The 115,036-nt window shown below is 55.6% G+C and carries 106 protein-coding genes, 3 tRNA genes and 1 rRNA gene (1 of these 110 cut by a window edge); 76 read left to right on the top strand and 34 right to left on the bottom strand.

Features of this window, described 5'->3' with window-relative positions; translation table 11 throughout:
* The 3 genes from rrf to dkgB all read left to right on the top strand — a co-directional run.
* Positions 1 to 90, top strand: a 5S ribosomal RNA gene (rrf, locus tag OTG14_RS00005); the annotation flags it as partial.
* 56 nt (positions 91 to 146) lie between these two features.
* Positions 147 to 223, top strand: a tRNA-Asp gene (locus OTG14_RS00010).
* A gap of 160 nt (positions 224 to 383) precedes the next feature.
* Positions 384 to 1,187 carry a 2,5-didehydrogluconate reductase DkgB gene (gene dkgB / locus OTG14_RS00015; protein WP_115874283.1) on the top strand — a complete coding sequence of 268 codons (804 nt, stop codon included), beginning with the start codon at positions 384 to 386 and terminating at the stop codon, positions 1,185 to 1,187.
* A 27-nt stretch (positions 1,188 to 1,214) separates the two neighbouring features.
* On the opposite strand, the gene yafC is transcribed toward dkgB, so the two are convergent.
* Positions 1,215 to 2,120, bottom strand: coding sequence for a DNA-binding transcriptional regulator YafC (gene yafC / locus OTG14_RS00020; RefSeq protein WP_032646938.1), 906 nt, complete (start codon positions 2,118 to 2,120; stop codon positions 1,215 to 1,217).
* 104 nt (positions 2,121 to 2,224) lie between these two features.
* On the opposite strand from yafC, the gene OTG14_RS00025 reads away from it, so the two are divergent.
* The 3 genes from OTG14_RS00025 (at position 2,225) to OTG14_RS00035 (ending at position 5,186) form a co-directional block, all read left to right on the top strand.
* Positions 2,225 to 3,400 carry an MFS transporter gene (locus OTG14_RS00025; RefSeq protein ID WP_023310479.1) on the top strand — a complete coding sequence of 392 codons (1,176 nt, stop codon included), beginning with the start codon at positions 2,225 to 2,227 and terminating at the stop codon, positions 3,398 to 3,400.
* A 136-nt stretch (positions 3,401 to 3,536) separates the two neighbouring features.
* Positions 3,537 to 4,337, top strand: coding sequence for an endonuclease/exonuclease/phosphatase family protein (locus OTG14_RS00030; RefSeq protein ID WP_024909448.1), 801 nt, complete (start codon positions 3,537 to 3,539; stop codon positions 4,335 to 4,337).
* A gap of 75 nt (positions 4,338 to 4,412) precedes the next feature.
* Positions 4,413 to 5,186, top strand: a complete 774-nt coding sequence (locus OTG14_RS00035) for a class I SAM-dependent methyltransferase (protein WP_267214412.1) — start codon at positions 4,413 to 4,415, stop codon at positions 5,184 to 5,186.
* Between the two features lie 52 nt (positions 5,187 to 5,238).
* Here OTG14_RS00035 and mltD read toward each other — a convergent pair whose 3' ends face one another.
* Together mltD and gloB are read right to left on the bottom strand one after the other, a co-directional pair.
* On the bottom strand, positions 5,239 to 6,603 hold the full coding sequence (mltD, locus tag OTG14_RS00040) for a murein transglycosylase D (RefSeq protein ID WP_267214413.1): 1,365 nt from the start codon (positions 6,601 to 6,603) through the stop codon (positions 5,239 to 5,241).
* A 68-nt stretch (positions 6,604 to 6,671) separates the two neighbouring features.
* Complete coding sequence (gene gloB, locus OTG14_RS00045; protein WP_267214414.1) at positions 6,672 to 7,430, bottom strand: hydroxyacylglutathione hydrolase; 759 nt, start codon at positions 7,428 to 7,430, stop codon at positions 6,672 to 6,674.
* A 32-nt stretch (positions 7,431 to 7,462) separates the two neighbouring features.
* Between gloB and OTG14_RS00050 the strand changes: the two genes are divergently transcribed.
* Positions 7,463 to 8,182, top strand: a complete 720-nt coding sequence (locus tag OTG14_RS00050; protein ID WP_024909452.1) for a class I SAM-dependent methyltransferase — start codon at positions 7,463 to 7,465, stop codon at positions 8,180 to 8,182.
* Here the strand turns inward: OTG14_RS00050 and rnhA are convergent.
* Positions 8,179 to 8,757, bottom strand: coding sequence for a ribonuclease HI (gene rnhA / locus OTG14_RS00055; RefSeq protein ID WP_175557791.1), 579 nt, complete (start codon positions 8,755 to 8,757; stop codon positions 8,179 to 8,181). The genes OTG14_RS00050 and rnhA overlap by 4 nt on opposite strands.
* Between rnhA and dnaQ the strand changes: the two genes are divergently transcribed.
* The 9 genes from dnaQ (at position 8,711) to OTG14_RS00100 (ending at position 17,805) form a co-directional block, all read left to right on the top strand.
* Positions 8,711 to 9,442 (top strand): DNA polymerase III subunit epsilon, encoded by a 732-nt coding sequence (gene dnaQ / locus OTG14_RS00060; RefSeq protein ID WP_055726119.1) that lies wholly within the window; start codon positions 8,711 to 8,713, stop codon positions 9,440 to 9,442. The two genes, rnhA and dnaQ, sit on opposite strands and share 47 nt — an antisense overlap.
* Before the next feature lie 132 nt (positions 9,443 to 9,574).
* A tRNA-Asp gene (locus OTG14_RS00065) sits at positions 9,575 to 9,651 on the top strand.
* A gap of 379 nt (positions 9,652 to 10,030) precedes the next feature.
* A complete protein-coding gene (locus OTG14_RS00070) occupies positions 10,031 to 10,750 on the top strand; it encodes a FadR/GntR family transcriptional regulator (RefSeq protein WP_024909454.1) in 720 nt (239 codons plus the stop codon).
* Positions 10,747 to 11,760 (top strand): ABC transporter ATP-binding protein, encoded by a 1,014-nt coding sequence (locus OTG14_RS00075; protein WP_267214415.1) that lies wholly within the window; start codon positions 10,747 to 10,749, stop codon positions 11,758 to 11,760. Before OTG14_RS00070 ends, OTG14_RS00075 begins: the two co-directional genes overlap by 4 nt.
* Entirely contained in the window at positions 11,757 to 12,839 is a 1,083-nt protein-coding gene (locus tag OTG14_RS00080) for an ABC transporter ATP-binding protein (RefSeq protein ID WP_267214416.1), read from the top strand. The genes OTG14_RS00075 and OTG14_RS00080 overlap by 4 nt, the downstream gene beginning before the upstream one ends.
* A 2-nt stretch (positions 12,840 to 12,841) precedes the next feature.
* On the top strand, positions 12,842 to 14,356 hold the full coding sequence (locus tag OTG14_RS00085; protein ID WP_267214417.1) for an ABC transporter substrate-binding protein: 1,515 nt from the start codon (positions 12,842 to 12,844) through the stop codon (positions 14,354 to 14,356).
* 18 nt (positions 14,357 to 14,374) lie between these two features.
* Positions 14,375 to 15,316: an ABC transporter permease gene (locus OTG14_RS00090; protein ID WP_015571382.1), complete on the top strand. Its 942-nt coding sequence runs from the start codon at positions 14,375 to 14,377 to the stop codon at positions 15,314 to 15,316.
* Positions 15,317 to 15,318: 2 nt separating this feature from the next.
* A complete protein-coding gene (locus OTG14_RS00095) occupies positions 15,319 to 16,194 on the top strand; it encodes an ABC transporter permease (protein ID WP_267214418.1) in 876 nt (291 codons plus the stop codon).
* Between the two features lie 9 nt (positions 16,195 to 16,203).
* Entirely contained in the window at positions 16,204 to 17,805 is a 1,602-nt protein-coding gene (locus tag OTG14_RS00100; protein ID WP_267215180.1) for a gamma-glutamyltransferase family protein, read from the top strand.
* Positions 17,806 to 17,856: 51 nt separating this feature from the next.
* On the opposite strand, the gene OTG14_RS00105 is transcribed toward OTG14_RS00100, so the two are convergent.
* Positions 17,857 to 18,627, bottom strand: a complete 771-nt coding sequence (locus tag OTG14_RS00105) for an amidohydrolase (protein WP_267214419.1) — start codon at positions 18,625 to 18,627, stop codon at positions 17,857 to 17,859.
* 108 nt (positions 18,628 to 18,735) lie between these two features.
* A complete protein-coding gene (gene fadE / locus OTG14_RS00110; RefSeq protein ID WP_267214420.1) occupies positions 18,736 to 21,180 on the bottom strand; it encodes an acyl-CoA dehydrogenase FadE in 2,445 nt (814 codons plus the stop codon).
* Positions 21,181 to 21,419: 239 nt separating this feature from the next.
* Between fadE and lpcA the strand changes: the two genes are divergently transcribed.
* Together lpcA and OTG14_RS00120 are read left to right on the top strand one after the other, a co-directional pair.
* On the top strand, positions 21,420 to 21,998 hold the full coding sequence (gene lpcA / locus OTG14_RS00115) for a D-sedoheptulose 7-phosphate isomerase (RefSeq protein WP_010427884.1): 579 nt from the start codon (positions 21,420 to 21,422) through the stop codon (positions 21,996 to 21,998).
* 46 nt (positions 21,999 to 22,044) lie between these two features.
* Positions 22,045 to 22,812, top strand: a complete 768-nt coding sequence (locus tag OTG14_RS00120; protein ID WP_267214421.1) for a class II glutamine amidotransferase — start codon at positions 22,045 to 22,047, stop codon at positions 22,810 to 22,812.
* On the opposite strand, the gene dpaA is transcribed toward OTG14_RS00120, so the two are convergent.
* A complete protein-coding gene (gene dpaA / locus OTG14_RS00125) occupies positions 22,783 to 23,523 on the bottom strand; it encodes a peptidoglycan meso-diaminopimelic acid protein amidase (RefSeq protein ID WP_024909462.1) in 741 nt (246 codons plus the stop codon). The genes OTG14_RS00120 and dpaA overlap by 30 nt on opposite strands.
* 298 nt (positions 23,524 to 23,821) lie before the next feature.
* Here dpaA and OTG14_RS00130 point away from each other — a divergent pair, with 298 nt between their 5' ends.
* The 8 genes from OTG14_RS00130 (at position 23,822) to dinB (ending at position 31,028) form a co-directional block, all read left to right on the top strand.
* Positions 23,822 to 25,165 (top strand): Na(+)-translocating NADH-quinone reductase subunit A, encoded by a 1,344-nt coding sequence (locus OTG14_RS00130; RefSeq protein ID WP_048990107.1) that lies wholly within the window; start codon positions 23,822 to 23,824, stop codon positions 25,163 to 25,165.
* Positions 25,166 to 25,168: 3 nt separating this feature from the next.
* Entirely contained in the window at positions 25,169 to 26,404 is a 1,236-nt protein-coding gene (locus tag OTG14_RS00135; RefSeq protein ID WP_048990109.1) for an NADH:ubiquinone reductase (Na(+)-transporting) subunit B, read from the top strand.
* Complete coding sequence (locus tag OTG14_RS00140) at positions 26,397 to 27,191, top strand: Na(+)-translocating NADH-quinone reductase subunit C (protein ID WP_267214422.1); 795 nt, start codon at positions 26,397 to 26,399, stop codon at positions 27,189 to 27,191. Before OTG14_RS00135 ends, OTG14_RS00140 begins: the two co-directional genes overlap by 8 nt.
* Positions 27,184 to 27,822 (top strand): NADH:ubiquinone reductase (Na(+)-transporting) subunit D, encoded by a 639-nt coding sequence (locus OTG14_RS00145; protein ID WP_024909466.1) that lies wholly within the window; start codon positions 27,184 to 27,186, stop codon positions 27,820 to 27,822. The genes OTG14_RS00140 and OTG14_RS00145 overlap by 8 nt, the downstream gene beginning before the upstream one ends.
* A gap of 6 nt (positions 27,823 to 27,828) precedes the next feature.
* The gene (gene nqrE, locus OTG14_RS00150; protein ID WP_023334613.1) at positions 27,829 to 28,425 is read left to right on the top strand and encodes an NADH:ubiquinone reductase (Na(+)-transporting) subunit E; all 597 of its coding nucleotides are present in this window, start codon (positions 27,829 to 27,831) and stop codon (positions 28,423 to 28,425) included.
* A gap of 10 nt (positions 28,426 to 28,435) precedes the next feature.
* Entirely contained in the window at positions 28,436 to 29,659 is a 1,224-nt protein-coding gene (gene nqrF, locus OTG14_RS00155; RefSeq protein WP_148769533.1) for an NADH:ubiquinone reductase (Na(+)-transporting) subunit F, read from the top strand.
* Positions 29,659 to 29,862: a (Na+)-NQR maturation NqrM gene (nqrM, locus tag OTG14_RS00160; RefSeq protein WP_023615899.1), complete on the top strand. Its 204-nt coding sequence runs from the start codon at positions 29,659 to 29,661 to the stop codon at positions 29,860 to 29,862. The genes nqrF and nqrM overlap by 1 nt, the downstream gene beginning before the upstream one ends.
* 107 nt (positions 29,863 to 29,969) lie before the next feature.
* Positions 29,970 to 31,028: a DNA polymerase IV gene (gene dinB / locus OTG14_RS00165; protein ID WP_008500252.1), complete on the top strand. Its 1,059-nt coding sequence runs from the start codon at positions 29,970 to 29,972 to the stop codon at positions 31,026 to 31,028.
* Positions 31,029 to 31,104: 76 nt separating this feature from the next.
* Here the strand turns inward: dinB and pepD are convergent, their stop codons facing one another.
* Entirely contained in the window at positions 31,105 to 32,562 is a 1,458-nt protein-coding gene (gene pepD, locus OTG14_RS00170) for a cytosol nonspecific dipeptidase (RefSeq protein ID WP_267214423.1), read from the bottom strand.
* Positions 32,563 to 32,822: 260 nt separating this feature from the next.
* Between pepD and gpt the strand changes: the two genes are divergently transcribed.
* The 3 genes from gpt to crl all read left to right on the top strand — a co-directional run bounded on the left by gpt (position 32,823) and on the right by crl (position 35,089).
* Positions 32,823 to 33,281 carry a xanthine phosphoribosyltransferase gene (gene gpt / locus OTG14_RS00175; RefSeq protein WP_010427903.1) on the top strand — a complete coding sequence of 153 codons (459 nt, stop codon included), beginning with the start codon at positions 32,823 to 32,825 and terminating at the stop codon, positions 33,279 to 33,281.
* A 104-nt stretch (positions 33,282 to 33,385) separates the two neighbouring features.
* Positions 33,386 to 34,630 carry an esterase FrsA gene (gene frsA / locus OTG14_RS00180; protein WP_045909843.1) on the top strand — a complete coding sequence of 415 codons (1,245 nt, stop codon included), beginning with the start codon at positions 33,386 to 33,388 and terminating at the stop codon, positions 34,628 to 34,630.
* 57 nt (positions 34,631 to 34,687) lie between these two features.
* Positions 34,688 to 35,089 carry a sigma factor-binding protein Crl gene (gene crl, locus OTG14_RS00185; RefSeq protein ID WP_024909470.1) on the top strand — a complete coding sequence of 134 codons (402 nt, stop codon included), beginning with the start codon at positions 34,688 to 34,690 and terminating at the stop codon, positions 35,087 to 35,089.
* A 160-nt stretch (positions 35,090 to 35,249) separates the two neighbouring features.
* Here the strand turns inward: crl and phoE are convergent, their stop codons facing one another.
* Positions 35,250 to 36,302, bottom strand: coding sequence for a phosphoporin PhoE (gene phoE, locus OTG14_RS00190; protein WP_148769531.1), 1,053 nt, complete (start codon positions 36,300 to 36,302; stop codon positions 35,250 to 35,252).
* A 304-nt stretch (positions 36,303 to 36,606) separates the two neighbouring features.
* Between phoE and proB the strand changes: the two genes are divergently transcribed.
* The 4 genes from proB to OTG14_RS00210 all read left to right on the top strand — a co-directional run bounded on the left by proB (position 36,607) and on the right by OTG14_RS00210 (position 40,112).
* Positions 36,607 to 37,710 (top strand): glutamate 5-kinase, encoded by a 1,104-nt coding sequence (gene proB, locus OTG14_RS00195; protein ID WP_008501877.1) that lies wholly within the window; start codon positions 36,607 to 36,609, stop codon positions 37,708 to 37,710.
* An 11-nt stretch (positions 37,711 to 37,721) separates the two neighbouring features.
* On the top strand, positions 37,722 to 38,975 hold the full coding sequence (gene proA, locus OTG14_RS00200) for a glutamate-5-semialdehyde dehydrogenase (protein ID WP_032646979.1): 1,254 nt from the start codon (positions 37,722 to 37,724) through the stop codon (positions 38,973 to 38,975).
* Positions 38,976 to 39,086: 111 nt separating this feature from the next.
* A tRNA-Thr gene (locus OTG14_RS00205) sits at positions 39,087 to 39,159 on the top strand.
* A 638-nt stretch (positions 39,160 to 39,797) separates the two neighbouring features.
* Positions 39,798 to 40,112 (top strand): hypothetical protein, encoded by a 315-nt coding sequence (locus OTG14_RS00210; protein WP_020882780.1) that lies wholly within the window; start codon positions 39,798 to 39,800, stop codon positions 40,110 to 40,112.
* Here the strand turns inward: OTG14_RS00210 and OTG14_RS00215 are convergent.
* Positions 40,109 to 40,918 (bottom strand): DUF4225 domain-containing protein, encoded by an 810-nt coding sequence (locus OTG14_RS00215; protein ID WP_267214424.1) that lies wholly within the window; start codon positions 40,916 to 40,918, stop codon positions 40,109 to 40,111. The two genes, OTG14_RS00210 and OTG14_RS00215, sit on opposite strands and share 4 nt — an antisense overlap.
* A 341-nt stretch (positions 40,919 to 41,259) precedes the next feature.
* Here OTG14_RS00215 and OTG14_RS00220 point away from each other — a divergent pair, with 341 nt between their 5' ends.
* Positions 41,260 to 41,616 carry a hypothetical protein gene (locus tag OTG14_RS00220; RefSeq protein ID WP_228117534.1) on the top strand — a complete coding sequence of 119 codons (357 nt, stop codon included), beginning with the start codon at positions 41,260 to 41,262 and terminating at the stop codon, positions 41,614 to 41,616.
* Between the two features lie 51 nt (positions 41,617 to 41,667).
* On the opposite strand, the gene catA is transcribed toward OTG14_RS00220, so the two are convergent.
* From catA to OTG14_RS00260, 8 genes are all read right to left on the bottom strand, one after another.
* Complete coding sequence (gene catA, locus OTG14_RS00225) at positions 41,668 to 42,345, bottom strand: type A chloramphenicol O-acetyltransferase (protein WP_024909475.1); 678 nt, start codon at positions 42,343 to 42,345, stop codon at positions 41,668 to 41,670.
* 63 nt (positions 42,346 to 42,408) lie between these two features.
* Positions 42,409 to 44,340, bottom strand: coding sequence for a putative bifunctional diguanylate cyclase/phosphodiesterase (locus OTG14_RS00230; protein ID WP_032646104.1), 1,932 nt, complete (start codon positions 44,338 to 44,340; stop codon positions 42,409 to 42,411).
* A 17-nt stretch (positions 44,341 to 44,357) separates the two neighbouring features.
* Positions 44,358 to 44,852, bottom strand: a complete 495-nt coding sequence (locus OTG14_RS00235) for a putative pterin-binding protein (RefSeq protein WP_024909477.1) — start codon at positions 44,850 to 44,852, stop codon at positions 44,358 to 44,360.
* A 400-nt stretch (positions 44,853 to 45,252) separates the two neighbouring features.
* Positions 45,253 to 45,840 carry a cytochrome b gene (locus OTG14_RS00240; RefSeq protein ID WP_208763535.1) on the bottom strand — a complete coding sequence of 196 codons (588 nt, stop codon included), beginning with the start codon at positions 45,838 to 45,840 and terminating at the stop codon, positions 45,253 to 45,255.
* The gene (locus tag OTG14_RS00245; RefSeq protein ID WP_267214425.1) at positions 45,837 to 46,910 is read right to left on the bottom strand and encodes a catalase family peroxidase; all 1,074 of its coding nucleotides are present in this window, start codon (positions 46,908 to 46,910) and stop codon (positions 45,837 to 45,839) included. The genes OTG14_RS00240 and OTG14_RS00245 overlap by 4 nt, the downstream gene beginning before the upstream one ends.
* Positions 46,911 to 47,399: 489 nt before the next feature.
* Entirely contained in the window at positions 47,400 to 48,944 is a 1,545-nt protein-coding gene (locus tag OTG14_RS00250) for a DHA2 family efflux MFS transporter permease subunit (protein ID WP_267214426.1), read from the bottom strand.
* 13 nt (positions 48,945 to 48,957) lie between these two features.
* Complete coding sequence (locus tag OTG14_RS00255) at positions 48,958 to 50,100, bottom strand: HlyD/EmrA/EmrK family protein (protein WP_267214427.1); 1,143 nt, start codon at positions 50,098 to 50,100, stop codon at positions 48,958 to 48,960.
* A 48-nt stretch (positions 50,101 to 50,148) separates the two neighbouring features.
* Complete coding sequence (locus OTG14_RS00260; protein ID WP_267214428.1) at positions 50,149 to 51,645, bottom strand: efflux transporter outer membrane subunit; 1,497 nt, start codon at positions 51,643 to 51,645, stop codon at positions 50,149 to 50,151.
* Between the two features lie 179 nt (positions 51,646 to 51,824).
* Here OTG14_RS00260 and OTG14_RS00265 point away from each other — a divergent pair, with 179 nt between their 5' ends.
* Complete coding sequence (locus OTG14_RS00265; RefSeq protein ID WP_032646111.1) at positions 51,825 to 52,469, top strand: TetR/AcrR family transcriptional regulator; 645 nt, start codon at positions 51,825 to 51,827, stop codon at positions 52,467 to 52,469.
* Between the two features lie 123 nt (positions 52,470 to 52,592).
* Positions 52,593 to 52,997, top strand: coding sequence for a helix-turn-helix domain-containing protein (locus OTG14_RS00270; protein ID WP_048990412.1), 405 nt, complete (start codon positions 52,593 to 52,595; stop codon positions 52,995 to 52,997).
* Here the strand turns inward: OTG14_RS00270 and OTG14_RS00275 are convergent.
* Positions 52,994 to 54,199, bottom strand: coding sequence for an L-dopachrome tautomerase-related protein (locus tag OTG14_RS00275; RefSeq protein ID WP_267214429.1), 1,206 nt, complete (start codon positions 54,197 to 54,199; stop codon positions 52,994 to 52,996). The two genes, OTG14_RS00270 and OTG14_RS00275, sit on opposite strands and share 4 nt — an antisense overlap.
* Before the next feature lie 109 nt (positions 54,200 to 54,308).
* On the opposite strand from OTG14_RS00275, the gene OTG14_RS00280 reads away from it, so the two are divergent.
* Both OTG14_RS00280 and OTG14_RS00285 read left to right on the top strand, forming a co-directional pair.
* A complete protein-coding gene (locus tag OTG14_RS00280; protein WP_090418099.1) occupies positions 54,309 to 55,208 on the top strand; it encodes a LysR family transcriptional regulator in 900 nt (299 codons plus the stop codon).
* 16 nt (positions 55,209 to 55,224) lie between these two features.
* Complete coding sequence (locus tag OTG14_RS00285; RefSeq protein ID WP_032646115.1) at positions 55,225 to 55,734, top strand: hypothetical protein; 510 nt, start codon at positions 55,225 to 55,227, stop codon at positions 55,732 to 55,734.
* A gap of 31 nt (positions 55,735 to 55,765) precedes the next feature.
* Here the strand turns inward: OTG14_RS00285 and OTG14_RS00290 are convergent, their stop codons facing one another.
* Together OTG14_RS00290 and OTG14_RS00295 are read right to left on the bottom strand one after the other, a co-directional pair.
* Entirely contained in the window at positions 55,766 to 57,550 is a 1,785-nt protein-coding gene (locus OTG14_RS00290; protein ID WP_267214430.1) for a diguanylate cyclase, read from the bottom strand.
* A gap of 119 nt (positions 57,551 to 57,669) precedes the next feature.
* Complete coding sequence (locus OTG14_RS00295) at positions 57,670 to 58,779, bottom strand: AI-2E family transporter (protein WP_024906767.1); 1,110 nt, start codon at positions 58,777 to 58,779, stop codon at positions 57,670 to 57,672.
* 363 nt (positions 58,780 to 59,142) lie between these two features.
* Here OTG14_RS00295 and mmuP point away from each other — a divergent pair, with 363 nt between their 5' ends.
* The 6 genes from mmuP (at position 59,143) to tauD (ending at position 65,084) form a co-directional block, all read left to right on the top strand.
* The gene (gene mmuP, locus OTG14_RS00300) at positions 59,143 to 60,543 is read left to right on the top strand and encodes an S-methylmethionine permease (protein WP_008503244.1); all 1,401 of its coding nucleotides are present in this window, start codon (positions 59,143 to 59,145) and stop codon (positions 60,541 to 60,543) included.
* A complete protein-coding gene (gene mmuM, locus OTG14_RS00305) occupies positions 60,530 to 61,462 on the top strand; it encodes a homocysteine S-methyltransferase (protein WP_267214431.1) in 933 nt (310 codons plus the stop codon). The genes mmuP and mmuM overlap by 14 nt, the downstream gene beginning before the upstream one ends.
* Before the next feature lie 212 nt (positions 61,463 to 61,674).
* Positions 61,675 to 62,637, top strand: a complete 963-nt coding sequence (gene tauA, locus OTG14_RS00310; protein WP_267214432.1) for a taurine ABC transporter substrate-binding protein — start codon at positions 61,675 to 61,677, stop codon at positions 62,635 to 62,637.
* Between the two features lie 10 nt (positions 62,638 to 62,647).
* Positions 62,648 to 63,415 carry a taurine ABC transporter ATP-binding subunit gene (gene tauB / locus OTG14_RS00315; RefSeq protein WP_032646117.1) on the top strand — a complete coding sequence of 256 codons (768 nt, stop codon included), beginning with the start codon at positions 62,648 to 62,650 and terminating at the stop codon, positions 63,413 to 63,415.
* Positions 63,412 to 64,239 (top strand): taurine ABC transporter permease TauC, encoded by an 828-nt coding sequence (gene tauC, locus OTG14_RS00320; RefSeq protein ID WP_048225831.1) that lies wholly within the window; start codon positions 63,412 to 63,414, stop codon positions 64,237 to 64,239. Before tauB ends, tauC begins: the two co-directional genes overlap by 4 nt.
* Complete coding sequence (gene tauD / locus OTG14_RS00325; protein ID WP_248163462.1) at positions 64,236 to 65,084, top strand: taurine dioxygenase; 849 nt, start codon at positions 64,236 to 64,238, stop codon at positions 65,082 to 65,084. The genes tauC and tauD overlap by 4 nt, the downstream gene beginning before the upstream one ends.
* 105 nt (positions 65,085 to 65,189) lie before the next feature.
* Here the strand turns inward: tauD and olsF are convergent, their stop codons facing one another.
* Together olsF and hemB are read right to left on the bottom strand one after the other, a co-directional pair.
* Positions 65,190 to 66,890, bottom strand: a complete 1,701-nt coding sequence (gene olsF, locus OTG14_RS00330; protein ID WP_090418084.1) for a bifunctional ornithine lipid synthase OlsF — start codon at positions 66,888 to 66,890, stop codon at positions 65,190 to 65,192.
* Between the two features lie 72 nt (positions 66,891 to 66,962).
* Positions 66,963 to 67,937, bottom strand: a complete 975-nt coding sequence (gene hemB / locus OTG14_RS00335) for a porphobilinogen synthase (RefSeq protein WP_024906774.1) — start codon at positions 67,935 to 67,937, stop codon at positions 66,963 to 66,965.
* Positions 67,938 to 68,388: 451 nt separating this feature from the next.
* Between hemB and OTG14_RS00340 the strand changes: the two genes are divergently transcribed.
* Complete coding sequence (locus OTG14_RS00340; RefSeq protein ID WP_267214433.1) at positions 68,389 to 71,163, top strand: autotransporter outer membrane beta-barrel domain-containing protein; 2,775 nt, start codon at positions 68,389 to 68,391, stop codon at positions 71,161 to 71,163.
* 96 nt (positions 71,164 to 71,259) lie between these two features.
* Positions 71,260 to 71,883: a helix-turn-helix domain-containing protein gene (locus tag OTG14_RS00345; protein ID WP_024906777.1), complete on the top strand. Its 624-nt coding sequence runs from the start codon at positions 71,260 to 71,262 to the stop codon at positions 71,881 to 71,883.
* Positions 71,884 to 71,885: 2 nt separating this feature from the next.
* On the opposite strand, the gene ampH is transcribed toward OTG14_RS00345, so the two are convergent.
* Positions 71,886 to 73,046 (bottom strand): D-alanyl-D-alanine-carboxypeptidase/endopeptidase AmpH, encoded by a 1,161-nt coding sequence (gene ampH / locus OTG14_RS00350; protein WP_024906778.1) that lies wholly within the window; start codon positions 73,044 to 73,046, stop codon positions 71,886 to 71,888.
* Positions 73,047 to 73,250: 204 nt separating this feature from the next.
* Between ampH and OTG14_RS00355 the strand changes: the two genes are divergently transcribed.
* From OTG14_RS00355 to OTG14_RS00365, 3 genes are all read left to right on the top strand, one after another.
* The gene (locus tag OTG14_RS00355) at positions 73,251 to 73,784 is read left to right on the top strand and encodes an isochorismatase family protein (RefSeq protein WP_048990428.1); all 534 of its coding nucleotides are present in this window, start codon (positions 73,251 to 73,253) and stop codon (positions 73,782 to 73,784) included.
* A 114-nt stretch (positions 73,785 to 73,898) separates the two neighbouring features.
* Positions 73,899 to 75,119 carry a peptide antibiotic transporter SbmA gene (gene sbmA / locus OTG14_RS00360; protein WP_025912609.1) on the top strand — a complete coding sequence of 407 codons (1,221 nt, stop codon included), beginning with the start codon at positions 73,899 to 73,901 and terminating at the stop codon, positions 75,117 to 75,119.
* Between the two features lie 14 nt (positions 75,120 to 75,133).
* On the top strand, positions 75,134 to 76,231 hold the full coding sequence (locus OTG14_RS00365; RefSeq protein WP_267214434.1) for a DUF1615 domain-containing protein: 1,098 nt from the start codon (positions 75,134 to 75,136) through the stop codon (positions 76,229 to 76,231).
* On the opposite strand, the gene OTG14_RS00370 is transcribed toward OTG14_RS00365, so the two are convergent.
* A complete protein-coding gene (locus OTG14_RS00370) occupies positions 76,228 to 76,527 on the bottom strand; it encodes a DUF2755 family protein (RefSeq protein ID WP_024906782.1) in 300 nt (99 codons plus the stop codon). The genes OTG14_RS00365 and OTG14_RS00370 overlap by 4 nt on opposite strands.
* Positions 76,528 to 76,774: 247 nt before the next feature.
* On the opposite strand from OTG14_RS00370, the gene OTG14_RS00375 reads away from it, so the two are divergent.
* Positions 76,775 to 77,011 carry a DUF2754 domain-containing protein gene (locus tag OTG14_RS00375; RefSeq protein ID WP_248272989.1) on the top strand — a complete coding sequence of 79 codons (237 nt, stop codon included), beginning with the start codon at positions 76,775 to 76,777 and terminating at the stop codon, positions 77,009 to 77,011.
* On the opposite strand, the gene ddlA is transcribed toward OTG14_RS00375, so the two are convergent.
* A complete protein-coding gene (gene ddlA, locus OTG14_RS00380) occupies positions 77,008 to 78,108 on the bottom strand; it encodes a D-alanine--D-alanine ligase (RefSeq protein WP_267214435.1) in 1,101 nt (366 codons plus the stop codon). The two genes, OTG14_RS00375 and ddlA, sit on opposite strands and share 4 nt — an antisense overlap.
* 103 nt (positions 78,109 to 78,211) lie before the next feature.
* On the opposite strand from ddlA, the gene OTG14_RS00385 reads away from it, so the two are divergent.
* From OTG14_RS00385 to adrA, 6 genes are all read left to right on the top strand, one after another.
* Complete coding sequence (locus OTG14_RS00385; protein WP_267214436.1) at positions 78,212 to 78,895, top strand: extensin-like domain-containing protein; 684 nt, start codon at positions 78,212 to 78,214, stop codon at positions 78,893 to 78,895.
* A 168-nt stretch (positions 78,896 to 79,063) separates the two neighbouring features.
* A complete protein-coding gene (locus OTG14_RS00390; protein WP_024906785.1) occupies positions 79,064 to 80,278 on the top strand; it encodes a multidrug efflux MFS transporter in 1,215 nt (404 codons plus the stop codon).
* Positions 80,279 to 80,488: 210 nt separating this feature from the next.
* Positions 80,489 to 80,749: an anti-adapter protein IraP gene (iraP, locus tag OTG14_RS00395; protein WP_024906786.1), complete on the top strand. Its 261-nt coding sequence runs from the start codon at positions 80,489 to 80,491 to the stop codon at positions 80,747 to 80,749.
* A gap of 99 nt (positions 80,750 to 80,848) precedes the next feature.
* Positions 80,849 to 82,264: an alkaline phosphatase gene (phoA, locus tag OTG14_RS00400; RefSeq protein ID WP_267214437.1), complete on the top strand. Its 1,416-nt coding sequence runs from the start codon at positions 80,849 to 80,851 to the stop codon at positions 82,262 to 82,264.
* 89 nt (positions 82,265 to 82,353) lie between these two features.
* Positions 82,354 to 82,674: a phosphate starvation-inducible protein PsiF gene (gene psiF / locus OTG14_RS00405; protein ID WP_023334671.1), complete on the top strand. Its 321-nt coding sequence runs from the start codon at positions 82,354 to 82,356 to the stop codon at positions 82,672 to 82,674.
* Between the two features lie 102 nt (positions 82,675 to 82,776).
* Positions 82,777 to 83,880: a diguanylate cyclase AdrA gene (gene adrA, locus OTG14_RS00410; protein ID WP_208763551.1), complete on the top strand. Its 1,104-nt coding sequence runs from the start codon at positions 82,777 to 82,779 to the stop codon at positions 83,878 to 83,880.
* Positions 83,881 to 83,896: 16 nt separating this feature from the next.
* Here the strand turns inward: adrA and proC are convergent, their stop codons facing one another.
* A complete protein-coding gene (gene proC / locus OTG14_RS00415; RefSeq protein ID WP_024906789.1) occupies positions 83,897 to 84,706 on the bottom strand; it encodes a pyrroline-5-carboxylate reductase in 810 nt (269 codons plus the stop codon).
* Positions 84,707 to 84,803: 97 nt separating this feature from the next.
* Here proC and OTG14_RS00420 point away from each other — a divergent pair, with 97 nt between their 5' ends.
* The 5 genes from OTG14_RS00420 to ppnP all read left to right on the top strand — a co-directional run bounded on the left by OTG14_RS00420 (position 84,804) and on the right by ppnP (position 87,440).
* Entirely contained in the window at positions 84,804 to 85,262 is a 459-nt protein-coding gene (locus OTG14_RS00420; protein ID WP_010428006.1) for a YaiI/YqxD family protein, read from the top strand.
* Between the two features lie 143 nt (positions 85,263 to 85,405).
* Positions 85,406 to 85,930, top strand: coding sequence for a shikimate kinase AroL (aroL, locus tag OTG14_RS00425; RefSeq protein ID WP_267214438.1), 525 nt, complete (start codon positions 85,406 to 85,408; stop codon positions 85,928 to 85,930).
* A gap of 44 nt (positions 85,931 to 85,974) precedes the next feature.
* Entirely contained in the window at positions 85,975 to 86,166 is a 192-nt protein-coding gene (yaiA, locus tag OTG14_RS00430; protein ID WP_023334675.1) for a protein YaiA, read from the top strand.
* Between the two features lie 237 nt (positions 86,167 to 86,403).
* Entirely contained in the window at positions 86,404 to 87,081 is a 678-nt protein-coding gene (locus OTG14_RS00435; protein ID WP_024906791.1) for an AroM family protein, read from the top strand.
* A gap of 71 nt (positions 87,082 to 87,152) precedes the next feature.
* Positions 87,153 to 87,440, top strand: a complete 288-nt coding sequence (ppnP, locus tag OTG14_RS00440) for a pyrimidine/purine nucleoside phosphorylase (RefSeq protein WP_008503270.1) — start codon at positions 87,153 to 87,155, stop codon at positions 87,438 to 87,440.
* Positions 87,441 to 87,488: 48 nt separating this feature from the next.
* Here the strand turns inward: ppnP and rdgC are convergent, their stop codons facing one another.
* Positions 87,489 to 88,403 carry a recombination-associated protein RdgC gene (gene rdgC / locus OTG14_RS00445; protein WP_023310540.1) on the bottom strand — a complete coding sequence of 305 codons (915 nt, stop codon included), beginning with the start codon at positions 88,401 to 88,403 and terminating at the stop codon, positions 87,489 to 87,491.
* Between the two features lie 123 nt (positions 88,404 to 88,526).
* Between rdgC and mak the strand changes: the two genes are divergently transcribed.
* Entirely contained in the window at positions 88,527 to 89,432 is a 906-nt protein-coding gene (mak, locus tag OTG14_RS00450) for a fructokinase (RefSeq protein WP_148768940.1), read from the top strand.
* Positions 89,433 to 89,498: 66 nt separating this feature from the next.
* Here the strand turns inward: mak and sbcC are convergent, their stop codons facing one another.
* Positions 89,499 to 92,630 (bottom strand): exonuclease subunit SbcC, encoded by a 3,132-nt coding sequence (sbcC, locus tag OTG14_RS00455; RefSeq protein WP_267214439.1) that lies wholly within the window; start codon positions 92,628 to 92,630, stop codon positions 89,499 to 89,501.
* A complete protein-coding gene (sbcD, locus tag OTG14_RS00460; RefSeq protein WP_248272983.1) occupies positions 92,627 to 93,832 on the bottom strand; it encodes an exonuclease subunit SbcD in 1,206 nt (401 codons plus the stop codon). The genes sbcC and sbcD overlap by 4 nt, the downstream gene beginning before the upstream one ends.
* A gap of 187 nt (positions 93,833 to 94,019) precedes the next feature.
* Here sbcD and phoB point away from each other — a divergent pair, with 187 nt between their 5' ends.
* The 7 genes from phoB to OTG14_RS00495 all read left to right on the top strand — a co-directional run bounded on the left by phoB (position 94,020) and on the right by OTG14_RS00495 (position 105,270).
* Positions 94,020 to 94,709 (top strand): phosphate response regulator transcription factor PhoB, encoded by a 690-nt coding sequence (gene phoB, locus OTG14_RS00465; RefSeq protein WP_008503265.1) that lies wholly within the window; start codon positions 94,020 to 94,022, stop codon positions 94,707 to 94,709.
* A gap of 21 nt (positions 94,710 to 94,730) precedes the next feature.
* Complete coding sequence (gene phoR / locus OTG14_RS00470) at positions 94,731 to 96,026, top strand: phosphate regulon sensor histidine kinase PhoR (protein WP_023310544.1); 1,296 nt, start codon at positions 94,731 to 94,733, stop codon at positions 96,024 to 96,026.
* Positions 96,027 to 96,435: 409 nt separating this feature from the next.
* Positions 96,436 to 97,755 (top strand): branched-chain amino acid transporter carrier protein BrnQ, encoded by a 1,320-nt coding sequence (gene brnQ, locus OTG14_RS00475; protein WP_024906795.1) that lies wholly within the window; start codon positions 96,436 to 96,438, stop codon positions 97,753 to 97,755.
* 81 nt (positions 97,756 to 97,836) lie between these two features.
* Positions 97,837 to 99,210, top strand: coding sequence for a proline-specific permease ProY (gene proY, locus OTG14_RS00480; RefSeq protein ID WP_029739758.1), 1,374 nt, complete (start codon positions 97,837 to 97,839; stop codon positions 99,208 to 99,210).
* Positions 99,211 to 99,372: 162 nt separating this feature from the next.
* On the top strand, positions 99,373 to 101,190 hold the full coding sequence (malZ, locus tag OTG14_RS00485) for a maltodextrin glucosidase (protein ID WP_157188676.1): 1,818 nt from the start codon (positions 99,373 to 99,375) through the stop codon (positions 101,188 to 101,190).
* Between the two features lie 88 nt (positions 101,191 to 101,278).
* Entirely contained in the window at positions 101,279 to 103,888 is a 2,610-nt protein-coding gene (locus OTG14_RS00490) for a DUF2339 domain-containing protein (protein ID WP_157188677.1), read from the top strand.
* Entirely contained in the window at positions 103,885 to 105,270 is a 1,386-nt protein-coding gene (locus OTG14_RS00495; RefSeq protein WP_267214440.1) for a DUF3999 domain-containing protein, read from the top strand. The genes OTG14_RS00490 and OTG14_RS00495 overlap by 4 nt, the downstream gene beginning before the upstream one ends.
* Before the next feature lie 43 nt (positions 105,271 to 105,313).
* Here the strand turns inward: OTG14_RS00495 and OTG14_RS00500 are convergent, their stop codons facing one another.
* Positions 105,314 to 105,916, bottom strand: a complete 603-nt coding sequence (locus OTG14_RS00500) for a peroxiredoxin (RefSeq protein WP_008503347.1) — start codon at positions 105,914 to 105,916, stop codon at positions 105,314 to 105,316.
* A gap of 127 nt (positions 105,917 to 106,043) precedes the next feature.
* Positions 106,044 to 106,625 (bottom strand): ACP phosphodiesterase, encoded by a 582-nt coding sequence (gene acpH / locus OTG14_RS00505; protein WP_024906800.1) that lies wholly within the window; start codon positions 106,623 to 106,625, stop codon positions 106,044 to 106,046.
* Positions 106,626 to 106,717: 92 nt separating this feature from the next.
* Between acpH and queA the strand changes: the two genes are divergently transcribed.
* From queA to OTG14_RS00540, 7 genes are all read left to right on the top strand, one after another.
* Positions 106,718 to 107,788, top strand: a complete 1,071-nt coding sequence (queA, locus tag OTG14_RS00510; protein ID WP_267214441.1) for a tRNA preQ1(34) S-adenosylmethionine ribosyltransferase-isomerase QueA — start codon at positions 106,718 to 106,720, stop codon at positions 107,786 to 107,788.
* Between the two features lie 53 nt (positions 107,789 to 107,841).
* On the top strand, positions 107,842 to 108,969 hold the full coding sequence (gene tgt / locus OTG14_RS00515) for a tRNA guanosine(34) transglycosylase Tgt (protein WP_267214442.1): 1,128 nt from the start codon (positions 107,842 to 107,844) through the stop codon (positions 108,967 to 108,969).
* A 22-nt stretch (positions 108,970 to 108,991) separates the two neighbouring features.
* A complete protein-coding gene (gene yajC, locus OTG14_RS00520) occupies positions 108,992 to 109,324 on the top strand; it encodes a preprotein translocase subunit YajC (protein ID WP_003859109.1) in 333 nt (110 codons plus the stop codon).
* 27 nt (positions 109,325 to 109,351) lie between these two features.
* On the top strand, positions 109,352 to 111,199 hold the full coding sequence (gene secD / locus OTG14_RS00525) for a protein translocase subunit SecD (RefSeq protein ID WP_071995326.1): 1,848 nt from the start codon (positions 109,352 to 109,354) through the stop codon (positions 111,197 to 111,199).
* Between the two features lie 10 nt (positions 111,200 to 111,209).
* Positions 111,210 to 112,181: a protein translocase subunit SecF gene (gene secF, locus OTG14_RS00530; RefSeq protein WP_024906803.1), complete on the top strand. Its 972-nt coding sequence runs from the start codon at positions 111,210 to 111,212 to the stop codon at positions 112,179 to 112,181.
* A gap of 142 nt (positions 112,182 to 112,323) precedes the next feature.
* A complete protein-coding gene (locus OTG14_RS00535) occupies positions 112,324 to 112,689 on the top strand; it encodes a VOC family protein (protein WP_032646150.1) in 366 nt (121 codons plus the stop codon).
* 14 nt (positions 112,690 to 112,703) lie between these two features.
* The gene (locus OTG14_RS00540; protein WP_048992545.1) at positions 112,704 to 113,384 is read left to right on the top strand and encodes a helix-turn-helix transcriptional regulator; all 681 of its coding nucleotides are present in this window, start codon (positions 112,704 to 112,706) and stop codon (positions 113,382 to 113,384) included.
* Positions 113,385 to 113,472: 88 nt separating this feature from the next.
* Here OTG14_RS00540 and OTG14_RS00545 read toward each other — a convergent pair whose 3' ends face one another.
* Positions 113,473 to 114,336 (bottom strand): nucleoside-specific channel-forming protein Tsx, encoded by an 864-nt coding sequence (locus OTG14_RS00545; RefSeq protein ID WP_024906806.1) that lies wholly within the window; start codon positions 114,334 to 114,336, stop codon positions 113,473 to 113,475.
* A gap of 267 nt (positions 114,337 to 114,603) precedes the next feature.
* On the bottom strand, positions 114,604 to 115,036 hold the 3' portion of the coding sequence (locus tag OTG14_RS00550) for a SadB/YajI family lipoprotein (protein ID WP_267214443.1). Its footprint extends 107 nt past the window's final position; the window shows 433 of its 540 coding nt (coding positions 108–540); its start codon lies beyond the right edge, outside the window — the gene reads right to left on this strand; it ends in the stop codon at positions 114,604 to 114,606.

Consider the following 115,036-nt stretch of genomic DNA (forward strand, 5'->3'; position numbering starts at 1 on the left):
ACCTGACCCCATGCCGAACTCAGAAGTGAAACGCCGTAGCGCCGATGGTAGTGTGGGGTCTCCCCATGTGAGAGTAGGGAACTGCCAGGCATCAAATTAAGTAGTAAGCCGGTGCATAAATCCGGTGGTTACAAGCAGTCTTCGGTGGAGCGGTAGTTCAGTCGGTTAGAATACCTGCCTGTCACGCAGGGGGTCGCGGGTTCGAGTCCCGTCCGTTCCGCCACTTATTAAAAGCCCTGAGCTAACGCTCAGGGCTTTTTTCTTATCTGACGTTTAATTATTGCGAAATTAGCAAAAATCCTCTGCGTTTTGCGATCTTTTTCTCTATAACACCGCCAGCGATAATCTTCCTCAGTTTACGAACATAACGATTGAGGAATATTATGACTCTCCCTGCATTTGGTCTGGGCACTTTCCGCCTGAAAGACGACGTTGTTATCGCATCAGTTAAAACCGCACTCGAACTGGGCTATCGCGCAGTTGATACGGCGCAGATTTATGAAAACGAAGCTGCCGTTGGACAAGCTCTCGAAGAGAGCGGGGTACCGCGTAATGAGCTGTTCATTACCACGAAAATCTGGATTGAGAATCTCAGCAAAGACAAGCTTATCCCTAGCCTGAAAGAGAGCCTGAAAAAACTGCGTACTGACTACGTCGATCTGACGCTGATCCACTGGCCATCACCAAACGATGCCGTCTCCGTGGAAGAATTCATGCAGGCTCTTCTGGAAGCGAAAAAGCAGGGCTTAACCCGCGAAATTGGGATCTCCAACTTCACCATTCCGCTGATGGAAAAAGCCATTGCCGCTGTTGGCGCAGAAAATATTGCGACCAACCAGATTGAGCTGTCGCCATACCTGCAAAACCGCAAAGTCGTGGACTGGGCAAAACAGCACGGGATCCACATCACGTCATACATGACGCTGGCCTACGGTAAGGCGCTGAAAGATGAAGTGATTACGCGTATCGCTGAGAAACATAGCGCGACTGCTGCGCAGGTGATTCTGGCATGGGCAATGGGGGAAGGTTATGCCGTGATCCCATCATCAACTAAGCGTGAAAACCTGGCCAGCAACCTGTTAGCAACGGATCTTCATCTGGATGCTGACGATAAAAAAGCGATCGCAGCCCTGGAGTGCAACGATCGTCTGGTTAGCCCGGAAGGCTTAGCACCTGACTGGGACTGATATTAACCCCCTCTGTACTCTAAACCCTCACACAGCTCCTCCGGGAGCTGTTTTTATATGTTCACTCAGGAAGTCAATAAAGGCCCGTATGCGCGTGCTGACCGCTCTGTCACTGTAATACACCGCGCTAAAAGGCATCTCTACCGGCAGACGCTTATCGGCCATTAACTCCACAAGTTCACCGCGCGCAATTTCTTTATCAATCATGTAATCCGATAAACAGGCGATGCCATTCCCGGTAAGGCACAGCTGCTTCAGCGTTTCCCCGCTGTTTGAGGATAATCCGCAGGTAATTTCATGAAGTTGACCATCATGACAGGCGACAGGCCAGGTGTTCAGTGACACCGGCTCCGTAAAGCCCAGGCACAGATGCTGCTTCAGTTCTTCGACCGTCTCCGGTTTACCATGTTCAGCAATATACTCTGGTGATGCGATAATTTTGCGGTAGCTGGCAAACAGAGGGCGGGCACGCAAGCTTGAATCGGTCAGGGTTCCTGCCCGGATAGCCACATCCACTTTACGCTCGATGAGGTTGATAAACGTCTCTGAGGAGACCAGAGAGAGCGTCATCTCCGGATAACGTTCGCGGAAAGGTTTAATCAGCGGCATCAGAAAGTGAAGCACCACCGGCGTGGCCGCATCAATGCGCAGTAACCCACGCGGCGTGCTGCGGGTCTCCATAATCTCCGTCTCCGCTGCAGCCATCTCCTGCAGTACCGACTGCACGCGGCGAAAATAACGCTCTCCTTCTTCCGTCAGGCTCAGCTGCCGCGTCGTTCGATTGAGCAGACTCACCCCAAGCTTCATCTCCAGCTTTTTTACCGAGCGGCTGATGGCTGAGTTAGCCTGTCCCAGCTGTTCGGCCGCGCGGCTAAAGCTGCCGCTTTCGACGACGGCGACAAAGATTGTCAGCTCTTCTGACGTTGCTTTCATTGTTGCACCACCCGCAAAATTCTATTGATATTTTGACCATTTTTGTTATTTAAGCACTGGCGCATACTGCCTGTCATCTTAATCCTGATGATACGGAGTATTTTATGCCACTGGCGCTTCTTGCCCTGACGATCAGTGCCTTTGCAATTGGCACTACCGAATTTGTTATCGTGGGGCTGGTTCCCACCATTGCTAACCAGCTTGCGATCTCGTTGCCCTCCGCCGGGCTGCTGGTGTCCATCTATGCCCTGGGCGTCGCCGTCGGTGCGCCCGTGCTGACGGCCCTGACCGGACGTTTTCCGCGTAAGCAGCTGTTAGTTGCACTAATGGTGCTGTTCACCGCCGGCAACGTGTTGGCCTGGCAGGCACCGGACTACACCACGCTGGTCATCGCTCGTCTGTTGACCGGCCTTGCACACGGGGTGTTCTTCTCGATTGGTTCCACTATTGCAACCAGCCTGGTACCCAAGGAGAAAGCGGCGTCTGCCATTGCGATCATGTTCGGTGGGCTGACCGTCGCTCTTGTTACGGGCGTACCGCTGGGCACGTTTATCGGACAGCACTTCGGCTGGCGTGAAACGTTCCTGGCCGTCTCCTTACTGGGCGTCATTGCCCTGGTGACCAGCCTGCTGCTGGTACCGTCGAATATTCCTGGCCGGGCCAGCGCCAGCCTGCGCGATCAGCTGAAGGTGCTCACGCATCCGCGTTTGCTGATCATCTACGCGGTCACGGCGCTGGGCTATGGCGGCGTATTCACCGCCTTCACCTTCCTTGCACCGATGATGCAGGACCTGGCAGGCTTCTCCCCCAATGCCGTGAGCTGGATTTTGCTGGGATATGGTATCTCCGTTGCGATTGGCAATATCTGGGGCGGCAAGCTTGCGGATAAGCATGGTGCGGTACCGGCGCTGAAATTCATCTTCGCCGCCCTGGTTGTTCTGCTGATGATTTTCCAGTTCACGGCTTCGCTACACTACGCCGCGCTGGTCACGGTGCTGGTCATGGGGATCTTTGCCTTTGGTAATGTGCCCGGGCTTCAGGTTTACGTTGTCCAGAAAGCCGAGCTCTATACGCCCAATGCGGTGGATGTGGCATCGGGTCTGAACATTGCCGCATTTAATATCGGCATCGCGCTGGGCTCTATCATTGGCGGACAAACCGTAGCGCATGTTGGATTAACCCAGACCCCGTGGATTGGCGCGGTGATTGTCCTGGTCGCCTTCCTGTTGATTGGCCTGAGTGGACGTCTTGATAAACCCGCTCGTGTCGCGCTGGGATAAAAACAGTAAGTGCTTGCTTACAAAACTGGAAAGCGGTTTCTCAGAAATTGCGTTGAAAGTATGACCTAAAGTCCCTATAACATTAGAACCAGTCCGTTTTCCGGGCTGGTTCATGTTACAGAGGCTGTTTCCAAAAGTGCGAAAAAATACCTATGCCATGCGTTATGTTGCCGGAATGCCCGCGGAGAGGATCTTGCCTCCGGGGTCATTTGCGAGCATAAGCCAGGCATTACCCGCCGGCACTCCGTTAAGCAGTGATGAAAAAATCCGTGTACTGGTGTGGAATATCTTTAAGCAGCAGCGTGCAGAGTGGTTATCGGTCCTCAAGAATTTTGGTAAAGATGCCCATCTGGTTCTGCTCCAGGAGGCGCAAACCACCCCTGAGCTGGTCCGGTTTGCCACCACGAACTATCTTGCCGCCGACCAGGTGCCTGCATTTGTTCTGCCACAACACCCCTCAGGCGTGATGACGCTTTCAGCAGCACATCCCGTCTATTGCTGTCCTCTGCGCGAACGTGAACCTATTCTGCGTCTGGCAAAATCGGCGCTGGTGACGGTCTATCCGCTGCCGGATACCCGTATGTTGATGGTCGTGAACATCCATGCGGTCAATTTCAGCCTGGGCGTGGATGTCTACAGCAAGCAGTTACTTCCCATTGGCGATCAGATTGCGCATCACAGCGGACCCATTATTATGGCAGGCGATTTCAATGCCTGGAGCCGTCCACGCATGAACGCGCTGTATCGCTTTGCGCGCGAAATGTCGCTGCGTGAAGTTCGTTTTAGCGATGACCAGCGCAAAAAAGCCTTTGGTCGTCCTCTCGACTTTGTCTTCTATCGTGGTTTGAGCGTGCATGACGCCTCGGTTCTGGTGACGCGCGCCTCGGATCATAACCCTCTACTAGTTGAATTCAGTCCCGGCAAACCTGATAAATAATGGTGTGTCAGGTCTGCCGTGGGGCAGGCCTGCGCGGGTGCTGCCCTTTATTTTCCACTCACAAAGGACAGTACGATGACAACAACACACTCCCATCATGACAACGTAGAAAAACAGTTTGGTTCTCAGGCAAGTGCCTATCTGAGCAGCGCCGTGCATGCTTCTGGCCGCGATCTGGTGCGTCTCGGTGAACGTCTGGCGGCATTCCCGCAGGCCCACGTGCTGGATTTAGGCTGCGGGGCAGGGCATGCCAGCTTTACGGCTGCACAGCATGTCGCGCACGTTACCGCGTATGACTTATCCAGCCAGATGCTGGACGTCGTTGCTGAGGCGGCGAAAGCGAAGGGGCTGGACAACATTGATACGCGCCAGGGCTATGCCGAATCCTTACCTTTTGATGATGCGTCGTTTGAGGTGGTGATCAGCCGTTACTCCGCGCACCACTGGCATGATGTTGGCCAGGCATTACGCGAAGTCAAACGTGTTCTGAAGCCGGGCGGCATCTTCATTATTATGGATGTGATGTCTCCTGGACATCCGGTGCGCAATATCTGGCTGCAGACGGTGGAAGCGCTGCGCGACACCTCGCATGTGCAAAACTATGCCAGCGGTGAGTGGTTGTCATTTATCACTGAAGCGGGGCTGATCGCGCGTGCGTTGATTACAGACCGCTTACCGCTTGAGTTCAGCTCGTGGATCGCGCGTATGCGCACCCCGGAAGCATTAAGCCAGGCAATCAGGCTGTATCAGGAGAGTGCGTCCGCAGAGGTAAAGGCATACTTTGAACTGCAGGACGATGGCTCGTTTACCAGCGATACCATCATGGCTGAAGCGCAAAAAGCGGGATAAACAAAAAAGGCACCGAGGGGAATCGGTGCCTTTTTATCTTTCGATCGTGCTATCAGGAGTCTGGCGTCGCGCTGTTCTTCACAAACAGCGTCAGCTGGTCGCCAGGTTTCAGATTGTCAGTATCATTGTTCCAGCGCATCACATCCTTGATGTTTACGCCGTGTCGTTTTGCGATACTGGACAGTGAATCGCCCTTGCGCACGCGATAGGTAATGCTATCGCTGTTGCTGGCAAGACGCTGTGCGCTGCTACCTGCACCTACCGTCAGAGTCTGACCCACTTTCAGGCCTGAATTGCGCAGGTTATTCCACTGCTGCAGATCTTTCGCATTCACGCCAAGACGTGACGCAATGCCCGAAAGCGTATCGCCTGAACGAACCTTATAACTGCGGCTGTTAACTGATGAGACATCCGCGATCAGCGTTGACTGAACGGCGGCGATTTCACCCGAAGCTAAAGACTCACGTAACTGCTCAGCATGTTTCTGCGGAACCATTACATACTGCGGGCCACTTGCCCCCAGGGTTGAGCCTTTAACGCCAGCATTAAAGGTTTTCAATTTACTTACCGACATACCCGTCATATCAGCAACCTGTTGAATATCAACCGGATTGCTGAGGCGAACACGCGCCAGTGCACGACTTTCGTCTGGTGTTGGCAGTTGTACACCGTAACGCTTGCTGTTCTTGAGAATATCGCTCAATGCCAGCATTTTCGGTACGTAAATCTTTGTTTCCTGTGGCAGTGAGAGCGACCAAAAATCGGTGGATTTACCCCGTGCTTTATTCGCTTTCATTGCCTTCAGTACACGACCTTCGCCACTATTGTACGCTGCGACCGTTAACAGCCAGTCACCGTCAAACATCTTGTTCAGACGTTGCATCATGTCGAGAGCGGCTGTCGTTGAAGCGACAACATCGCGACGCGCATCATAGTTGCGGGTCTGTTTCAGACCATAGTTTCGCCCGGTGCTCGGAATGATCTGCCAAATGCCTGCGGCATTGGCGCCAGACGTCGCGTGTGGGTCAAAAGCGCTCTCCACTATGGGTAGGAGTACCAGCTCCATAGGCATGTTACGTTTCTTAACTTGCCCGGCTATCCAGTACATATACGGCTCTGCCCGTAACGTTACATCGTGGAGATAGCTCTTATTACTTAAATACTTCTGTTTCTGTTCGCGAATCCGGGTATTTTCCGGAATTCCCATCTTTAGCTCGTCGCCAATAGAGGTCCACAAGTCTTGATCCTGCGCGAAAGATGTTCCATCGTCCATCCAGCGCGCCGAACTTGCAAACTTCCCTGCTTCCCCTTGACCAGCTGCAGAAAGGCTCTGTGCGTGCTGTTGTACGTTGCTGCCGTTCTGCGACTGGCAACCTACAAGCAGGACAGAGGCGAGTAATATCGCTTTTGCCTTCATGTGTGTGTCAATAGTTGCTTAAAAGACGAGCGATAATAACGGCGAAATTTTGAAAAGGCAACCCGCAATTATCTGAAGTTATCTTTCTTTGACCTTAACCATGCAAATCGCTGTTCAGGTTGTTGCAAATTTGTTTCTTGGTTAATTTTATTAATTAAATCAATATCATCTGTTCGTAAAAATAAATTAATTTGGCGCTCGTTTTTCAGAATTACGGGTAGTGTTTTTTGGTCTTTTGCACGTAACTCCTTCACTTTGTGATAATAATCCTGAATCGCCCGATCCTCGGGTAAGAGGCTCACGGCAAACTTCATATTTCCTAATGTATACTCATGGGCGCAACAAATAATGGTGTCATCGGGTAACGCATTAATCTTCTGTAAAGACTGGTGCATTTGAGCTGGCGTGCCTTCAAACAGTCTTCCGCAGCCTCCGGAGAACAACGTGTCGCCGCAAAAAAGATAAGGTTTACTGTAGAAACATAGATGTCCCAAAGTGTGACCTGGTGTAGCAAATACGGAAAACTCCCACTCGCGTATGAGGATAGTTTCGCCTTCTTCGACTACTTGCGTGACGCCCTTATCTTGTGCCTCCGCCGGTCCGTAAACCACCAGATGCGGAAAATGAGCGCGCAGTTCAGGCACGCCGCCAGTATGATCGTGATGGTGATGCGTCAACAGAATGGCTTCCGGCTGCCAGCCGTTCTCTTTTATTGCGCGCAGAACGGGGGAGGATTCTCCGGGATCGACAATGACGCATCGGCGATCGTCGTCAACCAAAACCCAGATGTAATTGTCCTCAAAGGCTGGAATACTGATAAGATTCATACATTACCTCTTATAGCGTGGCGGGTGTTTTGATGAAACCGGCAAGGATACCTCAGACTGTCGCAGCACCGGAACGTTGGGCGGAATTGCCCTGGGGTGAATACTATCGCGAAGCGTTAGAACAACAGCTGAAGCCCTGGCTTGCGAAGATGTATGGCTTTCACCTGCTTAAGATTGGCAATCTCAGCGCGGAAATCAATACCGAAAGCTGCGCTATCTCGCATCAGGTCAACGTCTCTCTCGGCGGAGCGCCGGTTCAGGTGAAGGCAGACCCGTTGCATCTGCCGTTTGCAGAGAAATCCGTTGATGCCTGTTTGCTCGCCCACACGCTGCCCTGGTGCAGCGATCCGCATCGTCTGCTTCGCGAAGCCGATCGTGTGCTGATTGATGACGGCTGGCTGGTACTGAGCGGATTTAATCCGCTAAGCCTGATGGGCCTGCGTAAGCTGGTACCGGTACTACGCCGGGCCCCACCTTACAACAGCCGGATGTTCACCATGATGCGCCAGCTCGACTGGCTTTCGCTGCTGAACTTTGAAGTGCTCTGCTACGGTGGTTTTCAGGTGCTGCCCTGGGCGCGGCAGGGGGGCGTTGTACTGAGTACCCACCTCCCCGCGTTGGGCTGTTTGCAATTTATCGTCGCGCGTAAGCGAACCATTCCCCTTACGCTTAACCCCATGAAGCAGAGCAAGTCGAAAACGCCCATCCGCCAGACCGTCGGCGCCACGCGGCAGTACAAAAAAACCGATTAAACGTCGGGCTGATAGCCCGCATCTTCATGAGCGGGATTGGATGCCGCAGCACGCGCCAGTTCGTCGCAGCGTTCGTTTTCCGGGTGGCCTGCGTGGCCTTTAACCCACTCCCACTTAATCTGGTGCTGGCCCAGCGCAGCATCAAGACGTTTCCAGAGATCGACGTTCTTGACCGGTTTCTTATCGGCGGTTTTCCAGCCGCGTTTTTTCCAGTTGTGGATCCACTGGGTAATCCCCTGGCGCACGTACTGACTGTCGGTGCTTAACACCACGTCACAATGTTCTTTTAACGCCTCCAGCGCCACGATGGCCGCCATCAACTCCATCCGGTTGTTGGTGGTCAGAAAATAGCCTTCGCTAAAAGTTTTTTCGTGCTGGCGATAGCGCATAATCGCGCCGTAACCGCCGGGTCCTGGGTTACCGAGACAAGATCCATCGGTGAAAATTTCTACCTGTTTACGCATCTCTGGTAGACTTCCTGTATTCGAAACGTTCAGTAAAACGATAAGTCTGACATAAATGACCGCTATGAGCACTGCAATTACTCGCCAGATTGTCCTCGATACCGAAACCACCGGTATGAACCAGATCGGCGCGCACTACGAAGGGCATAAGATCATCGAGATCGGCGCCGTTGAAGTGGTGAACCGTCGTCTTACGGGGAACAACTTCCACGTCTACCTCAAACCCGATCGGCTGGTGGATCCGGAAGCGTTCGGCGTTCACGGGATTGCCGATGAGTTCTTGCTGGATAAGCCGACGTTTGCGGATGTCGCTGACGAGTTCCTGGAATATATCAAGGGTGCCGAGCTTGTCATCCATAACGCCTCGTTCGATATCGGCTTTATGGATTATGAATTCAGCAAGCTTAATCGTGATATCCCGAAGACGAACACCTTCTGTAAGGTGACGGACAGCCTGGCGCTGGCAAGGAAGATGTTTCCCGGCAAGCGTAACAGCCTGGATGCGCTCTGCTCGCGCTACGAGATAGACAATACCAAACGAACGCTCCACGGGGCGTTGCTTGATGCCCAGATCCTGGCGGATGTCTATCTGACGATGACCGGCGGGCAGACCTCAATGAAGTTCAGTATGGAAAATGAATCCCAGCAGACGCAAGGCGAAGCGGGCATTCAGCGTGTTGTCCGTCAGGCAAGCCGGTTGCGGGTTGTTTTAGCCAGTGATGAAGAGCTTCATAACCACGAATCCCGGCTTGATCTGGTCCAGAAGAAGGGCGGTAGCTGTATGTGGCGCGCCTGAAAAAACGCCGGAATGCCTGTAAAATCATCGTTTGGGCGATTTTTGCAGCAAACGATTCAAAACGCGAGAAAAAGCGTTGACGAGATCGGAGGCGCACCGTAATATGCGCCTCGTTCCCCAAACGGGAACAGTGGAGCGGTAGTTCAGTCGGTTAGAATACCTGCCTGTCACGCAGGGGGTCGCGGGTTCGAGTCCCGTCCGTTCCGCCACTATTCAGAAGGCCTGAATCAGAAATGATTCAGGCCTTCGTCGTTTCAGCATTCTGTAATCTCATCCCCTCAACTATCGTTAACAAAAAGTCAATATCTATGGTGCAATTAATTAACAATTGCACAAATATAGTGCGTTATCTGCACTGATATTGTGCATTTAACCACCGTTCCTCTCTTCAGACCTCAGTCAGAATGTGTCTTTCTGTAAAAATAATTCACGCAGAATCATTTGGTTATCTCCCGCTTTCCAAAAAATAACTGAACCAATTGCGTATTGGTTTGGTTATTGCTTAATCATTAGCACGATAAGCTTCATTTCATATCAATAACTTATCGTTAATAAAAATAAAATTATGATGAAAGCGAGCGAACCAATATGGAAAAACCGTCACGGTTTCTGGCCAATTCCAGCACCGCGCTTGAGCAGCTGCGCGGGCTAATCAACCAGCATGAGTCAACACCAGGCATACCGCTGCCCACGGAACGTGAGCTGTCGGACACTCTCGGCGTAGGGCGACGTGAAGTGCGTCGTGCGCTGGACGTGCTGGAAGAAGAGGGGCGCATCTGGCGTAAGCAGGGCAAAGGGACCTTTATTGGTCCGGCGGCACCTGTTGAACCGCTGGCCCTTCAGGGATTGGTTCAGCAGACCAACCTTCTGGAAGTGATGGAAGCTCGTCTACAGCTCGAACCCGGCTTAGCCCGGCTTGCGGCACTGCGTGCCACCAGGGAAAACCTCGCGCTCATGCAGCGCATGCTGGAACGCATCGATAAGGTCAGCCCGGATGACCGCGATCTCAACGAACTGTGGGATAGCGCCTTTCACCGGGCAATTGCCGAGGCGGCGGGCAACCGTCTGATGCTCGGCCTGTTTGATGCCATTGATGCCGTGCGGCGTGAACCGGGCTGGCAGCATCTGCGCGAGCTGGCACGCACCCCCGAACGTGTCGACAGCTATAACGACCACCACCACAAGATCATGGCTGCGATTATCCATCGCCAGCCAAATGAAGCCGCGGCCGCCATGCGCGAACACCTGCTCAGCCTGCAAACCGCCCTGATTCAGGCGATCCACCTCGAGGACGACTTCACGCCATGACGACAATACCCTTTAAGGACGCCACGCCCGTATTGCGAGTGCAAAACCTCAACGTTACGTTTGCTGGCTCGCCGGTTAGCGTGCTTGATGGTATTTCTCTGACCGTTAGGGCAGGCGAAACGCTCGCGCTGGTGGGGGAGTCCGGCTGCGGGAAAAGTATCACCTCACTGGCGCTGATGGGGTTACTGCCCCCCAGCGCGCGGATCGTCAGCGGGGAGATGCAGTTTCGCCGCCACGACCTGCTAAAGCTCTCACCGCGGGAATATGCCGATCTGCGCGGCAGCGAGCTGGCGATGATTTTTCAGGAGCCGATGACCTCGCTCAATCCGGCGTTTACGCTGGGCGATCAGCTTAGCGAAGCGGTTATACGACACCAGAACGTCTCGCGCGCAGAGGCGATGAAGGTCGCGCTGCAGATCCTCGAGAAGGTACAGATCCCGGCGGCAGAGATGCGCCTGAAAGCGTATCCCCACCAGCTTTCCGGCGGCATGCGCCAGCGCGTGATGATTGCGATGGCGCTGATTAACCATCCCAAACTGCTGATTGCTGACGAGCCCACCACCGCGCTCGACGTCACCATCCAGGCGCAAATCCTTGCCTTGCTCAACGCCTTAAAAGAGGAAACCGGCACGGCAGTGCTGATGATCACCCACGATTTAGGCGTGGTGGCAGAAGTCGCCCAGCAGGTCGCCGTGATGTATGCCGGGCAGGTGGTGGAGCAGGGGAGCGTGGAGGCTATTTTTGCCGACCCGCAGCACCCGTACACCATCGGCCTGATGGGCTCGATCCCCTCGCTGGGCGCACGTAAGGGCCAGCTCTCCACCATTCCCGGCGCGGTCCCGCTCCCGGAATCCATGCCGAAGGGCTGCCGTTTCGCGACGCGCTGCCCGTTTGCGCAGACGCGCTGCCACGCTGAAAAACCGCAGCTCACCACGCTCGGCGCGGGCCATCAGGTCGCCTGCTTCCGCGTGCCGCTCGAACAGCACATTGCCCTGGGAGAAATAGCATGACCACGCCCATTCTTGAAGCCCGTGACCTCAGCAAGCTTTTCCCCGGCCCCAAAAAACTCTTTACTCCGGCACGGTTTGTCACCGCGGTCGATCGCGTTTCGCTTGCCGTGATGCCGGGCGAAACGCTGGCGATCGTCGGCGAGTCCGGCTCCGGAAAATCCACGCTTGGCCGTCTGCTGCTGCGCCTGCTGGCCGCCAGCGAAGGGCGCGTGTTTTACCAGGGGGAAGAGATCACGCATGCCTCGGGGGCGCGCCTGAATCAACTCCGGCGCGAGCTGCAGATCATCTTCCAGGATCCCTTCGCCTCCCTCAACCCGCGCATGACGGTGGAGCAGATCGTCGGCGAGCCGCTGTGGCTGCATCAGAACATGAAAAAAGCGGATCGCCAGTACCGCGTTGCCGAGTTGCTCAAGACTGTAGGCCTGCCCGCCGCCTGGGCCGGCCGATATCCGCACGAGTTTTCCGGCGGGCAGCGCCAGCGTATCGGCATTGCGCGCGCGCTGGCCTCGGGACCGAAGCTGCTGCTGGGTGATGAGCCGGTATCCGCGCTGGACGTCTCCGTTCAGGCGCAGGTGGTCAACCTGCTGGAAAGCCTGAAGCACCAGCTGGGGCTGACGATGGTGATTGTCGCCCACGGCCTGGCGGTGATCCGCCATATGAGCGACCGCGTGGCGGTCATGTATCTTGGGCAAATCGTCGAGCTTGCCACCGTGGATGAGATTTTTGACGCGCCGCTGCATCCCTATACCCAGGCGCTGATCGCCTCGGCGCCGCAGATGCAGCCGGGCATTGAGCGAGATGCGCCGCTGCTGCAGGGGGATCTGCCCAACCCAGCCAGCCCGCCGTCCGGCTGTCGTTTCCACACCCGCTGCCCGTACGTCACCGACGAATGCCGTCAGGTCGAGCCGATCAATCAGGTGCTCGACGGCGGGCGTCAGGTTGCCTGCCACCGCTGGCAGGAGATCAACCGCGATCGCAGCGTTATCCAGATTGCACCGCCATCCGCCGCTTTTCTGCGCCGCCGCGCGCTGTTTGAACACGCGGCCACTCACTCGCCCCTTCCTCCAAGGAACTCATGATAATGACAATGCGTAATTCTCTTTTGACCGTACTGGGAAGTGTTATGTTGCTTGGCGCGGCGCTGCCCGCCCATTCTGAAAGCGTGCTGCGAATCGGCCTGGGCGCTGACCCGGACATGCTCGACCCGCACCTGGCGCGCACCTACTATGGCCGCTTCGTGTTTGCCTCCCTGTGCGACAGGCTGGTGGACGTGGATGAAAATCTGAAGGTTGTTCCCGGTCTGGCTAAAGACTGGGCGTGGAGTGAGGACGGTAAAACCCTAACGCTCAATCTGCGCGAAGGCGTCACCTTCCACGACGGTGAGAAATTCGATGCAGCCGCGGCAAAATACAACCTCGACCGCGCCCTTACCCTGAAAGGCTCCCTGCGTAAGAGCGAGATCTCCTCCGTTGAATCGGTCGAGGTCACCGGCCCGATGCAGATTGCGCTGCACCTGAAGACCCCCGATGCCGCGCTGCTGATGCAGCTCACCGACCGCGCGGGCGCGATGATGGCCCCCGAGGCGGCGAAAAAGCCTGACTTTGCCGCCCATCCGGTCTGCTCCGGCCCGTATAAATTCGACAGCCGCGTGTCCCAGGACCGTATTGTTCTGACCCGCTTCGACAACTACTGGAATAAAGACGCCTACCACTTCGACAAAATTATCTATCTGCCGATCCCGGATGCCTCCGTGCGTCTCGCGAACCTGCGTGCGGGCGATCTCGACCTGACCGAAGGCATCGCCGCCAGCGATGTGAAAACCGTCGAGGCTGACAGTAAGCTGGCGCTGGCGAAGGTAACGGGCCTGGGCTATCAGGGCATCACCTTTAACATCAACAACGGCAAGGTGCCAGCTAACGATCCGTTTAAGGATGCCCGCGTGCGCGAGGCCTTCTCGCAGGCTATCGACCGCGATGCGCTAAACCAGGTGGTCTTTGAAGGGCTCTACACCCCGGCCAACCAGGCGTTTTCACCGGTCAGCCCGTATCACGTCAACCTGCCGGTCCCGCCGCGTGACGTCGACAAAGCCAAAGCGCTGCTGAAAGCCGCCGGTGTGACCACGCCGCTGACCGTCAACCTGCTGGTGCCGAACAACCCTACCTCGCAGCAGGTGGGACAGGTGCTGCAGGCGATGGTGGCCGAGGCGGGCTTCACCCTGAACCTGCAGATGACCGAATTCGCCACGCTGCTCGATCGCCAGCAGAGCGGGGACTATCAGTTGAGCTTCTCCGGCTGGTCGGGACGCCCGGATCCGGACGGCAGCATCTACGGCTTTATCAACAGCAAAGGCACCCTTAACGACGGCCGCTACAGCAACGCGCAGGTTGACGAATGGCTGACCCAGGCGCGCCAGAGCACCGACCAGGCCGCGCGCCAGCCGCTGTACGACAAGGTGGTGAAGCAGCTGCAAACCGACATGCCGATTGCCTACCTCTACTTCGAGCCGCGCATTTTTGGCCTGAATAAAAGCGTGCAGGGCTTTAAGCCTTACCCGGACGGCATCGTGCGTCTGGCGGGTTTGACGCTGGCGAAATAACCGTCCTGAGGAGAGCCCATGCTGGAACTGATTTGCAAACGTCTGCTGCTGGCCGTCCCGACGCTACTGCTGGTGAGCATGATGGTGTTCGGGCTGCAAAAGCTGCTGCCCGGCGACCCGCTGATCGCCATGGCTGGCGAGGAGCGCGATCCGGCGGTCATCGCTCAGCTGCGTGCGGAGCTGAACCTCGATGCGCCGATCCCCGTGCAGTATTTCCACTGGCTGACGCGGGCGCTGCAGGGGGATCTGGGCGTCTCCTTACGCACGCACGAGCCGGTGACGCAGCTGATCGCCAGCAAGCTGCCGGTCACGCTGGAGCTGTCGCTGCTGGCGATGATTATCGCGCTGGTGTTTGGCATCAGCATGGGGATCCTCGCGGCGGTGAACAAAAACAGCTGGGTCGATCACGGGGCGAACTTCGTGGCGATCTCGGGGATCTCGATCCCGCACTTCTGGCTGGGGATCCTGCTGATTCTGGTTTTTTCGGTGAACCTGCAGTGGCTACCCGCCTCCGGCTACGTGCCGTTCAGTGAAGATCCGATCCAGAACCTGCGCACGCTGCTGCTGCCCGCGTCCGTTCTCGGAACGGGCCTCGCGGCAACGCTGATGCGCCATACCCGCGCCTCGATGATTGCCGTGCTGAAAGCGGATTACATCCGCACCGCGCGCGCTAAGGGGCTGCTGCCGAAGGCGGTGATCTTAAAGCACGCGTTTCGCAACGCGCTGGTGCCGGTGATTACCCTCACCACGCTGCTGTTTGGCGAGCTGCTGGGCGGCGCGGTGCTGACCGAACAGGTTTTCACCATTCCGGGCTTTGGCAAGATGATCGTCGACTCGGTATTCAACCGTGACTATGCGGTGGTGCAGGGCGTGGTGCTGATTGTGGCGATTGGCTTCCTGATGCTCAACCTGCTGGCCGACGTGCTCTACGTCCTTATCAACCCGAAAATGCGAGGTTAACCATGGCGGAACTGACGACGCAAACCGTTACGCCCGCGCTGCCGGGCGCGCAGAACCGGGTACTGAAGAAATTCCTCGGCAATAAAAGCGCGGTGATTGGCGCGGTGGTGGTGGGGTTCTTTGTGCTGGTGGCGCTGCTGGCGCCGTGGATCGCCCCGTTCGACCCGGTGAAAGCCAACTTCCTGGCGGTGCGCAAAGCGCCGTCGGCGATGTACTGGTTCGGCACCGACGAGCTGGGGCGCGACATCTTATCCCGCATTATCTGGGGGGCGAGAACCTCGCTGATGGCGGGCTGTATGTCGGTCGTTATTGCGGTGGTTATCGGCGTGCCGCTGGGGCTGGTGGCGGGCTACTTCCAGAAGATGTGGGACGGCGTGATCTCGCGCTTTATCGAGGCGCTGCTGGCCTGTCCGTTCCTGATCATGGCGATCGCGCTGGGGGCATTTTTGGGCCCAAGCCTGACCAACGCGATGATCGCCATTGGCCTCTCCGCGATGCCGATCTTTGCCCGCCTGACGCGCGGCCAGGTGATCGCCATTCGCAACGAAGAGTATATCGACGGCGCGCGGGCGATTGGCCTGCCGGATCGCTGGATCATCATTAAATACGTCCTGCCCAACGTGATGTCGCCGATCCTGGTGCAGGCCACGCTGGCCATTGCCTCGGCGATAATCGCTGAAGCCAGCCTGTCGTTTTTAGGGCTGGGACAGCAGCCGCCCAATCCGTCCTGGGGGTCCATGCTCAACACCGCGAAAGGGTTTCTGGAGCAGGCCCCGTGGATGTCCATTTTCCCCGGCGTGGCGATTTTCCTTGCCGTGCAGGGCTTTAATTTACTCGGCGACGGGCTGCGCGATGCGCTCGATCCGCGCCATGACTAAGGAGTCATGATGACCAAAGCGCTTGATTTTACGTCCGGTTACGATTCACGCCGCCCGCCGATGCTGGGCCATAACGCCGTTGCGACGTCTCAGCCGCTGGCGGCGCAGGCGGGCATGAAGATGCTGCAGCTGGGCGGGAATGCCGTGGATGCGGCCATTGCCACCGCGATGGCGCTGACGGTGGTCGAGCCGACCGGCAACGGGATTGGCAGCGATGCCTTTGCCATCGTCTGGGACGGCGAAAAGCTGCACGGCCTGAACGCGTCCGGTCGTTCGCCTGCGAGCTGGCATGCGGATCTGTTTGCCGGTAAAACCACGGTGCCGGAAATCGGCTGGGACGCGGTGACCGTGCCGGGCGCGGTATCCGGCTGGGTCGCCCTGGCGGAACGCTTCGGCACGCTGCCGTTTACCACCCTGGCGCAGCCCGCCATTGACTATGCGCGCAACGGTTTCCCGGTCTCGCCGCTGATCAGTCATCTGTGGCAGCGCGGCTATAGCAAGCTGAAAGATCAGCCGGGCTTCAGCGCCTGCTTCGCGCCGGAAGGCCGCGCCCCGCGCGTGGGGGAGATCTTCCGTAACCCGGCGCAGGCGAACTCGCTTGAGCTGATCGCCCGCACCAACGGCGAAGCCTTTTACCGCGGCGAGCTGGCGCAGAAAATTGCTGCCTTCGCCAAAGAGCACGGCGCGCACCTGACGGCTGAAGATCTGGCCAACCACCGCGTGGACTGGGTCGAGCTGCTGTCGCGCGACTTCGCGGGCGGTTCGGTGCAGGAGCTGCCGCCTAACGGTCAGGGGATCGCCACGCTGATTGCGCTCGGCATTCTTGAGCAGTGCGGCATTGAGAAGCATCATCCGGATTCCGTGCAGTCTCTGCATCTCTCCATTGAGGCGATGAAGCTGGCGCTGGCGGATCTCGACCGCTACGTGGCGGATGAAGAACACATGGCGTTCGCGGCGAAAGAGCTGCTGAGCGACCATTACCTGAAGTCGCGCGCGGCGCTGATTAACCACGACAGCGCATCTGATTTTGTTTACGGTTCCCCGACGCAGAGCGGCACGGTCTACATCAGCACCGCAGATGCCAGCGGGATGATGGTCTCGTTTATTCAGTCCAACTATATGGGCTTTGGGTCAGGCATCGTGGTGCCGGATACCGGGATCAGCCTGCAAAACCGGGGCTGCGGGTTTGTGCTGGATCCGAATCACCCGAACGCGCTGGCGGGCAGCAAGCGTCCGTTCCACACCATCATTCCGGGCTTTGCGATGGACGGCAACGGCCAGCCGCTGATGTCCTTCGGCGTGATGGGCGGCCCGATGCAGGCGCAGGGGCACATGCAGATGGCGCTGCGCATCATGCTGCACGGGCAAAACCCGCAGGCGGCAATCGACGCCCCGCGCTGGCGCGTGGTGCAGGGCAGGGAGGTGATCGTTGAATCGACGTTCGATCGCAATACGATTGCCGCCCTGCGCGCGCGCGGGCATCAGATCGTGGTGGAAGATCCGCTGCAGGATTACAACTTTGGCGGGGCGCAGGTGATCTATCGCCTGCCGGAAGGGCACTACGTGGCCGCGACGGAAAGCCGCAAGGATGGGCAGGCGCTGGTGAGTTAATGTTTTATCCTCCCTCTCCCTTTGGGAGAGGGGCGGGGTGAGGGGAAAATTTCAGCCGATGCTAAACGGATCCGCATCCTGCCACGCCGGAAACTTCTCCCGGTACTCTTTCAGCGCCGTTAACGACAGCTCCGCATCAATGCGCGTCGCCTGGTGCGGCTCGGCGGTGGCGATGATCTCGCCCTGCGGATTCACCACCCGACTGTCGCCGCGGTAGTGATGTCCGTTGCCGTCCGTTCCCACGCGGTTACAGCCCACCACGTACGCCTGGTTCTCAATCGCGCGCGCCACCAGCAGCGACTGCCAGTGCAGGGAGCGCGGTGCAGGCCAGTTGGCGACATACAGCGCCAGGTCGTAATCGTTGCGGTTACGCGACCACACCGGGAAACGCAGGTCGTAGCAAACCAGCGGCAGAATACGCCAGCCTCGCCACTCGAACACCACGCGCTCGTTACCGGCTTCATAGTGATGATGCTCATCCGCAATGCGGAACAGGTGGCGTTTATCGTAAAAATGCACTTTTCCTTCCGGCTCCACCAGCAGGAAGCGGTTCACCGGCCCGCGTTCGGTCTGCAGGGCGGCGCTGCCAGCGATCAGCGCATTAGTCTGCTGCGCTTTGACATGCATCCAGGCGACCACCTCATCCTGCGGCATTGACTGCTGTGCCGCTTCCATGGCGAAGCCGGTGGTGAACATTTCCGGCAGGACAATCACATCACGCCCGGTAATGTCTTCCAGTTGACGATCAAAGTGGCGCAGGTTGGCGGGGCCATCCATCCACACTAAAGGTTGCTGCAAAATAGAAATCTTCAGACCAGGCACAATTCAGACTCCTCAAACGACCACTTTTTGACACTGTAGCACGACATAACGAGAAAATGTGGCAATAAAAAACCCCGCGCGCGGCGGGGTTTGTATAAGCGAAACGCGTTACGCCGCTTCAGGTTTACGGTGCTTCTCCGGGAGCTTTACCGGCTGCGTCGCCAGTTCGTCCGGTTCGAAATCATCCACGTTAATACTGCGCAGACGGCTCTCTTCGGCTTTCACCAGCAGAGCGGCTTCATCTTTATTGATAATGCCACCGGCGAGCGCCTGTTTTGCCAGTTCGTCCAGACGGGTAAACGGCAGGTTTTTGCCCAGCTGTTTACAGATCTTCTGGTGAATCGGATCGGCAGCTATCACGTCCAGCAGCGCTTCTTCCAGCAGACCCACCGGGTTATGCGGCGTCGGTGCCAGGTACTGACCGCGACCGATGCGGGAGCGGGTTGCGCTCGGAACCTGCAGGATCTTCGCCACCTTGTGGTCCAGCTTGTCGGACGGCGCCAGGTGGTGACGACCGGTCGGGAAGATCACCACGCGCAGGGCGCCTGCCACAAAGCGGTTCGGGAAGTTCGCCAGCAGATCGTCAATCGCCTGTTCAGCCTGATACATCGCATCCTGCACGCCCCAGTGCACCAGCGGCAGATCCGCTTCCTGACGGCCTTCATCGTCGTAACGTTTCAGGACCGCAGAGGCCAGGAAGATCTGGCTCAGCACATCGCCCAGACGGGCAGAGATACGTTCGCGACGCTTCAGGCTGCCGCCCAGCACCGCCATGGAAACGTCAGACAGCAGGGCCAGGTTGGCGCTCAGACGGTTCAGATGCTGGTAATAACGTTTGGTCGCATCGCCGGTCGGCGTGGCGCTGGTAAGGCCGCGCGTCAGGCCCAGCCAGAAGCTGCGCACCTTGTTGCTGCCCACGTGACCGATATGTTTGAACAGCAGCTTATCGAAGGCATCCACGTCGTTGTTCTGCGCGGCGGCCATCTCTTCCAGAACGTAAGGATGGCAGCGAATTGCGCCCTGACCGAAGATCATCATGCTGCGGGTCAGGATGTTTGCCCCTTCCACGGTGATGGCAATCGGTGCGCCCTGATAGCCGCGCGCCAGGAAGTTGCCTTCGCCGAGCATAATGCCTTTACCGCCCGCGATATCCATCGCGTCAATGATTGACTGCTGCGCGCGGTGGGTACAGTGGTACTTCACAATGGCGGACAGTACGGCTGGTTTTTCGCCCAGCATAATGCCGTAGGTAATCAGCGTGGCGGCGGCGTCCATCACGTAGGCGTTGCCCGCGATACGCGCCAGCGGCTCTTCGATACCTTCCATCTTGCCGATGGAGATTTTGAACTGACGGCGGATGTGCGCGTAGGCACCAATCCCCATCGCGACCGACTTCAGACCGCCGGTTGAGTTCGACGGCAGGGTAATGCCGCGGCCCACCGACAGACATTCCACCAGCATACGCCAGCCCTGACCGGCCATTTTCGGACCACCGATGATGTAGTCAATCGGCACAAAGATATCCTGACCGCGGGTCGGACCGTTCTGGAACGGCACGTTCAGCGGGAAGTGACGACGACCAATCTCGACGCCTGGGGTAGAGGTTGGGATCAGCGCACAGGTAATGCCCAGATCTTCTTCGCCGCCCAGCAGTTTTTCCGGGTCAGAGAGCTTAAAGGCCAGACCCAGCACGGTGGCGATAGGCGCCAGGGTGATATAACGCTTGTTCCAGGTCAGGCGCATGCCCAGCACCTGCTCGCCCTGCCACTCGCCCATGCAGACCACGCCGGTATCCGGGATCGCGCCCGCATCGGAGCCTGCTTCCGGGCTGGTCAGCGCGAAGCACGGGATTTCCTGACCGCGTGCCAGACGCGGCAGGTAGTGATCTTTTTGCTCTTCCGTACCGTAATGCTGCAGCAGTTCGCCCGGCCCTAAGGAGTTAGGTACGCCAACGGTAATCGCCAGGATCCCGGAAACGCCCGCCAGCTTCTGCAGCACGCGAGCCTGAGCGTAAGCGGAGAACTCCAGACCGCCGTACTCTTTCTTGATGATCATCGCGAAGAAGCGATGCTCTTTCAGGTACGCCCACAGCTCTGGCGGCAGATCGGCCATTTCGTGGGTGATGGCAAAGTCGTTTGCCATACGGCAGGCTTCTTCTACCGGGCCGTCAATAAACGCCTGTTCTTCAGCGGTCAGGCGCGGCTGCGGGTAGTTATGCAGCTTTTTCCAGTCCGGATTGCCCTGGAACAGGTCGCCTTCCCACCAGGTAGTGCCCGCATCAATCGCTTCTTTCTCGGTACGCGACATTGGCGGCATCACTTTGCGGAAGCCTTTGAACACCGGCGCAGAGATCATGGATTTACGCATCGGCGCCAGGTTAAACGGCAGAAGAATGATGGCAAGAGGGACTAAAAGCCAGATATTCCAGAGACCTGCGACGCCAAGCGCAGCCGTCCAGGCCAGAAGAATCAGGCTGCTCAGGAATAAACTTACGCGGTGATAGAACAACACACCGAGCAGAACAACGGTTGCGAGAATGCTCAAAATCATCATAAAGAAAAGCTCCCTTGCTTGTAGGAGGTCTGACCACTTGTGATGATATGGTTGTAGTTGATGTAAATTCCTTTAGCAATGTGTTTACAAAATAATTACAACCTGGTTCACATTGTTCGTGTTTTAGCCGGCACAAAAAAACAAAACGCCGGACGATTCGCATGGCTTTAGCTTCTCGCTTTTCGCGCTATCCGGTACACTCCACTGTGTTATTTCATCAATACTGAAGGATTATCCTCATGTACCAGGATCTTATTCGTAACGAACTGAACGAAGCGGCGGAAACGCTGGCGAACTTTCTGAAAGATGATGCCAATATTCACGCTATTCAGCGCGCAGCGGTCCTGCTGGCCGACAGCTTCAAAGCCGGCGGCAAAGTGCTTTCCTGCGGTAACGGCGGTTCCCACTGCGACGCGATGCACTTCGCAGAAGAGCTGACCGGACGCTATCGCGAAAACCGCCCGGGCTACCCGGCGATTGCGATTTCAGACGTTAGCCACATCTCCTGCGTAGGCAACGACTTCGGTTACGATCACATCTTCTCCCGCTACGTTGAAGCGGTAGGCCGTGAAGGCGACGTGCTGCTGGGGATTTCTACCTCCGGCAACTCCGGCAACGTGATCAAAGCGATCGCCGCCGCGCGTGAAAAAGGGATGAAAGTCATCACCCTGACGGGTAAAGATGGCGGTAAGATGGACGGTACTGCGGATGTTGAAATTCGCGTTCCGCACTTCGGTTATGCTGACCGTATTCAGGAAATTCACATCAAAGTGATCCACATCCTGATCCAGCTGATCGAAAAAGAGATGGTTAAGTAAGACTTCGCTGGGGGCACTCTTGCCCCCGCTGTTGTGGAGGTGAAGTATGTGCGAACTGCTCGGGATGAGCGCCAATGTGCCAACCGATATCTGCTTTAGTTTCACCGGGCTGGTTCAGCGCGGTGGAGGAACCGGGCCGCATAAAGACGGCTGGGGCATCACCTTCTACGAAGGCAAAGGGTGTCGCACGTTCAAAGATCCACAGCCCAGCTTTAACTCACCGATTGCCAAACTGGTGCAGGACTATCCCATCAAGTCCCGCTCGGTGATCGCCCACATCCGTCAGGCTAACCGTGGCGAAGTGGCGCTGGAAAATACCCATCCGTTTACCCGCGAGCTGTGGGGCCGTAACTGGACCTACGCGCACAACGGGCAACTCACGGGCTATAAGTCGCTGGAGACGGGCAATTTCCGCCCGGTTGGCGAAACGGATAGCGAAAAAGCCTTCTGCTGGCTGCTGCACAAGCTGACGGAGCGCTATCCCCGCACGCCCAGCAACATGGCTGCCGTGTTCAAATACATCGCGACGCTGGCGACAGAGCTGCGCGAAAAAGGCGTGTTCAACATGCTGCTCTCTGACGGCCGCTATGTGATGGCGTTCTGCTCGACGAATCTGTTCTGGATCACCCGCCGTGCGCCGTTTGGCGTTGCGACGCTGCTGGATCAGGATGTGGAGATAGACTTTCAGAAGGAGACCACACCGAACGATGTGGTCACAGTCATTGCAACGCAGCCACTGACGGGCAACGAAACCTGGCAAAAGATTATGCCAGGCGAGTGGGTGCTATTTTGTCTCGGGGACCGTGTAATTTGACGCCAGCTGTGGATGGACGACTTCGTGGCTCAGCGGTTTGCTGACCACGTAACGGCCATCTACGATAGAGACCACCGGCGGCTTGTGGGTCTGCTCAAAGTAGTCGTAACCTGGCTTCAGCTGTTTCCAGAAATCCGCGTAGTATGAGTACTTGTGACGCGCCATGTTGGCGTCCGTCATGCGGAATGGATAGATGCTGACCTGTACGCTAGGCTGCCCAAAGACCAGCGCGCCGGTCACGAACTGGAATATCTCATCAATGCCGGAATCGGTCATCGCATAACAGCCGATAGACACGCAGGCACCGTGGATCATCAGGTATTTACCTTCATAACCGTGAGCACGGTCATAGGCATTCGGGAAGCCGATGTTAATGGCTTTATAGAAGCGGCTGTCAGGCTTGAGCTGGCTGCGCTGAACGTTGTAGAACCCTTCCGGACTTTTGAAATCGCCCTGACGCTGTTTTGGCCCCAGTCCGCCGGAGTAGTTACAAATTTTGTAACTATCAAGCAGCTGATAGGTCTCGCCCATTTTCACAAACAGATCGAGAGTGCGTTCTTCCTTGAAGATTTGAATATAAACCGGCGATCCCATTAACTGCTGTTTATATTCCTTGCTGACCGGCGTCGTTGAGCTATTACTGCTGAGCAGTCCGGCAAACGACATGCACGGAATCAGAAGCATCGCAATGAACAATGCGATTTTACGCATACTACTAGTTCCTTGATAAAACCATGACCAACTTGCCAGGACGGCAAAAGAGACCCGAAATCAGATTATTCTGTTAGGAGCGCTCACATTAGCACCGCTATAGATTTTCGCAAGAGCCGGGCGGTGAGTTTACAAATTAGTTTTACTTTATAAACCATCAAAATCGCGATGGCTCCAGGAACTTTGCGCATTAGCTCGCAATTTGGCGCGCGCGACGGCGGATTCCCTGCCCGCGAGAAGGGGAAAATGTTACACTTCGCGGCCACTGGATTGTTGTTCATGGAAACCTGCTAACCACATGTTTAAAATAAAAAAAGGACTTGATCTGCCGATTGCAGGCGTGCCAGCGCAGCACGTTTCGACAGGCGCAAGCGTTCATCATGTCGCCATTGTGGGCGACGACTACCTGGGAATGCGACCTTCTATGTTGGTACAGGAAGGCGATCGCGTGATCAAAGGACAGGCGCTCTTTGAGGACAAAAAAAATCCCGGCGTGATGTTTACGGCGCCCGCGAGCGGCACCGTTGTGGCGATCAACCGTGGCGAACGGCGCGTTCTGCAGTCGGTGGTTATCCGCATTGAAGGCAACGAACAGCGTGAATTCGCCCATTACGATGCCGCAGACCTCGCGTCGCTGAGCCGTGACGCCGTTCAGGCTCAGCTTCTGGCGTCCGGTTTATGGACCGCGCTTCGTACGCGTCCCTTCAGCAAATCCCCTGTTCCAGGCACGGAACCGGCCGCGATTTTCGTCACGGCCATCGACACCAACCCGCTTAGCGTGGACCCGCAGCCGGTTATCCTGGCACAGCGCAAAGCCTTCGATGCCGGATTGACCGTTTTAGCCCGCCTCACGTCAGGGAAAGTCCACGTTTGCCAGGCCGGCGGCGGCAAGCTTGGCGGGCATCCGCAGGGGCAGGTCACGTTTAATGAGTTTGCTGGCCCGCATCCGGCGGGTCTGGTCGGAACGCACATCCACTTTCTTGAGCCGGTAAGCCTGACGAAACGGGTCTGGCATCTGAATTATCAGGATGTCATCGCCATCGGTAAGCTTTTTACTACGGGTGAACTCTGCGCGGAACGCGTCATCGCCATCGGCGGGCCGCAGGCTGCACACCCGCGCCTGGTGAAGACGCTGCTGGGCGCAGACATCAATGAACTGCTGGTGGGGGAAACCAAAGAGGGTGAAAACCGCCTGATTTCCGGTTCGGTCCTCAGCGGACGCCATGCTGCCAATGCACACGCGTATCTGGGACGTTTTCATTTGCAGGTCAGCATTGTGCAGGAAGGGCGTGAGAAAGAGCTGTTCGGCTGGGTGCTGCCCGGTGCGGAAAAATATTCCGTTACCCGCACCACGCTGGGCCATTTCCTGCGTAATAAGCTGTTTAGCTTCTCGACCAGTACGCACGGCGGCGAGCGCGCCATGGTCCCGATTGGTAACTACGAGCGCGTCATGCCGCTGGATATTCTGCCGACCATGCTGCTGCGCGATCTGCTCGCCGGTGATACCGACAGCGCGCAGGCGCTGGGCTGTCTGGAACTTGACGAAGAAGATCTGGCGCTCTGTACCTATGTCTGTCCGGGAAAATACGAATATGGACCGGTATTGCGCGAGGTGTTAACCCGCATTGAGCAGGAAGGATAACCGATGGGCTTAAAACACCTCTTTGAAAAAATTGAGCCGCACTTTACCGAAGGGAAGCTCAAAAAGTACTACCCGCTGTATGAAGCAACGGCGACTATTTTCTACACGCCGGGGCTGGTGACGAAAGGCGCGGCGCACGTTCGCGACGCCATCGACCTTAAGCGGATGATGATCCTGGTGTGGTTTGCGGTCTTCCCGGCGATGTTCTGGGGGATGTACAACGTCGGTCTGCAGAGCATACCGGCGCTGCACCACATGTACGATGCGCAGCAGCTGGCGCAGGTGCTCCAGTCTGACTGGCACTACCGTCTGGCCCATTCGTTAGGGGTGAGCTTCGCTGCAGACGCGGGCTGGATCAGTATGATGACGCTGGGCGCGGTGTTCTTCCTGCCGATTTACCTCACGGTATTTATCGTGGGCGGCTTCTGGGAAGTGCTGTTTGCCATCATCCGTAAACACGAGATCAACGAAGGCTTCTTCGTGACCTCGATTCTGTTTGCCCTGATTGTCCCGCCCACCTTACCGCTCTGGCAGGCAGCGCTGGGCATCAGTTTCGGCGTGGTGATTGCCAAAGAGATCTTCGGCGGCACCGGGCGGAACTTCCTCAACCCGGCGCTGGCGGGACGTGCGTTCCTCTTCTTTGCCTATCCGGCGCAAATCTCAGGCGATCTGGTCTGGACGGCGGCAGACGGTTTTTCCGGCGCGACGCCGCTTTCACAGTGGGCAGCCCACGGTGGCGAAACGCTGGTGAACAACGCGACGGGTCAGCCAGTCACCTGGCTTGATGCCTTTATTGGCAACATTCCGGGCTCCATCGGTGAAGTCTCGACGCTGATGATTTTGCTTGGCGGGGCGATCATTCTTTTCGGACGTGTGGCCTCCTGGCGGATTGTGGCGGGCGTGATGATCGGCATGGTGCTGACCGCCACCCTGTTCAACGTTATTGGTTCTACTACCAACCCGATGTTCTCCATGCCGTGGTACTGGCATCTGGTGCTGGGGGGCTTCGCGTTCGGCATGATGTTCATGGCGACGGACCCGGTCTCGGCCTCGTTTACAGACAAAGGTAAATGGAGCTATGGCGTGCTCATTGGCGCGATGTGTGTCCTGATCCGCGTGGTCAACCCGGCGTATCCGGAAGGGATGATGCTGGCCATTCTGTTTGCCAACCTGTTTGCGCCGCTGTTCGACTACCTGGTGGTGCGGGCCAACATCAAGCGGAGGAAGGCGCGTGGCTGAGGTTAAAAATAACGACAGCATCAGCAAAACGCTGCTGGTGGTGCTGGTGCTCTGTCTGGTCTGTTCCATCGTCGTGGCCGGTTCTGCCGTGGGGTTAAAACCCCTGCAGCAGGAGCAACGCGCGCTGGATAAACAGCGCAACATTCTGGCCGTGGCCGGGCTGATGCAGGAAGGAATGAGCGCAGACGACGTTTCGGCCGTCTTTGCCGAACGTATTTCCGCGCAGCTGGTGGATTTAAAAACGGGTGAACTGCTGGATAAAGACCCGGCAACCTTCAACCAGGCGCTGGCGCTGAAAGATCCGCAGATGAGCGTGACGCTCGAGGCATCGCAAGATCCCGCCGGGATTAAGCGTCGCAGCAACCTGGCCGAAATTTACCTGGTGCGTGACCCCCAAAAACGCATTCAGGAAGTGGTACTGCCTGTTTACGGTAACGGGCTGTGGTCAATGATGTATGCCTTTGTGGCCCTGGATACGGATGGCCGCACGGTCAAAGGCATTACGTATTACGACCAGGGCGAAACGCCGGGGCTGGGTGGCGAAGTGGAAAATCCGAACTGGCGGGCACAGTTTGTCGGCAAGAAAGTGCTCGACGATAACGGTCTGCCTGCGCTGAAGGTGATGAAAGGGGCGGCACGTCCCGGTGACGACTACGCGGTCGATGGGCTTTCCGGCGCCACGCTTACCTCAAACGGGGTGCAGCACAGTTTTGATTTCTGGATGGGCGAGCTGGGCTTTGGTCCTTTCCTGAAAAACGTACGTGAAGGAGCGCTGAACAATGGCTGATACCGGTGAACTGAAAGAAGTGAAAAAGGTGCTCATTGGCCCACTGCTCGCCAATAACCCGATCACGCTGCAGGTGCTGGGCGTCTGTTCGGCACTGGCGGTAACGACCAAGCTGGAAACGGCGGTGGTGATGACGCTGGCCGTCACGCTGGTCACGGCGTTTTCGAGCATGTTTATCTCGATGATCCGCCACCACATTCCCAACAGCGTGAGGATCATCGTGCAGATGGCGATCATCGCCTCGCTGGTGATCGTGGTCGATCAGCTGCTGCGCGCCTTCGCCTATGAAACCTCCAAACAGCTCTCGGTGTTTGTCGGGCTGATCATCACCAACTGTATCGTCATGGGGCGTGCGGAAGCCTACGCCATGAAAATGCCGCCGCTGGCGAGCTTTATGGACGGTATCGGCAACGGCCTGGGCTACGGCGCGATCCTGCTGACCGTGGGGTTCCTGCGCGAGCTGATTGGCAGCGGCAAGCTGTTTGGCATCACGGTGCTGGACACGGTGCAAAACGGCGGCTGGTATCTGCCAAACGGCCTGTTCCTGTTGGCCCCTAGCGCATTTTTCATTATCGGTTTGCTGATCTGGCTGATTCGTACGCTGAAGCCAGAACAGCAGGAAAAGGAGTAACCGACGATGGCTCATTACCTGAGTTTGTTTGTGCGCGCGGTGTTTGTTGAAAACATGGCGCTCGCGTTTTTCCTCGGCATGTGCACGTTCCTTGCCGTGTCTAAAAAGGTCTCTACGGCATTTGGGCTGGGGGTGGCGGTCACCGTTGTGTTGGGGCTTTCGGTTCCGATTAACAATCTGGTGTACAACTTCGTGCTGCGGGACGGCGCGCTGGTGGAAGGGGTTGATCTCAGCTTCCTGAACTTCATCACCTTTATCGGGGTGATCGCGGCGCTGGTGCAAATCCTCGAGATGATCCTCGATAAGTACTTCCCGTCGCTGTACAACGCGCTGGGGATCTTCCTGCCGCTGATCGCGGTGAACTGCGCCATCTTTGGCGGCGTCTCGTTTATGGTTCAGCGTGATTACAACTTCAGTGAATCCGTGGTGTACGGTTTTGGTTCCGGCATCGGCTGGATGCTGGCGATAGTCACCATGGCGGGGATCCGCGAGAAAATGAAATATGCCAACGTGCCTGCGGGTCTGCGTGGCTTAGGGATCACCTTTATCACCACCGGGCTGATGGCGCTGGGCTTTATGTCCTTCTCCGGTGTGCAGCTATAAGGGCTAACAGATGGAAATTATCCTTGGCGTGGTGATGTTCACGCTGATTGTACTGGTGCTGTCAGGACTCATTCTGGCGGCGCGCGCGAAGCTGGTGAATTCCGGTGACGTGGTGATTGATATTAACGACGATCCGCAGAATCAGATCCGCACGCCTGCGGGAGATAAACTGCTCAACACGCTCTCCGGTAACGGTATTTTTGTCTCCTCAGCCTGCGGCGGCGGCGGCTCCTGCGGACAGTGCCGCGTGACGGTAAAAGAGGGCGGTGGCGATATTCTGCCCACCGAGCTGGCGCATATCACTAAGCGTGAGGCAAAAGAGGGCTGCCGTCTGGCCTGCCAGGTCGCGGTGCGCCAGAACATGAAGATTGAGCTGCCGGAAGAGATCTTCGGCGTTAAAAAATGGGAGTGCGAGGTTATCTCCAATGATAACAAAGCCACCTTTATTAAAGAGCTGAAGCTGCGGGTACCGGAAGGGGAAGATGTTCCGTTCCGCGCCGGGGGTTACATTCAGATTGAGTGTCCTGAGCATACCGTGGCGTATGCGGACTTCGACGTGCCTGAGGAGTACCGCGCCGACTGGGACAAATTCAATCTCTTCCGCTTTGTATCCGAGGTAAAAGAGCCGACGTTGCGCGCTTACTCCATGGCTAACTATCCGGAAGAGAAGGGCATTATTATGCTCAACGTGCGTATCGCCACGCCGCCACCGAATGTGCCGGATGCACCGCCGGGCGTGATGTCGTCATATATCTGGTCTCTGAAGCCGGGAGATAAGGTGACCATCTCCGGTCCGTTCGGGGAGTTCTTCGCGAAAGATACCGACGCGGAAATGGTCTTTATCGGCGGCGGTGCCGGTATGGCCCCGATGCGCTCGCACATTTTTGACCAGCTCAAGCGGCTCGGCAGCAAGCGTAAAATCAGCTTCTGGTACGGGGCGCGTTCGCTGCGCGAAATGTTCTATGACGACGAGTTTGAACAGCTGGCGCGTGAAAACCCGAACTTTACCTTCCATGTGGCGCTCTCCGATCCGCAGCCGGAAGATAACTGGACGGGCTATACGGGGTTCATCCACAACGTGCTGTATGAAAACTACCTCAAACAGCACCCTGCACCCGAGGACTGCGAGTTCTATATGTGTGGTCCGCCGATGATGAACGCCGCCGTGATTAAGATGCTGAAAGATCTCGGCGTTGAAGATGAGAACATCATGCTCGATGATTTTGGAGGCTGATGATGCTGACGTTTCTGGCAACCTTTGTGGTGTTTGTGCTTGTCATCTTCGGCATGTCGTTAGGCTGGATAGTTAAACGGAAAAGCATTCAGGGCAGCTGCGGCGGTATTTCCTCCATTGGGATGGAAAAGGTCTGCGACTGCCCGGAACCGTGCGATGCGCGGAAAAAAAGAATGGCCCGCGAGCAGCAGCGCATCATTTAATCTGCCAGGTCGGGTAAGGCGAAGCCACCACCCGACGATTCACACGTACACTTCTCAATCCTCATTTGTTTACTGTATACTTATCCAGTGATGAGTGAGGGCTTACTATGCGCAAAATAATCCATGTCGATATGGACTGCTTTTTTGCCGCAGTGGAGATGCGTGACAACCCGGCGCTGCGGGATATTCCCATCGCCATTGGCGGCAGCCGCGTTCAGCGTGGTGTCATCAGCACCGCCAACTATCCTGCGCGCAAATTTGGCGTGCGCAGCGCCATGCCGACGGCGATGGCCTTAAAGCTTTGCCCTCATCTCACGCTTCTGCCCGGGCGGTTCGACGCCTATAAAGAGGCTTCCCTTCATATTCGGGAAATCTTCTCCCGCTATACCTCTCTGATAGAGCCGCTGTCGCTGGACGAAGCCTATCTCGATGTGACCGACAGCGTGCATTGCCACGGCTCCGCCACCCTGATGGCGCAGGAGATCCGCCAGACGATTTTCAACGAGCTGAATCTGACGGCATCGGCGGGGGTGGCGCCCGTTAAATTCCTCGCCAAAATCGCCTCCGATTTAAATAAGCCCAACGGTCAGTACGTCATCACGCCGGAAGAGGTGCCTGCGTTTTTGAAAACGCTACCGCTCGGTAAAATCCCCGGCGTCGGGAAAGTCTCCGCTGCAAAGCTGGAAAGCATGGGGCTACGGACCTGTGAAGACGTGCAGCGAAGCGACCTCGCCATGCTGCTGAAGCGCTTTGGGAAGTTTGGCCGCGTGCTGTGGGAGCGCAGCCAGGGGATTGACGATCGCGATGTGAACAGTGAACGGCTACGGAAATCCGTCGGCGTTGAGCGCACCCTCATTGAAGATATTCATGACTGGTCCGAATGCGAAACCATTATCACGGAACAGCTTTACCCGGAGCTGGAGCGACGCTTAAGCAAGGTGAAGCCGGACCTGCTGATTGCCCGTCAGGGTATCAAATTAAAATTCAATGACTTCCAGCAGACCACGCAGGAACACGTCTGGCCGCGACTGAATAAAGACGATCTTATCGCGACGGCAAAAAAGGCATGGGAAGAAAGACGAGGCGGGCGAGGGGTGAGGCTGGTGGGATTGCACGTCACGCTGCTGGATCCGCAGTTAGAGCGACAGCTGGTATTAGGATTGTAAAAAAGCCCGGTGCGCTACGCTTACCGGGCCTGCGTTGTTCACCCTCTCCCTGTGGGAGAGGGCTGGGGTGAGGGAATTACTTAACGGGGATCGCTTTCAGCAGTTCAGTCAGCAGCGTCCAGTAGTGACCGACGCTTTCGATATGAACCTGCTCATCCGGCGAGTGTGGACCGGTAATGGTTGGCCCGATAGAAACCATGTCCATGTCCGGATACGGTTTCTTGAACAGACCACATTCCAGACCGGCGTGGATCACCTGAATGTTCGGGGTGCTGTTGAACAGACGCTGGTAGGTTTCACGCACCAGTGCCATCACCGGAGAGCTTGCATCCGGCTGCCAGCCCGGGTAGCTGCCTTTTGCAGACGTTTTCGCGCCCGCCAGCGTACCCAGCGATTCCAGCATGCTCACCACGTACTCTTTACCGCTGTCGATAAGGGAGCGGATCAGGCAGATGATCTCCGCGCTGTCGTCGCTCATGGTCACCACGCCCACATTCAGCGAGGTTTCCACCACGCCTTTCGCCACGTCAGAGTTGCGGATCACGCCGTTTGGCGTCGCGTTCAGCAGCTGAACGAAGGTGTCACGAGACTTCGCGGTCAGCGCGGCTTTATCCGTGGAGACGGATTCCAGCACCACGGTCAGGTTCTTCTCTTTCGCTGACAGTTCGTTTTTCAGGATATCCAGATATACGGTGGAGAGTTTTTTCAGCTCGTCGGCTTTTGCCGCCGGTACAGCCACGGTGGCGAAGGCTTCGCGTGGGATCGCGTTGCGCAGGGTACCGCCGTTGAAATCAACCAGACACAGATCCAGCTCAGCCGCATGGCCTGCCAGGAAGCGCGCCAGCAGCTTGTTGGCGTTGCCCAGACCCAGGTGAATATCGCCGCCGGAGTGGCCGCCCTTCAGACCTTTCAGCGTCAGCTTGAAGGTCTGGAAACCGGCAGGAATCGCTTCGCGTGACAGCGGCAGGGTAGAGATGAAATCAATCCCGCCCGCGCAGCCCATGTAGATCTCACCTTCTTCTTCAGAGTCGGTGTTGATCAGGATATCCGCCTGCAGCCAGTTCGCCTGCAGACCGAACGCGCCGTCCATGCCTGCTTCTTCGGTCATGGTCAGCAGCACTTCCAGTGGACCGTGCTCAACGCTGTCGTCAGCCAGTACCGCCAGCGCAGAGGCCATACCGATGCCGTTATCCGCGCCCAGGGTGGTGCCGCGTGCTTTCACCCAGTCGCCGTCGATGTACGGCTGAATAGGATCTTTAGTGAAGTCGTGAACGGTGTCGTTGTTCTTCTGTGGCACCATGTCCAGGTGCGCCTGCAGCACAACCGGTTTGCGGTTTTCCATGCCTGCGGTGGCGGGTTTGCGGATCAGAATGTTGCCAACCTGGTCACGTTCCGCATGCAGACCTTTTTCCTTCGCCCAGCCCATAATATGTTCGGCAAGCTGTTCTTCATGGTAGGAAGGGTGTGGAATGGAGCAGATTTTGGCAAAAATATCCCACAGCGGCTGCGGAGATAATTGAGACAGTTCAGACACGATAAGTCTCCTTGTCGAGGCGCTGCAAACAAGGTTGCAGGTCACAGGGTTAGCAGGTTAATAGTTACCACAAGTCAGGCTTGCGAGATGAAACTGAGAATACCACTTTCTCTGCTGGCTGGTAGCATAAAGCATGTAAAAACACAGGCAGAGGGCGCTAAACACTGGTTTTTAGTGCGCCAGATCTCTATAATCTCGCGCAACCTATTTCCCCCTCGAACACTTTTTAAGCCGTATAAAAACAGGCTGGGACACTTCACATGAGCGAAAAATACGTCGTCACCTGGGACATGTTGCAGATTCACGCCCGCAAACTGGCTGCGCGTCTGATGCCTTCCGAACAGTGGAAAGGCATTATTGCCGTCAGCCGTGGCGGTCTGGTACCGGGGGCGCTGCTGGCACGTGAGCTGGGTATTCGTCATGTCGATACCGTTTGCATCTCCAGCTATGACCATGACAACCAGCGTGAGCTGACCGTGCTGAAACGCGCGGAAGGCGACGGTGAAGGTTTCATCGTGATTGATGACCTGGTGGATACCGGCGGTACTGCGGTCGCTATCCGCGAAATGTATCCGAAAGCACATTTCGTCACTATCTTCGCGAAACCTGCTGGCCGCCCGCTGGTTGACGATTACGTGATTGATATCCCGCAGGATACCTGGATTGAACAGCCATGGGATATGGGCGTGGTCTTCGTACCGCCGATTTCAGGCCGTTAATACCAGTACGTAACTTTACACGCCCGGCTATGCCGGGCGTTGTTCTTTTTGGCCTGCCACGCGTTACAATAGTCTTCATATGACGTATTCATGGAGGCAACGCAATGACGCAGGCGAATCTCACCGAGACACTTTTCAAACCCCGTTTCAAACACCCTGAAACGTCGACGCTGGTGCGTCGCTTTAATCCGGGTACCCAGCCTGCCGTCCAGTCCGCGTTAGACGGTAAAAACGTGCCCCACTGGTATCGTATGATTAACCGCCTGATGTGGGTCTGGCGCGGTATCGATCCTCGTGAAATCCTTGACGTGCAGGCGCGTATCGTGATGAGTGAAGCCGAGCGTACCGACAGCGAACTCTATGATACGGTAGTGGGCTATCGCGGCGGAAACTGGATCTACGAGTGGTCTAAACAGGCAATGCTCTGGCAGCAGAAAGCCACCCAGGAAGAGGATGCCACGCGCAGCGGCAAGCACTGGCTGCATGCGGCCAATCTCTACGCCATTGCCGCGTATCCACATCTGAAAGGTGATGAGCTGGCCGAGCAGGCACAGGCGCTGGCGAATCGCGCCTATGAAGAGGCGGCTCAACGCCTGCCGGGCCAGATGCGCGAACTCGAGTTTACCATTCCGGGTGGGTCATCCATTACCGGGTTCCTGCATATGCCTGAAGGTGAAGGCCCGTTCCCGACCGTCCTTATGTGCGGTGGGCTGGATTCGTTGCAGATCGATTATTACAGCCTGTATGAGCGTTACTTCGCACCAAAAGGGATCGCCATGCTGACGCTGGATATGCCCTCAATCGGCTTCTCCTCCAAATGGAAACTGACTCAGGATTCCAGCCTGCTGCACCAGCATGCGCTAAAAGCGCTGGAAAACATTCCGTGGGTCGACCACACCCGCGTGGCGGCATTTGGCTTCCGCTTTGGTGCAAACGTCGCGGTGCGTCTGGCTTACCTTGAATCTTCTCGCCTGAAAGCCGTCGCCTGCCTTGGTCCGGTCGTTCACGCCCTGCTCAGCGATCCTGCACGCCAGGGGAGCGTACCTGAAATGTACCTTGATGTGCTGGCCAGCCGTCTTGGCATGCATGATGCATCAGACGAAGCGCTGCGCGTTGAGCTCAATCGCTACTCGTTAAAAACGCAAGGGTTGCTGGGACGTCGCTGCCCAACGCCGATGCTGTCGGGATTCTGGAAAAACGATCCGTTCAGTCCGGAAGAAGAGTCGCGCTTAATCACGTCGTCATCTGCGGATGGCAAATTGCTAGAAGTGCCGTTCAGCCCGGTCTATCAGAATTTCGATAAAGCGCTGAAAGAGATTACGCGCTGGATCGCTCAGAGATTGTGTTAATAGATTGCTAAATTTTGCTGGTTTGGTAAAACAGTGGCTTCACAAAAGGAGATCGCAATGACGTTACCGAGTGGACACCCGAAAAGTAGACTGATTAAGAAGTTTATGGCTCTCGGCCCGTATATTCGAGAAGAGCAGTGTGAAGAGAATCGCTTTTTTTTCGACTGCCTGGCTGTATGCGTCAACGTGAAGCCTGCACCCGAAAAACGTGAATTCTGGGGCTGGTGGATGGAAATGGAAGCAGAGGAAAAACGCTTTACGTATAGCTACCAGTTTGGCCTGTTTAATAAAGACGGCAACTGGCAGGCGACCTCTATTAAAGATCAGGAAGTGATTGACCGCCTGGAATATACGCTAAAAGAGTTCCATGATAAGGCTCGCGCACTGCTGGCGACTCTTGATCTCAAGCTCGAGCCCGCAGATAACTTTTCCAGCGAAGCGGTGAAGCTGACTGCCTGATGGTGTCCCAGCGCCTGGTGGCGGCTTCGCCTTACCCGGCCTACAAAAAATGATGGTTTTCTCCCTCTCCCCGTGGGAGAGGGCCGGGGTGAGGGCACCAGCCCGCATTAATCCCCGAAATAAAAAAAACCGGCACAGGCCGGTTTTTTATTTCGCATCATCAGAACTGGTAGGTCATACCCAGGGCAACGATGTCATCGCTGCTCACGCCCAGTTTATTTTTGTCGTCAATCTGGTTGATTTTATAATCAACAAAGGTGGACATATTTTTGTTGAAGTAATAGGTCGCGCCAACGTCAATGTATTTCACCAGATCTTCGTCACCAATACCTTCGATATCTTTGCCTTTAGACTGGACATAACCCAGGGACGGGCGCAGACCAAAGTCGAACTGATATTGTGCGACCACTTCAAAGTTTTGCGCTTTATTTGCAAATCCGCCAGAAATTGGCGTCATATTGCGGGTTTCTGAATACATCGCTGCCAGATAAATATCGTTCGCGTCATATTTCAGACCGGTTGCCCAGGCTTCTGCTTTCTGGCCCTGGCCACGCGCCAACAGGTTCTGCGCATTGGTGCGGTCAGAGTTGGTGTAAGCGCCGCTGACGGCGAAATCGCTGCCGCCGAAGTCATAGCTCAGAGAGGTACCAAAACCGTCACCGTTCTGTTTCTTGGCGTCACGGTTTTCGTTTTTGCCCTGGTACTGCAGGGTCATGTCCAGGCCGTCAACCGCGCCGAAGAAGTCGGTGTTACGATAGGTAGCAAGACCGGTAGCACGCTTAGTCATGAAGTTATCGGTCTGCGCGGAAGAGTCGCCGCCGAATTCAGGGAACATGTCGGTCCATGCTTCAACGTCATACAGGGCACCCAGGTTACGACCGTAATCCAGAGAACCAAAGTTTTTCAGCTTCAGGCCCGCGAACGCCAGACGGGTTTTCTGAGAGGAGTCGCTCTCGGCTTTGTTACCCGCAAATTCAGATTCCCAACGGCCATAGCCCGTCAGCTGATCGTTAATCTGGGTTTCGCCTTTAAAACCGAAACGAACGTAAGTCTGATCGCCATCTTTGGTGGCATCATCGCTGATGTAGTGCATGGCTTTCACTTTGCCGTACACGTCCAGCTTATTACCATCTTTATTATAAACTTCAGCTGCGTGAACGGATGCAGAAGCCACTACGCCCATAACCATTAATGCCAGAGTGCTCTTTTTCATTTTCGATCCTGTCTTATAAACGCGCTAAAAAATTCGCTGGACGTTAAGCTCATGCTTAAGTCCCGTGAAAAAACAGGAAGGGTTTTATCGTTCTGGAATGAAACTTTTATGACAAACTAAGAATAATTTTAAAAAACTGTGATTTATTATTTCGGTAATAAAAGTGTCAAATTCTCCCGCTACGCTTCCTGATCCCGCGCAACAAAGTGTTTCGCGATGTGCTAAGGCAGTTGGCAACGGGGCTGACTCCTGCTAAAACGTTCGTTCGACATTACTTTCCCTTATCGTTGAACGGCAGAGAATCATGAGTGACAGCCAGACGCTGGTGGTAAAACTCGGTACCAGTGTTTTAACAGGCGGATCGCGCCGCCTAAATCGCGCCCACATTGTTGAGCTTGTACGTCAGTGCGCTCAGTTACATGCCGCAGGGCATCGTATTGTGATTGTGACCTCCGGGGCGATTGCCGCCGGGCGTGAACACCTGGGTTACCCCGAACTCCCCGCGACGATCGCCTCCAAACAGCTGCTGGCCGCCGTGGGGCAAAGCCGACTCATTCAACTCTGGGAACAGCTGTTCTCTATCTATGGCATCCACGTCGGGCAGATGCTGCTGACGCGTGCGGATATGGAAGACAGAGAGCGCTTCCTGAACGCCCGCGATACCCTGCGCGCGCTGCTGGACAACAATATCGTTCCGGTCATTAACGAGAACGATGCCGTTGCTACCGCTGAAATCAAAGTAGGCGATAACGATAACCTCTCTGCGCTGGCCGCCATTCTGGCCGGTGCCGATAAATTACTGCTTCTGACCGATCAGCAGGGGCTGTTCACTGCCGATCCGCGCTCTAACCCGGAAGCCGAGCTGATTACCGACGTTCACGGTATCGACGATGCGCTGCGCGCCATCGCCGGTGACAGCGTGTCCGGCCTCGGAACGGGCGGCATGGGGACCAAGCTGCAGGCCGCTGACGTGGCGTGCCGCGCCGGTATCGACACCATCATTGCGGCGGGCAGCCGCCCTGGCGTGATTGGTGACGTGATGGAAGGCATCTCGGTCGGCACCCGCTTCCACGCTCAGGAATCCCCGCTGGAAAACCGTAAACGCTGGATATTTGGCGCGCCGCCTGCGGGCGAACTCGTCGTCGATGAAGGGGCAACCGCCGCGATTCTGGAACGAGGAAGTTCATTACTTCCTAAAGGAATTAAAAGCGTGACAGGCAACTTCTCCCGTGGTGAAGTGATCCGTATCCGTAACCTCGAAGGCCGCGACATCGCCCACGGCGTAAGCCGCTATAACAGCGATGCCCTGCGCCGCATCGCGGGTCACCACTCACAGCAGATCGACGCCATTCTGGGCTATGAATATGGCCCGGTTGCCGTACATCGCGATGACATGATTATTCGTTAAGGAGCCAGAACATGCTGGAACAAATGGGCGCCGCCGCGAAGGCCGCCTCTTACAAACTGGCGCTCCTTTCCAGCCGCGAGAAAAACCGCGTGCTGGAAAAAATCGCTGATTATCTGGAATCACAGTCCCAGGAAATTTTGCTCGCCAACGAACAGGATTTACTGGAAGCGCGCCGCAACGGTCTGAGCGAAGCGATGCTCGACCGTCTGGCGTTGACCCCGGCCCGCCTGAAAGGCATCGCCGACGATGTTCGTCAGGTCTGCAATCTGGCCGACCCGGTAGGGCAGGTGATCGACGGTGGGCTGCTCGACAGCGGTTTACGCCTGGAGCGCCGCCGCGTGCCGCTCGGCGTTATCGGCGTCATTTATGAAGCCCGTCCAAACGTGACGGTGGATGTCGCCTCCCTGTGCCTGAAAACCGGCAACGCCGCTATTCTGCGCGGTGGGAAAGAGACCTGGCGTACCAACGCCGCGACGGTGAAAGTCATTCAGCAGGCGCTGGAAGAGTGTGGCTTACCGGCGGGTGCCGTACAGGCGATCGAGAGCCCAGACCGCGCGCTGGTCAACGAAATGCTGCGCATGGACAAATACATCGACATGCTGATCCCACGCGGCGGCGCTGGCCTGCACAAGCTGTGCCGCGAGCAGTCGACGATTCCGGTGATCACCGGCGGTATCGGCGTGTGCCATATCGTGGTCGACGATAGCGCTGAGATTGCACCGGCGCTGAAGATTATCGTTAACGCGAAGACCCAGCGTCCAAGCACCTGTAACACCGTTGAAACGCTGCTGGTGCATCAGGATATTGCGAACACCTTCCTGCCAGCCCTGAGCAAACAGATGGCAGAGAGCGGCGTGACGCTGCATGCTGACGCCAGTGCGCTCGCGCTGCTGCAGGATGGCCCGGCTAACGTGGTTCCCGTCAACGCGGAGCAGTACGACGACGAGTTCCTGTCACTGGATCTGAATGTGAAAATCGTGAGCGATCTTGACGACGCGATTGCGCACATCCGTGAGCATGGCACGCAGCATTCTGACGCCATCCTGACGCGTACGCTGCGCAATGCCGATCGCTTCGTGAACGAAGTGGATTCCTCTGCGGTGTATGTAAATGCCTCCACCCGATTCACCGACGGCGGCCAGTTCGGCCTCGGCGCTGAGGTGGCGGTCAGCACGCAGAAACTGCACGCGCGCGGTCCGATGGGGCTGGAAGCGCTGACCACGTACAAGTGGATCGGCTTCGGCGACGATACGATTCGTGCGTAAATAATAACGGGTGATGCAAAAGTAGCCGTTTGATTCAAAAGGGCATTGACGCATCACCCGGATAGATCTAACCTTTTGCCCCGTGGTTACACTCGTAACCGGCCTCTCAGGGCCGATATAGCTCAGTTGGTAGAGCAGCGCATTCGTAATGCGAAGGTCGTAGGTTCGACTCCTATTATCGGCACTCACACAACAAAATCCTTTAAAAACAATAAGTTAAGACGATTTTTATTCTCAAGATACAACCTTTTTTTAAGGGATTCTATGACCAACAGTTGCCGCTATGGTTAACAGTGGCTATTCAGGGATGTTAGCACGTAGCGGCCTGTAGTTGTAAAGCTCGAACAGGTACAAAGCGTGAACAGTCCCCACGAACCGCTATCAACTCGAAGCTGATGACGCTGCCAACGTCTCTAAACCATCCCGAAACAGATTGATCACACGCATTTAAGCCCGATGTGCGGCCTTGTGGCTGCGTAAACAGGTGAATAGTGGTAATGCCCCGGTAGCAACAGATCCGGCTCTGCCAGCGCTTCGCTCACGCTCCGAAAGGTACACGAGCACCCTGATAAGGTGTGATCTCTCTGACAATCTGATTTGGTCACTGGTGACTTTCGCAAAGCGAAACCAACTAGGTTGGCCTGATGAAGTCGCTACGCTCCGCTTGTTGCTTGTACCACTAACGGGGCTTTATGGCTTCTATTGTCTTAAATCTGATACATTGCACAAACATCATGTGGATTGCTGTAAAGTTCATCAGTATGATTGCTTGTACAATCAGCGATTGGGAAAGCACTTCTGGAAGATAAGGGACGAGACGATATGAAAGTGACTGATGAGGCTTTGTTACGTTCAGGGTTTACGCAGCCCGAATTGCAGAAGATAAAAAGCAATATTGAAAAATATGGAGGAACGCTTGGAGAGGCCATAAATGACCTCGCTAGGCGATTTGTTACCTTAGCGGGAGTGGTGGCTGTGTGTGCCTTAATCCTACTGCTACTTATCGTCTTCAGCTCACCTGATAGAGCATTTGCATGGGGGCTGGCGATGATCTTTGGGGTTGCCATTATGTCCTTTGCACAGCCGCCGGTAATTTCCTATAAATCCTGGCGTTACCGAAAAACTATCAAGGATTAACTGGTTCCATTTTCGGTTGTCAATAGATCGAAAATCACTTTTGCTTTAACACCATAACCGACAATCTTCATTGTTAGCTTAGGAGTGCTCATTGTGCTGACTTTGCGATAGTAATCGTGTGGAAGCCAGCGGAATAATCTCCAGGCTCCAGTTTTTCGAGCGAGTCCAACAATGCTGTACACACTGGCACCAAGAGTAACACCATTATAGAGAGCCAAGCCCGTGTTAGGATTAAATCCCATGAACTGGGCCGTATGCATCGCGGAGTCAGCAATGATACCTTGCGAGGGTATATGTCCTGCTGGCTGATCAAAGTTGAGCACTTCTTTCGTTAATCCGTTCATTCCATCGGCAATCAGGACTGCCCCAGCCAGCATACCAATCGGCCCCATAGTGGATAACATCATAAAGCCACCAAAGAGAACCACGCCTGATAGCACCACATTTACAGCGGATATAACATAACCGACGATTTTATTATTTTCCTTAACAAACTCGACCTTCGCGTAAAGCTGTGCGGACTTGGTTTTTAATAGACGCTCTTGTTCAAGCAGGTTGTCTGTTTCAGCACGAAGATTTTTGATGCATACAATACATTCTTCATCGGTTTTAGCTCGTCGAGCTGTTTCAAACTCTCTATCTACAACCTGTTTTATCTCTCCAACAAACTTGATACGTGTTATCCCATCTTGCAAATAGAATGCTGACAGCCGGTTTGCTGTTTCGACGAGTTTACGGGCTTCCAGATTCACCATGGTATCTGACCATGTTCTGTTCCAGCCCCTGTTGAGCAGCGCGATATCCATTAAAGACTCCTTCCCAAAATGTGTCTGGTCATTTTACGTGCAATAAGGTTGAAGACAATAGGAAATGATTTCCCAACGTCTGATTTCAGCGGAACGAATACATAATCAAACCCTGAGACTCCACGCGGTAATTCTCTATTTTTCATTGTTCGACGTATCAAACGTCCTGGAGTACGTGCAGGATCGTCTACCGGGATGGGGTCAGTCCAACATGACTCTGAGGCGTCTGTTAAACCCGTGGCGATTCATAGTGCTTATTGATCCTCAATCCTGTCTGCTATCTCTGGTAATTCCTCAGTTGGGCTAGTGTTTAAAAAAGCTCATCTTAAGGGTATTCTTGCATGAACATAACTACCATGAAGATAGGCGAGCAAATGACCAGTGAACTAACGGAAAAAGATCTACTGGATAATGGTTTTTCGAATAAGCAATTGTCTCGTCTGAAAGAGGTATTGAGTAGTAATGAAAATACTGGCGAAACGCTTTCAACATTAATAGATGAACTGAGCAAGCGTTTTTATGGAGGGATTATCTGTCTGATGCTTATCCTTGCACCGCTGATTTTCCTTCCCGTCTTTTATACGCCCTCGCTGCTGTTATATTACTTACCTGTTGCAATTATTGGCGTTATTGCGGTCTGGTATCTGATTCCACTTGGCCTCACATGGAAAGCGCATAAAATAATGAAAGGCCGGTAGGCTTCTCACACCCACTCCCGACAAAAGGAAACCATCAACACTTCTTACGCATCATGCGCCAGGTTCCTCTGACAGCCCCGACAAACCATCACACATCTCCTGCAACTCATTAAACATCCTTGCCACATGGAAGCCATCGCACACCGAATGATGGACCTGCACCGCGAGCGGCAGCAGCACTTTTCCATCCTGCTCGTAGTATTTTCCAAACGTGAACATAGGCGAAAAGAAGTTCTTCATATGCGCAATGTTCATATTAAAGTTCGTAAACGTTACCCATGGAATCGACGATACGAAAAAGACATTTTCCCGTGACTCTTCCTTGGGCCAGTAAGAAAGGTTATTTCCATAGCGGGCCGTATCTTCTGCATACGTGTTCTGGAAGTGATGAATATTGCCATCGTAGTGACTCCACAATGACGAAAACGTCTCCGTTTCGGGATGGAAAATCGTATAGCTTGGATGAATTTCATTCCAGACGACAAGCTCATTGTCCTTCATGGCCATGCGGAACTCAGGATGCCGGTTCATGATGTTAGACAGGAGAAAAATGATCGTGGGGTAAAACTTCCAACCCACCGCTTTGATATGTTTTCGCAGCGCGGTAATGTCGATCAGAACGGTTTGGTTAATTGTGCATTCAGCAAATGACTGGAAGACTTCAAAATGCTCCTTCCTTGGCCAACGAGATAAATCAACAGGCGTATAGGCCGGGGCTGTTTTTTTCATTGTTTAACCTTTGATTATCAATCGTCTACATGATTTAGGGCCAGAAACAACCGCGCAACCATTTCAACCGTATCTAATCTTCCTGTCAATCTCAGCCTGTGGTTTTCCGAACAGGTACCCCTGCACGAGATCGCAGCCAAGCGCCTGAAGACGTTCAAGCTGCGCTTCGGTTTCAACACCCTCTGCAATGACCCGCATATTGAGGCTCTTCGCCATGCCGGTAATTAACTTAACGATATTAAGGGCATCATCCTGCGTGGATATCGGGTTCACAAAGGATTTGTCGATTTTAATTTTATCAAAATTAAGTTCACTCAGTCGTGAAAGCGAGGAATATCCCGTTCCGAAATCATCGATGGAAATTTTTACGCCCAGTGCTCTAAGCTTTTTGAGAATAGTGATCGGCATGTTGCTGTCACTGAAGAGCGAAGACTCTGTTACCTCTAACTCAAGTCGGTTGGCCGGTAGCCCCGTCTCTTTCAGAATGGACTGTACCATCGTGGTAAACGATTTAGTGCCTAGCTGAACGGGTGAGACGTTCACCGAGATCCTGGCCGGCACCGCCCAGGACACCGCTTCCCGGCAGGCCATCTCAAGCACAGACTTGCCGATCTCATTGATCATTCCCGTTTTTTCAGCGACGGAAATAAAATAATCTGGCGCGAGTATCCCTTTCACGGGGTGTATCCAGCGAATAAGCGCTTCATAGCCGTAAATTTCATTGCTGAATGCATCGACAATAGGCTGGTAATACACAACGAATTCATTGTGATCGATCGCCAGAGCCATATCATGTTCAAGGGTCCTGCTTTCCTGCAGTCTTTGCAGCATCCACTGCCGGAAGACTTTGATCTGCTGCGAACCTTCTTTTTTCGCTTCGTAGAGGGCCAGGTCGGCAAATTTGTAAAGATAATCAGAGCGTCGTTCATTATCTGATAAAACGATGCCCACGCAGGTGGCAATTTTTATCAGCTGATTATTAATCGTATAGGGCTGGCTGATATGATCGCTGATTTCTTTGGCGCGTGAAACGGCGGCGGTTTCCGTGAGTCCGCTGGAGAGAAGGGCGAATTCATCGCCGCCTAAACGGTAAAACGTATCCGTTGCGCTGCTCATCGAGGTCAACCGTCGGGATACCTGATTCAGCAGCAAATCTCCCGTATCATGGCCATAGGTATCGTTGACCTCTTTGAAGCGGTCTAAATCAAATAACATCACCGTGACGGGGACGTGGTTTTTATCTGCCTGAAGATTAATTTTGTTGAGATCGTCCCAGAAGAAAAGGCGGTTTTTCATGCCGGTGAGGGAGTCATGATAAACATCATATTCCAGCTTCGAGTTCTGAATTTGCAGTTTTTCTTTTGATATTTGAAGTTCGTCAGCCAGGCTTTTAACCTGCATGTGTGCTTTCAGAATGTTTTTATTCTGGTAGATCATTAAGAAGCCAAGAATAAAGCTTAAAATCACCAGAAGCAAAGAAAGTGCGGAATAAATATAATACAGGATTTGTATTTTGTTGTTGGATTCATTAACAGTGTTAATATCTTTTGTTAATGCTGTTGCAGACAGCTGGCTTAGCGGTGCGTCGAGCTCATGCATATTTGTCAGGTATGCCTGTAACTCCGGATGGCTCATTTTTTCAAGATGACTATCCAGATAGGCCAGTATTTTTTCTAAGCGTAAAGCGAGCTCCTGATGCGTTTTATCGCTATCAATGTAGCGACCTAAATCGCCCCCCTTCATTAAATCGCCCTGACTGAGCATAATTTCGAGGCGCATACGGACCTGGTCTATCGTAACGTCATCAGTATCGGTTGCGTATAGACCAAGCCATGATTCAAAACGGTAATACTCTGATACCAGTTGTGCCACGGACCAGGACTCAGTGTATTGAGTCAGTTTTTGCAATTCCTGCTGTCGATCATAAACAAGGTATGCAATATATCCTGTCGTGATAAAAAGAGAAAAAATGATACCAACCAGTATCCTGTTCATTATGTTCTCCTGAACGACTACTCAATCTTCATTTTGCTTACCTGCCATGCTGATCGTGAGTAATAAATCTGATTATTCAACTCAGGAAGACTGTCATAGGGGTATACAATGAACGATGGGCCTTTATCGCGGATGCGCATATATTCGCCATTGACCTTTAAGGCAAGGATGGCGTTGTATTTTTTAAAGTCGCTGAGAGGGATGACGGTTGAGTAATCATTGAGCGCAATAACATTAACGTTCGTACCTTTTGCACCCACATAATCCATGAGCTTGCTCATGGGGACACCCTCAAACTTCGTACGACCGTTATACCAGGGGGAAGTCGTCTCGAAACTCACTACTCCGAGTTTTTCAAGGCTGGCGAGATCAAACACTGCTTTTCCATTTTCATTGGTATTTTCTATATTACCGTAAATCGTTAAAATGGGTTTACCAACTGGTTTTGGCAGGTCGCCAGCCCAGGTTACACTTTGTACCAGACAGCATAACAGCAGTAGGGTTAATCGCATTTTGACCTCCACCTTTTTAACAGAAGTATAAGAATTATAATTTAGATATCACGCGAGTTGATATATTTTGTTGGGGAGTAGGGGGTTTTATCGTTTTTATTGATGTAAACTCATTTTAATCAATGAGTTAGGTGTTGCGAGTGTCAGGGTGTTTGATACTAGAGCGACGCTTAACTTTTTGATAAAAGCTAAAATTGCGGGCATAAATGCTCTTCTGTTTAAAAAATAACCGCTTTAATTGAGAGATATTATCTTCCACGATAATTGCGGGGTGTCCGTGGCTTTTTGGCGCGCGAATCTGGCGACGAAATACGTGCCCCGGTTGTGTGCGCTGTTTCAGGATGATGATGATAAGCGAGGACACAAACATTCTGATTGTGCGTGTCCCCTACCGCTTGCCTTACTTCACGTCATCCCGGATGGCTGACGCCGACTTACCCCCTTTCGCCATGCTGGCAAACACTGTGTCCCGGTAGATCCACGCATGAACGAGTGCGGCGGAGAGATGGACTAGCACCACGGCAAAAAGCAACTTTGCCAGAAGGCTATGGGCGTCGTGGCACCAGGCATAGAGTGCTGGACTGGTCGGGACAATCGCCGGCAGGTTGACGCCATCAAACATGACAATTGGCAGGCCCGCTGCCGACAGCTGCGCCCAGCCCAGCAGCGGCATAGCCAGCATTAACCCATACAGCATCCAGTGTGATGCCTTTGCGGCAAGCACCTGCCAGACGGGCAAATCGGCAGGAAGTGGGGGCGTGCGGCTCAGGAGCCGGTTGACCAGACGAACCAGTGCCAGCAGTAAAATGGCGATCCCCAGCGGCCGGTGGAGGTCGATTAACCAAATCCGGTGATGTAACGACGTCATCATCGCGGCACCGATGAAAAGCATGGCCAGGATCATCACCGCCATCAGCCAGTGCAGGCTTCGCGCCAGGGTATTGAAATGCTGCGGCGCGTGCGCTCGCATATCTTTATTTGAGCTCATTTTACCTCCTGCTTTTGCACGGCTTCGGTGGCCTTGCCGTAGCCGATTTCCCGCTCACGGCGGCTGAAAGAGTGGGAGTAGGCAGCGGAGCGGGCGTTTAAGATGGGATCATCAGACACCGCAACGCCTGCGGGAACGACAGAAGGATCAAAGTTAACGTCGCGGCACGCGCCTGCGGATTGTGCTTCGACCCGCGTCACTTCCAGCGTGCCGGCTACCACCTTTTTGCGATCGTCCGTCCATGGCTGGGATGGGTCATCCACCGGATCGCCCGGCTGTGCGAGCTGCAAAACGTAATCCCAGTAGAGTGGCTTCTGCGCCAGGCGCTGACGCAGGTTTTCGAACAGGAAGTTGTCATCGGCTTTCTGTCGTTGCTCATCGCTTATCGACAGGAAAGGCTCGTGCGGACGCATCATCCAGCGAACGGCCTGGCGATCCCCCTGTGCGTTCACAAGGTAAAAGGCGTTAATGCTGTAAAACGTCGCGCCCGCGAAGCTGCCGGGCGCGGGTTTTTGTGCCGCCCATTTAAGGTATTTCTCCGCCTCCGGGTACGCTTTCAAAAAGTCTGCCAGACGCTGCGGATCCGGTTTTCCGGTGGCCGCATCAATGGCCGTGGCTTTTCGCAAGGCCAGAAAACCTTCCGGGCTGTGCGTGGCGAAGAAAGGCTCGTTGTTCATCGCCATCCGCCATTGTTGCTTGTCATCTGTCTTCAGCAGCAGCGCCATGCTCAGGGTTTTGGTCGTACTATCCGGGGCATGCGGATCGCCAGTACCAATAGAGAATCGACCCACCACGGGCACTTCCTGCTGTGAGAAGAGGCGGGAGGTAGAAAGAGAAACCGCCGAGCCGTTTGGCGTAAAGGTGCCGGCAAAGCAGATGCCTTTTCCATGCGCGCGGCGAAAACCCGGCGGGAAGGGTTTCGGTGTTTCCCCTACCAGTGCCTGGCTGACCGTGCGTGAACCAAGCCAGCCCGCTGTCCATGCAAAAGCAGATGCTAATGTACCGGCGACAACGGCGATTGCTGCCAGCGCGCCCCAGGTTTTTTTGGACCTCAAATCCAGTTTCGACATAGACGTTTTTCCAGAACAAAATATTTTCATCTGTCATGCACAACGTATTGCGCGTGACAGGTGTTAATACAGTGGCGAATATGGCTCGAGTATAGGAACTAAGGGGAGTAAAGAAAGAATATCACGAAAAGTTTAAACCTTTCCGCTGTCAAAAAGGCCGGGTTACTCATCGTGTCGGAAGTTGTGACCGAGTCGGTGACCCAGCGAGAAAGAGTGGCGAAACAGGTAGGCGATGGCAGAAAATGTAAATAATGAACAGAAGGGAGTATGCGATATTATCGATGAGATCGTCAGTTAACGGTTTCAATCTGTGTCTGAATAATTGCCTGATTTAGGACGCTTCTTCCACTGGGAAGCGTCCACTTTTTTATATATTGAACAATATATTTCTGATATTAAGCAACGCTTTTCCTGTACAGAAAGTCTTGGTATTTCTTCCAGTAAATGTTTTCTTTTATTTGACGCTCACATCCCTGTGCTGAATAACGATTAATGTCCTACAGATGCGGCATCGACCACGCGCGAAGGTTTCGGTGCTAAAGCAATCGCAAATGCAGCAATAAAAAATATGACGCCGATCGACATCATCAGATTATTGGTCGAAAGCATCATGCTTTGGCTGTTAACCATCTTGTCAAAAAGCTCGCGCACAAATTGCCCACCTTGCTGAGGCGCCGAGTTGATGTACTGTGAAAGATCGCCGGTAGGATCGACAACGGACGCCAGCCTGTCATGCGCAATATAGCGCTGGTCTTGCCATGATGTCGTCACGAGCGATGTGGCAAACGCGCCTGATAACGTTCGAACAAAGTTCATTAACCCGGCCGCCGAGGGCATTTCCGCTTCATCTACAGAGCCCATTGCAAGCCCCGTAATCGGGACATAGTACAACGGCATGCCAACGCCCATGAATAACAAAGGGACACAGATGGACCAGTAATCCATATCGGTCGTCGCATAGGAGCGCCAGAAGGTATCGAGACCGAGCCAGGCACAGCCAAAGAAGATAAGAATGCGCGGATCGATTCTGTTGGAAAGGTTAGCGGCAACCGGAGAGAAGACCACCTGCAGAAGGCCGCCCCAGGCAACCACAATCCCTGCCCATGTTGTTGTATACCCTAAGTTATATTGTAGCCACAACGGCGTGAGAACATTCAGACCAAAAAAACATCCAAACGCAAGCGCGAGCACAAACATGCTGGCCGAAAAACCACGATGGCGAAAAACGCTGATATCGACAATCGGATGATCGGCGGTCAGCTCCCATATGCAGAAACTTAAAAAGCCGATACAGGCCACAATCGCCAGAACCCAAATTTCTTCTGAGGCAAACCAGTCAAGGTCTTTCCCTTCATCCAGCATGATCTGCAGTGCACCAACCCAGATAACCAGTAAAACAAACCCAACGATATCAATAGCGTTATTAACCAGCTCATCTTCGAAGATTTTTAATACTGACCACGCGACGACTGAAAAAGCGATAGCCATCGGAACGTTGATGATAAACACCCACGACCAGCTGTAATGATCGCAAATCCAGCCACCGAGAACCGGGCCTATAACGGGTGCCAGCAATGTGGTCATTGCCCATAATCCCGTCGCCTGCATGGATTTTTCTTTCGGGAAAATACGCAGGAGCAACGTTTGTGATAAGGCCATCAGAGGGCCTCCCGCCATGCCCTGAAAAACCCTCATCATCAGCAGCATTCCCAGAGAAGTGGAAAGGCCGCAAAGCAAAGAAAAAATGCCAAACATGAACACGGAAATGCAGAAAACGCGCACGCCGCCGAACCGGGTGGTTAACCATCCTGATAGCGGCACCGTTATGGCTTCAGCCACGGCATAGGCCGTGATGATCCAGGTTCCCTGGCTGGTTCCTGCGCCCAGGGCGCCAGCCATGTTGGGCTGAGTGACGTTTGCAATGGTCATATTGAGTACGGCTAAAAAGTTTGCCATTGCAAGAACCAGGGCACCCACCCATAACATACCGCCCTTCAGCGAAGGCGGCTGGTTATCGATAACGAATGTAGACATAGCCTGGTTTCCGTTATTCACTTTTTAAATTAACTGTCGCTTTCATGGACAGCCCAACCCGCAACGGATGTGCTGCAAGCTCATCAGCATTGAGTTTGATGCGCACGGGCAAACGCTGAACAACCTTAATCCAGTTACCCGTTGCGTTCTGCGCAGGAATAACTGAAAACGCTGCGCCGGTGCCGCCATCAAAGCCTTCTACCGTTCCATGGAAAGGAACGTTGTCGCCGTACAGATCGCTCACCAGTTCCACTTTCTGCCCCACTTTCACATGCTGGAGCTGAACTTCCTTGAAGTTGGCATTGACGTGAATTTGCTGTACCGGCACCACGGACAATAACGGCGTGGAAGGCTGGACACGTTGCCCAAGCTCGACCTGGCGACGAGCAACCACGCCATCAACGGGCGAACGGAGCACGGTTCTTTCCAGATCCAGTCTGGCCTGATCGCGCTTTGCTCTGGCGAGAGCGACTTCTGGGTTGGTCTCGGTATTTGCATCCTCAATCATTACGGCATTCGCCTGTCTTGCACCCACTGCCGCCTGTCTTGCTGCATCGGCTTGCGCCACGGCGGCTTTAGCGGCATTCAGGTTTGCCAGAGCGGAAGCATAAACGTTTTGAATACGCGTCAGTTCGTCGCCTGAAATCGCACCTGTCTGCATGAGCGCCTCGCGTCGCTTGAGGTCAACCGTCGCGCGCTGGAAGTCAGCGTTTGCGGCATCAACCTGGGCCAGCAGACGTTTTTGCTCTTTTTCATTTGCCACAACTTCAGCGCCGAGTTTTGTGTCGGTGGCCTTATATCCATTTACCCGCCGAATGGACAGGTTCAGGTTTGCTTCCGCCTGATTAAGGGCTAACTCTGCATCAGTAGGGTCCAGCTGGATCAGAACATCGCCTTTTTTTACCACCTGAGAATCCGTGACGAGGATGGCACTTACCGTACCGGTGATCGCGGAAGAGAGCTGAGCGGACTCGACATCGGTATAGGCGTTATCGGTCTCAACATAGCGAGAACCCACTAATTCCCAATATGCGAACGAGCCTGCGCCAGCCAGCGCGATGCTTAATGCAAGATAAGAGAATAAACGTTTTCTTTTTTTCTTTTTGATATCGGATGATTCAATGTTTTGATTTTCAATAGCTGCAGAATGACTCATTTTATTTCCTTTCTTTCCACTATTTAGTAATTAACCTGGTGTTAAAAATCACTGTTTGCTCGAGGTATATCCGCCGCCCAATGCACGCGCTAATGCGACGTCAATCGTAAAGGCACGGGAATTTACATCGGCTAATTTTCTGCGGGCCGCAACCAGCTCATCTTCCGAGGATAAAACGTCGAGATAATCAGCGACCTTTCCTTCATACCTTTGTCTGGTGAGCGAATACGCTTTTTCTGCCGACGTGACTGCACCCTGAGAATAAAGTATCTCGTCTTTCAGAGAGGCTCTGCTGGTAAGTGCATCGCTCACTTCACGAAATGCATTCGTTAGCGTGGCGTTATAAACGTTCACCGCAATATCATATTCACCGCTGGCGTATTTCAAATCACCCTGTAGCTTTTGCGTATTAAATATTGGCAACGATATGGCCGGACCAAAACTGCCAATTGCTGAGCCACTCCGGGTAAGGTTGTTAATACCCAGTGACTGGAACCCGGCAAAGGCAACCAGATTAACGCTGGGGTAAAAACCGGCTTTTTTCTGTTTGATTTGCTCTGCTGCAGCCTCTGCGCGTAAACGTGCCGCGACAATATCAGGACGTCGACCAATCAGATCCAGCGCAATATTGGGAGGAAGTTCCTCATGCGCTAAAAGCGTTGCCTTAGGCGCGGTTATGGCCAGCGATCTGTCAGGCCCATCACCGATCAGTGCAGCGAGCTCATGTTTTTTGATCGCAATCGCTTCATCTATTGCCACCAGATTTGCTTTTGCGTTGAGTTGACGCGTCTCAACCTGTTGAAGGCTGGATAAATCTTCAAGCCCCGCATCATGTCGTTGCTGGAACAACGCGAGCGTACTGGTTCGTATAGTGAGGGTATCGTTAAGCGTTTCGCGTACGGTGTATAAATGCGCCAGCTCCGCGTAAACGGTAACAATAGAAGAAGAGAGCACCAGCCTTGTTTGCGCTTCTTCCGCGACAGCCGCCATTTCACCTGACGTTGCAGCCGCGAGCGCGGCGCGGTTTTTACCCCAAAAATCTATTTCCCAGCTCATATCCAGCGTGGTACGGCCATAGCTGTTCCAGTTTTGAGGCGTTGCGCTTTCAGGCGTCACATAGTTGTAACTCATTTTGTCCCGCATAAAGCTGGCGTTTGCGGTGACCTCAGGGAAAAGCGAACCGCTCGCACTTTGCGTCATCGCCTGCGCTTGTTTCACGCGAGCTTCGGCGATGTTAAGCGTAGGGGAATTTTTAAGCGCGTCATCAATCAGCCCGTTGAGCTGCTCGTCACCGTATTTCTTCCACCAGTCATCTTTCGGCCACTGGCCGTTCTGATGTGGGAAGCTTTGATCGCTTTTAAGTTGTGTGACCGTCTTCATAGGCGGTGGGGTGCCAAGGTCGGGGATCATGGCGCATCCGCTCATACTGATGGCGGAAATGACAACACAGCCCATCACTATTCTGGACCGGGTTAAATCGGAAATACGACACCCCAGTAGTGTCTCCTGAAAACCTTTCATCAGTACGCTCGTCATGCTGTTCATAGAGAAGTCCAAATACAGTACCGTACAGTACGGTACACTTTATATCTTGACTTCTGAGCGCCGTCAAATGAAAATGTACTCGTCAGTACGATTACGAACCCTACTACCAGACGTGATTCCGAAATCAGAGAACAAAAAGTGTTGGCCCCGGTCAGACACCTAAACTAACGAGGAAACATATGGATAAAAGAGCGCTTAAACGGCAACAGATTCTGGAAGTCGCATCCGGACTGTTTCGACAAAAGGGATTTGATGCCACGTCTATCTCAGAGATTAACGCGATTGTGGGTGGCTCAAAATCGACAATTTACAGTCACTTTTCTTCGAAAGAAGAGCTATTTGTAGAATGCATGTCTTCAGAAACTGAACAGTATATAAAGAGCATGACTATTGAAACTGCAGGGCAGGTGCGCCTTTTCAGAAAATCACCACAGCTGGTCATCGAGCAATTTGCCGTTGCCTTTTTACGCTATATTTGTTCACCGGATATTGTGGATTTGCAAAGATTAATGATTTCCGAAGCCGGAAGGTCGGGAATCGGAGAGTTATATTATGAGCGAATGCAAAAACTGCGTTCAAACGTATCGGCGCTTTTCACCGATTTAATGAATCAAAATATCTTAAGAAAAGATGACCCTGTGCTGGCCGCTGAGTATTTTCGCTCTCTTCTCCAGGCCGGTATCCTTGAACCCTTGCTTTTAAAAGCGCGAAAGGATCAGCCGGACGAAAGTGAAATTGTCATGAAAGCGCAGGCCTCCGTTAATGCGTTTATGAAACTGTATGGTCCTGAACAAAATGAGGATGTTGCAAAGACATCTCACTAAAATACAGTAAGCATTCTCTCACCCTATTATTAGGGTGATTTTTCTTTTAGGAAATATTATTTTCAATTGTCATTGGATGACGTTGCCAGCGGCCTTCTTGTAAATAAAATTTCGTGGATACTTATGTGTATAAAGTTTACTCTCTTAAAAGATCGTGAAGCTGTAATTAAGTCCCTGACTCACTGGATTGACTCGAATTTATATAGACCTATTACCGTTCTGGATGTGGCGCGAAAATCCGGTTATTCATTGGCTTATATTCAACGAAACTTTCGCCAGGAGTGTGGCATAAGTATCGGTCTCTATATTCGAAGCCGGAAACTTGAAAAAGCCGCGCATATGCTCAGACATACGCAGCTCTCTGTTTCAGATATATTTACAATGTTAGGCTACGAAGAGCCGTCAACGTTCAGCAGAGCGTTCTCGAATCAATATGGACTCTCCCCAACCAAATACCGTGAGATGGCTAAAAAAAGTCATGACATGAATGGCTTGTCGATATTGATTACTGAGGTGACGCGCGACTAATCCTTTGAAGCATCGCGACGCAAGCGCCACAAATCATAGCGTTCTTCTCCCGGTTTAACGGCTCCCGCGAAGTGGTCATTGAGGCGACTCGAGGTAAATACCAGGTCTCCGTTCGGACGGATTGCCGGCGTGTCTGGCCATCGCACCTCTTCGCTTGCCGCAATCAGCGACATGGCATGGGTTTCAGGATCGTATCTGACGATACCATTGCGTGTGACATCGGTAATGTAGAGGTTACCTTTTACATCTGTCACCATTCCGTCGGTGTTGCCCCCCACGCGACCCAGATCGCGGATCTGCCCGGCGATTTGCGCATTGGTTGACGCAGGTTGCCTCAGTATGGCAGTTGGTACCGCATAGGCGCGCGTGCCGGTTGTCACCGTCCAGTACAGCGTGCCCGCATCGGGTGAAAGCGCAATGCCATTGATACCAATCAGTAATGGTTTACCAGGCCAGACTTCAACCCCGTGCGAGACGACGTTAGCGCCTGGCTCAATCTGCAGCGCAGGGTGACGATCGAGCACGCGCCGGGCTGTACCGGTAGCGAAATCGACGATAATTAGTCCCACCTGGTTTTCAGGCGCACTCCGCGAGCCGCTGTCGGAGATATAGGCGACACGGCGGTTCTCATCGACCACCACATCATTCAGAAAGCTGGCCTTGCGGTCCGCTACGCCGTCCAGGGCGATGCGTTTGATGGTGCGGCCAGAGTGGAGATCCAGTACGACCAGTTTCTGCGCCCCCGCGGGGGACTCTGTTTCGCCTGCAACAAACCCCATGTCCAGCGCCCATAGCCAGCCGTTTTTACGGTCAATATAAAAACCGAGCACGTTGCGCAGGCTCTGAGCGGGATCGGTATTCACCGCATTCCCCTCGCGGGAGGGAAATGCCGTCAGGCGGGCAGGGCCAGACTGCGCCGTCGTATCCAGAATGCTTAACGTGGCGGGTGCTGCGGCGGAAACCAGCCGGGGCGTGCTGACAAAGGCCCGGTCCATTGCATCAAAGTGGATACCTGCAATAGGGGCATTGACCGAACCGGAAAACGCCGCAGGCATCTTTCCGTCTTGAGTGGTATCCCAGCTCACGCCGGCGTAGCTTCGCCAGCGCTCCAGAGGCGGGTGGTTCGCCGCGTTGACAACACTTGGGAAAGAGAACAACGCCGCCATTGCGATGGCGGACAGAATATGGGGACGGTTGAACATTGACAGGCTCCAGTGGAACGTTCAGGTGATGAATGCTGGCCACTTTACTCATCGCCCAACGGGAGATAAATTAGCCAAATTGAAAAACATTTGTTCCTGAGAGAGCAAAATGAGCCGGAAATTCGATTACCTCGGCGACGTAGAAGTCTTTATTGCTGTGGTTGAGCACGGCTCATTTACTGCCGCAGCGGTTGCCCTTTCAACCACCCCTTCGGTACTGAGCCGCGCGGTCACCCGTCTGGAAGCGCGTCTTGGACGGCAGCTATTACAGCGCACGACCCGCCGGGTGGGGCTGACCGAAGCCGGACGCGTCTATCTTGAGCAGGCGCGCTCAGCGTTTTCTCTGCTCGATGACGCCGAACGCGTTGGCCGGGGTCAGGAGGGCGATCTGACCGGTCGCGTGAGAATGAGTGTCCCGACCACCTATGCCCACTACCGCCTGCCGCCGCTGCTGGCGCACTATAATCAACGCTACCCACGCGTACAGGTGGAGCTGAACATTACCAATCGTAACGTTGACCTGATCGCAGAGGGGTTCGATCTGGCGATCCGTCTGGGACAGTTGCCTGACAGTGGACTTGTGGCGCGTAAGCTGGAAGACGCGGCATTGCTTCTGGTCGCCTCCCCGGACTACCTGCATCGGAGAGGAAAGCCTCAGACGCTGGAAGAGCTGCAGCGCCATCAGTGCCTGCCGTTTATCATGCCGCGCACCGGGCGCATCGCCCCCTGGGTATTTCATGATGAAGGGCGCGATATTGACTGGTTGCCGGGTTCAACCATCGAAATATCAGACGATGTACTCGGCGTGGTTTCGCTGGCGGAGCAGGGGATGGGGATCTGCCAGAGCTATGAATTTATCGTTCGCGACAGAATACAGGGCGGCCAGTTAGTTGAGGTGCTGCCGCACCTTCGGGGACGATCGCGACCTTTCTCCGTGCTGTTTGCCCCGCACCGGCGTCAGTCAGCAGCCACCCGGGCAATGATTGACCTTCTGACCCGACAAGAATGACAAGGACGAGTCCACCATGAAAAAAGCGCGTTTTTCCTTTTGGATCCCACTCATCGCGAGCGGGATAGCACTGCTATCGGGTTTTGTGGTCTGGTCAGTCAACATTTACCGCGTGACATACCTTTCTATCCGCGGGGAGCAGTACCTTGCCTGTGGGGCGTTGCTGCTGGCGCTGGTGCCGATGGTCTATTTCATCAGAAAGGGGAGACTGGAAGGTAAGCATCTTGCTGGCGCGGTAAAAATCTACCTCGGCTTCTTTATTTGCAGTCTGCCGGTTGCCATGTTCGTGGTCTTTACAACGGCCTGGCTGCTGGAGGGGGACTATTCGGCCTGGAGCAAACCTTACCGGTATGAGTCCAGTACCCGCCACAGCTGCTCGGGTGCGGAAGTCTACGAGCCGGAATTAAAGAAGGAGATCCGCATCTGTAACCCGCAGGGTAACGTTTATTCCGATACCACCCTGTATGTGGAAAAGCGGAGCAATGCCCTGGGGATTGTGGTGCTTTGGGCTATCACCCGCGCCTGAACCGGGGAAAGTCAGGGCGCGAGAATTAGCGTCAGCCCGCCTCCAGCATCCCAAAACTCACAATCCGCGCGCGGCCCAGCTCTTTCGCCCGGTACAAGGCCACATCCGCAGCGCGCAGCAGGTTGTCGGTCTGGGCATGCTGCGGGTAGCTCGCAATGCCAATCGACACGTCCACCGGCCCAATCTCGGTCAGCCCGTAGCGAATCGACAGCTCATGCACGCCGGTGTAAATCTTCTGCGCGCAGGCGTACGCTTCTGCTTCATCGGCACCGGAAAGCAGCACCAGAAACTCCTCGCCGCCGTAGCGGAATGCCAGTCCGTTGTCATGTGCGGCCCGCTGAACAATTGACGCCACGCTTTTGATCACCAGATCGCCCGCTTCATGGCCGAAACGGTCATTAATGCTCTTGAAGTGATCGATATCAATCATCATGCAGCTTAACGGTACGCCAGTGCGTATCGCCTGTGCCGTTTGGGTTTGCAGGGTATCTTCCAGATGATGACGATTACGCAGGCCGGTGAGCGGATCAAACAACGCTTTTTCCAGCAACGCGTCGCGCAGACGCTGGTTGGCCAGCGCCAGCCCGAGCGCCTCGGCCATCAGCTCCAGATACGCGCGGGAAGGGGCATTGTCCGCCGTGATATTCTGGAAGGAGAGCAGGCCAATGGCCTCGCCCTGAGCGATAAGCGGCACGCAAAGCGCGCTTTCCGCCTGGGATGCCGGAAGATGGTAGCAGGCAATATCCGGCTCACCGTTCACCGGCGGGTGACTTTGCCCGCGTCGCACGGCCCAGCACTCGTCCGGATGGAATGTCGTCTCTTCACCAACCGGCGAAAGCCACTGCGCGACGCAGCGCATCTGCCACGGCTCGCGGTCAAGGACGTAGAGCCGGCCCGCGATCCCTGGCGCGATATTGGGAGCAAACAGCTCCGCCACGTTAATCACATCGTTAAAGTTCTCACACCCCTGCAGCCGCTGGGTCATGCGCGCCAGCAGCTCGCGGATGGCCCAGTCGGCATCGCGCTCTTTTTCCAGACGCTGTCGTGCCAGGCCGTTTTCACGGAAGATGCTGATGGCCTGGGCCATATCGCCTATCTCATCGATCTGGTTGAAATTGGGCGTTTCAACCGCGTAATCCTGGGATGCCAGACGGTGCACCACGTCGCTCAGGCGCACCACGGGACGCAGCACGCGGCGTTTCAATATAAAGCCGAGCACAAACAGGAACAGCAGGGCGGTCAGGCCGACCGTCAGCTCAGAGGCGGTACGCAGCGCTTTCGATTTTTTTGTCGCATCTTTTACGGAGCCGATAACACGCTTGTCCAGTATCTGGCGAAAGTGATCGATCTGATTTTGCGCGCGATCCAGCTCCTGCTCATAGGGCTGACCATAGAGTAAGGCAACGGCCTGGGCGTCTTCTCCGCCTTCAAGGCTGGCGAGGGCGGTTTGCTGTTCGTCCTGCAGCTCGTCGATGATTTTTATGCCTTCGCGCAGCAGGGACAGCTCATCATCCGATGCGCCGTTGTCCCGCAGTTTTTCCAGACGAAGCTCGATGCGCTTCAGGCTGTTTTCTGCCTGGTTATATTCCTTGAGCACCTGAGGATCTTTTTTAATGACGTACAGCCGTGCTAAATCAGACTGCGCCCAGATATCGGTTTCAATATCTTCCGTCAGCTGATCAAATTTCTGCCGTTGTTCCACGGCCTGACGCTCGAGGGTATCTGCACTGGACGCCATCAGCATGATGATGCCGGAGGCGATGGTGAGGCAGACCGTGGCCCCATAGGCCCAGTTGGTTATCGTCGCGATTCGCACCAGATGATCCTTTTACGACATGAGTAGGATGGCGTTCTTCAAATTATAGAAAACGTCTGATTTAAGGCGAAAAAAAAGGCGGCACAGCGCCGCCTGGTGTGGTCTTTATCGTCACGTCCTTACAAATCTGGAGGATTTTTTCCTTCTTCGATGAAATCGGGGTCCAGCTCTTCGGCGTTACCTTCGTGATCGCGCCCTGAGAAGAGGTTCCAGCAGGCGATAAACAGCGCGGCGATGAGTGGCCCAATCACAAAGCCGTTAATGCCGTACAGCTCCATGCCGCCGAGGGTGGAGATCAGAATCAGGTAGTCCGGCATTTTGGTGTCTTTCCCCACCAGCAGCGGGCGCAGAATATTGTCCACCAGCCCGACGACGATCACGAAGAAGCCGACAATAAACAGCCCCTGCCAGATCTGGTGCGTGGCGAACAGGAAGATGGCAGCGGGCACCCAGACAATCGCTGAGCCGATGGCGGGCACGAGGGAAAGGAACGCCATCAGTGCGCCCCAGAGCACGCTGCCGTCGATACCGGCAATGGCAAAGGCAATCCCGCCGAGGATGCCCTGAACCACGGCCACCGCCGCCGTCCCTTTTACCGTGGCGCGTGACACGCCGACGAATTTGGCGAACAGATGCTGCTTGGCAAAATCGGACAGCGGCAGGGAGTCGAGGATCTGGCGCACCAGATACGGGCCGTCTTTCAGCAGGAAGAACAGCAGATACAGCATGATGCCGAAGCTAATCGCAAAGCCAAACGTTCCCTTGCCAATCAGAAACGCGCTGCCGGCGAGATACTGTCCGCCCTGCAGGGCGACGTCGGAGAGTTTTTTCTGGATCTGCGCCGCGTTGGTCAGGTTGTGATCCGCGAGGAAGCCGCTGGCCCAGTCAGGCAGGTGATTGAAGATGCTTGCCACCACCTCCGGGAACTGGGTGTTGTTCTCCTGCAGTTTGGTGTAAACCACGTTCAGCTCAATGGCGAGCGAGGAGAGGATCACCATCAGCGGGATAAAGACGATCAGGCAGATAATACCGATGGTCAACAGCGAGGCCAGCCCGTTGCGATCCCCCAGCGCGGCGCGCAGCTTGTTTTTTACCGGGTTGAAGATGACGGTCAGAATGGCGGCCCACAGTATCGCGGAGAAGTAGGGCGACAGCACGTCGAAGAAGGCCCAGGTCACAAGGGCGAGAATGAAAATAAAGAAACCTTTAGTCAGTCCGTTAAAGCGCATCAGTCAGTCCTGGTTACTCATAAACTGTGTCGACTATAGAACTGATTGTGAGAATTACCAACCTTGCATCGGGTGGCGGCTGCGCCTTACCCGTCCTGCGGGCAGTGTTACGGTATGACTTCGCGCTTTACGGATACCACTTTCGACTGACCGAAGAGCGCCTTTTCCCGCACCATGCTGTAAGTATCTGCTTGCGGAGGTGCTTATGGCCTGGCGTCCGATTCTCTATGTGATCCTCACAACCCACCCCAGACTCAGCGCGCGGCGCGCCCGTTTGCGTCTGGTCATCTAGCTTTTTATTAACAATCGCGGTATAACACACCTTCTTTGGATGTTTAGATGTCCATACGTATAGAAGGTAATATGCAAACACAACAAGAAAATGGGCAGCTTAAGCGCACCATGAAAACACGCCACCTGATTATGCTCTCGCTGGGTGGCGTGATTGGGACAGGGTTATTCTTCAATACCGGCTACATCATTTCCACGACCGGGGCGGCGGGCACGCTGCTGGCGTACCTGATAGGCGCGCTGGTGGTCTGGCTGGTGATGCAGTGTCTGGGCGAGCTTTCCGTGGCGATGCCGGAAACCGGCGCGTTCCACGTCTATGCCGCGCGCTATCTTGGCCCGGCGACGGGCTACACCGTGGCGTGGCTCTACTGGCTCACCTGGACGGTGGCGCTCGGGTCGAGCTTTACCGCCGCCGGGTTCTGCATGCAGTACTGGTTCCCGCAGGTGCCCGTCTGGGCGTGGTGCGTGGTCTTCTGCGTGGTGATTTTTGGCCTGAACGTCATCTCAACGCGCTTCTTTGCGGAAGGCGAGTTCTGGTTCTCCCTGGTGAAAGTCATCACCATCATCGCCTTTATTATCCTTGGCGGTGCGGCGGTCTTTGGCTTTATCCCGATGCAGGACGGTTCACCCGCGCCGGGCTTAAGCAACATCACCGCCGAAGGCTGGTTCCCGCACGGCGGACTGCCGATCCTGATGACCATGGTGGCGGTGAACTTTGCCTTCTCCGGGACCGAACTTATCGGCATCGCGGCGGGAGAAACGGAAAATCCGCACAAGGTGATTCCGGTCGCGATCCGCACCACCATTGCGCGCCTGATTATCTTCTTTATCGGTACCGTGTTTGTGCTGGCGGCGCTGATCCCGATGCAGCAGGCGGGCGTGGAAAAGAGCCCGTTCGTGCTGGTATTTGAAAAGGTCGGTATTCCTTACGCGGCGGATATCTTTAACTTTGTGATTTTGACGGCTATCCTCTCGGCGGCGAACTCCGGGCTGTACGCCTCCGGGCGCATGCTGTGGTCGCTCTCTAATGAGAAAACGCTCCCGCGCTGCTTTGCCCGCGTGAACAAAAACGGCGTGCCGCTGACGGCGCTCTCGGTTTCTATGCTCGGCGGCGTGCTGGCGCTGTTCTCAAGCGTCGTGGCGCCGGACACGGTGTTTGTCGCGCTCTCGGCGATTTCAGGCTTTGCGGTGGTGGCCGTCTGGATCAGCATCTGCGCGTCGCACTTCGTTTTCCGTCGTCGTCATCTGCAGTCCGGGCAACCGCTCTCTGCGCTGCAGTACCGCGCGCCGTGGTATCCGCTGGTGCCGGTGCTCGGTTTTATCCTCTGCGTGGTGGCCTGTGTCGGCCTGTGGTTTGACCCAAGCCAGCGCATTGCCCTTTATTGCGGGATTCCGTTTGTCGCCCTGTGTTATGGTGCCTACTATCTGACCCGAAATATGACATCGCAGGAGCCCGAACATGTCGCAGAATAATCCGCTTACCGCCCTCCTTGAAAAGCAGCCGTTTGTGGTGCTGGATGGCGCGATGGCGACGGAGCTGGAAGCGCGCGGCTGTAACCTGGCAGACAGCCTCTGGTCTGCCAAAGTGTTGATGGAAAACCCGGAGCTTATCCGCGAAGTGCATCTTGATTACTATCGCGCGGGCGCGCAGGTGGCGATCACCGCCAGCTATCAGGCCACGCCTGCGGGTTTTGCGGCGCGCGGCCTGGACGAGGCGCAGTCCCGGGCGCTGATTGGCAGAAGCGTGGAGCTGGCGCGTAAGGCGCGCGAAGCGTATCTGGCTGAAAATCCGCATGCGGGCACGCTGCTGGTGGCGGGCTCCGTTGGGCCGTACGGCGCCTATCTGGCGGATGGCTCAGAGTATCGCGGCGACTACGTGCGCAGTGCGGAAGCGTTCACCGACTTCCATCGCCCGCGCGTGGAAGCGCTGCTGGATGCGGGCGCTGACCTGCTGGCCTGCGAAACCCTACCGTCCTTTGAGGAGATTAAGGCGCTGGCGGCGTTGCTGTCTGAATATCCCCGCGCCCGGGCGTGGTTCTCCTTTACCCTGCGGGACAGCGAGCACCTGAGCGACGGTACACCCCTGCGTGACGTAGTCAGCGCGCTGGCCGACTCTCCGCATATCGTCGCGCTGGGCATTAACTGTATCGCGCTGGAAAACACCACGGCGGCACTGAAGCACCTGCAAAGCCTGACGCCGCTGCCGCTGGTGGTCTACCCGAACTCGGGCGAGCATTATGACGCGGTAACCAAAACCTGGCACCACCACGGTGAAGCGTGCGAGACGCTGGCAGGGTATCTGCCCCAGTGGCTGGACGCCGGAGCGAAGCTGATTGGCGGCTGCTGTCGCACCACGCCGAAGGATATTGCTGAGCTGAACGCGCAGCGCTGAGTGCTTTGCCGGGTGGCGGCTACGCCTTACCCGGCCTACGGATCGCTGACCCTCTCCCACGGGGAGAGGGAAAAAAACAACCGCACAAAACCAACTATCCTTTCCCGCTTTTTATCTAAAAACGAATCGTTATGAGCGATTCATTTTTATTCCTTTATCAAAATTCTCGCGTTGGAAATACTGCCCTCATAACAACAAGGGGAGCAGGCACTATGGCAATTTCATCGCGAATCACACTTCTCGGCGCACTGGCGCTGTGGGCATTTCAGGCGCAGGCGGTGGACGTCACCGTCGCATATCAAACTTCTGCGGAACCGGCGAAAGTCGCTCAGGCGGACAACACCTTTGCCAAAGAGAGCGGCGCGAAAGTTGACTGGCGCAAGTTCGACAGCGGGGCCTCCGTGGTGCGTGCGTTAGCCTCCGGTGACGTGCAGATCGGCAATATCGGCTCCAGCCCGCTGGCGGTTGCGGCCAGCCAGCAGGTGCCGATTGAGGTGTTCCTGCTCGCCTCGCAGCTCGGTAACTCTGAAGCGCTGGTGGTGAAGAAAAACATCACCAAGCCGGAAGACCTGATCGGCAAACGCATCGCCGTGCCGTTTATCTCAACCACCCACTACAGCCTGCTGGCGGCGCTCAAACACTGGGGCATCAAGCCGGGGCAGGTACAAATTATCAACCTCCAGCCGCCGGCGATTATCGCGGCCTGGCAGCGCGGCGACATTGACGGGGCGTATGTGTGGGCACCGGCCGTGAACGAGCTGGAAAAAGACGGTACCGTGCTGACCGACTCCGAAAAAGTGGGCCAGTGGGGCGCGCCAACGCTCGACGTGTGGGTCGTGCGTAAAGACTTCGCCGAGAAACATCCTGAGGTGGTGAAAGCCTTCGCGAAAAGCGCGATTGACGCCCAGCAGCCGTACATCAGTAACCCGGATGAATGGCTGAAGCAGCCCGCCAACCTGGAAAAACTCTCCCGCCTGAGCGGCGTGCCGGAAGCGGACGTGCCGGGGCTGGTGAAGGGCAATACCTATCTGACCCCCGCGCAGCAGGTGAAGCAGCTGACCGGGCCGGTAAACAAAGCGATTGTTGATACCGCCACCTTCCTGAAAGAGCAGGGCAAAGTGCCTGCGGTGGCAGCGGATTACAGCCAGTACGTGACCGATCGTTTTGTGAAATAAGGAGTCCGCCATGCTGAATATTACAAATCTGTCTGCTGATTACGGTGGCAAACCCGCGCTGGAGGAGATCAACCTGACGCTGGACAGCGGTGAACTGCTGGTGGTGCTGGGTCCGTCCGGGTGCGGAAAAACCACGCTGCTGAATCTGATCGCCGGGTTTGTCCCTTATCAGCATGGCACCATTCAACTGGAAGGCAAAAAGGTGGAAGGCCCCGGCGCCGAGCGCGGCGTGGTCTTCCAGAATGAAGGCCTGCTCCCGTGGCGCAACGTGCAGGAAAACGTGGCGTTTGGGCTGCAGCTCGCGGGCGTCAATCGTGAACAGCGGCTGGAAACCGCGCGGGCGATGCTGAAAAAAGTGGGGCTGGAAGGCGCGGAAAAACGCTATATCTGGCAGCTTTCCGGCGGCCAGCGACAGCGTGTCGGGATTGCCCGCGCGCTTGCAGCGAATCCGCAGCTGTTGCTGCTGGACGAGCCGTTCGGGGCGCTCGACGCCTTCACCCGCGAGCAGATGCAAACGCTGCTTCTGCGCCTCTGGCATGAGACGGGCAAGCAGGTGCTGTTGATTACCCACGATATCGAAGAGGCGGTGTTTATGGCCACAGAGCTGGTGCTGCTCTCGCCGGGGCCGGGCCGCGTGCTGGAGCGCTTGCCGCTGGATTTCGCCCGCCGCTACGTCGCGGGGGAACCCGTGCGCAGCATCAAATCCGATCCGCTGTTTATCGAACAGCGTGAATACGTTTTAAGCCGCGTGTTTGAACAGCGGGAGGCCTTCTCATGAGCATCGTCTTCAGTGAAAAAACGCGCCGCACGCGTCTGGCGCTGCGCTGGCCTTTCTCACGTCAAATCACGTTGAGCGTCGGCACGCTGCTGGTGCTGCTGGCGGTGTGGTGGGCAGTTGCTGCCCTGCAGTGGGTCAGCCCGCTGTTTCTGCCGCCGCCGGGACAGGTGCTGGCCAAACTCATTACCATCGCCGGGCCGCAGGGCTTTATGGATGCCACGCTCTGGCAGCACTTAGGTGCCAGCCTGGCGCGCATTCTGGTGGCGCTGCTGGCGGCGGTGATTATCGGGATACCGGTCGGGATCGCGATGGGCTTAAGCCCGACGGTGCGCGGCATCCTTGACCCGCTGATTGAGCTTTACCGCCCGGTGCCGCCGCTGGCCTATCTGCCGCTAATGGTGATCTGGTTCGGCATCGGTGAAACGTCAAAAATCCTGCTGATCTATCTGGCGATTTTCGCCCCGGTTGCCATGTCGGCGCTGGCGGGCGTGAAGAGTGCCCAGCAGGTGCGGATCCGCGCGGCGCAGTCGCTGGGAGCCAGCCGTACGCAGGTGCTGCTGTTCGTTATTTTACCGGGCGCGCTGCCGGAGATTTTAACCGGGCTGCGCATCGGCCTTGGCGTGGGCTGGTCCACGCTGGTGGCGGCGGAGCTGATTGCGGCCACGCGCGGCCTTGGGTTTATGGTGCAGTCGGCGGGAGAGTTCCTGGCGACTGACGTGGTGCTGGCAGGGATCGCGGTGATCGCCGCGATCGCCTTCGGATTAGAACTGGGGCTGCGCGCGTTACAGCGCCGTCTGACGCCCTGGCATGGAGAAATACAATGAGTGAACGTCTGACCATCACCCCGCTGGGGCCGTACATTGGTGCACAGGTGTCGGGCCTGGATGTGACCCGTCCGCTGAGCGATAACCAGTTCGAACAGCTGTACCACGCGGTGCTGCGCCATCAGGTCGTTTTCCTGCGCGAGCAGGCGATCACCCCGCAGCAGCAGCGGGCGCTGGCCCTGCGCTTTGGCGATCTGCATATCCACCCGGTCTATCCGCATGCGGAAGGGGTGGAGGAGATTATCGTCCTCGACACCCACAACGATAACCCGCCGGATAATGATAACTGGCATACCGACGTGACCTTTATCGAGACGCCGCCTGCCGGAGCCATTCTGGCGGCGAAACTGCTGCCGGAAACCGGCGGCGATACGCTGTGGACCAGCGGGATTGCGGCGTATGAGGCGCTGTCAGAGCCGTTCAGGACGCTGCTGAGCGGGCTGCGGGCGGAGCACGACTTCAAAAAATCGTTCCCGGAGTACAAGTACCGTAAAACGGAAGAGGAACATCAGCGCTGGCAGGAGGCTGTGGCGAAACATCCTCCGCTGCTGCACCCGGTGGTGCGGACCCATCCGGTGACGGGAAAGCAGGCGCTGTTTGTGAACGAAGGGTTCACCACGCGCATCGTGGACGTGACGGAAAAAGAGAGTGAGGCGCTGTTAGGTTTCCTGTTTGCGCATATCACCAAACCGGAGTTCCAGGTGCGCTGGCGCTGGCAGGAGAACGATCTGGCGATCTGGGATAACCGCGTAACGCAGCATTATGCCAATGCGGACTATCTGCCGCAGCGCCGGATTATGCAGCGGGCGACGATTTTGGGCGATAAGCCGTTTTATCGTCCTTAACCCGTCGCTCCCGTAGGCCGGGTAAGCGCAGCGCCACCCGGCGAAAACGGTGCACAATTGCCGGGTGGCGGCTACGCCTTACCCGGCCTACAAAATACCGCACATTTAAAGGTGCGCCTCAATATACCGCTGATAGCGGTTCGCCTTCAGGTAACACAAATCCACCAGCACCAGCCCGTCAACGCAGTTGTTGAACGCCGGGTCGCTGCCAAAATCAATAAACTGTACGCCGCCGGGCTCGCAAAGTTCGGAATATTGCTTGTAGAGCGGCGGAATACCGCAGCCAAGATTGCCGAGCAGGGACTTCAGCTTCGTCAGATCGTCCACGTAATCCACGCCGCCAAACTGTGCCAGCACGTCCGGCAGGGAGGCGGGATACGGCTGGCGCGAGGCGGCAAGCGGATGCGTCGCCGGGAACCACAGGCGGTAAAAGGCGACCAGCAGATCCCGCGCGGCAGGCGGTAAGCCACCGGAAATGGAGACCGGGCCAAACAGGTAGCGGTAGTGCGGATAACGCGCCAGATAGGCCCCAATGCCGGACCATAAATAGTCCAGACCGCGGCGCCCCCAGTAGCGCGGCTGAATAAAGCTGCGCCCCAGCTCAATACCGTGCTCCAGCACGTCCTGCATTTTGTCGTCGTAGTGGAAGAGGCTATAGCTGTACAACCCCTCAACGCCGCGCTTTTCGATCTGCATGGCCGTCGGCATAAAGCGATACGCCCCGACGATCTCCAGATCGTCCTCATCCCACAGGATCAGGTGCAGATAATCATCGTCGTAGCTGTCGGTATCCCGGCGTTTGCCGCTCCCTTCCTCCACCGCGCGAAAGGCAATCTCGCGCAGGCGGCCCAGCTCGCGCAGCAGCGGGACGTCTTCCTGACCGTTACGCTGCCAGAGATAGATGGTTTTACCGTCGCTGGTTTTGCCCAGACATTCGGCCTGCGCCAGCGCGCGCTTCAGGGTGGCCCGGTCTTCCGGACGGGCAATCGCGCACTGGGTTTTAAAGACGCCGGGCACTCCCTTGCCAAGACGCATCACGTGCTGACGGCACTGCTCGGCCATCTCACGCGACGAAAGGGTGGCGCTGTGCCAGTGATGCCACGCAATCTGCTGGCCGATTTTGATCGGCAGCTGGCTGTGGCGGCGGCGGAACATCTGCTGCATGAGCAACAGCATCGACAGCGTCGGGGAGACCAGCGTGCTGGCATAAAAGAGCAGGCTGTTATGCGCCTGAATATGCACCGGCAGCAGCGGGGCGCGCAGCTTGCCGGCGAGTTTGATAAAGCCGGAGTGCCACTTTTTGTCGCGAATGCCTTTGCGCGTAGGGCGGGAAACTTCTCCGGCCGGGAAGAAGATCAGCACGCCTGCGTTTTGCAGATGCTGTTCCATCTGCACCAGGGATGTTTTCGCCGTCCTGCCGCCCATATTGTCCACCGGAATAAACAGCGAGCTGAGGGGCTCAAGGTGGGTCAGCATCCGGTTGGTCACGACTTTCACATCGCGTCGCACGCGGGAGACGGCGTACATCAGCGCCAGCCCGTCCAGCGTACCCGTCGGGTGGTTGGCAATAATGACCAGCGGGCCATGTTCGGGGATTTGTTCAAGATCGCGGGCGGAAACGGTGCAGAGAATATCAAGGTGTTCCAGAACTTGCTCCACCATATCCAGGCCTTTCAGGTGGCGGTGTGCTGCGGCAAATTGCTGAAATTCGTCTTCGTAAAACAGTCTTTTTAACAGACTTTTTTGCCAGGGTGCAGGCCTCGCCTGAGGCCAAAGATCGTCGAGAACGCTATCGAGGCTAAACATGATTACTCCTCCTGCCGTCTTGCGAAGACAGTAGAAGGAGCAGATGTCGGTTGTATTGCAGTTTGGTGAAGATTAGCGGAGGATTTTTTTCTCGGCCAGATCCAGCGCGAAGTAGCTGAAGATCAGGTCCGCGCCTGCGCGTTTGATGGCGCCGAGGCTTTCGAGGACCACTTTCTCTTCGTCAATGGCACCCGCCAGCGCGGCGAATTTGATCATCGCGTACTCGCCGCTCACCTGATAAGCGCCCAGCGGCAGCTCGGTGCGCTCGCGGATGTCGCGCAGGATATCGAGATACGCGCCAGCCGGTTTCACCATCAGGCAGTCTGCGCCCTGGGCTTCATCAAGCAGGGATTCACGAATCGCTTCCCGACGGTTCAGCGGGTTCATCTGATAGGTTTTACGATCGCCTTTCAGCGCCGTGCCCGCCGCTTCACGGAACGGGCCGTAGAAGGAGGAGGCGAATTTGGTGGAGTAAGACATGATGGCGGTGTCGGTAAAGCCCGCCGCGTCCAGCGCCTGACGAATCGCCTGAACCTGTCCGTCCATTGCCGCAGATGGGGCGATGAAGTCCGCACCTGCCGCGGCCGCGACGACAGCCTGCTTGCCAAGGTTCAGCAGGGTGGCATCGTTATCCACGCCGTGATCGCACAGCACGCCGCAGTGGCCGTGTGAGGTGTATTCGCAGAAACAGGTATCGGACATGACGATCATTTCCGGCACGGTCTCTTTGCAGATGCGGGACATGCGAGCGACGAGGCCATCTTCTTTCCACGCGTCGCTGCCGGTGGCATCGGTATGGTGTGAGATGCCGAAGGTCATCACCGAGCGGATCCCCGCGTTGGCGATGCGTTCAATCTCACGCGCCAGATATTTCTCCGGAATGCGCATGACGCCCGGCATGGCTTCGATGGCTTTGTAGTCATCGATCTCTTCTTCGACAAAAATCGGCAACACCAGATCGTTTAAGGTCAGGGTTGTCTCTTCAAACATAGCGCGCAGTGCAGGTGACTTGCGCAGGCGGCGTGGGCGTGCAATTAAATCGGTCATGGTATGCCTGATGTTTGTGGAACAAAGAAGGCTAGTGTACCTCAAAGTGAAGACGGGTGTTTTACTAAAGTGGGCATTTTGCTTTTTGCGAAATGCGGCAGGTCAGGTTTCATTTCATCAATATCTAATACAGGTTAGTATATTACTGATAGGGGGGGAGGTATTCGTGTTGTTTCTATATTAAGTGGGATGCATCATTAAAAGTGAACTATTATTTGTTATTATATATTTTGCCTTCGCTCGTCTGTATTTTAACGTTTTGTTTTTATAATATTTATCTTGAGTGACCCCTGCGTTTGTTGTTTTTGATGTGTTATTGGTCTGGATACGGACTTAATGGAAACATTCATTGAACCTTTTCGAAATGAAACTGCATAATTCCCTCCGCAATTAAATGTTGCAAATTCATTGATGGACAAACTTGCTTACGTCCCTGAGGAGGGATGACCCAATGCAAACATGGAAAAAGAAACTCGTTGTATCTCAACTTGCATTAGCCTGCACCCTGGCTATCGCTTCTCAGGCCAATGCGAAGGATATTTCCGGTACAACTTATAATACCTTCGGATACGATAATACAGCGTCCACACCCTGGTATTATGGCTATGCCGACTGGGATTACTCAGACGTTACCCACGACGGTGATATTTATCCGGTGATTAATAAATCCACCGTGAATGGTATTATTTCAACATACTATCTGGATGATGGTATCAATGGTCGGGCTAATGCATTAAGCATTTCCAACAGTACCATTAATGGCATGATTACCTCTGAGTGTATGACCACCTCGTGTGCTGATGGTATAGACACCGACGGCACGACCCATTCTCAGTACGATCGTTTTAGCCTGACCGTTGATCACTCCACCATTAACGACACCTATGAGCATTATGCTTACAATGTGGTAAATGGCGATAATACCGAAACCCACTATCTTGATACCTATGGGTTGGGCAATGCAATTACCCTGGATGTTGAATCGGATATTGTTATCCAGAATAACTCTCACGTCGCGGGTATTACCCTGACGCAGGGGTATCAGGAGCTGGATAATACCCCGTACGACGGCGTTGAAGGCGTAGCCAACAGCAGCAACGTCTTTACCGACACGCTACTGGTGAAAGATTCGGTACTGACTTCTGGTGCGTACAGCGATTTAGGTACCAGCGGATTCTACGGTCAAACCGCGAAGCCGAGCGACTATGGTGAAACCAACGCGACAGCGGCAGATGATGCGGCGCTGATTGTGGCCGCCAGCGCGTCTGATAACGCGATGCAGACCAGCGCCACGTTCGATCACTCCACCGTTACTGGCGACATTCTTTTCTCCAGTACCTTCGACAACAACTTCTATCCGAACGGCGATCCGGCAACGGATACCAGTGCAGACGGTGTCTATAACCCAACTACCAACGGCTGGGACGGTACCGATAAGCTGGACGTTACTCTGACCAATGGCAGCAAATGGGTTGGTGCAGCGCAGTCGAGCGTCGAGGCTATCGGCACGGCGCAGATGTATGGCCTGGGCTACAGCAACGTAGACTGGAGCGCTCTGTCCCCAAACAGCATTTGGCCAGACTCCACCTATGACAGCAACGGATATGTTGCGGGCGAAGCTGTGTATCAGAGCGGTCTCTTTAACATCACGCTGGATAACGGCTCCGAGTGGGATACCCGCAAGGTGTCTAACATCGACACGCTGGCGGTCAACAACCAGTCTCAGGTCAATGTTGAAAACTCAGGTCTGCTGGCGGATACCATCACCCTGACTAATGCTTCCTCATTGAATATCGGCGACAGCGGCGGCGTGGCCACCGACCATCTGTATCTGGACAGCTATAGCCGTGCGGCACTGACGGAAGAAACGGCCGATCTGTATGCCAACACCATCACCGTGGATAATGGTGCAGAGCTGGCGCTGGGGTTGGGACAGGTTGATACGCACAATATGGTACTGACCGATGGTGGTGTGCTGAACGTTGCCAGCCGTGATTACGTGCTGAACAGCGATCTGAACAACGCACGCTATATCACCAACGATAAGCACAATGCCGATTACGACTACGGCGTTGTGGCGATTAATTCTGATGGCCATCTGTCAGTGAACGGTGACGTCGCCGGTAACTACAAGGTCCGTATCGACAACGCGACCGGAGCCGGTTCCGTCGCCGATTACAAAAACAAAGAGATTATTCGCGTCTATGACAATAACGCGGATACTGCAGCCAGCTTTACTGCTGCAAACAAAGCCGATTTAGGTGCCTACACCTACCAGGCGCAGCAGCAGGGTGACGCCGTTGTCCTCCAGCAGAAAGCGCTGACCGACTACGCCAATATGGCGCTGAGCATCCCATCTGCCAACACCAACATCTGGAATCTGCAGCAGGATACCGTTGGTACGCGTCTGACCAACAGCCGTCACGGCCTGGCGGATAACGGCGGGGCGTGGGTGAGTTACTTCGGCGGTAACTTCGACGGCGACAATGGCGTTCTTAGCTACGATCAAGACGTGAGCGGTATTATGGTCGGTCTGGATACCCAGATTGACGGTAATAATGCGAAGTGGATCGTCGGTGGTGCGGCAGGTTTCGCGAAGGGGGATATCAGCGATCGTACCGGTCAGGTCGATCAGGACAGCCAGACGGCGATGATCTACGCGTCTGCGAAGTTCATGAACGATCTTTTCCTCGACAGCTCCCTGAGTTATACCCGTTTCAACAGCGATCTCTCTGCTAACATGAGCAACGGCCAGTATGTTGACGGCAACACCACCAATGACGCGGTTGGTTTTGGGCTGAAACTGGGCTATGACTGGAAACCAAACCTGTCCGGCTACGTCACACCATACGCAGCCGTGTCTGGCCTGTTCCAGTCTGGCGATGATTATCGCCTCAGCAATGACATGCGCATGGATGGGCAATCTTACGATAGCCTGCGTTATGAACTCGGTGTTGATGCGGGTTACACCTTCAACTACGGCGGCGATCAGGCTCTGACGCCTTACTTCAAACTGGCCTGGGTCTATGACGATGCTGATAACAATGCCGACATTAACGGTGACAGCATTGATAACGGCGTTAAAGGCTCCGCTGTGCGCGTAGGGCTGGGCACCCAGTTCAGCTTCACGAAGAACTTCAGTGCTTACACTGATGCCACTTATCTGGGCGGCGGCGACGTTGATCAGAACTGGGGCGCAAACCTGGGTGTGAAATATACCTGGTAATAAATAAAAGCGGGGGGAGGCGTTACCTCCCCCCGCTTTTTACAGAAGTAATAAAAATAATATTGAACCGACAAATACGGATGCCTTGAGGTCTGCATGAAGGTTAATGCGAAACCACTTTCTGAATTACGCCGGCTCGAACAGTGTTTGAAATCAGCCAGTACCCCTTTTAAATCTGCTCCAAAACAATTAATTATATCCGGTGAATGTAATGAGCGCCGCACCATCGTATTCCAAACCGGTGTTATCGAAATCTATCGACATTCAGATGAACTGCTTGTGGGCATCGCGACAGCGCCGTTTATTATGGGTTTGTCCACAGTGATGATTAATCACTGCCAGGAATATAGAGTGATAGCCAAAACATCCTGCACGGGTTTTTATTTGCCCACTGAAACCACCCGTCAACTTATACAACAGAACGCGCTATGGAAAGAGGCCTTCGGTTGGTTATCCTGGATAAACTACATTCTTGAGAAACGCGATATGCAGCTGGTGGGAAATAATTCCTATCATCAGATCCGCGCCATGCTGTTGAATATGGCGGAGTGGGATGAAACGTTGCGTTCAAAAATCGGTGTGATGAATCATATTCAACAAAGTACGCGTATTTCACGTTCAGTGGTTGCTGAGGTTCTCGCTGCCCTGCGGCAAGGTAACTACATCAATATGAGCCGGGGCAAGCTGGTCAGCATCAACCGCTTGCCCACGGAATATTAAGATCAGTTAGACGCGGTGAGCACCTGGGCTTTATTGGCGCTCAGTTCTGCCACCAGGTTATTAATCCCGTCACTCATATTGACGAAACGCGTATGCGGGGAGCGGGTGACCACCACAAACGCGCCCACGTTTGACTGCGGGATCATGGCCATATAGGTGATGAATCCACCGCCGCCGCCGGTTTTCTGAATAATACCCGGACGCCCATTTTTCGGCGCCATATAGACCCACCCCATGCCGAGCGCATCGGCTTTACCCGGCACGTCCATCCCGATGACGCGGTGCAGCTGAGTACGCTGATAAATCAGAGTCTGCATGCGATCGGCCTGGCTGGTGCGAGCGTAGAAATCTGAAGAAAGGAACTGCTGCATCCAGCGCATCATGTCGCCAGGCGTGGAGTAAACCCCGCCGCTGCCCACAGCCGCGAGCGTGTTATTACAGGGGCTGGCGCCTTTCTCTGCCACCATCAGGCGACGGCACTGATCCGGGGACGGAGTAAACGTGGTGTCTTTCATGCCGAGCGGACGGGTGATCTGCTCTTCAAACAGCTGCGTATAGGGTTTGCCAGCCGCCGTTGAGAGGGCATCCGCCAGCAGGTCGAACGCCAGGTTTGAATAAGAGGCCTGCGAGCCCGGTGCCGCTTTCAGCGTGGCGGTACTCAGATAGCTCCAGCGCTGGTCGCGCGTTGGCCAGACAAATACGTCACGATGCGCCGCTCCGCCTGGCTGCTCACGCGGCAGGGCGCTGGTGTGGGTTGCAAGGTTCACAAGCCGGATCGGCGTCCCCTGATACGTGGGGACCCGGGCACCTGGCGGCGCGTATTTGCTGAGCGGATCGTCAAGCTTCACCACGCCCTGGTCGAGCAGTTTCACCAGCATTTCGCTGGTCATCAGCTTGGTTAAGGACGCGATGCGGATAACGGAATCCAGCTGCGGGTGAACGTTATTTCCCGGACGCGTTTCGCCAAAGCTGCGGAACACACGCTGGTTGCCGTCGATGACGACCATCGCCATCCCGGTCGCGCCGCTGCCGTAATAGATAAGGTTCGCGTAGCGATCGGCAATATCTGAAGCTAAAACGGGTGCCGTCAGCGGTTGGGCTGCCTGGGCGGTAGAAAAGCTCACCGCACACAGCGCGGCAAAAGAGAGCAGACAACGTTTCAACGAAAAGCATCCATGAAGTGAATGAGGAAAGTAATGGGTATTTATACTACTAATCGGAACCGCGCAATGCCCCGAATTGCATAACGATAGCGAGAAAAACGTAACCATGGGTAAATATGAACAATTTACTTACGAGCCATCTCCCATTTTGTGACATCGGGCTTATGATAGGCACCAGTTTCACTCAATCTTACGGAGAACGGTATGTCTGAGAAGCGTGTGGTTATGGTTGTCGATATGCAGAACGGGGTATTTGAAACCCCTCGTCATCAGCGTGAAAAGTGTGTCTCTCTGATCAACCAGCTTACGCAGGCAGCCGACACGGTGATTTTTATTCAGCATACTGAGGCTGGTGGCCTGGAAGAGGGGAGTGAGGGGTTTGCACTACTGCCTGAACTCCATCAGCCTGCTGACGCGCTTTATGTGACCAAAACCGCCTGTGATGCCTTCTACAACACCGCGCTTGAGGCGCTGCTGCGTGAGCAGGGTATTCGCGAGTTTGTCATCTGCGGCTGCGCCACCGATTACTGCGTCGATGCGACGGTTAAGAACGGCGTCAGCCGGGGTTATCACATCACCGTGGCGGAAGATGCCCATACTACAGCCAATCGCCCGGCTGCTGAAGCACAGATCCTGATTAACCATCACAACGACGTCTGGCGTAACTTCATTGCGCCGGCGAATCCTCTCGCGGTGAAACGCACCGAAACAATTCTTGAAAACTGGAAAGCGAACTAATAATTAACGCTCGGGTCTGACCTTTTTGCCGGAGCCGGGAGGCTGGCTCGGGCAGGTTTTCGTGTGGTGACGTGTTGTACACAGCAACAGCCATAACAACAAGAAGGAAGCATTATGTTTAAGTCTTTTTTCCCAAAGCCGGGGCCTTTTTTCCTGTCGGCATTTATTTGGGCACTGATCGCTGTCATTTTCTGGCAGGCGGGCGGCGGCGCATGGCTGACGCGCATCACGGGGGCGACAGGCGAGGTGCCGATTAGCGCGGCGCGCTTCTGGTCGCTGAGCTTTATCGTATTTTATGCCTACTACACGGTATGTGTGGGGCTGTTTGCACTCTTCTGGTTCAAATATTCTCCGCATCGTTGGCAGTTTTGGTCGATTTTGGGATCTGCACTGATCATTTTCGTTACCTGGTTCATGGTGGAAGTGAGCGTTGCAATTAATGCATGGTATGCACCCTTCTACGATTTGATCCAAAAAGCACTAAGCGCCCCGAATAAGGTTCCGATTGGTGAACTCTATGCCAGTCTCGTTAGTTTTACCGGCATTGCCATGATTGCAGTAACAGTGGCAGTGCTGAACAATTTCTTCGTTAGCCATTACGTTTTCCGTTGGCGTACTGCTATGAACGAATATTACATGGCAAATTGGCAACGACTGCGGCACATCGAAGGTGCTGCACAGCGTGTGCAGGAAGACACCATGCGTTTTGCCTCAACGCTGGAGGACATGGGGGTCAGCTTGCTTAATGCTGTGATGAAACTTATCGCTTTTTTACCGATTCTGATTGCACTTTCACCCCATGTGCCTGAACTTCCAATTGTTGGTCATTTACCCTATGGTTTGGTTATTGCGGCACTGGTCTGGTCTCTTATGGGAACGGGGCTTCTTGCTGTGGTGGGAATCAAATTGCCGGGGTTACAATTTAAAAATCAGCGCGTGGAAGCGGCTTACCGTAAAGAACTCGTTTACGGTGAGGATGACCCATCACGAGCTGCGCCACCAACGGTAAAAGAGTTATTTCAGAACGTCCGTTTTAACTACTTTAAGCTCTACTTCCACTACATGTATTTCAACATAGCTCGTATTTTATATCTTCAGGCCGATACTGTTTTTGGAATAGTCCTGTTGTTCCCGTCAATAGTTGCAGGGACAATTACCCTGGGACTGATGACCCAAATTACCAACGTGTTTGATCAGGTCAGAAGTTCATTCCAGTACCTGATCAGCTCCTGGACCACGCTGGTAGAACTGATGTCTATCTACAAACGTCTGCGCAGCTTTGAACGCGAGCTGGACGATCGTGACCTGCAGGAAGTCACCAACACATTTAGCTAAAACAGGACGTTGCTATGCCTTTTACCGTACCGCGCGCATTACCGTTGACCATTCTGGCCGCTTTTGTGCTGGCAGGCTGTGCCGAAAAGGGGGCCGCTCCGCTCAAAAAGGGCGAGAAGCCCGTTGATGTGGCGAGCGTTGTGCGGCAGAAAATGCCCGCCAGCGTGAAGGATCGCAATGCGTGGGCAGACGCGCTGGCAAAAACCTTTGAAAGCCAAAAGATCGCGCCGACCGAGGAGAACATCTGTTCGGTGCTGGCGGTGGCGCAGCAGGAGTCGATGTACCAGTCAGACCCGGCTGTGCCGGGGCTGAATAAAATTGCCTGGAAAGAGATCGACCGCCGCGCGGAGTCCATGCACATCCCGGTGTTCCTCGTGCATACCGCGCTTAAAATCACCTCACCGAACGGCAAAAGTTACAGCGAGCGGCTGGATACGGTGAAAACCGAAAAACAGCTTAGCGCCATCTTTGATGATTTCATCAGCATGGTCCCAATGGGGCAGAAGCTGTTTGGCTCACTGAACCCGGTCCACACCGGAGGCCCAATGCAGGTAAGCATCGCGTTCGCGGAGAAGCATACCGACGGCTACCCGTGGAAAATCGACGGCACGGTGCGCCAGGAGGTCTTCTCCCTGCGCGGCGGGCTGTGGTTCGGCACGTATCACCTGCTGAACTACCCGGCGAACTACGATGAGCCGCTGTACCGCTTTGCCGACTTTAACGCCGGCTGGTATGCCAGCCGTAATGCGGCATTCCAGAGTGCGGTCAGCCGCGCAAGCGGCGTCAAGCTCGCGCTGGACGGCGATCTCATCGCTTACGGCAGCAGCGAGGCGGGAAGCACTGAGCTTGCCGTAAGGAAATTATCGACAACGCTTGGCTTGAGCAACAGCGACATTCGCCGTCAGCTTGAGAAAGGAGATAGCCTGGCCTTTGAGAAAACGGATCTGTACAAGAAGGTGTTTGCGCTCGCAGAGCAGAAAAGCGGGAAAACGTTACCGAGGGCTATCCTGCCGGGCATTCAGCTGGAAAGCCCGAAGATCACGCGTAACCTGACCACCGCGTGGTTCGCAAAACGCGTGGACGATCGCCGGGCTCGCTGTATGGGGCTTTAACGGCGACGGCGAAAGCGCAGCGCTAATGCCACCACGCCCAGAATCATACATCCCGCGAGGAAGGGAATCAGGCCGAACAGTGTGCTGACGCCAAAGCCAATCTCAACTCGCGGGCGTCCGTTATCCTGTACCTGCATCAGGTGTTCATAAACGCCTGGCGCATGGACCAGCATATTGAGCAGCTGTGAGCCAGCCCAGAAGCAGAACAGGACAAACAGGGCATACGCGATATTACCCGCCGTGGAGGTTTTTGGTTTTCCGCCAAAAATCGGTTTCGACAATGTAAAGTCAGCCATGATGACCTCCGGATAAATCGCTCTGTTAATACGCTTCGTACAGGGGGAGTTTGACAGGTCATCGCATTTGTCAATATCAGAATCGTGGTAATTTACGCGCCGGAATCCTCCTGGATTGTTGATTTCTGCAGCACATCACAATTTCATGACTTAACTGAAATTGCGTCGCGTTTCAGAATTTCCGTATCTGCCACAGACCTGGCCGTAAATCTGTGAGAGGATGTCTTTTTTTCCTGCCGGAGTTGTTATGAAGCTCACGTCCAAACTACGCCGAGACTGGCACTACTACGCCTTCGCTATCGGGCTGATCTTTATTCTTAACGGTGTTGCGGGCCTGTTGGGGTTTGAGGCAAAAGGCTGGCAAACGTATGCCGTTGGGCTGGTGACCTGGGTGATCAGTTTCTGGCTGGCGGGGTTGATTATCCGCCGTCGTCCTGAAGAGACGACAGCGGATGAGGCGGAGTCGGCGAAGCGCGCCGATTAACCGTTTACGGAACTTTTAAGCGCGCTGTCGGCGGCGTGACGCTCCAGCGCCAGTTCGATCAGGCGGGTGATCAATTCCGGGTAGCTCAGGCCACTTGCCTGCCACAGCTTTGGATACATGCTGATGTTAGTGAACCCCGGCAGCGTGTTGATTTCATTGATCACCACCTCGTTTTCCGCCGTCAGGAACACATCCACGCGCGCCATGCCGCAGCAGCCGAGCGTCTGATAAGCATGTATGGCGATCGCCCGGATCTTATCGTTAACCGCCGGATCGAGATCCGCAGGCACGACAACCTGGGCGCCTTTATCATCAATGTATTTGGTGTCGTACGAGTAGAAGTCGCTGTTTAACACCACCTCTCCGCAGGTGCTCGCCTGTGGGAAATCGTTGCCCAGCACGGCGCACTCAATTTCACGGCCTTTAATACCCTGCTCAACCACCACTTTATGGTCGAACTCAAACGCCAGGCGGACGGCCTGCGTGAACTCAGCTTCGCTGGTCACTTTGCTGACGCCCACGGAGGAGCCCTGGTTTGCAGGCTTCACAAACAGCGGCAGACCCAGCTCTCCGCTAATTTGCGCGAAGCTGTGTTTGTCGCGGTTGGCGCGTGTGAGGGTCACGAATGGTGCAATGTTCAGCCCGGCATCGCGCAGCAGGCGTTTGGTGACGTCTTTGTCCATGCATGCGGCAGAGCCGAGGACGTCCGAGCCGACGAACGGCAGGTTGGCCATGCGCAGCATTCCCTGCAGGGAACCATCTTCCCCCAGTGTGCCGTGAACGATAGGGAAGACAACGTCGATCTGGGCGAGAGCCTGAGCATTGCCGGCGTCGATAAGCTGCCCCTTCACGACGCCGGGTACGGTGGCGACGCTCACTTCCGAAGGATTAAGGGCGATGTGTGCCGGATCGTGAGCATTCAGCAGATACTGGCTGGCATCGTTAACGTGCCACTGGCCCTGTTTATCAATGCCCAGCAGCACCACGTCGAAGCGGCTTTTATCGATCGCATCAACGATATTTTTGGCCGATTGCAATGACACTTCGTGCTCCGCTGATTTTCCCCCAAAGACAATACCTACGCGCTGCTTAGCCATCTCACTCTCTTCCAGTCTGACGAAAAGCCAATAACATACCACGATGCCCGGCGGGTTTCGCGGCCTTCTGCCATAATGTTTTGGGGAATGTTGAGGGGGGAGAGTGAAAGGAAAAACGCTGCTGACCGTATTTATCATTTTGGCCATCGCAACGGTGGGTTACCGCAGGTTGCCGCCTTACTACAACCCTTTCATGCCGCTGACGCTTGACGACCCGCCGGGTCGAATCACCCAGTATAAGCTTCGGCGCTTAACCCCCGAGGCGTGCGCGAGCCTGCTTTCGCAGGCTAACCAAAGAGATCTCATCCGCACCCAGCCGGTGGCTGACAGGGGCGGCGCGTGTCCGCTTAATAACGTTGTACGCGTGCGTGACTTCGGTCCGGTCGGCCTGAACAGCAGTTTTCTCGCCAGCTGTCCGCTGGCGCTCAGCTCAGCCCTCTTTATCAGTCAGCAGGCCCGGCCGCTGACAAAACGCTATACGGGCAGCGACCTGGCGCGTATCGATCATCTCGGCAGCTTTGCCTGCCGCAATATTTACCACCGCCCTGACGCGCGACGCAGTGAACATGCTACGGCTGAGGCGCTGGATATTGCCGCTTTTCGTCTGGCGAACGGTGAACGCGTCACGGTGATGAACGGCTGGAAGGCGGCAACAACGCAGCCATGGCTGAAGGCCATGCTGGCGGCAAGCTGCGGCTACTACGGAAACGGCCTGGGGCCGGAGTATAACGCGGCGCATGCCAACCATTTTCATCTGGGCATGCGCGGTTTCGGACTCTGTCGGTGAAGCATAATATTCCGCCAAAAAATGGATGAATTGTGACTTATTTCACAAATATGATGACTGGGAAGATAAAACACCAAAGTCAGTCAGGACGCATCTCTGGTGCGACGTCAAAACGCGTAACTTGCTAATCTGACGGCGAATTCGCCTAAAAATGAAGACTATTTCTTTATGGAATCCTGGAAAGTTAATCTCATCTCGGTCTGGTTCGGCTGCTTCTTCACCGGGTTGGCCATCAGCCAGATCCTGCCGTTCCTGCCGCTGTACGTCTCGCAGCTGGGGGTGACTTCGCATGAAGCGCTCTCCATGTGGTCCGGTCTGACGTTCAGCGTCACGTTTCTGGTCTCCGCCATTGTGTCTCCGATGTGGGGCAGCCTGGCGGATCGGAAAGGCCGAAAACTTATGCTGCTGCGCGCCTCGCTCGGGATGGCGATTGCCATTCTGCTGCAGGCCTTCGCCACCAACGTCTGGCAGCTGTTTTTCCTGCGCGCGGTGATGGGGCTGACATCCGGGTACATTCCGAATGCCATGGCGCTGGTCGCCTCTCAGGTGCCGCGCGAGCGAAGCGGCTGGGCGCTGAGTACGCTTTCCACGGCACAGATCAGCGGCGTCATCGGCGGTCCGCTGCTGGGGGGCTTTCTGGCGGACCACGTCGGGCTACGCGCGGTATTTATCATCACTGCGGTTCTGCTGGTGGTCAGTTTTCTGGTGACGCTCTTTCTTATTAAAGAGGGGGGCCGTCCGGTTATCAGTAAATCTGAACGCCTCAGCGGCAAGGCCGTCTTCGCCTCGCTGCCCTATCCGGGACTGATGATCAGCCTGTTTGTGACCACCATGGTGATCCAGCTTTGTAACGGTTCGGTCGGTCCGATTCTGGCGCTGTTTATCAAGTCGATGGAGCCGGATAGCACCAATATCGCTTTTCTGAGCGGCATGATTGCCGCCGTGCCGGGCGTATCCGCCCTGATTTCCGCGCCGCGTCTGGGAAAACTGGGTGACAGGATCGGCACGGCGCGCATCCTGATGGCGACGCTGATCTTTGCGGTGGTACTCTTCTTCGCGATGTCGTTTGTCACCTCTCCGCTTCAGCTTGGCGTATTGCGATTTCTGCTCGGGTTTGCTGATGGCGCCATGTTGCCTGCGGTGCAGACCCTGCTGGTTAAATATTCCAGCGACCAGGTGACGGGGCGTATTTTTGGATATAACCAGTCATTTATGTATCTGGGGAATGTTGCCGGTCCGCTTATTGGCGCATCCGTTTCCGCGATGGCCGGTTTTCGCTGGGTATTTGCGGCGACAGCGATTGTTGTTTTAATCAATATTATCCAGCTGGCTATTGCGCTGCGACGCCGCAGACAAATGGCGGAGGCCAAATCGGCGAGATAACAATTTCGCAGATGTATTATATATTCTTATGGTCGCCGCATTTTTATATAACAAAATGCGGCGTCTTTTTATAGAAAAACGTTTCGATCACGGCGCTATCTCTTTATTTCTGTTCCTGTGTCACTTTTGCATACCATAATTAATTTCTTCTCTTTGCAATATGGATTCAGAGTGATAACGTCAGACAAAACTGAAAAAGGAACTGGCACGATGAAAAACCTCATTGCTGAATTGCTGGTTAAGCTGGCACAAAAGGAAGAAGAGTCAAAAGAGCTGGTGGCTCAGGTCGAAGCGCTTGAAATTGTCGTCACCGCGCTGCTGCGACAAATGGCAAAAACCGATCAACAGGCGTTGATAGAGAGCGTGGAAGGTGCGCTGGACAGCGTCAGGCCTGAATCGCAGGTTCCGGTTGAGGATGCCGAGATGCTCCACCAGTACGTAAAGAAGCTGTTAAGGCATCCGCGCAGCTAAACCGTCACAGGACGTAACGACGTGTCATAGAATTGTCATGCAGGATGCCTATAGTCGCTCTGTTTTTATTTTTATGTATTTGTACATGGAGAAAATAAATTGAAACAGAGCGCACTTTTCATTGCATTACTTCCCCTGTTAATTACCCCTGCCATTTATGCTGATACGACGCAAACCAGCGTGCTGGATAATCGTGCGGCAAAAGGGGATATCACCCAGCCTGGCGGCGCGCGCCGTTTATCAGAAGATCAAACTGCCGCTATTCGCGCTTCGCTGAATGATAAGCCGGCGAAAAATATTATTCTGCTGATTGGCGATGGAATGGGCGATTCCGAAATCACGGCGGCGCGAAATTATGCTGAGGGAGCGGGCGGCTTTTTTAAAGGTATCGACGCCTTACCACTGACCGGACAATATACCCATTACGCGCTGGATAAAAAAACCGGTAAACCGGATTACGTAACGGACTCCGCGGCCTCTGCCACGGCGTGGTCCACCGGCGTGAAAACTTATAATGGTGCGCTGAGCGTGGATATTCACGAGAAAGATCATCAAACCCTTCTGGAGATGGCAAAAGCGGCGGGCCTGGCGACCGGCAACGTCTCCACCGCTGAACTTCAGGATGCGACGCCTGCGGCGCTGGTGGCACACGTGACCTCGCGTAAGTGCTACGGCCCGTCAGCGACCAGCGAAAAATGCCCAACGAATGCGCTGGAAAAAGGAGGCAAAGGCTCGATTACGGAACAGCTGCTGAACGCGCGTCCTGACGTGACCCTGGGCGGCGGAGCGAAAACCTTCGCGGAAACCGCGACGGCGGGCGAGTGGCAGGGCAAAACGCTGCACGAGCAGGCGCAGGCTCGCGGCTATCAGCTGGTGAGTGACGCAAATGCTCTGGCGGCGATAAGCGAGGCGAACCAGGACAAGCCGCTGCTGGGGCTGTTCTCTGACGGCAACATGCCCGTGCGCTGGGAAGGACCAAAAGCCTCTTATCACGGCAACATCGATCAGCCTGCCGTGACCTGTACGCCGAACCCGAAACGTACGGACAGCATACCGACGCTGGCGGCGATGACCGATAAAGCGATCTCTCTTTTGAGCAAGAGCGAAAAAGGGTTCTTCCTGCAGGTTGAGGGCGCGTCGATCGATAAACAGGATCATGCCGCGAATCCGTGCGGTCAGATTGGCGAAACCGTCGATCTGGACGAAGCGGTGCAGAAGGCGCTCGCGTTCGCGAAAAAAGACGGTAACACCCTGGTGATCGTCACCGCGGACCATGCGCACGCCAGCCAGATCATTCCGCCAGATACCAAGGCCCCTGGCCTGACGCAGGCGCTGAACACCAAAGACGGCTCCGTCATGGTGATGAGCTACGGCAACTCTGAAGAAGAGTCCATGGAGCACACGGGCACCCAGTTGCGCATTGCCGCCTACGGTCCGCATGCGGCCAACGTGGTAGGCCTGACGGATCAAACGGATCTGTTCTACACCATGAAGGCGGCGCTGGGTCTGAAATGATAAAATCCCGGCGGAAATCACATCTGTCGGCTGGTTTTTTCCCTGTCACGAACCAGACTTACAGGGAATGTTCACAAAAGGATGGTGCAATGAAAACAACATTACTGGTTACTCTGCTCTCCGGCCTGTTCCTGGTCGCATCGGCGAACGCGGAAGAGAAAACGTTAACGCCGCAGCAGCAGCGTATGACCACCTGTAATCAACAGGCGACGTCTCAGAGTCTGAAGGGCGATGCTCGCAAGACCTACATGAGCGACTGCCTCAAAAACGGCGCCGCGAAGCCGGCTGAAAAAAGCCTGACCCCGCAGCAGCAAAAAATGCGCGAGTGTAATGCGAAGGCAACCGAACAGTCCCTGAAAGGGGACGACCGCAGCAAGTTCATGAGTGCCTGCCTGAAGAAAAAAGTGTAGTTCTAACGGGTGAGCGGCTCCGGCGGCTCACCCGAAATTTCATACTTTCCCCGCAGACCCCCTCTCTATAATTTGGGAAAATGTTTCAGAATATTCCCAAAAATGATGAATGATGAAACGTATTACAACAAAAAGCGCATTCGGGAAGAGTGGAATTTAACCCTTTCTCAGGATGACCCTCACCGCGCTGGCATTCAGTTTGCCCGGCGAGTTAGGCTGGCGCGCGCCGTGGGGCTGGCGGCGATGTTTTTCCCGGTTGCGGGAATACTGGTCACCCATTTTTTACCCGGAGGCTGGTGGCTTTTACTGGTGGGGTGGTCGTTCGTCTGGCCCCATTTCGCCTGGCAGCTATCCTGCCGGGCCACGTCACCTCATCAGCAGGAAACTTTCAATCTTAAAATAGATGCCATTATTGCCGGGCTCTGGATAGGCGTGATGGGGATGAATGCGTTACCCACGGCAGCGCTGGTGATGATGGTGGGGATGAATATGATGGGCTCCGGCGGTTGTCGTCTGTTTATTCCGGGGATCCTGTTGACCCTGCTCTCCGCGCTGGTGACGCTGCCGCTTGTCGGCCGCGTGGCCGTCTTTAACCCCGACCCGGTGGAGTGGGGCTTAACGCTGCCTGTTCTCGTATTTTATCCTATGCTGTTTGCCTGGCTCAGCCACCGCACCGCCGTCAGGCTTGCTGAGCACAAGCAGCGGCTGGAAATGATGAGCACCCGGGACGGCATGACCGGGGTCTTTAACCGCCGACACTGGGAAATGCTGTTGCGAAATGAATTTGAGCATTGTCGGCGCGACCACAGCACCGCCACGATACTGCTGATTGATATCGACCACTTTAAAAACATCAACGACACCTGGGGGCACGACGTGGGCGATGAGGCGATCATTGCTATTACGCGCCAGCTCCAGCGGTCAGTACGGTCAGGCGATGCTATCGGCCGGTTTGGTGGGGATGAGTTTGCGGTGATCATGTCCCAGACAGCAGCGGAAAGCGCCATCGCCGTGATGTCGCGGTTGCATGAGCGGCTGGAAAACCTGACGTTACCGTGCGCGCCAAAAGAAGCGCTGCGCATCAGCGTAGGCGTTGCCCCCTGGGGACCGCAGTTTGGACATTATCGGGAATGGCTGAAGGCGGCTGACGTGGCGCTCTACAGGGCGAAAAATGCCGGGCGTGGCCGCACCGAAGTGGCGGCCTGACGCCCGATGGAGTGTATCAGGATTTACTCAGCTTCTCTGATTTTTCCATGCATTTTGCCATCGCTTCAATGACCGCCGAGCGGAACCCGCGCTCTTCCAGCACCCGCACCGCTTCGATGGTGGTACCGCCCGGGGAGCAGACCATATCTTTCAGTTCACCCGGGTGTTTGCCGGTTTCCAGCACCATTTTGGCGGAGCCCATGACGGCCTGCGCGGCGAACTTATACGCCTGCGCGCGCGGCATTCCGCCAAGCACGGCGGCGTCGGCCATCGCTTCTAAAAACATGAATACATAGGCAGGGGCTGAGCCACTCACGCCGACCACCGGATGGATCATCGATTCGGCAATCACTTCAGCTTCACCAAAGCAGCGGAAAATGTTCAGCACATCGGCCACTTCTTCCGTGGTCACCAGCGCGTTAGGCGTGACGGAGGTCATGCCGGCGTTGACCAGTGAAGGGGTGTTTGGCATCGCACGGACGATTTTGCGGTCGTGGCCCAGCGCGCGCGCCAGCTGATCGAGCGTGACGCCCGCGGCAATCGACACGACCAGCGTCTCTTTGTTCAGGCTGGAGGTGATATCGCTCAGCACTTTGATCATGATGTTCGGCTTGACGGCGCCAAAGACGATATCGGCGACCTGGGCCACTTCCTGCGCGCTTTCGGCAGCGTTGATCCCGTACTGATCGCGCAATGCGGCGACCTTGTCCGGTGACGGGGTATAGACCCAAATCTGACCCGGCAGCACCTGCCCGCTGGCGATCAGACCGCCCAGGATGGCTTTGCCCATGTTACCGCAGCCGATAAACCCGATTTTCTTGTCCATCACGATTCTCCGTCATTATGCGTTGTTTTCTCTGATTGATAGCTTAACAACGAAATGCAGGCGACAATAGTCGACAGAGTCATTATGGGGAGACAATATGGCGATTTGGGTTGATGCGGACGCGTGTCCGAATGTGATTAAAGAGATTTTATTTCGCGCCGCCGAGCGCGTTCAGATGCCGCTAACGCTGGTGGCAAACCAGAACATTCGCGTACCGCCTTCGCGGTTCATCCGCTCTTTGCGCGTGCCGGCCGGGTTCGACGTGGCGGATAACGAAATTGTTCGCCTGTGCAGCGCGGAGGATCTGGTGATCACTGCGGATATTCCGCTGGCCGCTGAAGTGCTCGAGAAAGGGGCGGCGGCGCTCAATCCGCGCGGGGAGCGTTACTCGCCTTCGACCATTCGGGAAAAGCTCACCATGCGCGATTTTATGGATACGATGCGGGCCAGCGGCGTGCAGACCGGTGGACCGGACAGCTTGTCCCAGCGCGATCGCCAGCAGTTCGCTGCCGAGCTGGATAAATGGCTGCTGGAAGTGAAGCGCCGTACAGCGTAATGATAATTATTGTCAATTTGTGGTACAGTGTGGCCTCCACAGGGTTGTCATCCCGTACCGCTTTGCAGTAAAGTAATCGAAACATCTTCTGCAATTATTTCTTTACACTCTTCAGCCATTCGGCATCAAGGGGAACACCTGGCATGACCCAACCCATCTTTTTAGTTGGCCCCCGCGGCTGTGGGAAAACCACCGTTGGCCTGGAGCTGGCACGCGTGTGTCATCGCCAGTTTGTTGATACCGACCACTGGCTGCAAACCGAGGCCGGAAAAACCATCGCTGAGATCGTTGAGCAAGAGGGATGGGAAAGCTTTCGCGCACGCGAAACCGCCGCACTGAAAGCGGTCACTTCCCCGTCTGCCGTGATCGCGACCGGGGGGGGCATTGTTCTGGCGGAGTGTAATCGTCACTTTATGCGCGAAAAGGGGATCGTGATTTATCTCAGCGCGCCGGTGTCGGCTCTGGTAGGGCGTCTGGAAGCTTATCCGGAAGAGGGGCAACGCCCTGCGCTGACCTCCAGGCCACTCAACGAAGAGGTGAGTGAAGTGCTGGCCGAACGCGATGCGTTATACCGCGAAGCGGCTCACCACGTGGTGGATGCGTCAGCCACTCCCGAAGACGTTGTGATTCAGATTATTACCGCCCTGCGTTTGGCGTGTGCCAGCTAAGCGGCGTCTATACTTATAGCTCAGACATAAAAAAAGGATGAGCTATGCCAACCAGACCTCCCTATCCGCGTGAAGCGCGCATTGTTACCGTTGAAAAAGGCCATACGGGTCATACCGTGACCTGGTATCAACTGCGTGCGGATCACCCAAAACCGGACTCGCTGATCAGTGAACACGAGACTGAGCAGGAAGCGCTGGATGCGAAACGGCGCTATGAAGATCCCGACATAACCTGAATGTTTTCCTAAACGCTCCAGGATCGTGCCTGAATCACACTTTTTACTCATCGGGAAAGTTAAGCAGGAGTTAATATTTAGTTATTACAAGTAACTCCGGTATCGGCAGGCGATCTTTACATTTCGATGTCGGGATCACCTGCTACGCTTGGTGCTGTTTTGTTGAAAAAATGAACTGTGCAGCGTAGTGAGCCTGTACCTGTGTACACGATGTTGGAGTAATGGAAGGCGATAAAAATGAAGGCAACGTTGGCGATCCTCACCATTGGTGTGGTCCCTGTAAGCGAAGTGTTACCGCTCTTAACCGAGCACGTATCTGAACAACAGATAACGCATCTCAGCCTGCTGGGGAAGATGAGTCGGGAAGAGGTCATGGAAGACTACGCTGTCGAGGCGGGGGAGGATCCCCTGGCGACGTTATTAAGTGACGGTAAACTGGCGCACGTTTCACGCCAGAAAATCGAGCGCTCGCTGCAGGGCGTGATAGAAGTGCTCGATAATCAAGGTTACGACGTTATTTTGCTGATGAGTACTGCCCCCATTAAAGGTCTCACGGCGCGTAATGCGATTTTGCTGGAACCGATGCGCATCATTCCGCCGCTGGTGGCCTCTATCGTTGATGGTCATCAGGTGGGGGTGATTGTTCCCATTGAGGAGCTCATGGATAACCAGGAGGCAAAATGGCACGTGCTGGAAAAAGTGCCCTTGTATGCGCTGGCAAATCCGTTCTGGGACAGTGACGCTAAACTCATTGCTGCCGGGAAGGAGCTGCTGGAGAGAGGGGCAGATGTCTTGATCCTGGACTGCCTGGGGTTCCACCAGCATCATCGTGATTTGCTGCAAAAAGCGCTGGATGTGCCGGTGCTGTTATCCAACGTTCTGATGGCTCGCCTGGCCTCGGAACTCCTCATGTAATGATTTTGCGTGACAGGTGATGAGCATGGCCCCTATAGTGAATTTTTATCTAAAAATATAAGGGCCAGTTCATGCTTCAGAGTAACGAATACTTTTCCGGTAAAGTGAAATCCATTGGTTTTACCAGCAGCAGCACTGGCCGCGCCAGTGTCGGCGTAATGGCGGAAGGGGAATACACCTTTGGCACCGCGGAAGCGGAAGAAATGACGGTGGTCAGCGGCGCGCTGAACGTCCTGCTGCCGGGTGAAACGGAATGGAAAGTTTACGCTGCCGGACAAGTTTTCAACGTCCCTGGCCACAGCGAATTTCATTTGCAGGTGGCTGAGCCTACCTCTTATCTGTGCCGCTACCTGAAATAAAAAATTAGCCGGGTGGCGCTAACGCTTACCCGGCCTACGTTTTGCCCGTTATCTCTGCGCTTCGCCGCCGAGACCTTCCACCAGATTCTGAATCAACGCGGCCAGCTCGCCGGTCATCAGGATGAAGTCCGCGTCAAAACGCTGGGCGTAATCTTCCCTGTCGATATCTTCGTTCTGATCGCGCAGCTCATCGCAGAACTTCAGACGCTTCACGGAGCCGTCGTCGCACATCACGAACTGAATACGCTGCTGCCAGTCGAGCGCCAGTTTGGTGACCACTTTACCCGCTTCGATGTGTACGGCGATCTCGTCGCTCACCAGATCCTGCTTCTTCGCGCGGATCACGCCACCGTCTTCCAGCAGGGCTTTCAGCTCGGCTTCATCAAGGATCTGGAAACCCTGTGCCGCAGCACCGCTGCGTACCCATTCGGTCAGCGTTAACTCAATTGGCGTTTCCAGCGCCAGCGGCACGACCGGTAACGAGCCGATGCTTTTGCGCAGCAGGGCCAGCGTATCTTCTGCTTTCTTGGCGCTGGCGCAGTCCACCATGATCAGCCCGTTAACGGTATCGATCCACATCATGGTCTGGCTGAAGCGGCTGAAGGCGCGCGGCAGCAGGGAGTGCAGCACTTCGTCTTTCAGCGAATCTTTTTCGGTCTTTTTCAGCTTGCGGCCCTGTTCGGCTTCCAGCTTGAAAATTTTCGCTTCGAGCGCCTGCTTAACCACCGGCGTCGGCAGGATTTTCTCTTCTTTACGGGCGCAGACGATGATTTGACCCGTGCTGCTGGCGTGGGTCAGTGCATCGCTTTGTGAACCCATTGGCGGAACCCAACCGGTTTTCGCCATATCCTGGCTACCGCAAGGGGAAAAGGTATAAGCGGCTAACTGTTTTTCCATCTCTTCTGCACGCAGCGAAACGTCGCGGCTGAGACGGTAAACCATCAAATTTTTGAACCACAGCATGATAATTTCCACGGCCTTGTCGTTAAATCAGCGGGCATGATAACGAATTGTCGCATCGCTTGCATTGCTAATCGGGAAGCGTGCTTCTACTCTGTTGATAATCAAAATAATGAGGAGAGTCTTGTGCGTATTGGGATCGATTTGGGCGGCACCAAAACAGAAGTTATCGCACTGAGCGAGCAGGGGGAGCAGCTGTTTCGCCATCGTCTGCCGACGCCGCGCGATGATTATCACCAGACTATCGAGACGATTGCCAGGCTGGTTGAGATGGCAGAGCAGGCGACTGGGCAAACCGGCAGCGTCGGGATGGGGATCCCAGGGTCGATCTCGCCGTATACCGGCGTGGTTAAAAATGCTAACTCCACCTGGCTCAACGGCCAGCCGTTTGATAAAGATTTAAGCGCGCGTCTGAACCGGGACGTGCGTCTGGCCAACGATGCCAACTGCCTGGCGGTCTCTGAGGCCATCGACGGCGCGGCAGCGGGTGCCCAGACCGTGTTTGCCGTTATTATCGGCACCGGCTGCGGCGCGGGGGTGGCGTTCGGGGGGCGCGCCCATATCGGCGGCAACGGCACGGCGGGCGAGTGGGGACACAACCCGCTACCGTGGATGGATGAAGACGAGCTTAAATACCGCGCTGAAGTTCCGTGCTACTGCGGAAAACAGGGCTGTATCGAGACGTTTATCTCCGGCACCGGGTTTGCGACCGACTACCGCCGTCTGAGCGGCCAGCCGCTCAAGGGCAACGAAATCATGCGTCTGGTCGAAGAACAGGATCCTGTCGCCGAACTGGCGCTTAGCCGCTACGAAATGCGGCTGGCGAAATCGCTGGCTCACGTGGTGAATATTCTCGATCCTGACGTGATAGTGCTGGGTGGCGGCATGAGCAACGTCGATCGGCTGTACGCCACGGTGCCGAACCTGGTGAAACAGTGGGTCTTCGGCGGTGAATGCGAAACCCCGATCCGCAAAGCGCTGCACGGGGACTCCAGCGGCGTGCGCGGCGCGGCGTGGTTATGGCCAGAATAAACGTTTATTCCCTCTCCCTGTGGGAGAGGGTTAGGGTGAGGGCATCAGACCGCACGATCACCCCATTCATTCCACCGCAAACACCTTATCCAGCCTGCTATACCCCAGGCCGTTGATCTTCTTCACCTTAATCTGCACCGGAATGCGCTCTTTCATCGCCTCAACGTGGCTGATCACGCCGATGGTTTTCCCGGTGGCGTTCAGCGCGTCGAGCGCATCCAGCGCGGTATCCAGCGTTTCACTGTCGAGCGTGCCGAACCCTTCATCCAGGAACAGGGAATCGATCCGCGTCTTATGACTCACCAGATCGGAAAGGGCCAGCGCCAGCGCCAGGCTGACCAGGAAGCTTTCACCGCCCGAGAGCGTACGGGTATCGCGAACCGCATCCGCCTGCCAGGTATCGACCACTTCCAGCTCCAGCGCGTCACTGGCCTTACGCTGCAGCAGATAACGCCCGTGCAGACGGTTAAGCTGCTGGTTTGCGAGCCAGACAAGATTGTCCAGCGTCAGTCCCTGGGCGAACTTACGGAACTTGTCGCCGGTGCTGGAGCCGATCAGCGCGTTCAGGTACCCCCAGTCGTCCGCCTGGCGCGCGGCCTCTTCAATTTGCTGCATCAACGCCAACTGGTGCTGACGGTTATCGCTGTCCTGCTTAAGCTGCTGACGGATCTCGCCCTGATGCGTGGTGTTCTCGCGCAGCCGCTGCGCCAGCTGCTGCAGCTGGCTTTGCAGCGTGGGGGCATCGGCGTCGAGCCCTTCCGGCCGCAGCGCCAGATGAGCCTGCAGCTGCTGGTTAGCCTGGCCGGAAAGGGCCGCGGCCTGCTGTATCTGGTTTTCCAGCGACTGTTTCAGCTGTTCAAGGTGGCGAATAGCGTCGTCATCCAACAGCGCGGCAAGGAACGCGTCCCGATCGGCAAAGCAGCTTGCCGAGAGCGCCGCGGTGAACTGCGTCTGCGACTGTTGCAGACGCTCTTGCTCCAGCGTCTCCTGCTGCTGTTGCGCGGTCAGCTGGCTCTGTAGCGACACGCACTCGTCGTGGATGTCGCGCCAGTTGTCAGGAATAACCGGTTCGGCGTCTGCGCTGTTCGTTGCCGGAAGCGCGTCGAGCAGCGGCTTCAGGGCGTTTATGCGTTCCTGAAGCACGCCGTGCTGCGTTTGCTTCTCCTGCCACTGCGAGAATTCCGCTTCGCGGGCGTGCAGCCAGGCGGCTTCATTACCGTCTTCAGGTACGTTGAGTGATAGCGAGAGCAGGGCGTGTTCCAGCGCCTGTCGCGCGGCCGTCAGCTGCTGCTGATACTGTCGCTCCTGCGCTTCCTGCTCGTTCAACTGGTTTTGCAGGGTCAGACGTTGGCTGAGCTGATAAAGCTGGCGCTCGTACTGTTCCTGCTCGTTCAGCCATGGCGCGATATCGTCCTGAATATTCAACGCTATATTCAGGGAAGCACAGGCCTCGATCCACTCTTTAGTGAGTGCTTGCTCTTCCTGAGAGAGCGTCTGAACTTCGTCTGTCTCGCGCTGGATCTGCTGAGTCAGGGCATTAACCTGTCCCAGCACCAGCAGGCCTTCCTCTTTAAGCGCGGCGACCTCTTTTTCCAGGGCATCACGGCGGCGCTGGTTATCCGTCAGCTCAAGCGACTGGTATTGCTCAACGGCGGGATGCTCGCTGGAGCCGCACAGCGGACAGGGTTTGCCGGCCTCAAGCCGGGCACGATAGCTTTCCAGGTCTTTAATCGTCGCTTCGCGTTCGCACAGGGCCTTCAGGTCCAGATAGTGCTGGTGTTTCTCTTTGTACTGCTGGCGGCGCAGCGTCAGCGTTTCATTGAGTTTATTTTGTTCGGCCTGCGCCTTCTGCACGCTTTCACCGCTCTGGCGCAGGCGCTTTTGCAGCGGCTGATAGCGGGCATGCAGCGACGTTAGCCGCTGGCGCAGCGTGCGTGACCGGGACTGCTGCTCCATGGCCGCGCTGACCTCATCCGCCGTCAGGGTCAGCGCATTTTCCGGCATCTCAGCCAGCCTGTTGCGTAATTCACTCATCCGCGCAGCAAGCGAGGCTAACTGCGTTTTATCGCGGTTAAGCTGCGAGAACTGGGCGCGCCAGCCGGCAATCTCCTGTCCCAGCAGCCGATAGCGATCGTGCTCCGCCAGCCACTGCGCCAGCGCCGTCAGTTCGGTCTGAAGCTGTTCGTGGTTACGCAGGGCGGCATTGCGGATACGTGAACGCAGCGCGGTTCTGGCTTGTAAGCGAGTATTTACTTCGATAATTCGCTGCTGCGTCTGTGCCAGACGCGCGGTTTGCTCCTGCTGATGTTCCCAGAGCGGTCGAAGCTGGGCGGCGGGCAGAGCAAGCTGGAGCTTTGCCAGCTCTGGCGCAGCGTTCGTCAGCGCCTGTTGCGCCTGCTGCTGCGTCGCGGTGACGCGCTGTTGCTCGCGCACGAGCTCATCATGACGCGTAAGCCACTGAAAATCTTTCTGCTGGCTTTGCTGCTGAACCAGCAGGGTTTTCTCTTCGTCAGTAAGTGCCTGCAAACTTTGCTGTAACTGCTGCTGCTGTTCTTCGCTCAACAGAACGACGCCCGCCGCCTGCGCCTCGCACTTTTCAAGCACGCTGCGGGCGGCTTTATGTTTTTCAAACACCATGGCGGAAATCTGGCCGTAGATCTCGGTGCCGGTCAGCTCTTCCAGCAGCTCGGCACGATCGCTCGGTTTGGCATTAAGGAAGGCGGCAAACTGCCCCTGTGACAGCAGCATCGAGCGGGTAAAGCGCCCGTAGTCCAGCCCGGTAAGCGCGGCGGTTTGCTCCAGCTTATCCGACACTTTGTCGGCCAGGATTTTGCCATCTTCACAGCGCGCCAGCTCCACGCGCGGTGCCTGCAGGTTCCCGTCCGGCTGGTTGCGCGCCCGGTTCTGGCTCCAGAAGGCGCGATAGGCGGTGCCTTTTACCTCGAACTCCACTTCTGCCAGGCATTCGGCGGTGTCGCGCGTCATCAGATCATTTTGCGCCTGAGAGACCTTCTGCAGTCGCGGCGTTTCGTGATAAAGCGCCAGACAGATGGCGTCGAGCAGGGTAGTTTTTCCTGCCCCGGTCGCGCCGGTGATGGCAAACAGCCCGTTGCTGGCAAACGGCTCCTCGGTAAAGTCAATTTTCCACTCGCCCTTGAGTGAGTTGAGATTTTTCAGGCGCAGGCTCAAAATTTTCATGCGTTTTCTTCCTCATCATTGAGCGCATGCAGGGTACGGCTGAACAGTTCGCTGAGTCTTGCGCGCTTCGCGTCGTCAATCTCTTCCTGCGAGAGCCTGCGTTCAAACACCTCTTCAACCCGCAGTTCACTGAGCGTTTCACGTTGAGCGCTTAACAGAATTTTCTCGCGCTGCTCGCGGCTGCGGCGGACCAGTAAGACTTCGACGGGCAAATCCTCCGTCAGCGCCTGAATTTTGCGCTGCATATCGTGCAGGTAGTCATCGGTGGTGATTTCGATATCCAGCCAGACGGGGGGATCTTGTTCGACACCGCGCCACTGTTCCAGCTGGGCGGTGATGGCATCGAGATCGCCTTTCAGCACCGCCAGCGGCTGGGTGACCGGTACTTCCAGCGTCTCGACGGCGCGGAGTTTTCCCTCGCTGAAGCTCACCAGATGCACGGATTTGGCTTTCCCTGTTTCGTCAAAGCTGAGCGAAATAGGGGAGCCGCAGTAGCGGATGTGCTCGCTGCCGCCAATAACCTGCGCGCGGTGAATGTGTCCGAGCGCAATGTAGTCGGCTGGCGGGAAGTTCTGCGCCGGAAAGGCATCCAGCGTACCGATATAGATGTCACGCACGGCGTCACTTTTACTGGCCCCGACGGTGGTGAGATGCCCGGTTGCAATCACCGGAATAGGCTGTTCACCCCGCAGGGCACAGGCTTCGGCGTGCTGCTGGCGGTAATAGTCGGTGATGGCCTGTAACAGATGTTGCTGCTTTTCTGCACCCGACAGCCCTGCCTGGCTTTGCACGATGTCCCGCGGACGTAAAAACGGTATCGGACACAGCACAGCCCCCGGCGAGCCGTCGCGTTTATTCAGGATCTGCGGGGCGTGCCCGGCGCTGGCGACCACGGTGGTATTGAGAAATGCCAGGATATCGCGGGATTCATTGAGCGTGGCGACGGAATCATGGTTGCCGGCGACAATCACCAGGTGACAGCCGGTTTGCTGCAGATTCACCACGAAGCGGTTATACAGTTCACGCGCATAGCTGGGGGGCGAGCCGGTATCAAAGATGTCACCCGCCACAATAATCGCGTCCACCTCGTGCGTCCGGGCCGTTTCCAGCAGCCAGTTCAGGAACGCTTCATGTTCAGCCGCACGGCTTTTGCTGTAAAAATTTTGACCCAGATGCCAGTCCGAGGTGTGAAGTATGCGCATAGCTGATCCGTGGCAAAAAAGAGAAAGCAGGATTATAAACGTTCAGAGAAGGGAAAATAACCGCTGTAATAAAACAACGGTTTGCCCGTTATCGTGGTACTGTTTTTCATAAATCTGTCATAAATCTGACGCATAATGGCGCCGAATTACAAACTTGTAACTTAAATAAGATAAGACAGGGCAAAGTATGGCGAGACGTATTCTGGTCGTAGAAGATGAAGCTCCAATTCGTGAAATGGTGTGCTTCGTGCTCGAGCAAAACGGTTTCCAGCCGGTTGAAGCGGAAGATTATGACAGCGCAGTGAACCAGCTGAATGAACCCTGGCCCGATCTGATTCTGCTGGACTGGATGTTGCCTGGCGGCTCCGGACTGCAGTTTATCAAACACCTGAAGCGTGAAGCGCTGACCCGCGACATCCCGGTTGTGATGCTTACGGCGCGCGGAGAAGAAGAGGATCGCGTGCGCGGTCTTGAGACCGGCGCGGACGATTACATTACCAAACCGTTCTCCCCTAAAGAGCTGGTCGCCCGCATTAAAGCCGTGATGCGCCGTATTTCGCCGATGGCGGTGGAAGAGGTGATTGAGATGCAGGGGCTGAGCCTTGATCCCACCTCACACCGCGTGATGACCGGTGAAAATCCCCTCGACATGGGGCCTACCGAATTTAAACTCCTGCACTTCTTTATGACCCACCCGGAACGCGTGTACAGCCGCGAGCAGTTGCTGAATAACGTCTGGGGAACTAACGTGTATGTCGAAGACCGGACGGTTGACGTACATATTCGCCGCCTGCGAAAAGCACTGGAACTGAGCGGCCACGATCGCATGGTGCAGACGGTCCGCGGCACGGGTTATCGTTTTTCTACCCGTTTCTGAACAATGACAGGAGTGTGACGCGTGCTGGAACGTCTGTCATGGAAAAGGCTCGTCTTTGAACTGATCTTATGCTGTATTCCGGCCTTCCTTCTTGGGGCCTTTCTTGGACACCTGCCGTGGTTTCTGCTGGCGTCGGTCACCGGGCTGCTGATCTGGCATTTCTGGAACCTGCTGCGCCTCTCCTGGTGGCTGTGGGTTGACCGAAGTATGACGCCGCCGCCGGGAAGCGGCAGCTGGGAGCCGCTGCTGTACGGTCTGCATCAGATGCAGATGCGTAATAAAAAGCGTCGCCGCGAGCTGGGAAGCCTGATTAAGCGTTTCCGCAGCGGTGCAGAGTCGCTGCCGGATGCCGTGATTCTGACAACCGAAGAAGGGACGATCTTCTGGTGTAACGGCCTGGCGCAACAGCTGCTGGGCCTGCGCTGGCCGGATGACAACGGTCAAAATATCCTCAACCTTCTGCGCTATCCCGAGTTTACGCTGTACCTGAAAAAGCGTGATTTTACCCGTCCGCACAATCTGAAGCTCAATAATGGTCGCCATCTGGAGATCCGCGTGATGCCCTACAGCGATAAGCAGTGGCTGATGGTGGCGCGCGATGTTACCCAAATGCACCAGCTGGAAGGGGCGCGTCGCAACTTCTTCGCCAACGTCAGTCACGAACTGCGAACCCCGTTGACCGTGCTGCAGGGCTACCTGGAAATGATGCAGGAGCAAACGCTGGAAGGCGCGCCGCGTGAAAAAGCGCTGCACACCATGCGCGAGCAAACGCACCGGATGGAAGGGCTGGTGAAGCAGCTGCTGACGCTCTCGAAGATTGAAGCGGCGCCAACGCTGGCACTAAATGACACCATTGATGTCCCGATGATGCTGCGGGTCGTGGAGCGTGAAGCGCAGACGTTAAGCCACAAAAAGCATCACCTGACCTTTGAGGTCGACAATACGCTGAAGGTGCTGGGCAGCGAAGATGAACTGCGTAGCGCTATTTCCAACCTGGTGTATAACGCGGTGAATCATACGCCTGAGGGGACAAATATCGTGGTGCGCTGGCACCATGCCCCAACGGGGGCGGAGTTTAGCGTGGAAGACAATGGGCCGGGGATCGCGCCGGAGCATATTCCGCGTCTGACCGAGCGCTTTTACCGTGTGGATAAAGCGCGATCCCGGCAGACGGGCGGAAGCGGCCTGGGGCTGGCAATTGTGAAACACGCGGTGAATCACCATGAAAGCCGTCTCGATATTCAGAGTACGCTGGGTAAAGGAACCCGTTTCAGTTTCGTTATTCCGGAACGATTAATTGCCAAAAAGATCGCCTGACGGCAGGCGTGTCATTTTACCTTTCCACGGGTCAGCCATCGCTGGCCCGTTTGCTTTGCAGTCAAGCGAAACGCGGATGAATTTTATACGGCTGTCTGTTTTTTGTTCGCATGATTAGCCATGGGTTTTTCTTATAAACAGCGTATTATTCTAACGTGTATTTTCATACTGGCATATTGTTCTGGTTTTGCGATCCCACCTTGCCTTTAAACGTTATAAGCGTTTAAATTGCGCCCCAGATACTGTCAGACCGACTGTATTTGCGTGGTAAATCGAAAAACTATTCTTCTCCACGCCAGGACGGGAGCATTTCCCGCTGAAATTGAGCAAATTTTCGGCTGTATCGTCCCGTCAGGGATATCGAAAATCTCAATGTTTTCAACACCACATCCACAGGCAGTAAGGTTTTATGACCCATCACTTAAAATCGCGTGACATCATCGCGCTGGGCTTTATGACATTTGCGCTGTTCGTTGGCGCAGGCAACATCATTTTCCCTCCAATGGTTGGCCTACAGGCGGGTGAACACGTCTGGACCGCCGCGTTTGGTTTCCTGATTACTGCCGTGGGTCTGCCGGTTCTCACCGTCGTCGCGCTGGCGAAAGTCGGTGGCGGTGTGGATAGCCTTAGCACCCCGATTGGTAAAGTGGCGGGCGTTCTGCTGGCAACCGTCTGCTATCTGGCCGTTGGCCCGCTGTTTGCGACCCCGCGTACGGCCACCGTTTCCTTCGAAGTGGGTATTGCTCCTCTGACCGGTGACGGCGCGATGCCGCTGTTTATCTACAGCCTGATCTACTTCGCGATCGTGATTCTGGTTTCCCTCTATCCGGGCAAACTGCTGGATACCGTGGGTAACTTCCTGGCTCCGCTGAAAATTGTGGCGCTGATTGTTCTGGCGGTAGCGGCCATCGTCTGGCCAGCGGGCCCGATTAGCGATGCGATGGACGCCTATAAAAACGCCGCGTTCTCTAACGGCTTTGTGAACGGCTACCTGACGATGGATACGCTGGGCGCCATGGTGTTTGGTATCGTTATCGTTAACGCCGCGCGTTCCCGCGGTGTGACCGAAGCGCGCCTGCTGACCCGCTATACCATCTGGGCTGGCCTGATGGCCGGTGTGGGTCTGACGCTGCTGTATCTGGCGCTGTTCCGTCTGGGCTCCGACAGCGCCATGCTGGTCGATCAGAACGCCAACGGTGCGGCTATCCTGCACGCCTACGTTCAGCACACCTTCGGCGGTGCGGGCAGTATGCTGCTGGCGGCACTCATCTTCCTGGCCTGTCTGGTCACCGCGGTTGGCCTGACCTGCGCCTGCGCAGAGTTCTTTGCACAGTATCTGCCGCTCTCTTACCGCACCCTGGTGTTTATCCTCGGCATCTTCTCTATGGCGGTGTCAAACCTCGGTCTGAGCCACCTGATTCAGGTCTCTATTCCGGTGCTGACGGCGATTTATCCGCCGTGCATCGTGCTGGTGGTGTTGAGCTTTACTCGCCCGTGGTGGAACAACTCTTCACGAATTATTGCGCCAGCCATGTTTATCAGCCTGATTTTTGGTATCCTTGACGGGATTAAAGCATCAGCTTTCGCGCACATACTGCCGGCATGGACACAGCGTCTGCCGCTGTCCGAGCAGGGTCTGGCCTGGCTGATGCCTACCGTTGTTGCACTGGTTCTGGCCATTATCTGGGACCGTGCTGCAGGGCGTCAGGTCGCATCGAACGCCCATTGATCAACGGCAACAAACTGTTTAACCACGGGGCTTAAGGCCCCGTGGTTTTTTGTTTTTTTCGTGTTGAATGGCAAGATTTAAATGGAAAGCACTAACAAACTTAAACGTGGATTGAGCACGCGCCACATCCGCTTTATGGCGCTGGGCTCTGCTATCGGCACCGGTCTTTTTTATGGCTCGGCAGATGCCATCAAAATGGCCGGTCCCAGCGTGCTGCTGGCGTACATCATCGGCGGCGTGGCGGCGTATATCATCATGCGCGCCCTCGGCGAAATGTCGGTTCACAACCCGTCTGCCAGCTCATTCTCCCGCTACGCGCAGGAAAACCTCGGCCCGCTGGCCGGGTTTATCACCGGCTGGACCTACTGCTTTGAAATCCTGATCGTGGCGATTGCCGACGTGACGGCGTTTGGCATCTATATGGGCGTCTGGTTCCCGGCGGTGCCGCACTGGATATGGGTGCTGAGCGTGGTGCTGATCATTTGCGCCGTCAACCTGATGAGCGTGAAGGTGTTCGGCGAGCTGGAGTTCTGGTTCTCCTTCTTCAAGGTCGCCACCATCATCATCATGATTGTGGCCGGTTTTGGCATCATCATCTGGGGAATCGGCAACGGCGGGCAGCCGACTGGCATCCATAACCTCTGGAGCAACGGTGGCTTCTTCAGCAACGGCTGGCTCGGCATGGTCATGTCGCTCCAGATGGTCATGTTCGCCTACGGCGGTATCGAGATTATCGGTATTACCGCCGGGGAAGCGAAAGACCCGGAGAAGTCCATTCCGCGCGCCATCAACTCGGTGCCGATGCGTATTCTGGTGTTCTATGTAGGTACGCTGTTCGTGATCATGTCCATCTACCCGTGGAACCAGGTGGGCACCAATGGTAGCCCGTTTGTTCTGACCTTCCAGCACATGGGGATTGCGTTTGCCGCCAGCATTCTGAACTTTGTGGTGCTGACCGCGTCGCTCTCCGCGATCAACAGTGACGTCTTTGGCGTGGGCCGTATGCTGCACGGCATGGCGGAGCAGGGCAGTGCGCCGAAGGTGTTCGCCAAAACCTCACGCCGCGGCACGCCGTGGGTGACCGTTGTAGTGATGACCGTGGCGCTGCTGTTCTCGGTTTACCTGAACTACATCATGCCGGAGAACGTCTTCCTGGTGATTGCATCGCTGGCGACCTTCGCGACGGTGTGGGTGTGGATCATGATCCTGCTGTCGCAGATTGCCTTCCGCCGTCGCCTGTCGCCGGATGAGGCGAAAGCGCTGAAGTTCAAAGTACCGGGCGGCGTTGCGACGACCGTCGTCGGGCTGATCTTCCTGGTGTTTATCATTGCCCTGATTGGCTACCATCCGGATACCCGCATTTCCCTGTACGTGGGCTGCGCGTGGATCGTCCTGCTGCTGGTGGGCTGGGTGTTTAAATGCCGCCGCGACCGTCAGTTGGCAGAAGCGCAGTAATCTTTTTTCTCCCTCTCCCTGTGGGAGAGGGTTGGGGTGAGGGCATCAGGCCGCACTGATGCCTCCTCCTCCTTTCTCCTCCCCCAATAATCCCGATCGTGATGAGCTATCCTTAACCACCCTGTGGCAAGGTGACGTCAATTTCATCAAAGGGGATTCGTGATGTTAAACGCCTGGCACCTTCCGGTTGCCCCATTTGTTAAGCAAAACAAAGACAACCTTGTGATTACGCTCTGGCTGGCGGGTGAAAATCAGCCTGAACGCGTGACGCTCCGCGCCGAAATCGATAACGAAGAGACCGGGCTGAAAATGCACAAGCTGCGCAGCCAGCCGCAGCCGGGGATCACCGCCTGGCGGGCGAATATCGACCTGCGTAGCGGACAGCCGCGCCGCCGCTACAGCTTTAAGCTTTTGTGGAACAACCGCCAGCTGTGGTTTACCCCGCAGGGGTTTAGCCGTTTCCCGCCCGCACGGCTGGAGCAGTTTGCGGTGGATTATCCGGATAACGGCCCGCAGTGGGTTAACGACCAGGTCTTTTACCAGATTTTCCCGGACCGTTTTGCGCGCAGCGAAAAACGCACTGCCGACCAGGATAAGGTCTATCACCATCATGCGGCGGGCCATGACATTATCCTAAAAGCGTGGGACGAGCCATTAACCGCGCAGGCGGGCGGATCGACGTTTTACGGCGGCGATCTCGACGGTATCAGCGAAAAGCTGCCGTACCTGAAAAAACTGGGCGTGACGGCGCTGTATCTCAACCCGGTGTTTAAGGCCCCGAGCGTACACAAATACGATACCGAAGATTATCGCCACGTTGACGCGCAGTTTGGCGGTGACGAGGCGCTGCTGCGCCTGCGGAAGAACACCCAAAACGAAGGCATGCGCCTCATTCTTGACGGCGTGTTCAACCACAGCGGAGATTCGCACGCCTGGTTTGACCGTCATAATCAGTCGATGGGCGGGGCATGTCATAACCCGGATTCGCCGCAGCGCGACTGGTACAGCTTTAACGAGGAGGGCCGTGCGCTGGACTGGCTGGGCTACCCGAGCCTCCCGAAGCTGGATTTCCAGTCGCCAACGCTTGTGAACGAGATTTACGGCGGGGAAGACAGCATCGTGCGTCACTGGCTGAAGGCGCCGTGGAATATGGACGGCTGGCGCCTGGACGTGGTGCATATGCTCGGCGAAGCGGGCGGGGCGCGGAATAACCTTCAGCACGTCGCCGGGATTACGCGCTCGGCAAAAGTAGCCCAGCCGGAGGCGTTCGTCTTTGGCGAGCACTTTGGCGACGCGCGCCAGTGGCTGCAGAACGATGCGGAAGATGCGGCGATGAACTATCGCGGCTTTACCTTCCCGCTGTGGGGATTCCTCGCCAACACCGATATCTCCTACGATCCGAATCATATCGACGCTGAAATCTGCATGGCATGGATGGAGAACTACCGCGCCGGCCTGTCGCATCAGCAGCAACTGCGGATGTTTAACCAGCTCGATAGCCACGATACCGCGCGCTTTAAATCCCTGCTCGGTAAGGATGTCGCGCGTCTGCCGCTGGCGGTGACCTGGCTCTTCACCTGGCCGGGCGTACCGTGCATCTACTACGGAGACGAGGTGGGGCTGGACGGCAACAACGATCCGTTCTGTCGCAAAACCTTCCCGTGGGCGCCAGCGAAACAGGACAAGGTGCTGTTCAGCCTGTATCAGCGCCTGGCGAAGCTGCGTAAGCAGAGTCTCGCCCTGCGCTACGGCGGCTGTCAGGTGGTGTACGCCCACGATAACGTGGTGGTGTTTGCTCGCGTCTATAACCAGCAGCGCGTGCTGGTGGCGATCAACCGGGGCGAGGCCTGCGAAGTGGTGCTGGATGATTCACCGCTGCTGAAGGTGGTTGCGTGGAAGAGCAAAGAGGGCAAGGCGACGATACAGGACGGCGTGCTGGCGCTGCCTGCGGTATCCGCGACGATCTGGTTCGGCAGCTAAGACCTGCTAATGTTTCCACCTTTTAAGATGGCGCAAATGCAACTATTTGTGTCAATCTTAACGGATCGTTTACGGTGAAGGTGGAAACATGGACGAGCTTTACATCCTTGGCTGTTTGTTCCTGGTATTTGCGCTGGTGGTGGCACCCGTGCTTGCGGTTATAGGCTTTAATCGAAGTACGGCGGCGCGACAGGAGATTGCCCGGCTGCGCCAGCGCATTGAGGCGCTTGAGCAGCGCGGCGTGCCTGAGGACGCGCCGGAGCCGGTGCAGACCACGGCGCCGTCGCCTGTGACCGCGCCGGTGGTTGAGGACGCTCCCGCGCCTGTCGACCCCTGGCGCCCCGATACTCCCGCTGCCGTGGCAGAACCGGCCCCGGCGCCTGCGGCAAAACAGCCTTCTGCTTTTGGCGGCATCCTGACGTCGCTGGTGCGCTGGTTCATGCAGGGTAACCCGCTGGCGAAGCTTGGGATCCTGCTGCTTTTCCTTGGTCTTTCATTCCTGCTGCGCTATACCGTGGAACATTCCCTGTTCCCGCTTGAGCTGCGCCTCGTGGCAACGGCGCTGTTTGCCATCGTTCTGCTGGCGGTCGGGTGGCGGCTGCGGCACAGGCAGCGCGTCTATGCGCTAATCCTCCAGGGCGGGGCGACCGGCGTGCTCTACCTCACGGTGTTTGGCGCCTTCCGTCTCTGGCAAATGCTGCCGATGACGCTGGCCTTTGCGCTTCTGGTGGTGATTTGCGCGGCGAGCGTCGGGCTGGCGGTGCTGCAGAAGGCACTGAGCCTTGCCATGCTGGCGAGCCTCGGCGGCTATCTTGCGCCGCTGCTCTTGTCTACCGGGGGCGGTAGCTTTGTGGCGCTGTTCTCTTTCTATCTCCTGCTTTCCATCGGCATTCTCGCGATCAGCATCTGGCAGCACTGGCGCGAGCTGAACCTGCTCGGGCTGCTGTTTACGTTCGGCGTGGGCGGCCTGTGGGGGCTGAGTGACTACCAGCCTGAAGACTATTGGATCTGCCAGCTGTTCCTGATTGCCAATACGCTGATATTCGGCGTCCTGAGCGTGGCGCTGTCGCTGCGGGCGCAGGAGAAAGGGAAGCAGATTATTGACGGCGTGCTGCTGTTTGCCCCGCCGCTGATCGGTTTTGGGATGCAGTACGGCATGACCCGGCACTGGGAATATGGCCCGGCCCTGAGTGCGCTGGGATACGGCGCATTTTATCTTACCCTCGCGTTCCTTGCGCTGCGGCGCTATCCCTCCCTCGGACGACCGCTGGTCATGGCGGCGCTGGCTATCGGCGGCGGGTTCGCGACGCTCGCCATTCCGCTGGCGCTGTCAGCGCGCTGGACGGCGATGGCCTGGGCGCTGGAAGGGCTGGGTATCCTCTGGCTGGGCGTGCAGCAGCACCAGCGTCGCATGAGCTATAGCGGGACGGCGCTGCTGGTGCTGGCGCTCGGCAGCGCGCTGTGGGCACAAACGAACGGCGTTACGTCGCTGAGTCTGCTCCTTATCTTCGCCATCCTCAGCCTTTGCTGGTTGGCGGCTGGCTGGCTTTGGCGGACTCTCTTCCTGCCGGTCAGCTGGGCGCTGCTGGCTGGCGGGCTGCTGTTCTGGCTCGTGGCGCTATTGGGCGCATCGCGGCTGGCATTGACGCAGGAATTACCGATTCTGGCGGGCGTGCTGGCGCTGACGGCGGCGTCGGTCTGGGGCTGGCGGCAGGTGGCTGCTCGTCTGGCGTGGCGAGAGCTGGACGCCAGCAAATGGCTGCTGTGGCCGGTTATGCTGCTGATGGTGGGTTATCAGCTCTGGCACCAGCAGATCGTTTCCGCTGGCTGGTCAAACCTGGCCTGGTGCGTTGCGCTTCCTGCCGCGCTAATGCTGCTGCGGCGCGACGGTGAAAGACTCCTGCCGCGCATCGCGATGGCGCTGCATCTGTCGCTGTTCTGGATGATTTTACTGGCGCTGGCCGCCGAGCTTTACTGGTTTGCCCGGTCTCTGCCGTGGGGCATGGCGGCCTGGGGCAGCGGACTGGCGATGGCCGCAGGCGGCGGGGTGATTATGGCGCTCTCTGCTGCGGTACGGCGTCGCGTGTGGCCGTTCCGGGAGTGGCCTGCGCTCTACGCCTGCCTGGCACCGATTCCTGTAGTCGTGGCGCTGCTGGTATTGCTGGTGGTGACCAATTTCCAGGACGGCGTGGTCTATCGTCAGACCTGGCTGCCGCTGGTGAACCCGCTTGAGGAAGGCGCGGCGTTCGCGTTGCTGGGGCTGGTCGTCTTTTATCGGGCGGTGGATCGCTACTACCCGGCGTGGCTTGCGCAAGCGCGCCCGTGGCCTGCCGTCGCGCTCATGGCGTTTGGCTTCTGGTGGCTTAACGGTGCGCTGATGCGCGCCCTGGCCTGGTACGGCGACGTGGCCTGGAATATGGCATCGCTGTGGGATTCGCGGCTTATCCAGACCAGCTTTGCCCTGTTCTGGATGCTGAGCGCGCTGGTGGTCATGATCCATGCCACCCGTCGGGCTTCCCGGCAGGAGTGGCTCTGCGGTGCCGCGTTGCTGGGTGTGGTAATGGTTAAACTGATGCTGGTGGACAGCGCGGGCGGAGGCGGTTTGTCGCGCGCGGTAGCGTTTATCGGCGTGGCGATACTGGTTCTGATTGTGGGATATTTCTCACCGCTACCGCCCAAAACAGGAGATGAAAAATGAAATGGATGAAAGCGGTAGCGTGTACCGCGCTGCTGGCGCTTTCCGGCCCGGCGTTCTGCGACGAGGGACAAACGGAATCGCCCCGGGACTATGCTTTTGGTCTTTCACTTGATACGTCTGTTCCTTCCCAGTGGTATCGGGTGATGCTGCCGCTCGCCGTCTATGAGCAAAGCACGTCGCCAGATCTGCATGATGTCCGCGTCTTTAACCAGTCGGGCGAGCCGGTTCCCTTCAGCCTGGTCAGCGCGACGCGTCCGCAGGCGTCAGTGCAATCCACGGCGCTGCGCCTCTTCCCGCTGGATGCCTCGCCGCTTGCGGCTTCGCAAGGATCCGGTGATAGCGATAAGATCCTGCTCCGCTCCGGAAACGGCGTTGAGATTGTGCTGGAGGGGCAAAAAGCCGCCGCAGCCGGGCAACATTATCTGCTGACCCTGCCGGAGCAGGCTACGGGGGAGATGGCCATATCCCAGCTGCAGCTGCTCTGGAATTCTCCTCAGACGCCGTGGCAGGGAACGGCGTCGGTCTATTACAGCGAGGATCTTAAGCGCTGGTATACCCTGCGCGAGGATATGCCATTGCTTGACGCCGTCAGCGGCCAGGATCGTCTTAAGCTCGATCGGATCGATACCGATACGGTTTTATCTCCCGATGCGAATCGCTATCTCATGGTGGTGCTGAACGCGCAGAGCCAGGGGATAACCTTGACCGGCGTTAACGCAATCATCGCACCTGCCCAGGCGACCCCGGAAGCGGTCGAGCTTGAGGGGGAAGGGGAGCAGCTATCGACAAGCGCAGCGCAGTGGCGCTGGGCGCGCCCGCAGCCGCTGAGTGCTGTCAGCATCTCGCTGAATGGCGATGGCGTCCTTCCCGTGGAGATAGCGTGGCGCAGTACGGAAAAAGACGCATGGCACCCCCTGAAAAAAGAGGTCCTTTACCGTCTTGAGGGAAAAACGTCGCCACCGGTTTCGCTTAACGGGGGCCTGGTGCAGGCAGTGAAAATCACGACGCTGAATGCGCGTCTGCCAGAATACCTGCCGAACGTCACGGGACATCGTGACCGCTACGATCTGGTGTTTAACGCCCAGGGGAAAGCGCCGTATGTGCTCGCCTGGGGCAACGGTGCCGCAAAGCCTGCCAGCGTGGAGCCCGGCATGCTGATCCCAGCCGACCTGCGCAAGACCTATGCTATGGCGAACCTGCCGCAGGCCGACATTGTGGATGACGTTGCGTTAGGCGGCGAGGGGCGTCTGACCGCCACCTCTGCGGTCGATCGGGCGAGCTGGATGAACGCCCTGCTGGTGTGGGGCGTGCTGATTGCGGGCGTGCTTCTGCTGGCGGGAATGGCCTGGCGCATCTGGCGTGAAACGCAGCGTAAGGCATAAAAAAAGGCCCGCATAAGCGGGCCTTTCTCGTAAACCGTGCCGATTACAGGCTGGATACGTTCTCAGACAGGTATTTAGCCACGCCGTCTGGGGAAGCAGCCATACCTTCTTTACCTTTTTCCCACTGAGCCGGGCACACTTCGCCGTGCTCTTCGTGGAACTGCAGCGCGTCAACCATGCGCAGCATTTCGTCGATGTTACGACCCAGCGGCAGATCGTTCACAACCTGGTGACGAACGATGCCGTTCGCGTCGATCAGGAAGGAACCGCGCAGCGCAACGCCAGCGTCCGGATGTTCGATACCGTAAGCCTGCTGGATTTCGCGTTTGATGTCCGCAACCATTGCGTATTTCACCGCACCGATGCCGCCTTTGTCGACAGGGGTGTTACGCCATGCGTTGTGTACAAATTCAGAGTCGAAGGAGACGCCAACAACTTCCACGCCACGCTTCTGGAATTCTTCATAACGTTTGTCGAAAGCGATCAGCTCAGACGGGCAAACGAAAGTGAAGTCCATTGGCCAGAAGAACAGAACGGTCGCTTTACCGTTGGTGTGCTGTTTGAAGTTGAAGTTTTCAACGATTTCACCGTTGCCCAGAACTGCTGCAGCTGTAAAATCCGGAGCCGGACGAGTTACCAGAACCATATGATTCTCCTGTAGATACTAAGGTTATTTGGAACGCAACGCGAGCCAGTATAGAGAGTGTTCATGGATAAGACAAAGAGGTGGTGACAATCGTTCCGCCAGCTTTTACCTATCAATCCAATCTCCATTAAAGTTGTTTGTTTTTCGCCTGCGCCATCATGCGCGGGTAAAACTGCCAGAATCGGGTCTCCAGCGCATCGTAATGTTCATCCAGGTCATACCAGGAATCCCGCAGCGCATCCAGCCGCGGGCGACGGCTCGCCATCCCATTCAACACGTTCTGGATAAAGTCCATCTCGCGATAGCGCTCCAGCCAGCGTTCCGACCACAGATAGTTATTCAGATTCACAAAGCGCGGCGGCGAGTCGGGCAGAATAATCGACACCTGCTGGTGGGCATAGCGCACAAACGCCGGCAGCGGCATCTCCGGCGACAGCTGTTCCCAGTGGCGCGACAGGAAGTGATCCCACATCACGTCGAGCGTGATCGGGGCAACGCGGCGCGTTTCAGGGCGGAACCAGGCTTTGGCTTCCGTCACTTCCGGCAGCTTATCCGTCAGCACGTCGATGCGGCGGTGCATAAAAATCCCGTCGACAACCTCAGGGGAGTAGTCTTCTGCGGGATTACCGCGTACGAAATCGGCCAGCAAATTGCCCGAGAGGGAGCTGTCAGCAAGGTGCGCGAGATGCAGGTGAGCGAGAAAATTCATGCGTTTTATTTGTCCGGGGGCGGCTAGTTGTTGCAGCAAAAGGGTGTGAGCACTAGACTATGCCGCCTGTTTTTAAGTCACGAGTATACGTCATGCGCGTCGCCGATTTCTCCTTTGAACTACCTGAATCCCTGATTGCTCACTATCCCATGCCTGAGCGCAGCAGCTGTCGCTTACTGTCACTGGATGGGCCAACGGGCGAGCTGACGCACGGTACTTTCACCGATTTGCTCGACAAGCTCAACCCTGGCGATCTGCTGGTCTTTAACGATACCCGCGTGATCCCGGCGCGCCTGTTTGGCCGTAAAGCCAGCGGCGGTAAGATTGAAGTGCTGGTCGAACGTATGCTCGATGATAAACGTATTCTGGCACATATTCGCGCTTCTAAGGCGCCGAAGCCGGGCGCGGAGCTGCTGCTGGGCGATGATGAGAGCATCAAGGCGACCATGACCGCGCGCCACGACGCGCTGTTCGAGGTGGAGTTCAACGACGAGCGCACGGTGCTTGATATCCTGAACGCCATCGGTCACATGCCGCTGCCGCCATATATTGAGCGTCCGGACGAAGAGGCCGACCGCGAGCTGTACCAGACCGTCTACAGCCAGAAACCGGGTGCCGTCGCTGCGCCGACCGCGGGCCTGCATTTTGATGAGCCGCTGCTGGAAAAACTGCGTGCGAAGGGCGTGGAGATGGCGTTCGTGACGCTGCACGTCGGCGCGGGGACCTTCCAGCCGGTGCGCGTGGACAGCATTGAAGACCACATCATGCACTCTGAGTATGCTGAAGTGCCTCAGGACGTGGTGGACGCGGTGCTGGCGGCGAAAGCGCGCGGTAGCCGCGTCGTGGCGGTCGGGACGACGTCTGTGCGCTCGCTGGAGAGCGCCGCGCAGGCGGCGAAAAACGATCTTATCGAGCCGTTCTTTGGCGATACGCAGATCTTTATCTACCCGGGCTACCAGTACAAAGTGATTGACGCGCTGGTGACCAACTTCCATCTGCCTGAATCGACGCTGATTATGCTGGTTTCCGCGTTCGCGGGCTATCAGCATACGATGAATGCCTACAAGTCTGCGGTAGAACAAAAATATCGCTTTTTTAGCTACGGGGACGCGATGTTTATCACGTACAATCCGCTGGCTTTGAATGAGCGTGTCGGGGAATAAGTCCGCGGCACCGTTTTACAACGTTGGACTGTTTTTCTGACGTCGGAGAAAAAATGAAATTTGAACTCGATACCACCGACGGTCGCGCGCGTCGCGGTCGCCTGGTGTTTGATCGCGGCGTGGTGGAAACCCCCGCGTTTATGCCTGTGGGCACGTACGGCACCGTAAAAGGGATGACGCCGGAAGAAGTAGAAGCCACTGGCGCACAGATTATCCTCGGCAACACCTTCCACCTGTGGCTGCGTCCGGGTCAGGAGATCATGAAGCTCCACGGCGATCTGCACGATTTCATGCAGTGGAAAGGCCCCATCCTGACCGATTCCGGTGGCTTCCAGGTCTTCAGCCTGGGCGATATCCGCAAGATCACCGAGCAGGGCGTACACTTCCGTAACCCGATCAACGGCGATCCGATTTTCCTCGATCCCGAAAAGTCGATGGAGATTCAGTACGATCTCGGCTCTGACATTGTGATGATCTTCGACGAATGTACTCCGTACCCGGCGGACTGGGACTACGCAAAACGCTCTATGGAGATGTCCCTGCGCTGGGCGAAGCGTAGCCGTGACCGTTTTGACTCTCTGCAGAACAAAAATGCGCTGTTCGGCATTATCCAGGGCAGCGTTTACGAAGATTTACGCGATATCTCTGTTAAAGGTCTGGTAGAGATAGGTTTTGATGGCTACGCTGTCGGCGGTTTGGCTGTGGGTGAGCCGAAGGAAGACATGCACCGTATTCTGGAACATGTCTGCCCGCAAATCCCGGCGGATAAACCACGATACCTGATGGGCGTGGGTAAACCAGAAGATCTGGTTGAAGGCGTAAGCCGCGGCATTGATATGTTTGACTGCGTCATGCCAACCCGTAACGCGCGTAACGGCCACTTGTTCGTTACCGATGGCGTGGTGAAAATCCGTAACGCGAAGCATAAGAGTGACACCAGCCCGCTCGATTCCGAGTGCGATTGCTATACCTGTCGCAATTATTCTCGCGCGTATCTGCATCATCTCGATCGTTGTAACGAGATTTTGGGCGCGCGTCTCAATACCATTCATAATCTTCGTTATTATCAGCGCTTAATGGCTGGTTTACGTAAGGCTATCGAAGAGGGTAAATTAGAGAGCTTCGTGACCGATTTCTACCAACGTCAGGGGCGGGATGTTCCACCGTTGAACGTTGATTAATTTTAATAATGAGGGAATTTGAATGAGCTTTTTTATTTCTGATGCGGTAGCGGCAACAGGTGCTCCAGCGCAGGGCAGCCCGATGTCTCTGATTCTGATGCTGGTTGTGTTCGGTCTGATCTTCTACTTCATGATCCTGCGTCCACAGCAGAAGCGCACCAAAGAGCACAAAAACCTGATGAACTCCATTGCGAAAGGCGATGAAGTACTGACTAACGGTGGTCTGGTCGGTCGCGTAACCAAAGTGGCTGAAAACGGCTACATTGCTATCGCCCTGAACGACACCACTGAAGTGGTCATCAAACGTGACTTCGTAGCTGCCGTTCTGCCGAAAGGCACCATGAAGGCGCTGTAATCCCAACTTTTCCCAAAGGGAACTGCCGTGTTAAACCGTTATCCTTTGTGGAAGTACATCATGCTGGTCGTCGTGATTCTCGTCGGCCTGCTGTACGCGCTTCCCAACCTGTATGGTGAGGATCCGGCTGTTCAAATCACTGGCGCGCGCGGTGTCGCCGCCAGTGAGCAAACGCTGATCCAGGTCCAGAAAACGTTACAAGAAGAAAAAATTACCGCTAAGTCTGTGGCTCTGGAAGAGGGGGCAATTCTTGCTCGCTTCGACACCACCGACACGCAGCTCCGCGCTCGCGAAGCGCTGATGGGCGTGCTGGGTGACAAATACGTCGTGGCGCTTAACCTTGCACCTGCAACCCCGCGTTGGCTGGCTGCGATGAAAGCAGAGCCAATGAAACTCGGTCTTGACCTGCGTGGCGGCGTTCACTTCCTGATGGAAGTGGATATGGATACCGCGCTTGGCAAGCTGCAGGAACAGAATATCGACAGCCTGCGCAGCGATCTGCGTGATAAAGGCATCGCTTACACCACCGTGCGTAAAGAAGATAATTACGGCATGAGCATCACGTTCCGCGACAGTGCGGCGCGCGATCAGGCTGTAGATTACCTGACCCAACGTCACCGTGACCTGGTCATCACCTCTCAGGGCAGCAACCAGCTGCGCGCGGTGATGACCGATGCGCGTCTGAAAGAAGCGCGTGAATATGCCGTTCAGCAGAACATCAACATTCTGCGTAACCGTGTAAACCAACTGGGCGTGGCTGAGCCGCTGGTACAGCGTCAGGGTGCTGACCGTATCGTGGTTGAACTGCCGGGTATCCAGGACACTGCACGTGCGAAAGAGATTCTGGGTGCGACCGCAACCCTGGAATTCCGTCTGGTCAATTCCAACGTCGATCAGTCCGCTGCAGCCGCAGGGCGTATTCCGGGTGACTCCGAAGTGAAACAGACTCGCGAAGGTCAGCCAGTTGTGCTGTACAAACGCGTGATTCTGACCGGTGATCACATCACCGACTCCACGTCGAGCCAGGACGAATACAACCAGCCGCAGGTTAACATCTCGCTGGATAGCGCGGGTGGTAACATCATGTCTAACTTCACCAAGGACAACATCGGCAAGCCGATGGCGACCCTGTTCGTGGAGTACAAAGACAGCGGTAAGAAAGATGCAAACGGTCGTGCGGTGCTGGTGAAAGAGGAAGAGGTGATTAACATCGCCAACATCCAGTCTCGTCTGGGTAACAGCTTCCGCATTACCGGTATTAGCAACCCGAACGAAGCGCGTCAGCTCTCCCTGCTGCTGCGTGCCGGTGCGCTGATTGCGCCAATTCAGATTGTTGAAGAGCGTACCATTGGACCAACACTGGGTATGCAAAACATCCAGCAGGGTCTGGAAGCGTGTCTGGCCGGTCTGGTGGTCTCTATCCTCTTCATGATCTTCTTCTATAAGAAGTTTGGTCTGATTGCGACCTCCGCGCTGATCGCCAACCTGGTGCTGATCATCGGCATTATGTCCCTGCTGCCGGGGGCGACGCTGACCATGCCGGGTATTGCGGGTATCGTCCTGACCCTTGCGGTGGCGGTCGACGCCAACGTACTGATTAACGAACGTATCAAAGAAGAGTTGAGCAACGGTCGCTCTATTCAGCAGGCGATTGATGAAGGCTATAAAGGGGCGTTCAGCTCCATCTTCGATGCGAACGTAACAACACTGATTAAGGTTCTTATCCTGTATGCAGTGGGTACTGGCGCGATCAAAGGCTTTGCGATTACAACCGGTATCGGTGTCGCAACGTCAATGTTTACCGCTATTGTCGGCACCCGTGCCATCGTGAACCTGCTGTACGGCGGCAAGCGCGTCAAAAAGCTGTCTATCTGAGGAGTGCGTTGTGGCACAGGAATATACTGTTGAACAATTGAACCACGGCCGTAAAGTCTGGGACTTTATGCGCTGGGACTACTGGGCCTTCGGCATTTCAGGTTTCCTGCTGATTCTGTCCATCGTCATTATGGGCGTGAAAGGCTTTAACTGGGGTCTCGATTTCACCGGTGGTACGGTTATCGAGATCTCCCTGGAAAAACCGGTCGATATGGACCAGATGCGCCTGTCTCTGCAGAAAGCGGGCTTTGAAGAGCCGCTGCTGCAGAACTTCGGCAGCAGCCGCGACATCATGGTGCGTATGCCGCCGGTGCACGATGCTAACGGCAGCCAGGAGCTGGGCAGTAAGGTTGTTAGCGTGATTAACGAAACAACCAGCCAGAACGCGGCGGTTAAGCGTATTGAGTTCGTCGGCCCAAGCGTGGGTGCTGACCTGGCCCAGACCGGCGCGATGGCGCTGCTGGTGGCGCTGATCTCCATCCTGGTATACGTCGGTTTCCGCTTTGAGTGGCGACTGGCGGCCGGTGTGGTTATCGCCCTGGCGCACGACGTGGTGATCACCATGGGCATACTGTCGCTGTTCCACATTGAGATTGACCTGACGATTGTGGCATCCCTGATGTCCGTTATCGGTTACTCACTGAACGACAGTATCGTGGTTTCTGACCGTATCCGTGAAAACTTCCGTAAGATCCGTCGCGGTACGCCGTACGAAATCTTTAACGTGTCGTTGACCCAGACGCTGCACCGTACCTTGATCACCTCCGGTACCACATTGATGGTGATCCTGATGCTGTTCCTCTTCGGTGGTCCGGTACTGGAAGGCTTCTCGCTGACCATGCTGATTGGTGTCACCATCGGTACTGCATCGTCTATCTACGTTGCATCTGCACTGGCTCTGAAACTCGGCATGAAGCGCGAGCACCTGCTCCAGCAGAAAGTTGAGAAAGAAGGGGCGGATCAGCCGTCCATTCTGCCGTAAAGCGACGTTTAGCGCGTTATCGAAATCCCGGTCTGTTGACCGGGATTTTTTTTATCTGCTCCTGACAAACACTCCTGACAGTATGCTGTCAGGAGCCCTGTCGTAGACTCTTTTCGAACCCAAACAAGAGTCAGGAGGATGTATGAAAAGCGTAATTAACTGGTTTGAAATTCCGGTCACGGATATGGATCGCGCTATCAAATTTTATGAGCCAGTGATGCAGCTCGCGCTGCGTCGCGAGAAAATGGACTGCGCTGAGCTGGCCGTTTTCCCACATGAGGATCCGGGTACCGGCGGGGCTCTGGCAAAATTTGACGGCGTTACACCGTCTTTGCAGGGCGCTATTATTTACCTGCATACTGACAATCTGGCGGCCACGCTCGATCGCATCGCCTCTGCGGGCGGCGAGTGCGTGTTTGGCCCGCTGGAACTGCCGCATGGCATTGGCACTATCGCATTGTTTACCGACAGCGAGGGTAACCGCGTCGGCCTCCATCAACCTGCCTGAGAACGGAATAATATATGACCCGACGCGCTGACCGTTTGTTTCAGATTGTGCAGATCCTGCGGGGCAGGCGTCTGACAACGGCAGCGCATCTGGCGGACCGGCTTGGCGTGTCCGAGCGCACGGTCTACCGCGATATCCGCGACCTGTCGCTTTCCGGTGTGCCGGTGGAAGGTGAGGCAGGGAGCGGATATCGGCTGATGTCGGGTTTTGACCTGCCGCCGCTGATGCTGACAAATAAGGAATCTGAGGCGCTGATCGTCGCGATTCGCCTGCTCAAAACCTGGGGAGGCGAATCGCTGTCGCGCGAGCTGGAGTCGGCTCAGGAAAAGGTGCTGGCTATCCTGCCCGAGGAGAGTCGTCGAAAGGCGGAGCAGACGCGGATCTACGCCCCGGATTTTTGCATGCAAAGCCACTCCCGCAGCGACTTTGACAGGATTCATCAGGCGATTTCCGCCCAACAGGTGCTGGCGCTGCATTACCGTGATGAAGCAGGACAGCTGTCTAATCGTGAGGTTCAGCCGCTGGGGCTGTTCTTCTGGGGAGAGCGCTGGCTGCTGGCGGCGTGGTGTGAACGGCGCGATGACTATCGCTGTTTCCGGCTCGACCGGTGCCTCAATATTGTGACTACGGAAAGGAGGTTTAGCGAAAGTGCGGACAGGTCTCTGGCAGATTTTTTGCGGAAGGTTAAGCAGTAAAAAGCCGGGTGGCGGCTACGCCTTACCCGGCCTGCATTCGGATCGTTGGCCCGGTAAGCGTAGCGCCACCGGGCGAAACCCACACTGATTAGAAGTTGTAACCTACAACCAGGTAGCCACCCCAACCGGTTGATTTAGACGTGAAGTCACCCTCACCCCAGTTAACGGTATCCCCACCTTTCCACTGGCCGCCGTTATGGAAATAACGCGCGACGACAGAGTAGTGCCAGTGATCGTAGTTCAGGGCCAGAACGTGGCTGGACGCGATAGAGTTACTGGTACGGTTCTTGTCATCACCCAGATCTGAGCCCCAGTCGAAGTTGGTGAAGCCGATGTAGGTCAGCTGGCCACCCCAAACCTGAGTGATTGGCACAAAGTATTTTACTTTGAAACGGTAGCCATCCCACTCGTTTTCGTTTGAAGCGCCATAGTTCTGCCACTGGTATTTAGCATACACGTTCAGAGACAGGCCCATTGGCAGACCGGTATCGATATCTGTACCCAGACCCATGTACCAGGTGCTCTGACGGCTGCCTTTGTTATCGCCCATATCGTAGATATAGTTGTTGGCGAAATACCATTCTTTGAACGGACCAAAGCTCAGGTCGGTACCCGTCAGTTTATCAATAGAGAAACGCGGTTCGATTTCCATGAACAGCGGGGAACCGTCGGACCAGATACCTTTGTCGTTACCGTTACCCCAGTCAAAGGTCTTAGGAATATCGATATAGCCATAGAAATCAAACCAGTCTTTTTTAGCAAACGCTTCGTATTCCAGATAAACGTCGTTGTTCAGCTTCGGAGAAAAGCGCGTGTGGTAGCTGCCGACCACGTTAACGCTCTGGTGCCACCAGTCGGAGAGGTATTGTGGTTTATCGTTTTCCGCTGCGTTAACAGTGAAAGAGGAAGAAAGTGCCAGCACGGCGCCAGCTGCGAGTAATGTTTTTTTCATAATCATGCCACTGATTGAAATTCCCTTCCGGGAGTGAAAAATGCGCGAATTGCGTTTCTAAATATTTCGTGTTTCTGCGGTGCCTATTATAGGAATCCCTGCTCACAAAAATATGTGTTGTTTCACATATCTCTCACACGCGTAATCGATTGCGTTCACGTTTGCGTACTTTAAACGGCCGGGATTGTAGCGGCAATCATTTATGTTGCCAATCCATACGAAATGTAAATGTTAGCGGAGTGACATTTCACTCCGCTAAAAGAGGGGTTACTGAGCGGCGGGCTGGATATCGTGAATACGGATGAAACCTAACTGATCCGGAGTCAGTCCGTTAAGCTGCAGTGGAATGTCAACATCGCTCGGAGCCAGCACGCTGGCCGGTGCGGTGAACAGCTGACGATTAACATTCACCTCCCGGTAGCTCTCCGTGGTGCCCTGGATCTGTCCCCATTCGACGGTGCCGCTGAAGGCTGGCAACGGATCGTTGGATTCTCCCTGGATGCGTAATGTTGCGCGAGTACCATTTGCATTCGCCGCCACGTTCACCAGAGACATTTTCAGCGTGCCAATCTGACTATTGAGCCGCGCGGGCGTATTCGCCCCCGGTAGCAGATAAACCCCGCTGCTGGATTTAGCATTCAGCGCGTTTTGCTGGGTGATCTTCACCGTTTCTTTGTTCAGTTTGTCCATCGCCGTATTG

It is taken from the genome of Enterobacter pseudoroggenkampii (assembly GCF_026420145.1).
GTDB lineage: Bacteria > Pseudomonadota > Gammaproteobacteria > Enterobacterales > Enterobacteriaceae > Enterobacter > Enterobacter pseudoroggenkampii.

Excerpts from the sequence above, each read along its gene's own strand:
- dkgB (WP_115874283.1), top strand. The coding sequence starts at position 384 with ATGACTCTCCCTGCATTTGGTCTGGGCACTTTCCGCCTGAAAGACGAC.
- yafC (WP_032646938.1), bottom strand. The coding sequence starts at position 2,120 with ATGAAAGCAACGTCAGAAGAGCTGACAATCTTTGTCGCCGTCGTCGAA.
- OTG14_RS00025 (WP_023310479.1), top strand. The coding sequence starts at position 2,225 with ATGCCACTGGCGCTTCTTGCCCTGACGATCAGTGCCTTTGCAATTGGC.
- OTG14_RS00035 (WP_267214412.1), top strand. The coding sequence starts at position 4,413 with ATGACAACAACACACTCCCATCATGACAACGTAGAAAAACAGTTTGGT.
- mltD (WP_267214413.1), bottom strand. The coding sequence starts at position 6,603 with ATGAAGGCAAAAGCGATATTACTCGCCTCTGTCCTGCTTGTAGGTTGC.
- gloB (WP_267214414.1), bottom strand. The coding sequence starts at position 7,430 with ATGAATCTTATCAGTATTCCAGCCTTTGAGGACAATTACATCTGGGTT.
- OTG14_RS00050 (WP_024909452.1), top strand. The coding sequence starts at position 7,463 with ATGAAACCGGCAAGGATACCTCAGACTGTCGCAGCACCGGAACGTTGG.
- dnaQ (WP_055726119.1), top strand. The coding sequence starts at position 8,711 with ATGAGCACTGCAATTACTCGCCAGATTGTCCTCGATACCGAAACCACC.
- OTG14_RS00070 (WP_024909454.1), top strand. The coding sequence starts at position 10,031 with ATGGAAAAACCGTCACGGTTTCTGGCCAATTCCAGCACCGCGCTTGAG.
- OTG14_RS00075 (WP_267214415.1), top strand. The coding sequence starts at position 10,747 with ATGACGACAATACCCTTTAAGGACGCCACGCCCGTATTGCGAGTGCAA.
- OTG14_RS00080 (WP_267214416.1), top strand. The coding sequence starts at position 11,757 with ATGACCACGCCCATTCTTGAAGCCCGTGACCTCAGCAAGCTTTTCCCC.
- OTG14_RS00085 (WP_267214417.1), top strand. The coding sequence starts at position 12,842 with ATGACAATGCGTAATTCTCTTTTGACCGTACTGGGAAGTGTTATGTTG.
- OTG14_RS00090 (WP_015571382.1), top strand. The coding sequence starts at position 14,375 with ATGCTGGAACTGATTTGCAAACGTCTGCTGCTGGCCGTCCCGACGCTA.
- OTG14_RS00095 (WP_267214418.1), top strand. The coding sequence starts at position 15,319 with ATGGCGGAACTGACGACGCAAACCGTTACGCCCGCGCTGCCGGGCGCG.
- OTG14_RS00100 (WP_267215180.1), top strand. The coding sequence starts at position 16,204 with ATGACCAAAGCGCTTGATTTTACGTCCGGTTACGATTCACGCCGCCCG.
- fadE (WP_267214420.1), bottom strand. The coding sequence starts at position 21,180 with ATGATGATTTTGAGCATTCTCGCAACCGTTGTTCTGCTCGGTGTGTTG.
- lpcA (WP_010427884.1), top strand. The coding sequence starts at position 21,420 with ATGTACCAGGATCTTATTCGTAACGAACTGAACGAAGCGGCGGAAACG.
- OTG14_RS00120 (WP_267214421.1), top strand. The coding sequence starts at position 22,045 with ATGTGCGAACTGCTCGGGATGAGCGCCAATGTGCCAACCGATATCTGC.
- dpaA (WP_024909462.1), bottom strand. The coding sequence starts at position 23,523 with ATGCGTAAAATCGCATTGTTCATTGCGATGCTTCTGATTCCGTGCATG.
- OTG14_RS00130 (WP_048990107.1), top strand. The coding sequence starts at position 23,822 with ATGTTTAAAATAAAAAAAGGACTTGATCTGCCGATTGCAGGCGTGCCA.
- OTG14_RS00135 (WP_048990109.1), top strand. The coding sequence starts at position 25,169 with ATGGGCTTAAAACACCTCTTTGAAAAAATTGAGCCGCACTTTACCGAA.
- OTG14_RS00145 (WP_024909466.1), top strand. The coding sequence starts at position 27,184 with ATGGCTGATACCGGTGAACTGAAAGAAGTGAAAAAGGTGCTCATTGGC.
- nqrE (WP_023334613.1), top strand. The coding sequence starts at position 27,829 with ATGGCTCATTACCTGAGTTTGTTTGTGCGCGCGGTGTTTGTTGAAAAC.
- nqrF (WP_148769533.1), top strand. The coding sequence starts at position 28,436 with ATGGAAATTATCCTTGGCGTGGTGATGTTCACGCTGATTGTACTGGTG.
- nqrM (WP_023615899.1), top strand. The coding sequence starts at position 29,659 with ATGATGCTGACGTTTCTGGCAACCTTTGTGGTGTTTGTGCTTGTCATC.
- dinB (WP_008500252.1), top strand. The coding sequence starts at position 29,970 with ATGCGCAAAATAATCCATGTCGATATGGACTGCTTTTTTGCCGCAGTG.
- gpt (WP_010427903.1), top strand. The coding sequence starts at position 32,823 with ATGAGCGAAAAATACGTCGTCACCTGGGACATGTTGCAGATTCACGCC.
- frsA (WP_045909843.1), top strand. The coding sequence starts at position 33,386 with ATGACGCAGGCGAATCTCACCGAGACACTTTTCAAACCCCGTTTCAAA.
- crl (WP_024909470.1), top strand. The coding sequence starts at position 34,688 with ATGACGTTACCGAGTGGACACCCGAAAAGTAGACTGATTAAGAAGTTT.
- phoE (WP_148769531.1), bottom strand. The coding sequence starts at position 36,302 with ATGAAAAAGAGCACTCTGGCATTAATGGTTATGGGCGTAGTGGCTTCT.
- proB (WP_008501877.1), top strand. The coding sequence starts at position 36,607 with ATGAGTGACAGCCAGACGCTGGTGGTAAAACTCGGTACCAGTGTTTTA.
- proA (WP_032646979.1), top strand. The coding sequence starts at position 37,722 with ATGCTGGAACAAATGGGCGCCGCCGCGAAGGCCGCCTCTTACAAACTG.
- OTG14_RS00210 (WP_020882780.1), top strand. The coding sequence starts at position 39,798 with ATGAAAGTGACTGATGAGGCTTTGTTACGTTCAGGGTTTACGCAGCCC.
- OTG14_RS00215 (WP_267214424.1), bottom strand. The coding sequence starts at position 40,918 with ATGGATATCGCGCTGCTCAACAGGGGCTGGAACAGAACATGGTCAGAT.
- OTG14_RS00220 (WP_228117534.1), top strand. The coding sequence starts at position 41,260 with ATGAACATAACTACCATGAAGATAGGCGAGCAAATGACCAGTGAACTA.
- catA (WP_024909475.1), bottom strand. The coding sequence starts at position 42,345 with ATGAAAAAAACAGCCCCGGCCTATACGCCTGTTGATTTATCTCGTTGG.
- OTG14_RS00230 (WP_032646104.1), bottom strand. The coding sequence starts at position 44,340 with ATGAACAGGATACTGGTTGGTATCATTTTTTCTCTTTTTATCACGACA.
- OTG14_RS00235 (WP_024909477.1), bottom strand. The coding sequence starts at position 44,852 with ATGCGATTAACCCTACTGCTGTTATGCTGTCTGGTACAAAGTGTAACC.
- OTG14_RS00240 (WP_208763535.1), bottom strand. The coding sequence starts at position 45,840 with ATGAGCTCAAATAAAGATATGCGAGCGCACGCGCCGCAGCATTTCAAT.
- OTG14_RS00245 (WP_267214425.1), bottom strand. The coding sequence starts at position 46,910 with ATGTCGAAACTGGATTTGAGGTCCAAAAAAACCTGGGGCGCGCTGGCA.
- OTG14_RS00250 (WP_267214426.1), bottom strand. The coding sequence starts at position 48,944 with ATGTCTACATTCGTTATCGATAACCAGCCGCCTTCGCTGAAGGGCGGT.
- OTG14_RS00255 (WP_267214427.1), bottom strand. The coding sequence starts at position 50,100 with ATGAGTCATTCTGCAGCTATTGAAAATCAAAACATTGAATCATCCGAT.
- OTG14_RS00260 (WP_267214428.1), bottom strand. The coding sequence starts at position 51,645 with ATGAACAGCATGACGAGCGTACTGATGAAAGGTTTTCAGGAGACACTA.
- OTG14_RS00265 (WP_032646111.1), top strand. The coding sequence starts at position 51,825 with ATGGATAAAAGAGCGCTTAAACGGCAACAGATTCTGGAAGTCGCATCC.
- OTG14_RS00270 (WP_048990412.1), top strand. The coding sequence starts at position 52,593 with ATGTGTATAAAGTTTACTCTCTTAAAAGATCGTGAAGCTGTAATTAAG.
- OTG14_RS00275 (WP_267214429.1), bottom strand. The coding sequence starts at position 54,199 with ATGTTCAACCGTCCCCATATTCTGTCCGCCATCGCAATGGCGGCGTTG.
- OTG14_RS00280 (WP_090418099.1), top strand. The coding sequence starts at position 54,309 with ATGAGCCGGAAATTCGATTACCTCGGCGACGTAGAAGTCTTTATTGCT.
- OTG14_RS00285 (WP_032646115.1), top strand. The coding sequence starts at position 55,225 with ATGAAAAAAGCGCGTTTTTCCTTTTGGATCCCACTCATCGCGAGCGGG.
- OTG14_RS00295 (WP_024906767.1), bottom strand. The coding sequence starts at position 58,779 with ATGCGCTTTAACGGACTGACTAAAGGTTTCTTTATTTTCATTCTCGCC.
- mmuP (WP_008503244.1), top strand. The coding sequence starts at position 59,143 with ATGCAAACACAACAAGAAAATGGGCAGCTTAAGCGCACCATGAAAACA.
- mmuM (WP_267214431.1), top strand. The coding sequence starts at position 60,530 with ATGTCGCAGAATAATCCGCTTACCGCCCTCCTTGAAAAGCAGCCGTTT.
- tauA (WP_267214432.1), top strand. The coding sequence starts at position 61,675 with ATGGCAATTTCATCGCGAATCACACTTCTCGGCGCACTGGCGCTGTGG.
- tauB (WP_032646117.1), top strand. The coding sequence starts at position 62,648 with ATGCTGAATATTACAAATCTGTCTGCTGATTACGGTGGCAAACCCGCG.
- tauC (WP_048225831.1), top strand. The coding sequence starts at position 63,412 with ATGAGCATCGTCTTCAGTGAAAAAACGCGCCGCACGCGTCTGGCGCTG.
- tauD (WP_248163462.1), top strand. The coding sequence starts at position 64,236 with ATGAGTGAACGTCTGACCATCACCCCGCTGGGGCCGTACATTGGTGCA.
- olsF (WP_090418084.1), bottom strand. The coding sequence starts at position 66,890 with ATGTTTAGCCTCGATAGCGTTCTCGACGATCTTTGGCCTCAGGCGAGG.
- hemB (WP_024906774.1), bottom strand. The coding sequence starts at position 67,937 with ATGACCGATTTAATTGCACGCCCACGCCGCCTGCGCAAGTCACCTGCA.
- OTG14_RS00340 (WP_267214433.1), top strand. The coding sequence starts at position 68,389 with ATGCAAACATGGAAAAAGAAACTCGTTGTATCTCAACTTGCATTAGCC.
- OTG14_RS00345 (WP_024906777.1), top strand. The coding sequence starts at position 71,260 with ATGAAGGTTAATGCGAAACCACTTTCTGAATTACGCCGGCTCGAACAG.
- OTG14_RS00355 (WP_048990428.1), top strand. The coding sequence starts at position 73,251 with ATGTCTGAGAAGCGTGTGGTTATGGTTGTCGATATGCAGAACGGGGTA.
- sbmA (WP_025912609.1), top strand. The coding sequence starts at position 73,899 with ATGTTTAAGTCTTTTTTCCCAAAGCCGGGGCCTTTTTTCCTGTCGGCA.
- OTG14_RS00365 (WP_267214434.1), top strand. The coding sequence starts at position 75,134 with ATGCCTTTTACCGTACCGCGCGCATTACCGTTGACCATTCTGGCCGCT.
- OTG14_RS00370 (WP_024906782.1), bottom strand. The coding sequence starts at position 76,527 with ATGGCTGACTTTACATTGTCGAAACCGATTTTTGGCGGAAAACCAAAA.
- OTG14_RS00375 (WP_248272989.1), top strand. The coding sequence starts at position 76,775 with ATGAAGCTCACGTCCAAACTACGCCGAGACTGGCACTACTACGCCTTC.
- ddlA (WP_267214435.1), bottom strand. The coding sequence starts at position 78,108 with ATGGCTAAGCAGCGCGTAGGTATTGTCTTTGGGGGAAAATCAGCGGAG.
- OTG14_RS00390 (WP_024906785.1), top strand. The coding sequence starts at position 79,064 with ATGGAATCCTGGAAAGTTAATCTCATCTCGGTCTGGTTCGGCTGCTTC.
- iraP (WP_024906786.1), top strand. The coding sequence starts at position 80,489 with ATGAAAAACCTCATTGCTGAATTGCTGGTTAAGCTGGCACAAAAGGAA.
- psiF (WP_023334671.1), top strand. The coding sequence starts at position 82,354 with ATGAAAACAACATTACTGGTTACTCTGCTCTCCGGCCTGTTCCTGGTC.
- adrA (WP_208763551.1), top strand. The coding sequence starts at position 82,777 with ATGATGAATGATGAAACGTATTACAACAAAAAGCGCATTCGGGAAGAG.
- proC (WP_024906789.1), bottom strand. The coding sequence starts at position 84,706 with ATGGACAAGAAAATCGGGTTTATCGGCTGCGGTAACATGGGCAAAGCC.
- OTG14_RS00420 (WP_010428006.1), top strand. The coding sequence starts at position 84,804 with ATGGCGATTTGGGTTGATGCGGACGCGTGTCCGAATGTGATTAAAGAG.
- aroL (WP_267214438.1), top strand. The coding sequence starts at position 85,406 with ATGACCCAACCCATCTTTTTAGTTGGCCCCCGCGGCTGTGGGAAAACC.
- yaiA (WP_023334675.1), top strand. The coding sequence starts at position 85,975 with ATGCCAACCAGACCTCCCTATCCGCGTGAAGCGCGCATTGTTACCGTT.
- OTG14_RS00435 (WP_024906791.1), top strand. The coding sequence starts at position 86,404 with ATGAAGGCAACGTTGGCGATCCTCACCATTGGTGTGGTCCCTGTAAGC.
- ppnP (WP_008503270.1), top strand. The coding sequence starts at position 87,153 with ATGCTTCAGAGTAACGAATACTTTTCCGGTAAAGTGAAATCCATTGGT.
- rdgC (WP_023310540.1), bottom strand. The coding sequence starts at position 88,403 with ATGCTGTGGTTCAAAAATTTGATGGTTTACCGTCTCAGCCGCGACGTT.
- sbcC (WP_267214439.1), bottom strand. The coding sequence starts at position 92,630 with ATGAAAATTTTGAGCCTGCGCCTGAAAAATCTCAACTCACTCAAGGGC.
- sbcD (WP_248272983.1), bottom strand. The coding sequence starts at position 93,832 with ATGCGCATACTTCACACCTCGGACTGGCATCTGGGTCAAAATTTTTAC.
- phoB (WP_008503265.1), top strand. The coding sequence starts at position 94,020 with ATGGCGAGACGTATTCTGGTCGTAGAAGATGAAGCTCCAATTCGTGAA.
- brnQ (WP_024906795.1), top strand. The coding sequence starts at position 96,436 with ATGACCCATCACTTAAAATCGCGTGACATCATCGCGCTGGGCTTTATG.
- proY (WP_029739758.1), top strand. The coding sequence starts at position 97,837 with ATGGAAAGCACTAACAAACTTAAACGTGGATTGAGCACGCGCCACATC.
- malZ (WP_157188676.1), top strand. The coding sequence starts at position 99,373 with ATGTTAAACGCCTGGCACCTTCCGGTTGCCCCATTTGTTAAGCAAAAC.
- OTG14_RS00490 (WP_157188677.1), top strand. The coding sequence starts at position 101,279 with ATGGACGAGCTTTACATCCTTGGCTGTTTGTTCCTGGTATTTGCGCTG.
- OTG14_RS00495 (WP_267214440.1), top strand. The coding sequence starts at position 103,885 with ATGAAATGGATGAAAGCGGTAGCGTGTACCGCGCTGCTGGCGCTTTCC.
- OTG14_RS00500 (WP_008503347.1), bottom strand. The coding sequence starts at position 105,916 with ATGGTTCTGGTAACTCGTCCGGCTCCGGATTTTACAGCTGCAGCAGTT.
- acpH (WP_024906800.1), bottom strand. The coding sequence starts at position 106,625 with ATGAATTTTCTCGCTCACCTGCATCTCGCGCACCTTGCTGACAGCTCC.
- queA (WP_267214441.1), top strand. The coding sequence starts at position 106,718 with ATGCGCGTCGCCGATTTCTCCTTTGAACTACCTGAATCCCTGATTGCT.
- tgt (WP_267214442.1), top strand. The coding sequence starts at position 107,842 with ATGAAATTTGAACTCGATACCACCGACGGTCGCGCGCGTCGCGGTCGC.
- yajC (WP_003859109.1), top strand. The coding sequence starts at position 108,992 with ATGAGCTTTTTTATTTCTGATGCGGTAGCGGCAACAGGTGCTCCAGCG.
- OTG14_RS00535 (WP_032646150.1), top strand. The coding sequence starts at position 112,324 with ATGAAAAGCGTAATTAACTGGTTTGAAATTCCGGTCACGGATATGGAT.
- OTG14_RS00540 (WP_048992545.1), top strand. The coding sequence starts at position 112,704 with ATGACCCGACGCGCTGACCGTTTGTTTCAGATTGTGCAGATCCTGCGG.
- OTG14_RS00545 (WP_024906806.1), bottom strand. The coding sequence starts at position 114,336 with ATGAAAAAAACATTACTCGCAGCTGGCGCCGTGCTGGCACTTTCTTCC.